The sequence below is a fragment of the Paraburkholderia translucens genome, assembly GCF_020881035.1.
In the GTDB taxonomy this organism is placed as follows: domain Bacteria; phylum Pseudomonadota; class Gammaproteobacteria; order Burkholderiales; family Burkholderiaceae; genus Paraburkholderia; species Paraburkholderia translucens.
Window position 1 is genome coordinate 173015 of record NZ_JAJITC010000001.1, and the last position, 115343, is coordinate 288357.

Genomic DNA, 115343 nt, shown 5'->3' on the forward strand with positions numbered 1-115343 from the left:
GTCACGCCGCGGACTCAGGATCGATGAACTGGCCTTCACGGTCCTGCTCTCTCGTGCGGAAAAACGCGCGGCGAAACTCGAGCGCGCGTCCCCGGCGAAAGGCCGCAAGGCGCGCCAGTCGCCGGTCGACGACAGCATCGACGCTTCGCTGACGAGTCTGCTGAAAAAATCGCGTGCGGTGCGCAAGTGAACCGTCGCTGCGAAAAACCATAGCGTGGCGACGCGGCCGTCACGAGCCGGACATCCATCGCGCTCGCCGTCGGCACGGACGCAATAATTTCAAACCTGCTCGCATCCTTTACGCGGACGGTGCATCGTCGCGCGAATCGGACGCGTGTCACCGAGTGCTGGCCTCGCGCGAGTCGATGGAACGGCCGTTGCTCAATGCCCCGGTACATTCCCCGTTCAAAGGAGACCCATCATGGTCATTCAGACTCAGACTCAAGGTGCGAACATCGTCGGCAAGGGCGCGGCGACCGCGGAAGGGCCGGGCCCCGATGTGATGGCCGCGGCGACGCTCGACGGCGACAAGGTCATCAGCAGCGACGGCGAGCATATCGGCAAGATCAAGGACATCATGCTCGACGTGCGTTCGGGCCGCGTCGCGTACGCAGTGCTGTCGAGCGGCGGCTTTCTCGGCATCGGCGACAAGCTGCTTGCGATTCCGTGGAGTGCCTTGACGCTCGATACACAGGAGAAATGCTTCGTGCTGAACATGACGGCCGAGCGCGTAAAGAACGCACCGGGATTTGATAAAGATCACTGGCCATCGATGGCGGATCAGACGTGGGCCACCACTATCCACCAGTACTACGGCAGCGAACCGTACTGGGGCGGCGACGTTTATAGGGGCCGCGGCGACCTCGATGTCACGGATATTCCTCCGGGATCGTCGGATGCCCCCGAGGCCGGCGGCGTGAAGCTCTGATCCGCGGGGCGCCCTTATCGGTGCGCGGGCGCCCCTACATCGCACCTCCTCAGCGCTGGCGCGAAGCGTTTGGACGCGAGCCGCGGCGAGGGTCTGGGGCGCCGTCGCAATCATGCGACGCGGCGCTTCAGTCTCCGCCAGGCTGAATGCCAAAGGCACTCTGCACGGCTTCGAATCGCGAATTGACGTTCAATTTTTCGAACACGTTCTTCATGTGCCATTTCACTGTCTCGGGCGCCAGTTTCAATGATCGGCCAATTTCCTTGTTCGACATCCCGCGAGCGACGTAGCCAAGTATCTGGAGCTCCCTCGCGCTCAGTGTGCCCGGCGCCATCTTCGAATCGGCATAGTTCGGCAATGGAGATGACATCTTGTTGACCTCGTCGAAAGCCGACAGCAACGTGTCGATATACGCGGCGTGCCGCGTCGAGATTTCCGATGGCATGCGGCGACAGTGTTCCAGCAACGCACGCATCGGCGCCCCTTCGTCCACGAAGCTATTGATCAAGCCCATCGCGCACCCGATCCGCAGCGCGTTTTCCAGCGCCCGGAGGGCCTTCTGCGAGGCACCGTTCTGCTCGTGCGCAAGCGCAAGCAACAACGAAACGACGGCCTCGGCATAGCGCCAGCCAAGCGCCACCAGGTCGTCGAGCGAGCGCGACAGAAAGCCAACGGCGTCATCCGCGGCATGTTCGGCGAGCAGAACGCGGGCTTGCAGCACACAGTAGCTCGCCCACGTTTCCATCGCCGAGCCCCGTCGCCCTTCGCACATCATCGGTACGCTCGCGCTCAGTTCGTCGGCGATCTGTCTCGCTTCGACCACGTTGCCGTCGGCAATAAGCTGTCTGACGGCCTCCGCGTCGCACGCGAGCTTCAGACGCAACCATCGACGTTTGATCCCGACTTGCCGACCATCTTCGAGAACGGCCAGCGCGGGCCCCTTTTTACCATCGCGCCACAGTACGCGCGACGCCGTAAGCAGGTAGCGCATCAATGCAGCGAGTGGCGACGTCTCCAACGCAATGGTCATGCGCCCCTCGATCAACTTGCGCGCTTTGGGTAACTCGTTGCATTCATAGCAAATCGATGCAAGGCAACCGGCCACCGCGGCCGTGCTCGCCGACCATTCCCCCAGCTTCTCCTCGGAGTACCGCATCGCCACTTCCATCACCCTTTTCGCATCAGGAAGTTCGCCGTGGATCAGCGCAGCTATGCCATACACCGCGTCGCGCAGCATATCCGCGCTGCTCGGCTTCCGGCTGATTCCCACCTGATCGACCCGCGCTCTCCACACGCGGGATATGTAGCTGAACTGCCCTCGATACATCAAGCCGAAGATTTCCGCGCTTTGCCCGTAATACCGTACCCATGGCTGCGCAGGCGCCTTCGACGCTTCAACGGCACGCCCCAGTTCGAGCGCATGTTCGCTGTCGTCACTCACGCAGGCGATCACCGCGCGGACCGCGTTGATTTCCGTCCGCGCGGCCTCGTCGGCCAGCGACTGATCATCGCGGGCCCTTCGCTCGAATTCGTCGGCGATCGCACTGATCTCCTTCGACGCGCGCGCGGTTTCAAGCGACATCGCGAGACTCCAGGCTTTCGCCAGGCGCAAACGTAATCGACCGGCGATCACATCCTGTGGAAGCTTGCCAATCCAGCCCGGCAGCATGAACGGGTCGCCGCGCTGAAGCATCTCCATCGCGCAGTTTTCGGCCCACTGCGCCGCCTGATCGTTATCGCCCGCGGCCAGCGCATGCCGCACGGCCTCGGGCCACAGGCGAGCCCGAGCGAACCAGAGGCTGGCCCGGCGATGCAGCAACGGAACCTGTCCGGGCGTCTGACGCACGAGACGGCGGCGCAGCGCATCGCTCAGCAATGCGTGATAGCGATACCAGTCTTGCGTTTCATCGAGCGGCCGGATGAACACGTTGTGCCGTTCGAGCCAGTCCAGTTTTTCTCCGCTCCCACCTTCACTGCCCATGACTTCGTCGCAGAGGGCCGCCGTGAGCCGCTCGAGAATCGACGTGTACAGCAGAAACGTCAGCATGTGCGGCGGCAAATGTGCAAACACCGTGTCGCTCAGATAGCGATCGATGCCGAACCGGGAACCGGCGAGATGACTGGCGAGCGCGGCGACGTCCTCGACGCGGGTCAGTCCGAGTGAGGCCAGTTGCAAACCGGCCACCCAGCCTTCGGTCGCGAGGTTCAACAATTCGACGCTGTTGCGATTGAGCGGCGCGTTGCCGGTGCGCTCGAAAAACGCCTGAGCATCGTCGAGCGAAAAACGCAGATCGTCGGCAGTCACGCGCGAGAGCTTTTCCGGCGATCGCAGCTCGCTGAGCGGCAGCGCCGGTTCGGCGCGTGCTCCGAGCAGAACGTGCAGGTTGTCGGGCGCGTAGCGCAAGAGGCGTGACACGATCGCGAGAACGGGCTTCGCACTCAGACGGTCGACGTCGTCGAGCACGAGAAATACCCCGCGGCCGTACGCGGCGATGCCATTCAGCAGCACGGAAATGACCGTTCTGACCGGCGTGTGTGCATCGTTGTCGAGAAGTTGCTGTGCCTGCCACGCGATCTCCTTCGACGCGCGAGAAAGCGCCGCCACCAGATAGGCGCCGAGTTGCTGCGGATCATCGTCCTCTTCATCGAGACTGAGCCACGCAACGGGCCGCTTCTTTCTCGCTTGCGCCTCGCTCCACGCGGCAAGCAAAGTCGTTTTGCCGAAGCCCGCGGGCGCGATCACGAGCGTCAGGTGACGCGGGTGCCGTTCATCGAGTCGCCGGAGCAATTCAGGCCTTTGCACGCATCCGGCGGGAATGCGCGGCGGCATCATTTTGGTCTGGATCAGCGAGACGATCCATTCGCGCTCGAAACTATCTGCGGGTGTGTTCATGAATGGTCCTCTCACCGGCTCTCCGTGAGAGGTATTGATGGGTCTTTGTGGATGGTTGTTCAAGATACGCTGAAGAGTCTGACGACTCAATGCGAAGCTGTGCGAGGCGCGGCGAGTGAATCTTCCGGCTCCGCATCCGCCGAAGCTAGCGCGTTTCCGCTACCGCGAGCGACCTCGTCGAGCCGGTATCCATGCGTATAGACAGTCGCCAAACGCACGCCATTCTCGGGACGCAGGACCAACTTGCGCCGCAGCCGGTAGATATGCGTGTCGATCGTGCGCGAAGTACTATCCAGTTCGCGGCCCCAGGCAAGCCTCGCCAGAAACCGTTTGGAGACAACCTGGCCGACGTTCGCGAAGAAATATGCCGCGACGGCGAATTCCTTGTCCGTGAGCGCGATCGCTTCGCGGTGCAGAAAGACGCGGCGCTGCGTGACGTCGAAGAAGTACGGACCAAAGGCGATTACGCATTCGGCCTTGATGCTGCGCTGGGCGCGACGCAGCAGTGCGCCGGCTCTGGCCATCAGTTCTTCAGTCCGCAGCGGCTTGAAGACGTAGTCATCCGCACCGGCGTCCAGCGCCTGCACGATGTCGACTTCCAGAAGCCGGCTGATCACGAACAGCACCGGTGGTTCGCGGCCCAGATGACGGCGTATCCAGTGCAGCACCTCGAAGCCGCTGACGCCCGGCGACTCCCAATCGAGCACCACGAGATCGACCTCGTTGCCCTGGAGAAAGGTGATTGCGTCCTCGCCTCGCTCGACCTTGCTGATCCGATGCCCCGACTGCCTGATCGCCCTCTCCACCGAATCCGTTTGCGCGGGATCGCTTTCCACCAGCAGGATATTCATTTATCACCTATTGCTTTCGCCCGGCCAACCGGAAATCCTGCTCCCCGACAAAGTCGGCGAAACCCGTGCGCATCCGGCCTTGCCCTCGCGCGCGCAACCACGTTGAACGGGACGAAAAAAACACCATAAAAATCGCGTACGGCACCGCGCCGGCATGCGCGGCATGCAACATCGGTCCCGTCTGATTTGTCAATTTCGGACAAAAGATAGAGCCTGTCGATTTTCAAATCCCCCCCTTTGAGGAGGGGGTATGGCGATTTTGAATGGGGGGGCGAATTCGGTAACCAGCCCCCTCTCCGCATTACGACGGAAGTGTCGGCATCACCACTGATATGCGCCCCCCACCACGCAGCCGTGGCGCTCGTTCGGACGCCACGCTTGATGGAAGCGCGACAGGCCGCGTGCGCTCTTCGGCACGATCTGGATCATGGTGGAAGCGCGCAGCGGAGCCGCTAGAATAGGTCACCATCATGCCCGCCGAGCCGCTCTCACCCGATGACTCCGTCCAACGATTCACGCCCCGCCTCGCGCACGCGCGCCGCGGATGCGCTGTTCGCTTTCCTGAAATCGCTGCCGCTCGGCGACAGGCTCATCGAAGGTGGCTTCATGGCCGTCCAGGCGGTCGCGGCCGCGAGTCTCGCGTTCGGCATCGGCCGCGCGCTGCATACCGAGCAGGCGTTCTGGGCCGCGATCACCGCGATTGCGGTCAGCCAGCATAGTTATATCGACACCCGCAAGCTGTCGCGCGACCAGTTCATCGGCGCGATGGTCGGTGGCATCTGCGGGCTGATCGGCACGCTCGCGGGCGGCGGGCATTTTGCCGCCTACGCGGCGACCGTGGCGGCTGCGATCATGATCTGCTGGGTCGTCAACGTCGGCAGCGCGGCGCGCCTCGGCGGCATCACCGCGACGATCATGCTGCTCGTGCCTGGGATCGGCCCCGCCTGGGACAAGGCGTTCCTGCGGCTCGGCGAAGTGACGCTCGGTACGGTCTGCGCGCTCGTGATCGCGCGGCTGATGGCGTCGCTCGAAAGACATGCGTTCGCCAAGGGCGAGCCGCCCAAATGAAATCGCGGCGCGCGTCGAGATTCTACTCAGCGATCCGACTCGTCGTCCGCTTGCGTGCGACGCCGGTAACGTCCCGGCGTCACGCCGACGCTTTGCGCAAACGCCTTGCCGAACGCCGCTTCCGATTGATAGCCGACCGCCTCGCCGATGTCCGCCGCGCTGCGTTGCGTGCGCAACAGCAGATCGCTGGCGATCGCCATGCGGAGCTGCGTGAGAAAGTCCATCACGGTCACGCCCGCGCGCTCGGTGAAGCGGCGTGCGTAAGTCGCACGAGACATCGCCGCGCGCTCCCCGAGTTCGGCGATCGTCCATGCGCGCTCGGGCGCGTCGAGCATGGCCTGCACCGAGGCGCCGAGACGTGAATCCGTCAGCAGCGCGAGCATGCCCGCGCTGTTCGCGTTGCGCTCCCCGTGCACGCGCAGCGCCATCGCGAACAGCGCGTGGCTCAAGGCGGTGACGATCGCGAGCGCGCCCGCCTGACGCCGCCGCGCTTCACCGCGCATCAGCGCGATCATCGTTTGCAGCGCATCGAGCGTTTGCGCGTCACCGAGCGACACATGCAGCGGATCGGGCAACGCATTGAGCAGCAGCGCCGGCGAGCCCGGGGCGTAGACGAAGCGGCCGCACAGCAGGTCGACGCCGGGATGAACCGAGGTGTCGCCGGATGCGTGGGCGAACTTTTCGCCCGGTTCATGGCCGTCGTTGCGTCGCACCGGCAGCATGCCGTCGTGCCCGAGCGTCACCGGCATGCCGCCCGCCGAGCGCTTCACGTCGCGCACGCGATGGGCGGCGCCGCGTGGAAACAGCATGAAATCGCCGGCTCGCAATTCGAGTTGCTCACCCGCGGTGGTTTCGATCACGCAGGCGCCGTCGAGCACCAGATGAAACGGCGCGACGCCCGCCTCCAGCGGCGCGTGATCGATATCGAATGCGCCTGACAGCAGGCAGCGAAGATCGAGGCTCGCCTGCAGCCGGGCAAGGTCGATCAGGCGACTGAGCATGTCCATGAGACGAGCGCGCTAAAAGTTAAGTCGAAGGAGTATTCGGGATATCGCCGTGCGACGCAATACTTGTATCCGACGACGCCGGCACTCGCCGGCGCGCAACGGACCAAGGAGCACTGCCATGTTGAACTGGATCGATTACCGCAAGGAACTGTTCGGCCGTATCGGCGAAATGTCGACGCTCGCGCCCGACAGTGTGAAGGCGTATCAGGCGATGTCGAACGCCGGTCAGAAGACCGACGTGCTCGGCGCGAAAACGCGCGAGCTGATTGCGCTCGCGGTCGCCGTGAGTGTGCGCTGTGATGGCTGTATCACGGTTCATACGGCCGAGGCGCTGAAGCACGGCGCGACGCGCGAGGAAATCGCCGAAGCGCTCGGCGTCGCAATGGCGGTCAACGCCGGGGCGACGCTGGTGTACTCGGCGCGCACGTTGGACGCGGTTGCCGCGCATGCGCAGGGATAAGTGGCGTCGCTCCGACAGGCGTCGCTGATCCTCTCTCAGAACTGGATCGTCGTGCGCAAGCCGAGAACCGCCTCGTCCTTGATGCGCCGGGACGAATCCGCCGGGTCCGGAATCCCGCCGCCCGGCCGCCAGAAGTACTGGAAGTCCGCTTGCAGCATCCACCACGGCGCGACCTCGTACTGATAGGTTGCCTCGAGCATCGTCTCCCCGCTGCGCGAAGGATAGCCGGGGGTGGACAGCGCCTGCGCGCTCGCGAGATCCTGCGCGTGCGCGCCGATCTTCGCGTAGCCGAGCGCGAGCCCGACCGCGTCGTTGTCGCGCCCTTTGAACGGCGCCTTGAGCGTGACACCCGCGTTCACGCTCAGGTCGACGAGATTGCGGTCGCCTGGCGCGCCCATGATGCGCGCGAACACACCGAGCGAGCGCGGGCTGTCGGGCTCCGGGCGCCACACCATCTGGTCGGCGACCGCGTAGATGCTGTAGTTGCCGCGATGACTCGTCGGTACGCCGTTGCTCGCCGGATTCGCGAGCGACAGTCCGCTAGTGTCGAAACCCTGATCCGCAAAGTGGTTGCTGTTGTACCAGAAGCCCAGCTTGTAGGTCCCCGGCAAGCCGGCCGGTTTCGGATCGGACGGGTTCGCCGACGGCTGGTTGATTGCGTATTGCAGTTCGCCGATCACGAGCGCGCCATTGCCGAGATTGAAGTTCGTACCGCTCGCGTTGAGCTTCTGGGGATCGCCGACGCCCGGGGCCGGATTGCCGTCGAAGACGCCGCCCAACACGGTCACTCCGTTCGCAAACGCCGCCCGCGCCCTCACGCCGAGCGACGACAGCGGATAAGCGGGTCCGCCCGCGGGCAGATCGGCGGACGGCAGCACTGGCCAGCCGAACGCCGCGTTCATGAAGGTTGCCGCGTACTGGCTGACCATGAACTCCTGATCGAGACTCTGCTGACCGATCTTCACGTCGACATTGCCAAGCGACTGCTGATACCACAGCTCCCACAAACGGGTCGCGGCCTCGGCTTCGATGCCGCTCGCGGTTTGCAGCGTTTGCAGATTTCTGGCGGTCAGGCTCGTGCCATGAATCTGCAAACCGGAAACGTTGAAAGTGCCGCCGGGCAATCCAAAGGCCTTCTGCGTATCGACCACGAGCCCGAACTGGGTCAAGCCTTGATAAGCGCCGCCACGATTCGTGCCGCCCGACACGTTGCCCATGTACTCGCTGGTCTCCTGCAGATTGAACGTCACACCATAGTTGCCGAGCCAGGGACGCAAGCCGCCCATGTCGCCGAGCAGGTTCGAGCGCTCCCACAATCCCGTCGGTGCGGCGGCGGCCTGATCGGCGGGCGCCGCATCGTCCTTGGTGCCGGGACCCGACGCGGACGGTGCAGTCGAGGGCACCGCCTGCGCCGTCGCACCTTCGCCGGCTGTCTGAGCGAACGCGCAAGGAACGAGGCCGAGAGCAAGAACGGCACTCACGGCGAGGGGGCCGCCGGAGTCCAACAGTCCGCGCTTGTGGATATTTTTCATCATGTATGGGTGGTTGAAGTTATAGGCGGATGATCCGTTGTTATTCGCACATGCGCATGGCAAACATACGTTCAATTCGCTGTCGGCATCGAGGCTTGCGCGAGCCAGCGCTGAAAGCGCCGCGGGCGCGGCGAGCGCAAGATGAAAGCGCAACTGCCCCTGCAAACAACCTTGCACATGACGATCAAAAGAGGAAGCGTGCTACAGAAAACCGGCAGCAAGGGGCCGGTCAGTATTGAAGCGCGCTAACCCGACTCGGGCGAGTTAGCGGCGAAGGAGCGAACCTGCGGCGGCTATCTCGCGGTTGTGTTGCCGGCGCTGGCCAGCACCGGACTTCCACTGCCTGAACATGCGTCCACGGACGACTCCTTCGATACGATGGGGCGGATTGTATTGACATCGCCCGCACAAGCGCAAGCAAAAAACGCATAAAGACAACACTGTGTTTCCGAACCGCACGCAACAACTTTCAAACTCTTTGCGCGAGACTTCATCGATTAACGTTGGCTCTGCTTACAGAATCTGGTTGACTTCCCGTTTTTACCGCGACTAGAATTCGCCGTCTTCTTAAATGGGGCTGACGCCTTGGACACTTGCAGTAGTCGATCTTCGAACAGTTTCACTGCCTGACCGGCAGAACGTCCGCGCCCCTTTCTCGCGCCGCCGTTCCGCCGACAGGCAGAACGGTGCGCGCAGCAGCAAAATTCCTTCGTGCATCTCGATCATGAGCGCCAAATGGACGCGGCCTTCGCTCGTCCACGCTGGCACGCTCTCGCAAACCTTCGGGATTGCGGCCGCCGTTCGCCCTTCGGGCTCAGGATCGCTGTTCCCTTAAGTTCTGCCAAGTTTCCGTCACGAATCAACGCCAGAATCGAAAGATTGTCGCGTCGATCCGTCGTGACCGTGCTTGCTGAACAAAACCTTTCATCAACTTGCGTTTCGTCATGTTCCAACCCAAAGATCCGTCGCGAAACGACGCACATGCCGCCGCTCGGTACGCCGTCACGATTTCGCTCCGCGCAAACGCTCATGGCCCCGGGGGTGACTGATGGAGTTCAGCTTCAACCTGAACCGCACCGCGAATGCGTCCGCCCGGCGGCTGCTGCCAAACGCATGGGACTTCATTGCGTTTCCGCTGATCATCTGTCTGATCGCCATGGCGTCCATCGGCTTTCAGCAGACGCTTGCGCCGATGTCGACATTGAAGACGCAGGCGATCTCGCTCGATCCGGCCAACCTGCCCGCCTATGCGTTGCGCACCACGTTGCGCATGCTCGCGGCGATGGTCGCCTCGCTGATCTTCACGCTCGGGTACGGCACGCTCGCCGCCAAGAGCCGCCGTGCCGAGAAGGTGCTGGTGCCGGTCCTCGACATCCTGCAGTCGGTGCCGGTGCTCGGCTACATCTCGTTTACGGTCACGTTCTTCCTCGCGCTGTTCCCGGGCCGCGTGCTCGGCGCCGAGCTCGCCGCGATCTTCGCGATCTTCACGAGCCAGGCGTGGAACATGACGTTCAGCTTCTATCAGTCGCTGCGCACGGTGCCGCGCGATCTCGACGAGGTGTCGCGCGGCTTTCATCTGACCTCATGGCAGCGCTTCTGGAAGCTCGAAGTGCCGTTCTCGATGCCGGGCCTGATCTGGAACATGATGATGTCGATGTCGGGCGGCTGGTTCTTCGTCGTGGCCTCCGAAGCGATTACGGTCGGCAACAACACGATTACGCTGCCGGGCATCGGCGCCTATCTGGCGCAGGCGATCAGCGACCAGAACCTGCACGCGATCGGCTGGGTGATCCTCGCGATGACGGTCGTGATTCTGGCCTACGACCAGTTGCTGTTCCGTCCGCTCGTCGCGTGGGCCGACAAGTTCCGCATGGAAACCACCAGTTCGGGCAACGCGCCGCAGTCCTGGGTGCTCGACATGATGCGGCGCACGCGCCTGATTCACGAGTTGCTGGCACCGGCGGGCGTGATGCTCGCGACGGCGGCGCGCATCCCGCTGCGCGTACCTTTCGCGAACTTCCGGCGCGCCGGGCAACCGCGTAGCGGGAAGTCGACGCGCGTGGGCGACATCGTGTGGGGCGTCCTCGTATCCGTGCTGACGGCGTACGTGATCTATCGCGTGGTCACCTATGTGCGCACCGGCGTGACGCTCGACGAGGTCGGTCACGTGTTCGTGCTCGGGCTGATCACGCTGCTGCGCGTGATGGTGCTGATCGCGCTCGCTTCCGTGATCTGGGTGCCGATCGGCGTGCTGATCGGCCTGCGCCCGGCGCTCGCGGAAAAGGTTCAGCCGCTCGCGCAGTTCCTCGCCGCGTTCCCGGCGAACCTGCTGTTCCCGGTGTTCGTGGTCGTGATCGTGCGCTTTCACCTGAACCCGGACATCTGGCTCTCGCCGCTGATCGTGCTCGGCACGCAGTGGTACATCCTGTTCAACGTGATAGCCGGCGCGACCGCTTATCCGAACGACTATCGCGAGGCGGCCACCAATTTCCGCATCCGCGGCTGGCAGTGGTGGCGTCAGATCATGTTGCCGGGCATCTTCCCGTACTACGTCACCGGCGCGATTACCGCGTCGGGCGGTGCCTGGAACGCGAGCATCGTGTCCGAGTTCGTGCAGTGGGGCGATACCAGGGTCGCCGCGCACGGTCTCGGCGCCTATATCGCCGAGACCACAGCCGCCGGCGATTTCCCGAAGATCATCCTTGGCGTCGCCGTGATGTCGCTGTTCGTCACGCTGTTCAACCGCACGCTGTGGCGCCCCCTGTATGCCTTTGCCGAATCCAGGCTGCGACTCGACTAGGAGTGAAACCATGCAAAACGCTATTCAGGCCATTCCGGCCGACCCACTCCAGTCGTCCGCGCACATGAGCGCGCAGGTGCTGAACATCGAGCACGTGTGCCGCGGTTTCGATAAAAACCAGAGCGAGCTGCTCGTCCTCGACGACGTCAACCTGACGCTGCACGAGGGAGAGATCGTCGGACTGCTCGGCCGCTCGGGCTCGGGCAAATCCACGCTGCTGCGCATCATCGCCGGTCTGATCCGGCCGACGAGCGGCAATGTGACATATCAGGGCAAGCCACTCAACGGTCCCGCCGAGGGCGTCGCGATGGTGTTCCAGACCTTCGCGCTGTTTCCGTGGCTCACGGTATTGCAGAACGTCGAAGCCGGACTCGAGGCGCTCGGCGTCAGCGTCGAAGATCGGCGCACACGCGCGCTCGCGGCGATCGACCTGATCGGCCTGGACGGCTTCGAAAACGCCTATCCGCGCGAACTGTCGGGCGGCATGCGCCAGCGCGTCGGCTTTGCGCGCGCGCTCGTCGTCGATCCGACCATCCTGCTGATGGACGAGCCGTTCTCCGCACTCGACGTGCTGACCGCCGAAACGCTGCGCACCGACCTGCTCGACCTGTGGAATCAGGACCGCATGCCGATCAAGGCGGTGCTGATCGTCACGCACAACATCGAGGAAGCGGTGTTCATGTGCGACCGCATTCTGGTGCTGTCGTCGAACCCCGGGCGGGTGGTGGCCGAAACCGTGGTGCCGTTCGCGCATCCGCGCAACCGGCTCGATCCGGAATTTCGCGCGCTCGTCGACGAGATCTACGCGAAGATGACCGCGCGCCCCACCGACGCCGCGGCCAAGCGCGAACTCCAGCCCGGCAGCTGGCTGCCCAATGTGTCGACGAACCTGATGGCCGGTCTGATCGAAACGCTCGCGGCCGCCCCCTACCACGGCCGCGCCGACATGCCGGAGATCGCGCGCACGCTGCAGCTGGAAGTGGACGATCTGTTCCCGATTGCGGAAATGCTCCAGTACCTGGGCTTTGCCGAAGTCAGCGAGGGCGACGTGTTCCTCACGCCACCCGCGCAACGATTCGCCGAGGGCAGCACACAGGAGCGCAAGATCATGTTCGCCGACCATCTGTTGCAGAGCGTGCCGCTTGCCGCGCGGATCAGGAAGGTGCTCAACGAGCGGCCCGGACATCGCGCGCCGCGCGTGCGCTTCGAGCAGGAACTCGAAGACTTCCTGTCGGACAGCGCAGCGGAAGAAACGCTCGACGCGGTGATCGACTGGGGCCGTTACGCGGAAATTTTTTCGTACAACGACAAGACGGAGATTTTCAGTCTCGCGGACGTGGAAACCTGACCGGGTCCTGAAGCACGATGGCCCGCAGAACGCCGGTTCCGTGGGCTGTGCCGTCTTGTTAGCGAGCCCCGGCTGCGCCCGCACCCTGCCCTGCGCGCAAACGCGCGGCGATGCGCCCGAACGCATACCATTGCTGCGCGATCAGCCCATCGCCATAGGAGCGCGCGGCACCCTGCGGCGCGGGCAACTGATCGCGGATGCCGGTCGGCTCGACCCGGCGCTCCCACGACGCAGTCCGGAACAGCATGTCCCACCACGGGAACAGAACGCCGAAATTGCAGCCGTAGCGCGTGCCTTCGTGGCCGTAGCCGATCGCGTGATGACGGCGATGAAACGCGGGACTCACGATCAAGCGTTCGAGCAGCCATCCATAGGTGAGACGCGCGTTCACGTGCTGCACACTCTGCATAAAATTGCCGACTGCGACGAGTACGACGAACTGGTTCGGCTGCACACCGATGAACAGCGAGATCGCCGCAAAAAACGCCGCCTGCAGGATCTCGTCGAGAAAGTGATTGCGGTCGTCGGTCCACAGCGACATCTGCCGCTGGCTATGATGAACCGCATGCAGCTCCCACCACACGCCGAACCGGTGCTGCCAGCGGTGATACCAGTAGCCGGCGAAGTCGAGCACGATCAGATAGATCAGAAACGACACGAGCGGCTGATCGGTGACGCCCGGCCATAGGCTATCGATGTTGATGCTGGGCACGCCGTGGATCGCCATCAGGCTCTGCCAATGGTTGAAAAACGGCTGCAGCAGAAAGAAGAACGCAATATTGATGATGCCGAGCTTGGCGATCCACGTGTAGATCACGTCCGCGCGCAACGCCTTGCGGTCGGTCCACGTCTCCACTGGGCGAAGCGCTTCGAGCGGCCGCAACGTCAGATACGAAACGGCTATCTGCAGCGCGCCGACGATCACCCAGTAGAGCGCATCGTAAGTGTCTTCGTCATAGCCCATCAGATTGAAGCGGTAGAAAATCGGCTGGACGACGTCGACGTACAGAAGCGTCTGCAGGGCGGAAACACCGTTGTCGAGTTCAGCGACGAGTTCGTGAATCATGCAAGGCCCTTCGGGTTGCCTCAGTCCGGATTGGGGGCGTAGACCGGTGCGCGGTTGGCGAAATACAGGCCGTGCGGCGAACGCCCCACGGCAATCGTATCGACCAGCCGGTGCGTGCCGAGGTCGATGACGCCGACATGCCTGGCGAAGCGGAACGTGACCCATAGATAGCGACGGTCCGCCGATAGTTCCATATCATCGGGGCCCGGCATCAGGCCGGTAATGTCGGCCACTTTTGTCAGCGTGTTGTAATCGAGAATGCTGATCGTGTTCTCCACTCGGTTCGACACGGCGATATGCTGGCGATCGTCGAGATCGCGGAAATTGTGCGCGCCGCGGCCCGTAGGGATCTTCTTCACGAGTTGCCGGTGTTTCCAGTCGACCACCGCGACATTGTCTTCGCCGGTCATGCCGACCAGCAGATAGCGGTCGCCCGGCGTCATCCAGAGTCCCGCAGGCGTCCTGCCTACGTGCAGCTTCCACAAGACTGACTGCGTCGGCAGATCGATCGCCGCGACCTCACCCGTGTCCTGCAGCGTCACGAACACGGTACGGTTATCGGAGGCAAAGGTCAGGTGGCTGGGCGTCTTCGCCAGAGGAATGCGCTTCGCGAGCGTCACGTTCCCGCCGTCGTAGTGATAGATGTCGACGCGATCGAGCCGCAATCCCGCGGTGACGAACCACTTGTGGTCAGGAGAAAAGCCCAGCTGATAAGGATCTTCGATAGCCTCGACACGGCGCTGCACACGGCCGCTGTGAGGATCGACAAACATCAGGTTGTTCGAGATCGAATCAGCGACGATGAGCGAGCGGCCATCGGGCGTGATCATCAGATGGTGCGGTTCCTTGCCGGTCGGCTCCGTGCCGATCACTCTGTGCGTGGCAGGATCGATCAGCGTGAGCTGCGCTTCGCCCGAATCGAGCACGATCACGTTGTCGGCCGCGAGGGCGAAACGGGACAATGTCAGCGAACAGCAAGCCAAAGCCCCCCAAAGGCTGGCTCTTGCGATTGAAGCCCACGAGACTGTCACGGACCGGATAGAAGTCTGAAAGATAAGGCGAGACATCGGCATGGTCGATGCGTTGAGGACCTACGGTGTGAAGTCTACGCGCAAAACGCATGGCCGATGCGATGATCGTCGGGCGGGGGGGATGAAATCCGCGCGGCGCGACGATGGCCATTCAGGATGCTTCGGCGTTCACGCGTGAGCCGCCGCGTTACCGTTGCACGGTGTGCCGCACCTCGGCCAGTTGCTGGCGGCGCTGCTCGCCCTGCCGCGCCAGCATCCAGCCCGGATACTCGGCCGGCAATTTGCTGACTTCGGCGAGCTTCGCAAGCTCATCGGCGGACAGCGCGACGTTGGTCGCTGCGATGTTGTCGTCGAGCTGCTCGATTTTCTTCGCGCCGACGATCACCGTGCTGACCACCCGCTGATGCAGCAGCCACGCCAGCGCGATCTGCGCGACCGACACGTCCTTCGCCGCGGCGATCTCGCGCATCACGTCGATGCAGTCATACGCACGCTCGCGATCGACCGGCGGAAAATCGAAACTCGTGCGACGGCTGCCTGCCTCGGCCTGTTGCTCGCGGCCATATTTGCCGCTCAGCAACCCGCCCGCGAGCGGACTCCACACCATCAGCCCGAGACCTTCGCTTTGCAGCATCGGCACGAGTTCGCGTTCCAGATCGCGGCCCGCGAGCGTGTAATACGCTTGCAGCGTTTCAAAGCGTGCGGCGCCGAGCCGCTCGGCGATGCCGAGCGCCTTCACGATCTGCCAGGCGGCCCAGTTCGATACGCCGACGTAGCGCACGTGGCCGTGCTGCACGAGCGTATCGAGCGCGCGCACGGTCTCCTCGATCGGCGTGGCCGGATCGAAACCGTGGATCTGATACACGTCGACGTGATCGAGCTGCAGACGCTTCAGGCTCGCCTTGATGCCATCGAGAATGTGATAGCGCGACGCGCCGCGCGCGTTCGCGAACTCGCCGGTCTGGCCGAACACCTTGGTCGCGATCACGACCTTGTCGCGCGGCACTTGCAGATTCTTCAGCGCCTGGCCGGTAATCTGCTCGGACAGGCCGCCTGCGTAGACGTCGGCCGTATCGATGAAATTGATGCCCGCGTCGAGCGCCCGGCCGACCAGCCGCTCCGCGTCGTTCTGCTGCAGATCGCCGATCTGCCGCCAGATGCCTTCGCCGCCGCCGAAGGTCATCGTGCCCAAACACAACTCTGAAACGAACACACCGGTACGGCCCAACTGGTTATATCGCATCGTCGAGGCTCCATCATGGGTGTAGGGAGAATTGCCAAGGGTACTGCAATTGGTGGAGGCTGGCAGGCGCCGCGCACTAGCGACGAAAACCTGCGAGACTGACCGCTATTGCCCGTCAGCGTGGAATGGTCCGCAACCGGCAAACCGGTCGATATCGGCGTGTCCGCCCTCCGCACCCGCTGGAGATCCCCCGCGCCGCCCTTACTTACACGAGCATGACTTCGGCCAAAACTACCGCCGCACTCGACGCGGCGCCCCGCTCCAGGAAGGCCCGCTCCACGGCGAGCGCGGCGCGGCCCGCCGCGCCTGCCGTGCCGCCGGCACAGCAGGCGCTCGACGGCTTTCACCCGGCCGTCGCCAACTGGTTCCGCAAGACCTTCGCTGCCCCGACCGACGCACAGGCCGCCGCGTGGCCGCAAATCCGCAGCGGCCGCTCGACGCTGGTCGCCGCGCCGACCGGCTCCGGCAAAACGCTGACCGCCTTCCTCTCCGCGCTGAACGACCTGGTGTCGCAAGGCGAAACGAACGGCGGCATCCTGCCCGACGAAACCCTGGTCGTCTACGTCTCGCCGCTCAAGGCGCTTTCCAACGACATTCGCCTGAATCTGCAACTGCCGCTGCAAGGCATCGCCGCCGAACTCGACGCGCTCGGCCTGCCGCCGCTCGACATCCGCACCGCGGTACGCACCGGCGATACCACGCCGCAGGAACGCAACGCGCTGAAAAAGCGCTCGCCGCACATCCTCGTGACGACGCCCGAATCGCTTTACGTGCTGCTCGGTTCGGACTCGGGCCGCCGTATGCTGGCGACCGTGCGCACGGTGATCGTCGATGAGATTCACGCGCTCGCCGGCAGCAAGCGCGGCAGTCATCTTGCGCTGAGCCTGGAGCGGCTCGATGCGCTGTGCGGTCGGCGCCTGCCGCGCATCGGGCTGTCCGCGACGCAAAAGCCGGTCAGCGCGGTCGCGCGGTTCCTGGTCGGCGGCGCGAGTCTCGACAGCGACACGCCGGCCGAGTGCGCGGTGATCGACGTCGGCCACGTCCGCGCGCGCGACCTCGCGCTCGAAATCCCGCCCGTGCCGCTCGAAGCGGTGATGGCCAACGAGGTGTGGGAGCGCGTCTACGACCGGCTCGCTGAATTGGTCGCGCAGCATCGCACGACGCTGATCTTCGTGAACACGCGCCGCATGGCCGAGCGCGCCGCGCGTCATCTGACCGAGCGGCTCGGCAAGGAGGCGGTCGCCGCGCATCACGGCAGCCTCGCGAAAGAACATCGTTTCGACGCCGAGCAGCGCTTGAAGCGCGGCGATCTGCGCGTGCTGATCGCGACCGCGTCGCTCGAACTCGGCATCGATATCGGCGACGTCGATCTCGTCTGTCAGATGGGTTCGCCGCGCGCGATCGCGCCGTTCCTGCAACGCGTCGGCCGCTCCGGGCACCATGTTGGCGGCATGCCGAAGGGGCGGCTGTTTCCGGCTTCGCGCGACGATCTGCTCGAATGCGCGGCGCTGCTCGATTGCGTGCGGCGCGGCGAACTCGACGCGCTGCGCATCCCGCGCGCGCCGCTCGACGTGCTCGCGCAGCAGATCGTCGCCGAAGTATCGAGCGCCGAGTGGAGCGAGGATGCGCTGTTCGACGTGCTGCGCCGCGCCGCGCCGTATGCGGATCTGCCGCGTGAGCAATACGACGCGGTGCTGCGCATGCTGGCCGAGGGCTACACGAGCCGCCACGGTCCGCGCGCGGCTTACGTGCATCGCGATGCGGTCAGCGGCACGCTGCGCGGCCGACGCGGCAGCAAGCTGGTCGCGCTCACCTCGGGCGGCACGATTCCCGAGAACGCGGACTACGCGGTCGTGCTGGAACCGCAGGCGCTGAACATCGGCACCGTCAACGAGGACTTCGCGGTCGAAAGCCTTGCTGGCGATGTGTTTCAGCTCGGCAACGCGTCGTACCGGATTCTGCGCATCGAGAGCGGCCGGGTGCGGGTCGAGGACGCACAGGGGCAACCGCCGAACATTCCGTTCTGGCTCGGCGAGGCGCCGGGGCGCAGCGACGAGTTGTCGTTCGCGGTCGCGAGATTGCGGGGGCAGGTCGAGGCGTTACTGGCCGGGCGCGAGACGCGAACCGCCACGGCGTCCGCAAGCGAAACCGGACCCGCCGCCGCGCGCCTCGAGCGCGCCATCAGCTGGCTCGTCGACAACCTCGCACTCGACGAGCCCGCCGCGCGCCAGATCGTCGAATACCTGGCGCGCGCCCGCGCGGCGCTCGGCGCGCTGCCGACCCAGAGCACGCTCGTGATGGAGCGTTTCTTCGACGAATCGGGCGGCACCCAGCTCGTCATCCACTCGCCGTTCGGCAGCCGCGTGAATCGCGCGTGGGGCCTCGCGTTACGCAAGCGCTTCTGCCGCAGCTTCAACTTCGAGCTTCAGGCCGCGGCGACCGAGGACGCGATCGTACTGTCGTTGACTGGCAGCCACTCGTTCGTGCTCGACGACGTCTGGCGCTATCTGCATTCGAACAGCGCCGAACATCTGCTGATCCAGGCGCTGCTCGATGCGCCGCTATTCGGTGTGCGCTGGCGCTGGAACGCGACGACCGCGCTTGGCCTGCCGCGCTATACGGGCGGTCGCAAGACCGCGCCGCAACTGCAGCGCATGCGCAGCGAGGATCTGCTCGCCAGCGTGTTTCCCGAGCAGGCCGCGTGCCTGGAGAATGTCGTCGGCGAACGCGAAGTGCCCCGCCACCCCCTGGTTGACCAGACCATTGACGACTGTCTACACGAGGCGATGGACAGCGAACGCTGGCTCGCGCTGCTGCGCCGCATCGAGCACGGCGAGCTTCGGCTCGTCGCGCGCGACCTGCCGGCGCCATCGCCGCTCGCCGCCGAAATCCTGACCGCGAAGCCCTACGCGTATCTGGACGACGCGCCGATCGAGGAGCGCCGCACCCAGGCGGTGCTGAACCGCCGCTGGACCGAGCCGGAAAGCGCCGACGACCTCGGCGCGCTCGACGCCGCGGCGATCGACGGCGTGCGCGACGAGGCTTGGCCGCAGGCGCGCAACGCCGACGAAATGCACGAAGCGCTGACGGGTCTCGCGTGCATCACCGAGGCCGAAGCGCGCGCTTATGAAGGCTGGCCGGCGCTGCTAGCCGCGTTGGCGAAAGCCGGCCGTGCGACGCGATTGCCTCTGGCAGCGAATGCCGATGCCAACGCCGATGCCGACGTCAGCACCGGCAACGACAACGCGCTTTGGCTGCCCGCCGAACGCCTCACCTGCTTCGAAGCGCTCTACCCCGGCATTCCGCGCAATCGCTACACACCGCCGCTGAGTGCCCCGAAGGGCTACACCGACAGCTGGAGCGCCGACGACGCGCTCGTCGACGTACTGCGCGCGCGTCTGACCGGCTTCGGCCCGCTCACGATCGAGGCGATCGCGCGCCCGCTCGGGTTGCCGGCTCACCGGGTCGAAGCGGCGCTGATCCGTCTCGAAGCCGAAGGCTATCTGCTGCGCGGCCGCTTCACGCCGCATACGAGCGCCGAGGAATGGTGCGAGCGGCACCTGCTCGCGCGTATCCATCGCTACACGGTGAAGCGGCTGCGGCGCGAGATCGAACCGGTCGAGCGGCATGACTTCATGCGCTTCCTGTTCGAATGGCAGCATCTGACGCCGGCCACGCGCGCCGAAGGCCGCGACGCGCTCGCCGCCGCGCTCGATCAGCTGGAAGGCTTCCAGGCCGCGGCAGGCGCGTGGGAGGAAGATCTGCTGCCGGCGCGCGTGCGCGCCTACGCCAGCAGTTCGCTCGATGAACTATGCCGCGCTGGCAAGATCGTCTGGACCCGTCTGACCGAGCGCGCGCGCGGCGCCACCGGTCCGGTGCGGAGCACGCCGATCGTGCTGCTGCCGCGCGCCCAGCTGCGTGCGTGGCGCGCGCTGCTCGACCCGGCCCGCCAGGTGGAGTTATCGGCGCTCGCGCAAAGCGTGCATGACACCCTCGCGCAACACGGCGCCATGTTCTTCGACGAACTCCTCGCCGAGGTGCGCGTGCTGCGCATGGAGCTCGAAAACGCGCTCGGCGAGCTGGTCGCGGCCGGCCTCGCCAACTCAGACAGCTTCGCGGGTCTGCGCGCACTGCTGAGGCCGGTCGCCAAACGCAACGTGTTTTCGAGCGGGCGGCGCGCCCGAGCGAGTGCGCTGATCGGCGGCATGGACGACGCGGGGCGGTGGTCGCTCGTGAGCCGCCCTTCCGCCACCGCGGCGGAAAATCGGCCCGAGGGGCGCCGCCAGTTGCCGCCCGAGGTGCTCGAACACGTCGCGATGACGTTGCTGCGCCGCTACGGCGTCGTGTTCTGGCGCGTGCTCGAACGCGAGGCGGAATGGCTGCCGCCGTGGCGCGATCTGCTGCGCGTGTTGCAACGGCTCGAAGCGCGCGGCGTGATTCGCGGCGGCCGCTTCGTCAACGGACTCGCCGGCGAGCAGTTCGCGCTACCCGAGGCGATCCCGCTGCTGCGCGAAGTCCGGCGGCATCCGAACGACGGTGCCTTTGTCTGCGTCGCGGCCACCGACCCGCTGAATCTCGTCGGCACGTTGCTGGTCGGCGACAAGGTCCCGGCCGTCGCCGGCAATCGCGTGCTGTATCGCGACGGCGTGGCGGCGGCCACGCTGGTGGCGGGCAAGTTCTGGTTCGACGCGGCGCTCGACGCCCATCCTGCCGAGCGGGAACGCGCCCGGGCGTTGCTGGCGCGCCGCTTCTAGCGGCGTCACGGTGCCGTCGCCTGGCGGCGGAATAATGCCGCCTCGCGTCGCGCCGCGTCGCGTCGTCGAGCCGAGCCAAACCAGGCCGCGCGCATGGTCCGCACAACGTTAATGATTCTTAGCTCGAACGGTAACGCTTCGATACAATGAGGCAGTTTCTAATTCGTATGACAAAGACTATCTGCCGCGCCCGCCTTGACAGGGACCGCCGGCAGGCTCCGGGGACTTCATGAGCGACGAGCTACACGACCAGGTGCTTTACGCGCGGTTCGGCACGAGCAGCCCTTTCTGGCGTCTATCGGCGGCCAGCGACACGCTGGAACTCGCGTCGGCGTACGGCCGCGCGGCTCCCAGCCTCGCGATTCCCCTTTCATCCTCTCAGGCCGCCGAGGTCCGCTCTCTCGGTGGCGTGACCTCGCACGTGGTCGCCGATGTGCAATTGGACGGCGCACCGCTGCGTCTGCATCTGGTCGGCAAGAAGCTCAACGGCCATCGCTGGGGCGGCAGCGCGTCTGCCCACGCCGACTCCGAATCGGTCGCGCGCGCACTACTGCACGGTCTGTCATTCGCCGAGCAGGTGGTCTCCGAGGTGAACTCGGTGGTCGTGATCGTCGACCGGCGCGGCCGGATACAGCGCTTCAACCGGCTCGCGGAAGAACTGACCGGGCTCAGGGAAGAGGACATCATCGGCCGCAGGGTTTCTACATTGTTCATGTCGTCCGACGGCGACGCGGTCTCGAACCGGGTCAGCGCCACCTTCTTCAATCGCGGCGAACCGTACGAGATCGAACGGCGCATCAAGACGGTGCAAGGCGAGCGGCTGTTCCTGTTTCGCAACAGGTTCGTGCGCAGCGGCGGCGGTATCGGCGTCGAAGACCAGTTCCTGATCTGCTCGGGCACCGACATCACCGAGCAACGGCTCGCCCAGGACCGCCTGATCGAGCAGGCCACCACCGACCCGCTCACCGGTCTCGCCAACCGCAACGCGATCCAGCAGCGCATCCAGATAGCGATCGAGCAGGCCGCGCCAGGCGAAACGGTCGGCGTGCTGTTTCTCGACCTCGACAATTTCAAGAAGGTCAACGATCACTACGGCCACGTGTTCGGCGACCGGCTGATCTGCGACGTGTCGGACGCGATCCGCAACTGCCTGAATCCGGGCGACTCGCTCGCGCGGCTAGGCGGCGACGAATTCATCGTGCTCGCGACGAAGGGCTCCGCGCATCAGCTCGAAAACACCGCGCAGCGCATCCTCGACCGTATGCGCATGCCGTTCGCGGTTGGGCTCGTGGAGGTCTACACCGGCTGTTCGATCGGCATCGCGCGCTGGCCGGAGCATGGCGACAGTCTCGAATCGCTGATCCGTTCCGCCGACACCGCGATGTACGTCGCCAAGGACGAAGGCAAGCGCACGCATCGCGTGTTCTCGCCGGACATGAACCGCCGCGTCGCCGAGTTCATGTGGCTCGACACGAATCTGCGCCGCGGACTCGAGGAAGGCCAGTTCGCGCTGCACTATCAGCCGAAACTGCACCTCGCCACGGGCGCCGTGCAAGGCGCGGAAGCGCTGGTGCGCTGGAATTCGCCGGAGCGCGGCCAGATCATGCCGGCCGAATTCATCCGTTATGCCGAGGAATCCGGACTGATCGGCGTGCTCGGACGCTGGGTGATGGAGAACGCCGCGAAGCAGGCGGCCCGCTGGAAAGCGGCCGGCTACGACCTGCGCGTCGCGATCAACCTGTCGGCGCGACAGCTCACGGATACTGCCGTGGTCCGCCATTTCACCGAGGCGCTGCAGCACGCGGGCCTCGATCCGTGCCTCGTCGACCTCGAACTGACCGAAAGCTGCCTGATCGAAAACGAAGCGGCCGCGATCGAACTGATCAAGCAGTTTCGCCGACTCGGCGCGCAAGTGCATCTGGACGACTTCGGCACCGGCTATTCGTCGCTGTCGCAACTCGGCCGTATTCCGCTCGACGTGATCAAGCTCGACCGCAGCTTCGTGCGCTCGATTCAGGCGGACACGAAGGCTCAAGCGCTGGTGCGCTCGATGGTTGCGGTCGCGCAGGAACTCGACTTCCAGGTGGTCGCCGAAGGGATCGAAACCGAGGCGGAAGAGGCCTTCATGAAGGGAATCGGCGTCGATTACGTGCAGGGCTTCCTGTACGCGAGGCCGATGCCCGCCATCGAATTCGAGCGCTGGCTGCTCGACCGGCGCAAGCTCAGGCTGATCGCCTGAGCCTCGCTCCCACGAGCCGCCGCACGCGCCCGAGCGAACCGAAAAGTCAAGGCGCCGCGGCGATCACCTCGGCAACCGCGGCCGTCAGCTTCTTGCCGAACGGCACGTGCAGGAACTCGTTCGGCCCGTGCGCGTTCGACTTCGGCCCGAGCACGCCGCACACCATGAACTGCGACTTCGGGAAGCCGGCCTTCAGCACGTTCATCAGCGGGATCGTGCCGCCGAGGCCCATGTAGGCAGCGTCGGCGCCGAAGTGTTGACGCGATGCGTCGTTGAGCGCGGTGGCGAGCCACGGCGCAACCTCCGGCGCGTTCCAGCCGCTCGCCGCCCCCGCATCCGGCTTGAACGTGACCTTCGCGTTGTACGGTGGATCGAATTCGAGCAACGCCTTCAGTTCGGCGACCGCCTTTTCCGCCTCGATGGTCGGCGGCAGACGCAGCGACAGCTTGAACGCCGTGCGCGGCCGCAGCACGTTGCCGGCGTCGGCGAGCGCGGGCAGGCCGGCCGCGCCGGTCACCGACAGCGATGGACGCCACGTCGAATTGAGCAGCGCTTCGCGCGGATCGGTCGTGGTGGGCAGCACCTGACGGCCATCCTGGCCGCAGGCCCACGGCATCTTCTTCCAGACGTCGTCGCCGAGAATCTTTGCGGCGGCCTCCGCTTCGCGCAGACGATCGGCCGGCACCGGGCAATGAAAGCCCTTCGGCAGCAGCGTGCCGTTGGCGGAGTCTTCGAGACGGTCGAACAGTTGCCGCATGATGCGGAAGCTCGACGGCGCGATGCCGCCGTACACGCCCGAGTGAATCCCTTCGTCGAGCACCTGCACTTCGAGATCGCCGCCGACGAGGCCGCGCAGCGACGTGGTCAGCCATAGTTGATCGTAATTGCCCGCGCCCGAATCGAGACAGACGACGAGCCCGACCTTGCCGAGCCGCTCACGCAGGGCGTCGACGTAAGGTAGCAGATCGTAGCTGCCCGACTCCTCGCAGGTTTCGATCAGTCCGACGCAGCGCGGACGCTCGACACCTTGCGCATCGAGCGCGGCGAGCGCCGTCAGGCTCGCGTAGATCGCGTAGCCGTCGTCCGCGCCGCCGCGACCGTAGAGCTTGCCGTCTTCGAGTTTCGGCGTCCAGGGACCCAGATCGTTGCGCCAGCCGTCGAATTCGGGCTGCTTGTCGAGGTGGCCGTAGAGCACGATGGTTTCGTCACTGCCCGAGCGGGTTGCGGCCGTTTCGAAGAAGATCACGGGCGTGCGGCCCGGCAAGCGGATCACCTCGAGCTTCAGGCCGCGCACCGGCTGCCGCTCGGCCCATTGCGCGGCGTCGGCGACCACGCGCTCCAGATAGCCGTGCCTGGCCCAGTCGGGATCGAACGCCGGGCTCTTGGCCGGCACCGCGATGTAGTCGGTCAGCGCCGGCACGATCTCGTCGTTCCACTTGCGCTCGACGTATTCTCGTAGCGTGTCCGGGTTCAGTTGGGCCTGCTGTGCCGTATCGTCGGTGATCATGGTCGGGTCCGTGGAGTACTGTTCGGTCGAAACGGACATCATAGTCCCGATGCGTGCGGGGCTGAACCCCTTGCCGCGTCCGCGTGCCGGGAATGCGCAGGTGCGGCGCGAAGCCGCCATTCGCGCGACAATCCTTACATGCCTCGTGCATCAGGAGCTTCTATGGGTGGCAACGTGGCCGTTCAGGTCATCGCCGCGGCGTTGGCGCTGGCGCTGTATTTTCTGCCGGCGATCATCGCGGACCGGCGCAAGCGCCGCGACGTGCTGACGCTCGCGCTCTTCAACGCCTGTCTCGGCTGGACCGTGCTTGGTTGGCTGCTGGCGATGTACTGGGCGTTGCAGCCGAACCCGCCGGAGACCCTCGCGGCCGACGTCGTCCAGACACGCAAGGCACTGAACCTGCGCGCGTTTTCGGCGGCGTTGATGGTGCGGGTGCGGCGACGCGAGGCCGCGCGCGATCGGGCCGAGCGCTGAATCGATTCGGGTGCCTCGAGCAATGCGAGCAGCAGGCGGGTAGCAAAACGGATTGGTCGACTTGCGTCACTCAGGCCATGCGCGCGACGCGATGCGACTGTACCGAGCCGGCCGGAATCGAGCGCGGTTCCGCGCGCACGTCTTGCGGTGCAAATCTTTCGTGGCGCAGTTCGCCGTGTTCGTCGAACCACTCGCAGATCAGCCAGTCGCCGGTGTTGAGCGCGACCGGACCTGCATACGTGACGGTCATGCGCGGGCCGCCCTTCTTCAATTTGACGACGTCGCCCGCGTTGAAGGGACTGGAGGTGGTCTGCAATGCGTCAATGGTAGCGGTCAGCATATTCGGTCCTCTATGTTGAGCGTTATTAAGTCATTGCGCCGGCTTTCTCGACTTCGACTTGCTGAATGAACACTCTAAAAGTCCAGAGAGATTAACAATCGAATTTAAATGCGGCAAGCTCTTTTTATTGATACCGTTTTCACTGAGGACCGGGTTCATGCTCGACGGATAAAGTTCCCCGCACTGCGGAAAATCTCGCGGCACACTGCGGATAACCCTATGTGCGCTACCGCACAAACGCAACACATACTGCAGGCCGTTTGCCGGCCGGTACAAAATGCAAAACCGCATTCGTCTGATTAGAAAACATGACTTGATGCCCGGTAGATATCATTCCGGACGCGCTGATTTGATCTAAATCAGAATTATCTGTGAACGGGCGCATCGCAGGTGAATATCGTGTTTTTCGTTATACCGCTTCGTTCAAAATCAACTATTTTTCCGGCAAGTCAACAAATGAAAACGATTACCTGGGAATTAAATTCAAGCCGCGTGCGCGAGTGAGCGCCGCACGCCTTGTTGATGACGCACGAGCAGTACGCTCAGGCCGATACACACGAACATCAGCACGGCATTGATACCGAGGCTCAACTGGAACGCGTGCGCATACGATCCAGGGGCCGCACTGCCGCCCAGCGCCCCGAAGAATGCGCCACTGATCGCCGCGGTACCGAAAGCGGAGCCGATCTGCAACGTCGACGACACCACGCCCGATGCAAGCCCGGCCTTCTCAGGCACCACCTCCTGCAGCACGATACGCACGATCGACGGCAACAGCAGGCCATGTCCGACGCCCGCGCAGACCAGCCCGCCATAGAACAGCAGATCGGGCGTCGCGGCCCGGGTCGCGGACCAGCCCGTCACGGCGAAGCCGAACGTCAACATCGAGAAACCGAGCGTCAGCACGTGGGCGCCGATGCGCTTGACCACGGCCGGCGACGTCAGCGGCCCGATCACGAAGCCGAGCGCGAACGGCATGATCGCGATGCCCGAGGCGAGCGGCGTCCAGTGCAGGCCGGTTTGCAGGAAGATGCCGTAAGTCAGGAAGAACGCACTATTGCAGTAGAACAGGAACGCAAGCACCAGACCCAGCGCGAACGCGCGATTGCGGAACAGTTGCAGATCGACGAGCGGATGGCCGCCGCCGCGCTCGACGCGCCGCTCGGTCGCGACGAATAGCGCGAACACCGGCACCGCGAGCGCGAACATCGCGAAAGTCCAAACGGGCCAACCGGCTTCGCGGCCATGCGTCAGCGGATAGATGACGAGCAGCAGCACCGCCGACAGCAGCGCGACGCCCTTCAGATCGACGCCCGTGTGCGTAGCCGGCTGGTTCTCGGGCACGAACTTCCACGTGCCGATGAAGGCCGCGATGCCGATCGGAATGTTGATGAGGAAGATCACGCGCCAGTCGAGCCCGAACGGGTGATACGTGATCAGCGCGCCGCCGCCGAGTTGCCCGACGATCGACGACAAGCCGAACACGAAGCCATACAGACTCATCACGCGCGTCTGCTGATGCAGCGGCACGACCGCGCGGATCGTCGCGAGCACCTGCGGCGCCATCACCGCGGCCGCGATGCCTTGCACGATGCGCGAAATCACGAGCATGTGGCCGCTCGTCGCGAAGCCGCACAGCGCCGATGCGACCACGAACGCCGCCATGCCCGTCATGAACATGCGGCGGCGGCCGAACAGATCGCCGAGCCGGCCGCCCGTGATCAACAGCACCGCGTAGGCCGACGCATACGCGGATACGACGAGCTGCAATTGCGCGTCGCTTGCATCGAGGCCCGTGTGAATCGACGGCAGCGCGAGATTGACGATGAAGTAATCCAGCGGCGCCAGAAAGGCGCCGACGAACAGCACGGCGAGCGCGAGCGTCTGGCGCCGTTTGCGCGGTGCCGCCGCATTGGCGGCGGCCGTCAGGCCTGCCAGCGCCGGGCCGGGACCCGTCACGGCCCCTGCCGCGCTCGCGGCGCAGCACGCCGATCCTCCAAACGCCGCCGGAGCGGACTTGATCGCTTCGCTTTTCATGACCGTTCGTTCAAAAATTAGTTAAAAAATTTTGCGCCCTCAGGCTCTAGACCAGCGCGCGCATCGCCACATCGACGATACCTGTCAGCGCATCTTCCCCCTGCGCGACCCGCCCCATGACCCGCAAGCCCTGCATCAGGCACAGCAGGAATTCGCCGGCGGCTTTTTCGTCGAGCGTCGAATCAAAGGCGCCGCTCGACTGACCGCGAATCACCGCGGCCGCGAGCAAGGTCGCCATGCGCCGCTGTATCGCGGCGACGCGCGCGCGCAGCTCTTCGTCGCCGGGCTGCATTTCGAGCGTCGTATTCGTAATCAGGCAACTGCGCTGTCCGCTCAGGGCGCACGCGACCCGCGCGTAATGCAGCAGCGCCTCGCGCAGCGCCTGCTCCGGCTCGACGGGTGCGCTCAAGCGCTGTGCGAGCCGCGCCACCGCGCCTTCCGAGTAATGGTCGAGCGCGGCGAGCATGATGCCGTGCTTGTCGCCGAACACGCCGTACAAACTGCCACGCAGCAGACCGGTCGCCTTGCACAGATCGTCGATGGTGGTCGCGTGGTAGCCGTGATCCCAGAACACCTGGCTCGCGCTGGCCAGCACGGTATCCGTGTCGAACTCGCGCGGACGGCCGCGCTGACCCGCTTCGCCGGCCTTTTTCGCGGTTTGCTTTGAATGGTCCAATTGCGATGACCTCGTTGCGTCGTTGGGTTGATATTATGACTGCATGTTCAATAAATCAAGGGCGGCTCTCCGTAGTCCTACTCGCCACAGGGTCTTGCGTCGATTCGGCGAGCACCATAGAAAAAGCCGGTGGCAGGCTTGGCCCGCCACCGGCTTTGCTGCCCGACTCCCGCAGCCGAGGCTCAGGTCTCCAGCTTCGCATCCATCGTGATCGTCGCGTTCAGCACCTTCGAGACCGGGCAACCGGCCTTCGCGTCCGCAGTGGCTTTGTCGAACGCAGCCTTGTCGCCACCAGGAATCTTCACGCTCACGTCGAGATGCACCGCGGTGATCGAGAAGCCGCCGCCGTCCTTGTCGAGCGTTACGGTGGCGGTGGTGCCGATCCGCTCCGGCGTGATGTTGGCCTTGCCCAGTTCCGCCGACAACGCCATCGAGAAACACCCCGCATGCGCAGCCGCGATCAGTTCCTCCGGATTCGTGCCGATGCCGTCCGCGAAGCGCGTCGCGAACGAGTACTGGGTGTCCTTGAGGACGCCGCTGTCGGTGGAAATCGAGCCCTTGCCGTTCTGCAGGCCGCCTTGCCAGACTGCCGATGCCTTGCGCTTCATTGCTCTCTCCTGTTTGTGCCTGGCCGCGCACGCCGATCGACCGAAGATGATGCCCGCCGCGGCGGTCCGCCCGGATGTGTCCGCGCTCGGGTATCGGTCGCAGGTGCTGCGCGGCTCGCAGGCGCGGGCGTGGACCGGACTTCATCATAGGCGCTTCCGGGTGTCGGCGCGGTGAAAGTGTCCGCGGTCGTCATTGCATCGGCTCTGATCGATGCGGCGGTCTCGTTCGCGCAGCAGGCAGACGCTCCGATCACGCGCGCTCAGGTCTTTCTTGACGCGCGCGAGCGCGGCGACGCGGCCGCGCGTTGACAAGAGCGCTATTCGGGAAACGGCAGGCTTTGCTGTCCGAGCGCGCGCATGTCGAACACGTTCAGCGTCATCGCGACCAGCGCATAGTAGCCGAGCAGACCGACCAGGTTGATCACGACCTGATGCCCGAAACGCTCGACCGCGCGCGCATACGTCGCGTCCGATACCCGCTTCGTCTCGTACAGTTCGTTCGCGAAGTCGTAGATCAGCGCGTCGTCGGCCTCGGCGAAATCGGGGCGCCGCCCCTGGCGGATCGTCTCGGCGTCCGCTTCGCCGACGCCCGCCTGCAACGCGATCGGATAGTGGATGTACCACTCCGCCTGCGCCTGCCAGCGTGAAGCGGTCACCAGAATCGCAAGTTCCGACAGACGCAGCGACAGGCCGGTCTGGTAACGGCAAAACGCGCCGAGGCGCTGGGCGTGCTGGGCGAGTTCCGGGCTGTGGATCCAGCCGAGGAACGGCCCGTTCAGGTTGCCGCGCGGGCCGGCCAGAATCTCGTCGAGCACCGCCTTCTGTTCAGGCGTGGCGGTGGACATATCGAAGTGAGGCAAGCGCTCGGTCATCATCGTTCTCGCAAAGGCGGTGGTTCGGATAGCTCAGACGGCTGCGAGGGACGCGCCGATCGCATCGCTCAGGCGGCTGACGATCTCGTCGATGTCGCGCTCCGTGCAGATGAACGGCGGCGCGAGCAGCACGTGATCGCCGCTCTTGCCATCGACGGTGCCGCCCATCGGATACACCATCAGGCCGCGCGCGAAGGCTTCTCGCTTGATCGTCGCGTGCAGTTTCAGTTTGGCCTCGAACGGCTCCTTGGTCGCGCGATCCTTCACGAGTTCGACGCCGACGAACAAGCCGCGCCCGCGCACGTCGCCGATATGCGGGTGCTGCGCATAGTGCTCGCGCAGCCGGCCGCGCAACTGCTCGCCGCGCGCCTGCACATTCGGCAGCAGTTTGTCCTGCGCGATCACCCGCTGCACTTCGAGCGCCGCCGCGCACGCGGTTGCGTGGCCGATATAAGTATGGCCATGCTGGAAGAACCCCGAGCCGCCGACGATCGTCTGATAGATGCGCTCGCTGACCAGCGTCGCGCCGATCGGCTGATAACCCGCCCCGAGACCCTTCGCGATGGTCAGCATATCGGGCGCGACACCGTCTTCCTCGCACGCGAACAGATAGCCGGTGCGGCCCATGCCCGACATGATTTCGTCGAGTATCAGCAAGACTCCATAGCGATCGCAGACCGCGCGGATCTTGCGGAAGTACTCGCGCACCGGCGGCACCGCGCCGGCCGTTGCGCCGACCACCGTCTCCGCGACGAACGCCGCCACCGTGTCCGCGCCGAGTTCGAGAATCTTCTGCTCGAGTTCATCGGCGAGACGCTGTGCGAATGCTTCTTCGGTTTCGTCCGCGCGTTGCTCGCGGTACGCGTAGCACGGGCTCACGTGATGCGCTTCGATCAGGATCGGCAGGAACGGCTCGCGGCGCCATGCGTTGCCGCCGATCGCGAGCGCCCCGAGCGTGTTGCCGTGATAGCTCTGCCGGCGCGCGATGAAATGACGCCGTTGCGTCTCACCCTTTTCGACGAAGTACTGGCGCGCGAGCTTCAGCGCCGCCTCGATCGCTTCCGAGCCGCCCGACACGAAGTACACGTGCTCGAGTCCGGCCGGCGCGCTCGCGACGAGCCGCTCGGCCAGCTCCTCGGCCGGCTCCGTCGTGAAGAACGACGTGTGCGCATACGGCAGGTGCTGCGCCTGCCGCTTGATCGCGTCGATCACGCGCTGGTTGCTGTGCCCGAGGCACGACACGGCGGCGCCGCCCGACGCGTCGATATAGCGCTTGCCCGTGGAGTCGATGATTTCGATGCCGTCGCCCGCAACGGCCACCGGCAAGGTCTGCTTCGGATAACGATGGAAAACGGTGGACATGGCGTTCGGTTCCTGGTGATGGTGGGGCGCGCCGGAACGCGGGCCGGCTTGGACGCCAAGGCTCGCGCCCACATTCAACAATCGGTACGCATTTATACGCCACCACAACATTTGTTGTCAAATGGTGTTGTGCGGCGCCAGATGGAGCGCGACGTGCAACCACCAGCGCTCAAGGCACGTACGCGCCCTTCGTGTGCAACGATTGTTCGGCGAGCGCAAGCTGCTCGACCGCGTCCGCGCCTTCGAGCGCGAGCAGATGCGCGACTAGCGCCTCGGCGATCGCGGTGGCGGCCACCAGCGACGGAAAGAACGACGGGCTTTCGTGCGAGAAGATCAACACCTTGTCGGCGTTCAGCGCGATCGGCGACACCGCGCTGTCGGTGATGGCGACCAGCCTGCTGCCCTTTTCGAGCGCGGCCTCGGCGACGCGCGCGGCTTCGACCGAATACGGCGCGAAGCTGATCACGACGGTCGCGCTGTCGTGCTCGATCGTGCGCAGTTGCATTTCGAGCGTGCCGGCCTCGCCGTTGAGCAGCGACACCGACGGACGAAACAGCCGGTAGCCGTAGACGAGACCGAACGCCACCGGGTAACACGAGCGGAAGCCCGCCACGTGCACGTGCGGCGCGCGCCGCAACACCTTTGCGGTCTCGACGATCACGCGGCTGTTATGCGCGGCGGTCGCTTCGAGATTGTGCTGCTGCGCAACGAGCAGATCGCTCGCAAGCGCATCTTTCGATTTGACCATCGAGCGCGCCCGGCTCGTCAATGGTTCTGGGCGCGTGCGCACGCGCGCGACGAACAGGTCGCGCAATTCGTTCCAGCCGGGAAAACCGAGTTGCTGTGACAGCCGCACGAGCGACGCGGGCTGCACCTGCGCGCGCTCGGCCACTTTGCGCATCGACAATACCGCGACCTCGTCGGGATGATCGAGCAGGAAGCCTGCTCCCATCTGAAACTGCGGGCTCAACTCGGGGAAGCGAGCCCGGATCAGGGCGACGAGCTGGTCGAAGCTGTCTGGCATGTTGAGGTGGGGCGACGCCGGAATGTGGATTGACAACAAATGTTACCACTGGGCAAGTGTGTTTCAACGGAATGAAAACGCTAACTGGAGCCCGCCCGCATCTCCGACTACTCGCAGAGTTCTTTGAGGAACCCGCCGTTCGAAAATATTCCGGTCGTACTCGTCACGGAGCGTTAGTCAACCTGCACAAGATCGCCCAAAAGCTGGGCGAGCTTTGCAGTTGAACGACAACGCCCTGTGGGAACCTGAACTCGAAAGCATGGCCAACCGTCGACGTGGAGCGGTTGGACATGTGGGTTACGCCCGGAAGCAGCCGAGGCCCAATGCGCGTCACTGACTCAACGCTGCGCTGGTCGCCAAATCGGGTTCCCCGGTTTGCGGAAGACCTTGTGATTTTTGGAAAGACTTCAACGCCCGGCGCGTGCGATTGCCCATCTGCCCATCGGGGGTGCCAACCGGAAAGCCCAACGCATTCAGCTTCGCCTGCATTTGGGCGACAGTCATGGCAGGTGCCCCAGGGGGAGCCGTTGGTATAGCGTCGGCCAGCGGTGTTGGCGCGCCGGGTATCTGGTTCCCCTTGGCGTACATGCATTGCATGTACGCATTGTTATATTGGTCTTGAATCGATGCCTGCGCGACTTGCGAGCCGGTCGCACCGGCAGCAGTGCCAGTCACCGCGCCCGCGGCCGCGCCGACCCCCGCCCCCTGGCTATCGCCCGTTGCCGCTCCAAGCGCTGTACCCAAAGCAACCCCAAGGAGCGCAGAGCCCACCGCACTCCTATTCGCTGATTCCGCCTCGCCGGCGACCTGGGATTGCGCGTACTGTTTGCATTCCTCCTGGTTCTGCTGGAACACCCGGAATGGTATGGCGGAGCCTGGCATAACTTGAACCGTCGGGCCCAGCGGCGTATCTGCGCAAGCACCAAGTACGAACAGCGGGAGCGCCACCGCGAAGATCGAGTAGTTTCTGGCTGCTTTGCGCGCCCCTAACGTCTTTCCGACGACGACTCCGGTCGCATGCGTAATCCGGCTCACGCCGCCGTTCTTTCCGACCACTGAAGACGCAGACCTCATAGGAGCCTCCACTGCCCAAATCCAATCGCCTCAAACTCGCGTGACCGTGGTCATTTTCGTGAACTACAGCGTCTTCACTGGTTCGCGACCGGCAAACAATTACGATCATCCTCGTGAGACAGGGGTGCACACGCGCAGCGCACAGCCATAAATACGAAAGAGCGACCTGCTTTTTTTAGTTCAGCCATCTGTTTTACCGGATCGGTACACCGGCGCATGTCCCCGGACGGTGGTTCAGGCATGCCGGAAACCCGTTCCCGACGGACAACGTAATGCCGCCCACGCGCGTCAAAACGCGCCGTTTCACGGTCAGCCCTCTACGACCTCGGATGTAGTTCGTTTGGCCGATTGGCGGGCGTTTTCCGGACTTCTACCCTGTGAGCGTCTCGAACGGTGCGCTGACTCGATCGTGCGTCCGCTTCGGAACATCCGGCTTGCCATGGGTTCGCAACGGATGGGCAGGCTGAACACAAATGGATCCACTCGAACCGGGCTCCGTCATGACCTTCCTCACACAGTTCCATCTCACCCAGTCGTTTGCCGACAGGCATTGCGATTCGTCCGTCACGATTCGCCCAATTATCTGTTCTTCGATCGCGAGGTGGCGACGCTGTATTGCCCTGATCGTTCCATACCGTGTCCGCGCCAGCGACGCTGCACAAGCGCAATCTCAGACACGTTGCTTCCCTGGTACTGGCCGGAGGACGTCATGGCCGCGTTGAGCTACCCAGAAGGCGCCGGGATCGATGATGACGCCGCGACACTAACCGATCTCTGGCATCGGCGCACCAGTCTTTCCGGCATGGAGATGGGCCGCATCTACACCCTCGTCCGGCGTGCGTTGCGTGGATACCATCCGTCCGAATTGCGCGCGCTTTCCGAAGACAAAGACGAACTCATCGCCCAATTCATCTTTTCGCGCGTGCTGAGACTGGATGCCGATCAAGAAGTACCGCACGAACCTACTACAAGCGCACCCTTCAGCGCCTACGCGATTTGCGCTTATTTCCGGCGTTACCTGATTGACTGTCTACGCAGTGCGAGACACCGGCGCAACATTTCGATCGAGATCGATGGCGTTTTCGCGGAACTCGATGCCCATGCGCTATCGCTCGACGATCCTGTCGAATCGGTTCTCGCAGAGTACGGTCTCAACGAATCCCGAACGCGGCAGGCCGCACGTGCATTCGTGCGCTCACTGGAGCAAGCAGATCGAATCATTCTTGTGGGCACCCTCGGGGCGTATCGCGGCGTCAAAGGCGGGCTCAAGGGCATCGCGGATCAGCATCGCCTGCCGTCCTATCACTACCATGCGCGAAAACTGGGCGTCACCATGAAGAAGTCGGCAAATCCCGAGGACTTCGCCAATACGAAGATCGGCAGCTGGATGAGAGATACGCTAGGCATCGAGATCATCGCCGAGAACCGGCCCGTCATTCTGATTGTCCTGAATCTGCTTGCTCTCGACGCGCACGAGTGACACTCAACGTCCCGGCAGCTGGAAGCGCACGACTTAATGCACCGCGTAACGGGCCGCTCACGGTCCACAAAACCGAAATCGAGGCTTGCGATGAAAACGGTTGAAGAGCAGTCCCTTCGTTATCAAGTCGACAAATGGCTCGCGCCGACGGCGACGCGAAGCGTGCATGTCATCCGCTTCAGCCGGACGTGTTCGGACAGAAGGCGCTATGTGTGTGTCGAATCCAGTCATCCGATGAACTCGCATGCGCTTTTCTTCTTTCGACATGACGACGGCTGCTGGAGAGTCTTTCCCGCGCTACCGGACAGGCCGCAGTTCAATGTAGAAGGTCTGCAGCATGAATGGACACGAACGTCCTTCGAGTCGACCGGTTTCGCACCGTCACGCAGCGGACAAGTCAGGCACCCGAATTCGAACCGAAGGTGAACAGCGTCATTCGCTCAGCGTGACTCGACGGTCGCGAACGTCACGTTCAATTTCAACCAGCCTGCTTCGATTTGTGAAGGCAGCGACGCGAGACGTATTGAGAGCGGACGTCTCTAGCGCTGTTTCATTCCGGCGCGCCTCGCCGGTCTACTGTCAGTCAAGGAGCACACAATCGTGGCTTATATTTCAGCGTCATTCGTGAACGGACACGGATCGAGCGCCCGTTATCAGATCTTCGATACTGCGCGCGACCCGTACTCACCGCCGACCGTCTATGACGACTTCCTCGACCCGGACACCTCCACCGGCTCCCTGCAGATCTATAGCGATGACGGCATCTACGGCAACGTGACGTATCTGCGCTCGGACGGCTACAGCCAGGTCGAGTCCAACATAACCGATGGCTCGGAAGTCCGGATGAAATAAAGCGAGTCGTTTGTAGGTCTGCCAATTCACTACCAGCAGAAACACCGATCAACCGGTACAGGAGTCGCTCATGGAAACGCTTGAAGGAATCGATATTGACAGTGCTGTCGCGCAGGCCCAATCCGGGGATCTCTCCGACATGCCCGTCTGGGATGTCTGCCTGACCTACAAGGGTGCATCGTACAAGACACTCCAGCTTGCCGCGCCCTCGCCCGAAGACGCGGCGACGACCATGGGCCAGATCGTCGCCCTGCTGAACCAACAGGCTCAGGCGAAGGGCTACGAGCCGGCATTCGGCTGGGCGATCGGCGTGTGCCCGGCCTGAGTCCCCAAGACCGGCGAGAGCATCACGACCGATGGCATCTACAAGGCGCGCTCGCGCATGAGGCCGACATGCGAAGGTGCAGGTATGCAGGGATCGCTCGGTGACAAGAACGATCTTTGCCCGAAATGGAATGCGCTGGAGTCCCCGGACTAGCAGTTTGCCGGGCGTCTAAGGTGCGGAAGGAAGATCCTCTACGTTGACTTCAGGCGGTTCCTGCGTCGGGGCAGGCGGCAAGCTTTCGACGTTGACCGGGCATTTCTCTTTCCGTTCCCTGTTACCGGCCTCTTCGCAACCGCGGTTTTGTTCTTCCATGCATTCGCCGGATTCCTTGGCTCCGTACATGCCACCCGCCACCGCCCCAATGCCCGCACCAATCGGCCCGGCAAATGCTCCGATTGTCGCGCCGATGCCGGCAATGCCAGCCCCAAGAATGGTGCACGCCGTGTTCGCCTTCGCTTGACAGCCTTTCACATCATTGTCTATCCGTTTGTTGCACGCCTCCGCCGTTTCGGACGAACTGTCGGAAGAGTCCTTCCTCGAGACGATTTCTGGCTGAACTTTCCCGTCGTTCATTCTCAACGATCTGCTTAAGACCCCAACGTCCGGGTTACGCCCAACTTCAGGAAAGCCCTGCTCCTGCGCTTCGACGCCCTTCCGGCGTAGTTCCTCCTCCCTTGCGCATTTGGGGCACTTTCGGTCGATCACTTTCGAGCCAACGAGCCGCAGCACGGTTTGATTGCCCAAGGTCCGTTGCAAACTCTGAATCCGGTCGATCGGCGAATGGCTGGATCGGGCTCCGGAACGGTTCGATGACATTTCGCGGCCGCGCCTGAGAGTCGAAAGCGAATCCTTTTCCGTATAAGCAAGCTTGGTTGACATGGGGCCACCTCATTAAATGGTTCAAGCTGACAGCTATCCGAGCGGTGATCTCTTATTCCCCATAGCAATCGGCGACGAGCGACGTTAGAAAATGAATCGGAAACCGCCTTCATATGGACGCCTTCCGATTGCAATCGTTCTCAGTGTGCCAACGGCAAGATCCGGTCGTAGCTCGGGACTTCGTTTCACCTTTCCAGCCGCACCGTGCAAAAATCACCTTCTACGCGACGTGTCCCATTCAGATTGGGATCACGCCGACGTGGTTCTTTCCGCAAACTCGTGAGCCTATATTGCTTCTATTCCTATACACGAGCCAACTTCCGGTTTGATAGAACCGTTGACACTCATCCGAGTGTGCACACATCGCCATCGTGGATACCGCTCTGCCGCCCGTTGCTGTTGACGCTGCCGTCACTGCTGGCGAACACCCAGTGCGACGAGCCGGTATCGTCCGAATCTGCCGCGATATCAATACCGATGCTCTCGTCCATATTAATTGGCACATTACTGGCCACTAGCTGGCCCGTGCGATCGTCCCATGCGTTGACGGTAACATCCGTCATCTGGTCGTTACGCAGACTAAAGTGAATTGTGCTTGCCATGACCGATCCTTTAAACAATGTTTGCATGGAGGCCGTCCGATCGGCGACTTGCGCGATGTGGCGATTCGCACGCGCCACCAGAGTCGTCTCGGCATTAGCGAAGCACTCTTTTGCCCAAGTTGCAGCTTTGATTTTTGGCGAGTGCTTCAGCGTATGATCGACACCTTTTGGTACAGCCACCTAAGCGTTGACCGTCCCTCCGAGATCGACGCCTTGGCCGTTTAGTTGAGCGACCACGAAATCAGGAACCTCGTTGCTAGCGAATAGTCCCTTCAGATCGTCCAATGCTACTGAACCCATGCAGGCAATGCACGCGCCGATGTAAACCCCAACCGCAACCGCCGCTACCTCGCCGAGCGTTGCCAGAACCGCTTCGTCGACCCCAGTGACTGCCCCAGCAGCCAATAGCGCACCGATGGTCACTTCGGCACCGCCGGAATTTTCCGAGGCATCGTGAAGTTTGTGCAAAAAATCAAGTGCCTCGTTTACGTCATCGACGGTTGGGACAGGGAATCCACTGCCTTGCATGCATTGGGACCAACGATCAGAAAATGCGCTCATCTCTACCTCCAATTTTCCTATGTTGCAACGAGTCACGCTGCGCCGGGCAGATTGACTGGACGAAACTGCAAAAGTACTTAACATCCGCGACTCTTTTGTACTTCCGAATGCGATGTTATCGACGATAAAGAAATACCTGATCGTCCTTACATTAACGATTGACGACTCCACATTTTTTACAGTGCCGAGGCAACGTTGTTTCGCATGCCGAAGCGTCGGCTTTGCATCGAACGGCACATAGGAAGGCAGACACAATCAAAGCGAGGGGTCCAGTGGCGTAATGCGGGCGAGCATCAGCGTATATTCCTCCGCGGCGACCTGACGGAACTTCATGTCCATCACGGCCATGCGCTGTTCGTCGACGATATCCGGAAAGAGCCGCTGCGCGGCATCTTTCAGCACGATGTCAGGACGCGCCACACGCGGCAGATCGTTCGACGCCGTCGAATCCAGAGCCTTCACCAGCAGATAGACCGGCACGACGTCCGCGAGGCCGATGGGAACCAACTTCATCGCAGCATCGCCGAAATGGCGCCGCACTATCGCCTGCGAGCCGAGCCGCAGCATGTAGCGAAACGGCATTCCCGTGCGGATCGAGAGCAACACGGGATCAACTGCAGCCACCTGTTCGACCGAATTCAGCCCCTCGGCCTCGAACGTCGCTACGATCGGCAAGGTCACGCCTTCGAGCGTGAGCAGCTTGTCGGGCGCGTTCTCCGTCTTCTCCGTTTCGGTGATTTGTGGAAAGCCGAACCGGCGTATCTGCTTGAGCAGGGCATCGACGGGAAAGGTACCCAGCGCGAAGGCCATCGCGGCGTGCGCGCCGTCGGATTGGGTAACGTTGTTGATGATCAGCGCGAGTGGAATCGCCAGAAAGATGCGCAGCGCGTACCAGTAGACATCGGCGACGTTGAGCGACTTGCGGCGGATGGCGAGCACCGAATCGCTCACGACGAACATGAACGAACCCGCGAACGACGCCATCAGCACGCGCTGGCTGATGCCGTAGATGCAGCCGGCGGCTTGGCTCGCGGCACACGGTCGGACATCGAAAAAGCTCGTGCCGACGAGTCCCGCGGCGGCATAGACGACCACGTGCAGGATGAACACGGCGGGCACGAACGGCGCCAATCCGTATTGCTCGTGATAGATGCGAGCGAAAAGGCGTTCGCAGATGTCGAGGCGCTCGTCGGCCACGCGCTGCCATTGCGCTGCTGCCGGCCGCGTTGCAGGCGGTGACGCCGGCAACGCGCCGCTATCCTCCAGCGCATAGATGAGACGCTGCGACCAGAAGCGTTGCAGATACGCCGAAAGCGCGCTGCCTTTCAGGCTGTTCTGGAACTCCCGATAGCGCGTGAACCAGACCAGGCTCAGAAAGACGATCAGCGGCGTGCCGGCCATCAGGGTCGTAAGCGCCCCGAGCGAGACGACGAGCCTGAGCGAAGCGCCTGTAGCATTCACGACGTAATGCATGAATGCCGCGCCGCCAACGTTAATGCCGATGAGGCCCACGCTCAACATGACCGCACGGCTCGCACCGGTGAGGTGGCGTTCGACGAGCGGGCTGGGTTTGCGCGAGGTCGATGAGCTCGGCAATGAGAGCGTTGCGGTGGACATGGTACGGCTCCTGATACAGCGAAAGCGCGGCTGTCGAAGCTGAACTCTCGCTTAACTTCGGATCGCGCGCGAACGAAAGCGGCGGCCGGACGCAGGTGCAAGGCGCGCCGCTCACCCGTCCAGCTCATTGTCGTGCGCGCGCGCAAGCATCTGCGCGCGCGGCGATCTGCCTGTCCAGTTCGCCCGACTGATCCAGCTGCATCACTGCGTGCGCCATTTGATCCGCTTCCACCTCATGCGGATCGCTCGGCTGGCTGACGGTCATCTTGCGCTGGACGCCGCCAGTCTGCTGCACGACATGCGTAAGCTCGTGCGCGAGAAGCTCGCGGCCCGCCGCCGTCCCCGGGTTATATTCGCCATGCCGGAAGTAGACATCCCGCCCGGTCGCGAACGCACGCGCCGAAAGCAACTCGCCCAGCTCGTCCGATTCCGAATCGTGATGAATGCGCACGCCCGAGAAGTCCGCGCCGAAGGCCGTCTCCATGCGACTACGCGTCGAATGATCCATACCACTGCCGCCTCCGCGCGAAGATTCTATAGAACGCTCAATCGCACTCCTGTCACCTGACTGGTCGTCACTGTTCGATGCACGGTCGATTACCCTTCCGACGAACTGATTGCCGTAACGCATTTGCAGTTTGAGCAGCGAGCGATGCGCCGATGCCGTGTCGATTTTCATCGAGCCGTTGATCGCGCCCGCTTGCTTTCCCGCACGGAACGCATTGACGATGCGGCAAGACAGGCCGCCGATCGCATCGCGCGCGATGACCGGACTCGGCGACAACGAATTGTCGCTACTCATCGTGCGTGCTTCATTGCGCCGCGCAATGCTCTCGCACTGCTTCTTATTGATCGATTCTCGGTCCATCATTTTGAACTCCCATTCAATGTTTTTTCGTTATTAGGCAAGTCAATGTGTCACATATCACATTTGATGCTGCGCTCGCTTGCGTAGCGGAGAATACCTGCTAAAACTCTATTCAAGAGCTCCTCTGGTGAAGACCCATCGGTATTGCAAATCATCTACGCATTACACCAACACCTCGCCGGATCTCGCTCTTCATCGGCCTCATAGAAAAGCCTCCTCACGCTAACCGGCCCTGTCACGCTCACTCGCATGCGCGTTGTTCGTGCAGTGAAATTCGATCCCATCCTCAACGATATGGAGTCCTAGATGGACAAAATCACATTCATGGCTGCGACGAGCAGTTCGGAAGCGGGCGCTGACCTCTGGCTCGACGCAGTGCAAACCGCGATGGAGCGTTTCGAGATCAACACGCCCGCGCGCCAGGCTGCCTTTCTCGCGCAAGTCGCGTACGAAAGTGGCCGGTTTCCGCCGCTGCCTGTGTCGGAGAACTTCAATTATTCGGTCGAAGGCCTGCAGGCAACTTTCCGCTCGCTCACGCCACAGCAATGTGCGAGCCTCGGACGGCAGCCGGGAGAGACGCACGTGCCGCCCGAGCGACAGCAGCAGATCGCCAACCTCGTCTACGGCGAGCACTATGGCAACGGCCCCGCCGCGACGAACGACGGCTGGAACTATCGCGGCTCGGGGCTCATCCAGTTGACGTTCAAGGAGAACTTCGCCCGCGCGGGTGAGGCGATCGGCGTGGATCTCGTCGGCAATCCCGATCTGGTGCGCAACGACGCCGCCACTGCCGCGCTGGTGTCCGCGTGGTACTGGCAGTCGCACGGCTGCAACGAACTCGCCGACGCGAACAACTTCTCTGCCATCACAGCGCAAATCAATCCGGCGCATGCGGGCGAGACCGGCCGTGAGGAAGCGTTCCAGCTTGCGAGCAATGCCCTCAACGCGATGCCCGGCACCGAGCAGAGCGGGATGGCCGTCGTGTGACTCGCAGGAGGCGGCGGCGCGCTTCATGATCGTGCCTATGTCAAGGTATGAGCGAACGCACCGTCGCCGACGAGCTTACCCATCTTCTGATACTCGCGCTGCGTCGCGGAGATCAGATGACACATGCGGATCATGTCGCCATCGTCCGCCGCGAGAAACGCGGCGGCCAGCGCCACGTTGCGAATGTTGCCGCCGCTGAGGTTGTAGCGGCGTGCCATCAGCGCGAGATCGACGCCCGGATCGCGCGGCGTGCGCTCGGGCAGAATCGCAATCCACATGCGATACCGATCGCTCTCGGTCGGCAGCGGAAAGTCCACGGTGAATTGCAGGCGGCGCACGAACGCCTCATCCATGTTGCGCCGGAAATTTGTCGCGAGAATCGCGATGCCCTGGTATTCTTCGATCCGCTGTAGAAGGTAGCCGACTTCGATGTTCGCGTAACGGTCGTGCGAGTCCTTCACGTCGCTGCGCTTGCCGAACAGCGAATCGGCTTCGTCGAAGAAAAGGATCGCGTTGGCGGTCTCAGCTTCGTCGAAGATGCGCGCGAGATTTTTTTCCGTCTCGCCGATGAACTTGCTGATGACGACCGACAAGTCGATCTTGTACAGATCGAGACCCAGTTCATTCGCAATGATGCCAGCCGCCATCGTCTTGCCCGTTCCCGACGGCCCCGCGAACAGGAACGTCAGCCCCTTACTCGATGCGAGCTTCTGCTCGAAGCCCCATTCGTTGAACACGCGATTGTGGTACTTGACGTGATTGCAGATTTCGCGCAACTGCGCGATGCGATCATCGGGCAGCACGATGTCCGTCCACGTGAAGCGTGGCGTGATTTTTTGTGCAAGCGCCGCGAGCGCGCGGTTCGAATTCAGTCGGCACGCGTCGTAGAGATCCTGCGACGTGATCTTTCTGCTTCCGTCTTCTGTGCCCTTCGCGTCCTTCGCACGCCAATTCGCAAGACTCATCGCCGAGCGCCATGAATCGTCAATCTGTCCCGGTGTGAAGCGGAACTTCGTGGCGACGCCCTCGACATCGAGCGTCTCAGGAGCGGCGCCGTGCGCGTGGGCAGTCTTGCGCCACAGATGCTCGCGCTCGCGAATATCCGGCCGCGCTAGCGGGACAGCGAAGAATCGCACGCGGCGCAATGCACTGCCCGGCAGCCAAAAGGCCTCGCCCGCGAGGAACGACAACGCGACTTTTTCGACTGCATCGAGGCACGCGCGCAAGGCCGCGTGCTGCTCATGCGCGAGCAGCGCATCGAAGCCGTCGATGTACAGGGCCGCACCCGTGAGGCGCGCTTCACGCGCGATCAGCGCGAATGGCATATCGCGGTTGATGTCAGCATCGGCGAGCAGCAGGCTCGCATCGACGCACAGGAACGGCGCGCCGCGTTCGCGGCAAACCGCGCGAGCGACCGTGAGCTTGCCGGCGCCCGCCGGCCCTTGCAGATGCACCGTGATCGCCATGTCATCGGTCTTCTCATGAGCCAGCGTCTTGAGACCGTGTAACGTCGATGCCGGAAGCACCAGTTCGTCCAGCCCGAGTTGCGGCGCTTCGCTTCGCAGATAAGGCGCGATGCGCGCATCCGGTGCATCGGACCCCAGCAAATACGACACGATGCGCTCATCGATGCGCAGCAGCTTGCCGATGAACGCCGGCTGCGGCCGCGCCGCATCCTCGAACACTTCGATGATCCGTGCGCGGCGCAATGGCGCATCGGCGGTGAAATGTTCACGGGCGGCAATACGCTGCAATGGGTCAGGAACGAGAAGCGCAAGCACCAGCTCGATGCTCGGTCGCGTGCGTGTCACGTCGTCCTGCAGATAGGCATAGAGCTTTTCGTATCGCGTGTCGAGCTCCGCCGCGAGGCAGACCAGCAAGATATCGATATCCAGCGGATCGAGCGAGAACATCATCCCCAGCCTGACGAGGCGCAGTTCGGTGCCTGCTTCGATCGTCGCGCTTTCGTGCTCGGAGATACGGCGCGCGATGGCTGTGTGATGCGCTGCATTGGGCGACGGATTCAGCAGCCACGCGGGCATCGCGAGCGGCGCGGCAAGCAGCGCGTCAACCTGCTGTTCGGAAACATAGAGGCCTCGGAATTGCTCGTCTTCCCGCTGCACGCATCGAAAACGCGCGACTTGCGAGCGGATCTGCAGGTCGATCTGCTCAAGTCGCGCAAGCAAATGCTCTAGCGAAGACTCGTAGCGGGACACAGCCATCACCCCTCGACCGTTGCGACATGCAACAGAGACGGGTCACATGTCACTTCGATTGCCACGAGCGAGACTCGCACATAAGCCTCGCTGCGAATCTCGATTGACAACGTCGACGTTTCCAGGTGCAAGTCGCCTTCCTTGATGTGCCAGGTCTCGTCATAAGGGCCGCTCTTGATCTCCTGTTTGAGGAGGCTCTTGGCAACGTGCTTGCGCGCATCCGCATCCCATCCGCCGAGAAACAGTTCGACCGACAGGCGCGCGTCGTTGATTTCGCCGGCAACGCGCAAGCGCAGCACGCGCGTGACGCTCGGCGCGAGTGAAATCGCCATTGTGCCGGCCGCACCTTTGTCGTTGGGCTTTTCATCGATCTCCCGATGCGCCCGCGCCTCGGTCGGACCGACACGAAATGGAGGCGGCGCAACTGCGTTTTCGGCTGGCAGAGGCGTCGGGCGAAACGGCATTCGCAGCCAGCCGCGCTTCAGATGCGCATCGAGGGAATCGGCGGTGACGGAGCACGGCGCGAGCAGCGTCTTCATGTGCCGGCGATTGGTCGTCTTGATGGCCTGCGCGCTCACATGGCTTTTGTCGTCGAGCACGATAGTCGCGAGAATCACCGCCGCCTCCACTGCGCCGGGCTCTACCGTCACCACGCCATAACACTTGCGCGTGTTGCGTTCGGCGTCGTCGTCACCGGCTGAAGCAACGTCGTCTTCCTCATAGTGAAGGCTCACGACGAGAACCGCGTTTGCTTCATTCGACGGCAACTGAAGCTTCTCCTCGTGCCTCAGATCAATTTCATGCCCGAGTCCGTCCACGGCGAAGCCCGGCGACACAACGATCTCATTGCCGCCCGCGTGTCTCACTTCCAGCCCATGCACTATGCCCCAGCCGTGCAAATTGAGGTTGTGACGATAGCGCGCGTTCGCGTGATAGCGCTGCTCGTCACGAAAGTCTTCCTCGTTCAGTAATTGACCCCGGTAGTACGCCGGTTTTTTGTGGATGAACTGTTTCTTGTGCATTTGATGTACCCCTCAGGCTTCAACCGGTTCCCGCCGATCGCGGGTCAGCACCAATTCGTATTCCGTATGTGCGGGTCGCGCGAATTCGACCACCGCGCGCACACGCTCCTCCAGATCATGCAGCGCGCCATGAACCCGGGCAAAAGCGCGCTCGCGTAGGCAGAACTCGACGCGAAACCGGTACGGTTCACGCACCGCGAGCTCCGTATCCACGCCGACATGCGAGCGCCCGATGACGAAACCGTGTACCGGGTTCTCGTCGATCGACGATTCACCGATTTCGCCGAAGCACAGAGCAAGCAGCTTTTCCATGTAATCGCGCGTGCCGCGTCTGCCGTAGAGCGGCACGATGCCGGCCACGATGTGCCGCAGCTCATCTGCCGAAAAATATCGATACGGCGTGAACGCGACCCACTGCGCGAGCCACGGCATGAAGCGATCGGGCGCGGGCGGGCGCGCTTCACTCTGGATGCTGGCGGGCCCGTTGATGGTTTGCCAAAGCGCGGCCGGTTTCACGCCGAGCGGTGCGAAAAGGCTCGGAATCGCATCGATCTCGTCGCCGACGGCGGGCGCGTTCGCGTTGCCGCTCGCGAGCAGCATGAGCTCGAACGCTGCGAGCAGCGCACGCAGCTGGTCGCCGCCGTCGGCGCGATAGATCGCGGGGAGCGCAGCCAGCAAGCGGCCGGCGGTGTCATTCATGATCACCTCCCCAATGACGCATCCGGCGCGCGCGATCATTCAGGCCGGCATCGATGAGTGCAACGTGGGCGCGCGACACCGTCAGCCGCAGTTGCTCCCAAGGCTTGAGCAACACCGACGCGAGCATGCCGCTGCTATCGCGCACGAAGCGCACGAACGTGTCTTCGGACAGATGCGCGGGCCCGCCGAGCACCGTGTCGACGCCGATCGTCGCCACCGTGCCGACCTGTACGCCGACGCCGCGCGCCTGCAGCTGAGGGTCGCTCGTCGCATCGAGCACGGTGACGGCCTCGACATAATCAATGCCGGGCGCAGCATCGATCGTCTTCGCGATCGACGCGAGCGAGAGTGTGCCGCCGAAGTTCACCGCATTCGCGTTACCGAAACGGTCCGCGAGGACGTCGTCGACGCTGGCAAGCGCCTCATCGAGCGATACGCCCGGCAACGGCGACACCGCGAAGGCGATCGATACATGCAGCACCGCTGGCGCGACGACCGAAAGATGCGTCGTCAAGAGGGAGCGGGACGCAAGATCGCGGCTCACTTTTTCGCGCACGTGCCTGGCGACGTCGTCGGGCACATCGGCGGGCAACGCCAGCACGACGCTGACATGGCCGCGCGCCTGCCTGGCGGCGTCGGGCCCATGTATACGCGCACCGCTCAGATTGACGTTCGCTATGCAGCGCACGCCGATCGCACGATCCGGCAACTCGCGCGCGGCCATCGCGCGGGCGAAGCACTCGAAGTCCGCGGGTGTGACCGCGCATTCCATCTGCGAGAGCCCGCTCACCGCATCGCCAATGGCACGCGAAAGTTCGGCGGCGAGATCGACCGCGCCGTCGGACTGTGTGACGAGCGGCACGATATCGTGATTCGGCGCGCCCTTCAGCAGCCGCAGGAATTGCAGCTTCGCGGCGGGCGTGACGCGGCCGATCCGATACAACAACGCATCGGTGAAATAAGCGAGCAGCTCGACCAGCGTGACACCCGGATCGGAGGGATTGTGGTCGGTCCACTCCGGCGCATGCGCCGGCACGAGCGCCATGCCTTCACGCACGAGCGTGTCGTAATCGCGCTCGACGACAATAGGCGCTTCCGGCGCACTGAAATGGGTGTCGACTGCGGGCGTGGACATGATCAGCGGCCCGCCAGGATGATATGACCGCCCGCGCAGATCAGGAAATCGCCGCGTGCCCGCACGCCCGGTGCGGGCTCGATGAAGCGCAGGCGCAGCGCGCGCACCGCCTCGATGCCATCGATCGCATCGAGGCAGGCGAGCAGATCGGAGGCGTGCGGCTCGACGCCGAAGCGCCAGCCGTGGCCCGCATCGCCACCGGTCAACGGATGCAAATATGCATCGAAGCGCGCCGCGCATGCGATGCGCAAGCGCTCCGGCGATGCATCCGCGGCGACGGCCAATTCCGCATCGACGCAGACTTGCACGTAAACCGGCCCCGCCAGAATCAGTTCGACGCCCGCCGGCGCACGCGCTTCCAGGTAGCGCTTCACCGCCGCGAGCAGCGCCAGCGTCGGCTGCGGTGCGCGATCCGTGCCGCACGGCACGACGGTGACGCTTACGACGCCGGGCGCCGCCTGGCCGCGCGCGTCGCCCGTCGACACGTCGCGCCCGCCGATGCATGCCGCGCGCGCGATTTCAGGCGACGCGCCCAGCGCGAGATCGGCGTAATCGTCGCGGCAAACCGCGCGGCCGCGATGACGCACGCGCGCGAGCGACGCGCGGCGCGCCGCGTGATCGTCGGGAGCGTCCTGTCCACCGCTCGCCCAATCGCAATTCTGCGCCGACGCGACATACGGCACCGTCGTGCGCAATTGCGTGATTGCGAGCGGCGGCTGATTGCCCTGCACACCTCCTCCCGCGCTGTAGCTGATGCGCACGTTGTTACCGCCGGCGGGGGGCATCCGAGCGCGCCGGCCATCACCGAACCGCAGGGTGCCCGTGGTCCTGTCCAGCACGAAGTCGCGCGCGTCGCGCGCGCTTGCTGCGAAATCGTCGACGCGGTTCCAGCGCACCCAGTCGCGCGCCGAGCCGGTATAGGCTTCGCGCACCTCGACGCGCACCTCGCCGACCACCGGAGCACGCGCGGTCCTGAACGTCTGCGCAGGGCGCTCCGTCGCCGAGCCGAGCAGTTCGTCTTCGAAGCGCAGCGCCTGCACGGCGGGGACCACGTTGAGCACGATCTGGCGGATCGGCGGCGCGTCGTCGGCGGTGTCGAACAGCACGCGCAGCCAGAGCAGCGCGTGATCCGCGTCGAGCAGCGTGTCGTGCCATGGCGCGATGCCGCCGTGCGCGATGGTCACCTGGACATAGCCCGGATGCCGAAAGCCACCTGTCATGTCGATGGATTCGCAGTCGCGCCAGCCCTCTCCGTTCGATACTTGCCAGCGTGGCTTGTCCCCGCCGTGGCCGGAAACATCATCGTCGCGATAGATCGCGCGCGCGCCGTGCTGCGCCATGCCGACATACAGGCTCAGATTGTGGCCGGCAAGCTGTTCAGGCAGCGCACGCAGTCCGATGTACAAAGCGCGCGCAGTCTGATCGAGCGATGGAAACGGCTGGAACGCAGCGCGCTCACCGGTTTCGTCCACAGCCAGGCGCTCCCACGTCAGTCCGTTCTCGACGATGATCTCTTGTGGCGCCAGCGGCCCTGCGTGCAGCGACATCGCAAGGCCGATGCGCGCGATCGAAGGCGGCGCGTCCATCGGCACGGCGAAGTTTTCCGCCGATGTCGCGCTCACGCGATAGTTGCCCGACGCGAGACGGGCGCGCAGCCAGCCCTCGGCGGCGCCGTTGATGGTCGCCGGAATCGCGTCGGCCGGCACCGCGAAACTGACCGTGCCGCTCTTCGTGAAGGCGTCCGTACCATCGTCGACGGAGACCGGGCGCCAGCCGCTTGCCGTGTGCGCTTCCCAACTCACGCGCGGCGCACCGTCGCGGCTCACTGGCGGAATCGGCGAGGCGCCGGGCGCGGCATCGGCTGGATTCGTCAGCTCGATCGTGAGCACGACGCGCGCGCCAGCCACGGCGAACGCCTTGGACGCCAGATAGAGCACGTCGTTAAAACGCGGCCGCTCCCCAAACGGATAAAAGTCGCGCGTCAGATCGACCGGCACGCGGTTCGACAGTGCAGTATCGAGCGTGGCTCCCGTAAGCGCGCGATCCGCGGAAATCGCGAGGCCGGTGATCGTCGAGCTGCCGATGCCGGGCGCGTTCGCACTGGCGCGCAAGCGGCACGTGAGCCAGCCGTTCTCGACGCCGTGCAGCTTGCTCGCCTGCCACGGCGACGGCACGCTGAAGACGACCGTTCCGCTCGTCGTAAAGCCGTGCGTCGTATCGCTCGACGGATCAAGCTGGACGAAACCATCTGGCCCGCACATGCCCCATTGCAGCGAAAGCGGTTCTATCGGCGCCTGAGCGCGCGCGATCCGCACATCGAGCGAGAAGCCGGCGAGATCGGGCGAGCAGAAGAATGCGCGATGCCCGATGTGCATCGCCCGCACGAAGGGCTGCCCATGGCTGCGGAGCGACTCGCCATCGCCCAGGCCTTGCGGCGAAACGACCGCGCTCGCATCGGCAAGCGTCCCCGCGTGCGCATCTACCCACATGGCGCGCACGGCCTCTGCACGCAGCACTTCGAGATCCGCCGTCGTCTGGAACACGACCGGCTGCGGCCGCCCGCCCGAGCCGGGCGCCGCGACTTCGGTGAACTTCGGCACCACGGGCACGGGCGCGCCCTCGCCCGCCTGCGCCGCCTTGAACGCGAGAGGCGCGTACGCGGGCGTGGCCGGCTCGCGCCCGTTTGGTCCCATGTCGAGCATCTCGACGAACGCGGCCAGATGCGCGACGGGCGCCGCATTCAGGCGCTCGGTCAACACCGCGCAGTAGTGCGTGAAGACGCGCGTGAGCGCATGCCGCAGCGGATCGGCGGCGCTCGCATCGGCCCCGGTGTCGCGAAGCTGGAGCGCGTCAGAGACCGCGGCGTCGATCGCGGCCGCCGTGCGTTCCTGCGTCACGAAAGGTGCATGGTCGAGCATCACGTGAGCGGCCTGTCGAGGTAGAACGGATAGACGAGGTTGAAGCGGTTGTCGGTTAGCCGCACGCGGTAGTCGATTTCGATCTGCAACTGCTCACCGTAGCCGCCCGCGCCCGATGCGTGCACCTGCATCACGTCGATGCGCGGCTCCCACTTCTCGAGCGCCTCGCGTACATGAAACTCCGCCATGCCCTGTGTGGATGGCCCATTCACGTTAAACACCAGGTCGTGCAGGCCGCAGCCGAAGTCCGGGCGCATCACCCGCTCGCCCTTCGCCGTCGAAAGAATGAGGAAGATCGATTGCCGCACGCACTCCTCGTAGCGCGCGACCCTGATGCGCTCGTCCTTTAGCGCCACGGGGAACTCCCAACCGACTCCAAGCACCTGCGCGGGCATATCCATTGCCTCCTTAGCTGTTGATCTTCACGAGCGCGCCGGAAATGCTCATCGGCCCGGTGGAGGTCATGTCGAGCGTGGACATCGCGCTGATCTTGACGTCCGCCTTCGAATCGATCTCGATGCCGACGCCTTGGAGCGTGAGTTTGCCCGTCGTCGAGCGGATCGAAATATCGCCCTGCGCCTCGATCGCGATGGTGTTGCCCGACGCGCAGATCGTGATCTTGTTGGTGCCCGTCTTGTCGATGATCTCGATCTTCTCGTCGCCCGCCGCATCAGACAGGCGCACGATGTGCCCGCTTCTCGACTTGAAGCCGCGGTTGTCGTTCTTGCCGTTGGTGTTCGATTCGTGTGCGACGTCCTTGCCGTTCCACAGCGAGCCGACCACGAACGGATGCTCGACGCTGCCATGCTCGAACGCGACCAGCACTTCGTCGTCAACTTCGGGCAGGAAGTACGCCCCACGCCCGTTGCCGGCCATCACCGTGGCGACTCGCGCCCAGTTGCTCTCGTCGTCTTGATTGAGCCACGGAAAGCGCACCTTGACGCGATGCATGCCGTCCGGATCCTGATTGTTCGTCACGACGCCGACCACCACGCCGTAATAGCGCCCTTCGGTGTCAGCGTGCGCGAGCAGGTTGTGCAGGAGCTGGTCGTGCATCATGTCGCGTTCCTCCGCGCGGCGAAGCGCACGCGATAGCCTTTCTGGAGCGAAAAGCGCTGCTCGGTGCTCGTCACGTAGTAGAGCCCGCTGAAGCGATCGCCGAGCCCTTCGATTTTCACGACGATGCCCGCGCGCATCCGCGGATCGCCGATACACACGCCATCGCCGCGGATATAGCCGAGCGCCATTTCGCCGAAGCGCTGCTTCGCCATGAGATCGGCATCGGCCTGGTTCTGCACAGGCGCGCATACGCTCGCGCCGCCCGATTTGCCGAAGATGCTTTCCACGCTCGACGGCCCCGATTTCTTGCCCGCCATCAGGCCGGCTTCGTCTCCCGCGCCCGAGCGGCCGACGATTTCTTTCTTGCTCTTCGGGTCCCAGCCTTTGACAAGCACTTCCTGCACCTGCCCCATCGTCGACATGCGCGGCCGGAATTCGAGCAGCTCGATCTCGGGCCGCAGCGTGAGCGTCTCGCTCGCATCGATCTTGCGCGGGCGGTAAATCAGCGAACGGTCGTCGACGACCACTTCGTAATGGATGCGTTTTGCGCGAGCGAGCAGGAATTCAAGGTCGGTCTGGCTGTGCTGGAAAACGTAGGGCAAGGTGACCTTCGAGTCCTCGACTTGCGGTTTCAGTCCAGCGCCGCCCGCAAGTTGGCTAGCGATGTCGCTGTCCTTCACGTTGGTGTACGAGCGCGTCTTGCGCTCGCGCATCAACCGATGGCGCCGGTCGTAGCCGCGCACGGTGAGCGTCGGAGGGGTGTTCTCGAGAAAGGCCGGCTCGAGCCCGGTGATCTCGCCGCTGAAGATCACCTGCCGGTCGTCGCGATAGCCCATCTCGATCTCGACGGGATTGCCCTCGCGGAAGATCGCTTCGTCGACCCACTTCACCTTCATCTGCACGGTGTCGTAGCAGGTCAGCGAAAACGTGAACATGCTCATGGCATCGACATCCTCGAGCACGCAGACGTCGATCAGGTCGGCCGTCGCAGCTTCCGGCAGCGGCGCGCCGTTGATCTTCAGCCCGAACTCGGGCGCGAGCGTATCGAAGCCGGTGCGCGCGTTCACAGGATGTCCTCGGCTCTCATGACACGCGAGGCGCTCGGGCGCACCGGCGGCAGCAGGATCGTCGAGCCTGGCGCGAGCGTGAGCGGGTCGTCTATGCCGTTGGCCGCCGCGATGTCACGCCAGCGACTCGCATCGGCATATTCCTGCGCGGCGATGCTGGCGAGCGTCTGCCCGCGCCTGACGGTCCAGACCTTGGCGACGTCAGCGGACATGAGATTCTGCTTCTTGCGATCGTCGATGTTCGAGCGCCATTGCTTGAAAGAGCATTTGAGCGTGGCGCGCACGGGCGTGCCGAGTTCGGTGAACAGCGTATAGTTCTGATCGATCTGCATGAGCACGCCCTGGAAGAACACCGCCTGTGTGCCCCATTGCAGCCGGCACACGGGCGGACGATGCTTGTCGCCCGCCACAGCCGCGAGCGCGAGCAGCTTCTTCGTTTCAGCGAACACGCTGTCCTTCTGGTCGATGGGTTTGTCCGAGTCGTAGGTGTCGAAGAACAGATCGACCGAGAGGGTCGCCGGGTCTGCGCTCGTGTATTGCAGCTCGGGGGCGTCGCGCTTGGCTGCCTTCTGACTTTGCCAGCTCACCGAGCGCGAGACCGACAGCGTCTTCGGGTTGAACTTCACCTCGATGTTGGTTTCGCTGTGCTCGTCGAAACGCACGTCCTTCTCGCCGTGGCCAACCTCGACCTGAATGACCATCTTCGCTAGGCCCATGATGAATACCCCCGGCGTTCCTGTTCGATGGCGAGCTTGTCGAGGATCAGCTGCCAGGCTTGTTCGGCGAGTTCGCTGGCGTCTACCCCTGTGTTCGCGGCTGAGCCTGCCTCTGGCGTTGCTCGTTTGCCGGCGGTGGCGCTCGTGGTCGGCGACGACGTGCTGGCGGTCGCTGTGGCGCCGGCGTCGCGCGTGACCTGCGTGCCCGGGGAAACGACGCCGTACTGCTCGGCGGCGCGGTCGACGAACGGGGGTTCATTTGTAGGGAGTGCCGGTGCAATCCCGCGCTCGGTCCATGCCGTGCCCGGTGCTCCATCGCGGTACGCTTCGCGTGGGTCACGCGGCTCGCTAGCATGACGCAGCGGTAAGCTGGCCGTCTGGCGCACGGAGGCTTGCGGCTTGACCGCGATACTCGTGGCGCGTGTGCGTTGCACGGCGTTCATCGCAGACCTGTGCGGTGATACGTTGTCGATCTGCGTGGGGATCGCGTGCGATGCGATACCAGGCGATGACGCGGCGTGTCGGGGCGGCTGCCGTCCGTGGTCGATCGAGCTCGCGTCCGTTGCCTCGGCGTGTGTGAGCGGCGGCTGCGTTTCCCGGCCGCTGGCGTTCGCGGCTTTTGCCTTGGCGTGCGTGAGCGGCAGTTGCAATTGGCCGTCGATCGCACTCGCCTCGTCAGTCGTCCCGTGCGCTGGCGGCTGTTGTGTTTGCCCGCCGACGGCGCTCGCCGGCATATCGACGAAACGGCCGATTGCGCTCGACGTCCGCCATGTGGTGTCACGAGCGGGCATCGATTGATGCGGGGAACGGCTGGCGTCGACGGCAAGGCGAATCGCGCTGGAAAGCAGGGTCTTTTTCAGGGTGATCGATGCCGATCCTGCGGGTTCGATCGATGGCGATCGATGGAAGCTGACGGCATCTCGCACCGCAAACGCCTTCGGTTCGAGGCGCGTCATGGCTTCATCTTCCATCGCCCCGCTGCGATCGGAGCGTTCGAATACGTGTGCCAGGGGTGTCGGCACCGTCGCGGTTTGAGCTGCGCTCGCGATCGAGACGCGCGACGGAGATGCCTCTGACGCATGGGATCGGGCCGAAGATCCGCGTGACACCTTCGATGCGTTCGACACATCAGGCACGCTCGTCACCGCGCCGTCCGCGCGTCGCAAAGCCAATGCCGTATGTTCGGGCATCGGCTCGGCAGCGCTGCGGGTCACGTGCGGCGTTGTCGGTTCTTGGGCCTGGTTCGAAGGCGCGCGTGCATCAGTCGACAGAATCTTCGACGCCGCGCGATGAGCGATGTAATTCGTCGCCGCAACAGCTTCGTGCGCGCGAACCAGCCGTTCCACGCTGGTAGATGGCGCCGATAACGAAGGCAGCGCTTGCTTCGAAGCCATTGAAACAGGCGAAAACCGACCCGCCGCGACAGGATGCGAGAAATCCGACGCGGACAGCACCGCGCGAGCGAGCGGCTGAGCCGCGAAGGGCGGCGCGGCCCGCTCGATCGAAGTACGGAACCGCGCAGCCGACGGCCCAGCGCCTTCGACGGGAACCCTACCTGTCGATCCACGCGCCAATGCGCCATTGCGTTCTGGCAAGATCGCGTAACTTGCCGCATGAGGTATGGGCGAAGCAATAGGTAGTTCGTGCGTGGCATTCGTAACCACTCGCCGCACGACTTGCGCATCCGGCAGACGATCCGTCGCGCCGTGTGCGGTGATGCCGGCCGCGCCGCCCGGCATCACCGGGCCGTATTGCATCTGCCCATCTCTGACACTATCCGCTTCAGCAGACACTGCGTCGTGAAGAACATGCATATCGGGCAAAGTTTCGACGCGCGCATGCGTGGGCGCATCTGAGCGCCCGGACAAATCATCCGCGGCAGGCAGTACTTTCGATGACCCGATGCGGGCTACGGGCGCGAGCGCGGCAGCAAGCGGCGTCGGCGATGATCGCTCGATGGAGTGCGGCTCACATGCTGACCGCATGACCATGGCGGCAGCCGGTATCGATCCGGATGAGGAAACCGGGACGCGCAGCACGAGCGATCCGGACACGACACGAGCGCTCGATGGGTCCGCATGGCCAGATGCATATCTGTCCGGTACTTCGGCGCCGCGCGCCGCCACTTCATGCGAAGCCGCAGGATCCGAACCATGCGCGGCATCGCTGCCCGATTCCCGCGCGCGTCTCGCCACGACAGCAGCCGCATCAGCCAGATGCTTCAATACCGCACGCTCGTCCTTCGCTGATCGGGTGTCCTGCCGCGCAGCCGCCGAGCCATCAGGAAACAACGGCACAGCAACTCCCGAGGCAGCATTCGTAGCCAGTTCGCCGGCCTCATCCACGACGGCAGACGCGCGCGCATCATCCCCGCCAGTGCCGGGAACCGAAGCCACTCGCCTCGCCACCACGAATGTGCGCTGTACGCCTGCGCCCTGCTCACGCCCGCCCGCGCGACGCATCAGCATCTGCGAGAACAGCATATGACGCGCATGAAGCTCCTCGCCGAACGATGCTCGCGCACCATTGCGCGCCTGCGCCGATAGCGCCGTCGTCGTGTGCTGACGCCACAGCGACGCGCCGAAGTTTTGGTCGTCGCTCATAGCATCAATCCCTGATGTACGAGTTCGACCGTCTCGAACGCCACTGCTGAGGTCGCCGCGCGCAGTTCGGGGCCGGTCCACTTCACCGGGCAAGCCTTGCGGAAGACCCAATGCGGAGCGTTATCGTCCCCGTGCGCGCCGTTGACGCAGTTGATCGTAAGCGTCACGTCGCGGCGCTGGATGGTGCCCTTCATCACACCGAGATACCATTTCCAGAGATACGGAATGTCGCCAAAGCCGCGCTTGAGCACGATGCGCGAGCTGTATTTGGTCGGACCAGCAAGTTGATGTTCGCCGTTGTTCCATCCGCCCTCGCGATACGTCTCGACTTCCGTCTCCATCGCAAGTCCCGACACTTCAGCGAAGCCGGCGACGGTTTTCTGATCGATCATCACCGAATACGCGAAGGCCAGATAGAAGTCATCAGGTGTGGTATTGCTGGTCAGCACGACGCTACTCCCATGGATCGCGCTCGCGGCGTTCGGCCTCGTCGTTGATCCGCTCGTTGATTTTGGCGACCTCGCTCACCCAGCGCCGGCGCTCGATATGATCGAGCGTCATCAGTTGCGCGTGGGGCCAGTGAACGTGATAGGCCAGGTAGGCTACCTCCTCGTACAACTGCTCCGGGCGGTAGCCTATCGCTCCCCCGTGGGGTCGACCTCCACCTCGAATCTCTTCTCGCAGCCCGGGCACACAACGGTCAGCCTGTCATGGCCCTGCGTGTTGATGCGCCGGTACAGATCTTCCAGATGCGCGAAGTCAGCGGCGAACAGCTCCTCGATCACACGCGGATTGACCTGCGGCAAGTCGCCCAGACGCTTCACTACACGCGAGAGCAGAATCACCGCGAGATATCCGGGATTACTCTGCACGCGTGGATCTTTCATCGGTGCGATTTCGTCACTGGCGGTGGCAAGGCGCATCACGCCCTCGCGATGCACGATACCGTCGGCATCCACGAAACCGTGCGGCAGCGTGAAGCTGAATTCGGTCTGCATGCTCATTTGGTGCGATCCAGTCCTTCGTGCGTGAGCTCGATGGTATCGATGGCGACCTCGTTCGCGGTGGCGTTGAAGCCCGGCCCGGTCCACTTGGTCGGCCATGCAGCGACGAAGTCCCATTGCGCGACGTCGTTGCCTTCATCGTCCATCAGGATGATGGAGCCGTTCTGGCGAGCTTCCTTGATCTTTCCGTCCATCACCTGCTTGCGCCATTTCCACAAGTCGAGATCATTGGTGATGCCGCGCTTCAACGTGATATTGGCGAACTTCTTGAGGCCCGGCAGCTTGTGTATCGTGAGCGTCTTGTCGTCCCCTTCGCGATAGTCGATGGAGTCCGTGGCCGCATCGAGCCCGCTCACTTCCCTGAAGCCTGCCCGCTGAATGCCGCCGATCTGCACACGAAACTTGAAGCCGCGAAACGGGTCTCTGCGTTCTCCGGTTGCCATGTTCCTCTCTCCTTCACACCACCTGCGTTGATTGAAAGCCCAACTGCCTCACACCTGCAACTCCGGTCCCGCGACGCTCACGCCATCGGCGCTCTGTGTGATGCGCACGGTGACGAACTCCGCGGGCGCCGCGGCCGCGAGCCCCGCTAGCGCGCTCACGCGACCCGCCAGGCGCTCCTCGGGAGGATTGGTTTCTGCGTCGCACTTTACGAAGTACGCCTCGGCCTGATCGCCGCCCTTGAGCGCGCCCGCACGAAACAGATCGCCGAAGTAGCCTTCGAGCCTCTCGGAAACGGATTTCCACAGCGTCGGTCCGTTCGGCTCGAACATCAGATCGCGCAGGTGATATTCGAGCTCGCGCCTGATCGCGAGCAGAAGCCGCGTGACGTTGACGTAGCGCAGCTCGGGCCGGTTGGAGAGCGTGCGCGCGCCCCACACGCGCAGACCCCAACCCGGCCGCTCGCGCAGGCAGTTGATGCCCACCTGATTGAGCGCGGCCTGATCGGTGTCCGCCAGATCGAATTCAAGATCGAGCGCGCCTTCGAGCACTTCGTTGGCTGGCGGCCGGAACACCCCCTCGCGCCGGTCGCAGCGCGCATAGACGCCCGCGATGTGCCCGCACGGCGGAACGCGCACGGTCGGGTGCCAATCCTTTATCGCCGCAATCGTCGCGATCGGCTTAATGTCGATCCACGGGAAATACAACGCGCCGTGCTCAGCGGGCAGCGTCTGCCATTGCTTGATGACGGCATCGAGCGAGGCGCGCTTGCGTTCATCCACGGCGATGTCGCCCGTCTCTTCGGCCGAGGGCATCGCATCGAGCACCGCGAATCGATTGCCCATGCGCGCGCAGTGCTCCATGGCGCTCGTCTGCACCGCGAGAGCCGCATCGCGCGCGCGGGGCGAATCGCCGAGCAGCGGCGACATTGCATCCGGCACGCAGACGAGATCGATCTCCTCGACGTCCTCGAGAAAGCCGCCGTTGTCGAGCGGCGCCGCAAGCAGGCGCGGAGCATCGTCGCCGCGCGCCGCCTGCACGGGCACGACGAGACAGCGTTCGCCGCCGTTCTCGAAAAAGCCGCGCACTGCGTGCATCAGGAACGTGCTCGCGCCGGCATCGGCGTTGAAGGTGCACGCGAAGCGTTCCCAGCGGTCGAACCAGAGCGCGCGCGGCGCATCTGCCGGAAACGCACCCGGTGCGACGAAGCCGATGAATACGGGCACGCCGCCGCTCAGCCCGTGCTGCCCCGCGAGCCCCCGCGAGCGCCACTCGATGTACAGGCCAGGCGTGCGCAGCGGCTGCGTGCCCTGCTCGACCAACGATTCAAACTTCATGACCAGTCCCGCCGTTCGTAGCCACGTGTTTTCGTCCCCGGGCTCACGACTGCCCGCTGCCGGTCGACTGCGTGATGCGGAAGATCACAAACTCCGCCGGCCGCACGATCGCCACGCCAATCTCCGTGATCACCTGCCCCACGTCGCGCACTTCGGGCGGATTCAGCTCGGCATCGCATTTGACGTAGAAGGCCTGGTCGGGCGTCGTGCCGAATAGCGCGCCCGTACGCCACACATTGGTGAGGAACGCGGTGATATTGAGGCGGATCTTGCCCCACAGTGCTTCGTCGTTCGGCTCAAAGACGATCCACTGTGTGCCCAGCTCAATCGACTTCTGCAGGAACAGGAAGAGCCGCCGCACGGGCACGTACTTCCATTCGCCGTTGGCGTCACCGCCAATCGTTCGGGCGCCCCACACGGTCACCGCGTTGTTCATGATTCGCAGCGCATTGACGCCTTGCGGATTGAGCTCTGACTGAATCGGTTTGCTGATGTAGTACTTCACCTCGAGCGCCCCGCGCACCACACAGTTGGCCGGCGCCTTATGCACACCGCGCTCCTCATCGGTGCGCGCATAGATACCGGCAATATGTCCACTCGGCGCGACATATGTGCGTCCGCGGTATTTCGGGCCGACCTTGCGCTGCGAATCGGAGTCCTGTAACTGTTTGGCCGGATCGACCACCTCGATGTGGGGAAAGTAGAACGCGGCGTTTTTGCTCGGGCGCGGCAAAACCGAATCGACACTCGAATACGACAGATTCTGCAGATAGAGGTCCTCGTCGTTGCCGTCGTTGACGACGTCTGGCGCATCGAGGATCGCAAAGCAGTTCTCCCGGTTCTCGGCGTGCGACATCAGCGCTTCCCAAGTGTCGGAATTGCGCGGCAGCCCCGGCGCGGTGATGATCGCGAGATCGTCGATCGACCTGAACTTCTCCAGCACCTTCTCCAGGTCCGCGGCATCCTCTATGCGCGCGACATACGCCTTCGTTCCGCCATTCTTGAAAAAACCGTTGACCGCGTGCGTCAGTGCGCTATGCCCCGGGAAATACGGGCTGAAAATCCACTTGTCCGGATTCGAATACGGCTGGTCGGGCACACCCTTGTACGCGGAGAACGTGCCGAAGCGCTGCGTGTATTCGGTGAAGTTGGTGCAGAACTTGGTTTCAAATGGATCGACATTGATTTCGAATTCCTGAAGAACGTAGGGCCTCAGAAACGAAGGCGCGATCATGACAGCATCGACGTCGTGATTCTCGAACGCTTCGTCGTCCAGTGGCGCCTCGATAGGCTCATCCACCGTCGCGCCGGGCGTCGATTGATCCCCAGGCGCGGGAGCGGAAGCCGGTGCCGACGCGGGTGTCGGCGCGGACGCCGCTTCGAACTCGGCGCGCGCCTCGTTCAGCGCCCTGGTCATGTTGTCGACGGACTTGCTGAGTGCGTCAGCCTTGTCGAGCGCTTTTTGATGCGCATCCTGGGCCCCGCTGCGCGCGCGATTGGCGTCGGTCGACGCCTGTCTGGCGTCCTTCTTGTCGCCGGTTGCGTTGTCGAGTGCCGTCTTTTTTTCTTCCGCGGCCGTATTGGCGGCGTCGAGCGCAGTTTTTGTCGTGGCGACCTCCGCCTCTGCCTCCGCCAGTTTGCGCTTCTCTTCGGCCAACTCGGCATCCTTGGCGTCGAGCGCGGTCTTCATGGCCTGGGTCGCCATATCTTGCTGAGGCTGGATCTGCGCCTCCGCCTTCGCATCGAGCTTGCCCGCCTTCTGCAACTGCGCACGCCGCTCGACGAGCGCCGCAATTGCGTGCGCGGCGCGCGCGACCACCGGATCGTAGTCCGGGTTTGGCACCGGAATATAGATCTTCCTCGGCATCACGCCAATGAAGCCGACCACGTTGGTTCCCACACCCGCGATCGGCTGCTGCGCGGATGGCACTTCCTCGACGTACACGCCCGGTGCTTGATAGGTAGAGCTTGACATGGAGCAGTCCTCTTTCAGTCAATACTGCAATCGACACTCGCCGATAACGGGAAGAACCTGAGATGAAGCGGATCGAAAGCCGTCCGCCGGAGTTCAGGGCGCGGGCGGCGACTCGCCGCGCATGCGGGGGTCGTAGTAGAACACCGGCTCCTTGACTAGCTGGATTTTCTCGACCTTACCCACATCGACTAACAACGTAACGGTGTAGTTGATCGCGGCCTTTGGCTTGCCGCCCATCGCCTGCCAGAACTCACCCAGGCTTTGCAGGCGCCCCGGCTGCAGGGCGCTGACAGGCAGCGGCATGTTGCTGCCCTTCAGGCTGCCGTGCAGCACCTCCTCCGGAAGCGCGCGGTGCCGCAACAGCACGCGCATCACTTCGCCAAGCAGGCGATGCTCGTCCTCCGCCGGACTCGCGAGACCTTCACGCGGCCACGCGGTAATCAGATACGAAGCGTCAACGCGAATGGGCGCCGCGGTGCGCAGCACGCTGCCGTCCTCGCTTCGATCGAATTGAAATTCGTGACTGCGCAACTCGGTGTTCTCTCGCACGTCGTAAAGAAACAGGTCGATGGCGGGTGTCGTGACCGATTGCGGTGGGAACCGATCGTCGGGTGCCTCAAAGCTCACCTGGATCTGATGCGCGAGGCCGGGAGACAGTTCGCTCTTCAGCAATGCCGCGAGTGTCTCGTCCAGATCGTCTAGCATGGTCATCTCTCGCTCGAGCTTCGGTCGGCGCTACACATCGTCATGACGTGTAGTACGGCTTCCTGACTTTCTGTTCAACACCAACCGGTGACGGACGATCACAGAGATAAATGACGCATCTTCGGATGCCAGGCAGTTGCGGATGCGTGGCTGGGATCGACGTATTGATGCCGGCAACCTTTATCCGATGTCCTCTATCTCTACCTGCGAGTCATGTTGGCAACCCGGCGCATCACGTTAGAGTGCGCCCTGTGTGTAAAACGCACGTAGAAGGCCGCAATTGAAAAACACGCCCCCAAGGATCGTTATGCATTGGCATGGTAGCGACCTGGAAATGGTAAGGGACACGCAAAAATCGAATGCTTTTTGCGCTGTCACGCAGTCTCGATCCGTTTGGCGCGCGGCATGAAAAGATCGCAGCGAGTGTTGAGTTAACCCAGCTACTCAATCAAACATCGCACGACTTCATCTGGACGCGGCCGTCCTGGCGTACCTCGGCACACACAGGCGCGAAGGCGTTGGCCTTGCGCGTCCGACTCATCCGCACCCCGGCTACGAGCGGAGGCATCGTGTCACATCGACGATTCAAATCGGCATTGCGCATGCTGCGCTCGGGCGCTTCCGGTCTCGCTCTTGCCCTCGTGACCGCCCCCGCGTGCGCCGCGCCTTTGCAAGCGGTCGCGGTCAGCCAGCCCGAACCGGGCAACGTCACGTTGACGGTGCTAGCGCCGGGCGCCGCGCCCGTAGCCGACGCCTTCACCCTGCAATTGCCGGGTGCGGACACGGCGCCGACCAAGGTTGCGGCGCAGTCCGTCGAACCGGCCAGTGTGCTGCCGCCCGATCTCGCCACCGCGGTGCTGCTGTGCGTGGACCGCAGCGGCTCGATGCATTCGGCGGTGCCGGCGATCAAGGCCGCGCTGAAGGACGTCCTTGCACGGCCGCGCCCGGACCTGCGCATCGCGTTGATGTCGTTCGGCTCCGATACGCCCGCGCCGACGCCTTTTTACAGCGAATCCGCGCCCATCCTCGAAGCTGTCGACGCAATCCGCGCCGAAATCGGACGCGACGGCAAGACACGCCTTTATGACGCGCTCAACATTGGCATGTCGACGCTCGCCAATGCGCCGCTGAGAGGGCCGAAGCGTCTTGTCGTCATCACCGATGGCAAGGACGAAGGCAGTCAGACGCGCTTCGACGTGCTCTCAGTGCTCATGCAGCGGCGCGGCCAACCGATGGATGCGATCGCCTTCGGGCAATCGGCGCAGAAGACATCGTCGGCACTCGCGACACTCGCCAACAGGAGCAGCGGTGCGTTCGTGCTCGCGACGAGTCCAACGAGTCTCGCAGAAGCGCTGCGCGACGATCTCGGCACCGCACCTGCATCGGCCTACGACGTGAGATTTCACTACGATGCGGCGCCGGGCCTGCCGCCGCTGCGATCGGCCCAGGTCATCTACGCGGCGGGCGCAGGCGCGCCGCCCGTGGTGATGTCGATTCGCGCCGGGCTTGCCGCACCCGCGCCGTCCGCCGCTCAACCGCCGCCGTCGCCGTCACCAACCGTTGCGTCGGCCGCGCTAGCCGGGCCCGCGAGTGGGCACCATGCAGAGTCGAAAACAGAATCCGCGAACCCGACATCCTCCGCGCACGGGAGCGCCATGACCATCGGCTCTGTCAAGATCAGCGTGAAGTTTGGCTTCAGCGTGCTGGTCGGGCTAGCGGCGACGCTCTCTGTGCTCGCCTACACGCTGCGCCGCAAGCATGTGTTCGTGCCGCCGCCTGACGAGCCACGTCCGCCCGAGCCGAAGCAACCACGCCAGGCCACCCATATCGGCGTGATGTTTCCGCCGCCCTCGCCCGGCCGCCCCGCCGCGCTACTCGTCAACGAAGGGTCGCGGGGCGCGACCCATTCGTATGCGATCGAAAAGTCCAATGTGCGAATCGGTGCGGACGAAGCGAATGATCTCATCGTGCGTGACTACTACGTGTCGCGCAAGCACGCCAACATTCGCTTCGAATCGGGGACGCTCTATCTCACGGATCTCGGCTCGAGCAACGGCACCTTTCTCAACGGCGCGCGCGTGAAGCAGGTGATGACGCTCTCGCCCGGCGACCAGATTCGCTTCGGCCATTCGACATGGGAGGTGCGTCGCGCGGCTGAGGCTAGCGTAGCCGGTCGCTCGCGCGAGCACTTCGAGCGGCCGGTGCCATGAACCGCGTTCGGGAACGTGCCGTGCACGAAGCGAGCGGCATCGAAGGCGCACACGCCGTCGACGCTCCCCGCACGCAGTCCGGCTCGACGCATGCCAATGCGAGCCTATGGTCGGTCGGACAACGCTCGGAGACGGGCTACGTGCGCAGTGAGAACCAGGATCGCATGAGCTGGATTCGCACAAGCGCGGCGGACATCTTCGTCGTCTCCGACGGCATGGGTGGCCATGCGGGCGGCGCCGCGGCGGCGAGCCTCACCGTGCAGGTGATGCAGGGCGAACTGCAAGGCCTGGGTTCCGTGCAGCGCGCGGGCGCGGCCCTCGAGCACGCGCTGCAGGCAGCCAACGCAGCGGTCTACGCGCGTGGACAAATGCCCAATCCTATGACGGCGGGCATGGGCGCAACCGTCGTCGCGCTGCTCGCCGCAGGCGAGCGGATCATGCTCGCGCACGTCGGCGACAGCCGCGCGTATCTGCTGGACCGGCGCGGCGTGCTGCGTCGGCTGACGAAGGATCACAGTGTCGTGCAGCGGATGATCGACGCGGGCGTGCTCACCGAGAGTGAAGCCGCGAATCATCCCGATGCGGGCGTGCTGGAACGCGCGCTCGGCCTGACACCGCGCGTGCCGGTCGACGTGAGCGGTTGGCTCACGCTGCGGCATGGCGAGCTTTGCATGCTGTGCTCCGACGGCTTGTGCGGATACGTCGCAGACGAGACGATCGCGGCGGCAATGCGCGAAGGCGGCGCGCCGCAGGCGATCGCCGACCGTCTGGTGCGGATCGCGCTCGAGCACAGCGGAGAAGACAACGTGACGGTGCAGGTGCTTCGCTGCGGCGAATCTCGCCGCACCTCCCTGCGGCGCTGGATTATGCGCAGCGCGCTCGCGCTGGCAACGCTCTGCGCGGCCGCGGCGATGGTGGTGGGGGCGAGATGGATCGGCGTGCATATCGGTGAACGTTCGGCTACCGGAGCCGCCGCGAACGGATCGGCGAAGGTGTCGAAGGCTTCGGAGGCTGACGCACCGGTTGCGGTGAGCGCGGTGATCGTGCCCGTTCCCCTCGCGACGGCGCTGGCATCGCTGGAAACGGAAATCGCCCGGCTCGAACGCGAGCAGCAGCAAGTCATCACGGACTACGAGCGGAAACGCGACACGCTCCATAAGAAGCGCGATGCGAAGCGCGCGCAGCACGCAGGCGCGCATGCCCCGCGGAAGAGCCCGCGTGCGGAGGAACCGGCCTCATCGTCCGAGGTAAGCACTGCTGGGCCACCACCCGGCGTGCGCGACGATGCCCTTCAGAGCGATATCGACCCGTCAGACCGTTAGACGGCCAGTCGGTCAGCCAGCGGAGATCAGCAATGAGCAACAAGCCATTCAGAAATATCTTCGGCCAGATCTGGGGAGGCGGCTTGTCCCCCGGCTCCGGCCGTTCGGAAACGGTGTGCCCGAACGGGCATCCGATGGATCCGAGCTGGACCCGCTGTCCGCGCTGCGACGCCGAAAACCGCGCAAACGAGCGCTCGAGCGAAGCCTCGTCCTCTTACACCTTCGACGATTCTGATAGCAGGGGCTCGACCATGTCATCGCACAAGCACACTGTCATCTCCGGCGAATCAACATCGTCCGACGCTTCCGCCACGCGCGAGGAAAACAGTTACGAAAGTTCGATGTCCAGTCCGTCGCCGAGTCCGCGCCGATCCTCGCGTCGCAAGATCACGGGCGTGCTCGTGACCTTCACGTGGGAGCGCCAGGGCGATCTCTTCGTGCTCTACGAAGGCCGCAACGTCATCGGCAAGGGCACCGTGGAAAGTGAAAATGGGCGGCCGTGCGACGTGCTGCTCCCGATTGACGCCACGATGTCCAACGAGCACGCGCTGATTCTCTGCCGCGCGGGGCGCTACGAGCTCTTCGACAACCGCAGCACCAACGGCACCTATGCGGACGACCAGTTCGTCGAAAGCGCGGGTGTGATGCTAAGAGACGGTGCGCGCATCAAGACAGGTGACACGGTATGGCTGTTCCGTCAGATCGATTCCGGGGACGCGCCCGCCCATCCCGGCCATGAGCGTGGTGAGGAGCCGCAGCAGCGAGAACCGCAGTCGCGCCGCGAGAACTCCCAATGGAACGAGGCGCGCGCACCGCATCGCCCGTCGCGTGACGACTCGCGAATCGAATAGCGACAGCCATGAGCTTTCGTCAGGGACAACGTGTCGGACCTTACGTGATCGAGCGCAAGCTGGGCGCGGGCGGCATGGCGAGCGTGTGGCTCGCCTGGGACGAGAGGCGCCGACAGAACGTGGCAGTCAAGGTGATGGCCGATGCGATCGAGTCCGAAAGCCAGATCGCCGCGCGCTTTCTCGACGAGATCCGCCATCACGCGGTACTGCGCCATCCGAGTATCGTCGCGGTGCGCGACGTATTCAGCACCGGCGGCCAGCCTTGCCTCGTGATGGATTTCGCCCCGGGAGGCTCGCTCGCCACTCTGCTCGACGAACGCCCGGGGCGGCGCCTGCCCGTGGCCGTCGCGCTGCCGCTCATCGGCGAAGTGCTGGACGCGCTCGACTACGCGCATCGCCAAGGCATGGTGCATCGCGATGTGAAGCCGTCGAACGTGTTGCTCGATGTCTCGAGGCAGCACGCGCTGCTGTCCGATTTCGGCATCGCGCTCGCAACGGGCGAGCGTCGGCGCACGCGCGCGGGGCAGTCGGTCGGGACGACCGCGTACATGAGCCCGGAGCAGATCCGCGCGACCGGCGCGATCGATTATCGCTCCGACGTCTATAGCGTCGGCTGCGTGCTCTACGAACTGCTCACCGGCAGACCGCCCTTCCTGGTCGAAAGCGGCCGGGACGCCAACGGCGACGACGACGCGACTGCGAGGACCACCGTGCTGAGCATGCACCTGAACAGCAAGCCGGTGGCGCCGCACAAGCGCGTGCGCGCGATTCCGCGGCACGTGAGCAATCTCGTTATGCGCGCGCTCGAGAAGGACCCGGCGCGGCGCGTGCCCGGCTGCGCGGAATTCAGGCGACTGCTTTTCGCGCCTCCCGGCTGGCGCGGCCACGTGCGGCAGTGGCTGCGCTCACCGGTCGCGATCGCGGCGGTGCTCGTGGTCGCCATGGCGGCAGTGCTGGGCGCGATGGCGATGAAGAGCGGCTAGCAGAGGCACCCAATGAAGAAGCTTCACCAGCAGTCGAATGTTCGATCAGTGATGCGCGGTTGTTTTCATCAAGCGCAGCGTCTTGCGTCAGGTAGTCCGGTTTAATTCGTAGGGGAACATCATGATCAGATCGTGCAGCATCGCTTTATTGGGCGCCCTCGTCGCGGGGTGCGCCACCACCGAACAGACTGCAGCGCTCGAATGCGGCGCGGGCGGCGCGGGCGGCGCGTTTCTGATCTGCAAGCTCGCGGGGGGCAGCGACGCGACCTGCGCGGCTGTAGGCGGCGGCGTCGGCGCGGTCGGCGCCGTGGGCTGCTATGCATGGTCGTCGAATCTGAAGAAGGAGCGCGAGGCACTCGCCGGACACGAGAACGATCTCGACGCGCGACTCGCGTATGCGAGGAGCGTCAACGACACCATGTCGAAGTACAACGATTCGCTGCGCCAGAAGGTCGCCGAGCTCTCGCAGCATTCCGCGGTCACCGCACGTCAGATCAGCGTGCAGACCAATGACGAGAGCCAGCTCACCAGTCAGCGCAGAAAAATCGACGAAACGCTGAAGGAGGCGAACGCCTCCATCGCCGAGCAAAAGCAGACCCTCGCCGACATGCACAACTTCCAGGCGCAACACGCGAGCCACTCGGAAAGCCTTGCCGCGGAAATCCGCCGTGAGGAAGCAAACCTGCAAGACACGCAGCGTCAAGCCACCGCGCTTGCCAACCTGAAGCAGAACGTCTGAGCCGGGAGCATTCTCGGTCTCTCGGGACCACGATCATGAAGAGTCCAATCGTTACGCGCGGTGCCCGCGCTGCGCTTTTCTTCGCTTTCCTGTGCGCGGCGGCCGGCTGCACCATCGCCGACCAGTACGCGGATATCAACGCGACCGATAGCCGGATCGCGATCAAGACGGATCAGCTCCAGCAGGAAGCCGACATGCAAAAGCAGTTCCAGACGCAGATGAAGCAACTGAGCGACGATCTCACCGATAAGAAGCTGACGAGCGATCAGCTCGACGCGCGTCTCGCGCAATTGCAGAGGCAGAACCGGCATCTCGCGAGCGACAACGCGAAAAAGCGCGCGCAGCGCGACGCGCTCGAGGCGGAGCTAGCGCAATACCGCTCGCAGGTGGCGGCGATCAAGGCGAGTGGCGCGACCGACGAGGCGGCCATGGAAGCGCAGAAACGGCAACTGGATCAGTTGAAGCAACAAATCCATAACCGTCTGCTCGCGCTCGCTCAGGCTGGCTGACGAAGCGATCAACATGACGACGCACTTCGCCCTGCCGCTCGCGTTGCCGATCGCCCTGCTGCTGGTCGGCGCGTGCGAGCCTGCGCGGAACTCCTCCGACGCGAGCGTGGCCTCGGCGGCGCCCGCGCCCGACCGTCTGACCAAGGCCTCGCGACTCTATGCCGACGCGCTCGACGTCATCACCGCGCGCTATCTGTTCGCGACGAACGATCCGGAACGCGTGACGCAGGACGCGCTTGACGCGTATCTCGCTTCACGCGACGCCTATTCAGGCCGCCTCACGCGCGACCAATACGCACGCTACCGCAAGGCGAACGAAGGTGGCTTCGGCGGCATCGGCATGGGGCTGGAGCGGCTGCGCGACGGCGCGACGATCTGCTACCCCGCTGCGCACGGCCCCGCCGAACGCGCTGGGGTCCATGACGGTGAGCGGCTCGTTTCGATCGATGGCGCCAGCGTGCGCGGAAAGCCGCTCCCGCTCGTCGCTGCGCTCGCGACCGGGCGCGAGGGCACGCCCGTGGAGCTCGTCGTCAGCGGCGCAGACGGCGCGCAGCGGGAGGTGCGCGTGGTGCGCACGCATCTGGACGAGCCGAGCGTCACGGAATACGACGAAGGCGTGCTCCACGTGCTCAAGATTCCGAGCTTCACGACCAGCACGAAGAGTCTTGTCGCGGCGGCGCTCGCTGGTTGGGACAAGGACAAGCCGATCGTCATCGATCTGCGCGGCAGCGGCGGCGGCAGCTTTTTCGGCGCGCTGGATACCGCGATGCTGTTTCTCAAACAGGGAGCACCGATCGTCACCGTTACCGGTCGCACGGGCGCCCACACCTATACGAGCACGCGCCTCACCGACTTCACGCCGCGCCCGGTCTTTCTCTGGCAGGACGCGCACACTGCGAGCGCCGCCGAGGTGCTGATCGCCGCGCTCGTCGACAACGGGCTCGCGCTATCGATCGGCGAGCCGAGCGCAGGAAAGGGCACGCGGCAGGACGTTGTCGAGCTGTCCGATGGTTCGGCGCTGATTCTCACCACTGGTTATCTGTCGACGCCGCGCGGCCTCGCGTTCGACCACCGCGGTCTCGCGCCGATGCGCGCGCTGCCGCCGTCGTCCGACACCGCCGCGTACGCGCGCGCCACGCTTGCGAGTCAATGACATGCTAGACACATGGAAAATCCGCGACATGACCGACGCGAGCCTCATCGGCAGAACGATTCGCGATCGCTATGTCATCGTCAGGCGGCTCGGCGAAGGCGGCATGGGGCGTGTCTATCTTGCCGAGCTTGCGGGCATGCGCGCCCGCCGGTTCGCCGTGAAGTTGCTGCGCCCCGAGCTCACGAACAACGCTCACTTTCAGCACCGCTTTCACGACGAAGCGAAGCATCAAGCGCAGCTCGATCACGAGAACATCGTCGAGATGGTCGATTATTTCGAGCTCGACGGCGACTACTTCCTGGTGCTCGATTTTGTCGACGGCCAGACCCTTTCCGATCTGCTCGACAGCCAGCCCGGCAAGAAGCTGCCGGAGAAGCAGGCGCTCTCGATCATCACGGGCGTGCTGGCCGGGCTCGACTGCGCGCATCAGAAAGGCATCGTGCATCGCGACGTGAAGCCGTCAAATGTGCTCGTCGACGTGCGCGGCCGCGTGCGTATCACCGATTTCGGGATCGCGTCCGATGCGGCCGGCCTCACGCGCAGCGGCGGGGGCCAGGTGATCGGCACGCCGGAATACATGAGCCCCGAGCAGTTGAGCGGCAGCGCAACCATCGATCATCGCTCGGATGTGTATTCGGCAGGCGTCGTGCTCTATCAGATGCTGACCGGCCAGTTGCCGTTTCAGGGCGACTCGTTCCAGTCGATCCAGGCGCAGCAGCTCGCGAGCGCCGTGCCGAACGCGCGGACGGCCAACCCCAAAATCCCGAAGCGGCTCGCGGAGATCGTGCGCCGCGCGATGCAGAAAAGCCCTGCCGACCGCTATCAGGGCGGCCTGCACTTCATCGCGGCGATCGACGCATATCGCCGGCGCAGCGCATGGAAGTACGTGATGCTGTCGGCGTGCATGCTAGTCGCGGCGGGCATCTACGTCGCGCAGTCAAGGATCGTGAACATGCAGGTGGTACGCGAGGCCGTGCGCACGGCGGCGCACGACTACAACAACCTGTGCCGCGAGCAGGGATTCAGGAAGAAGAATGAGGACGGTCTTGTCACCTCGCAAAAGGAAGGCGACTCCGATCTGATCGAGATGTTCAGGAACAACCTCGTGAAGAACGACGAGAACATGCAATTGAGCGCGCGCGAATACGGCGACGTGTTCCAGCGCATGACAAAGCTCGAGCAGCGGGCGGTGCGCCGCGCGCTCAACGAGGAAAGCGCGGATTCCAGCATGGCGGCCGTGCGCCGCGTGGTAGCAGCGGACTATGACGCGTACACCGCACACGGCGCCCTTCCCACTGTTCAGTCGATGGTGCCGCGCTGTGCCACGCTCGACTACAAGTACGAGCGGGCGAATGTCCCGCAGTGACGCTTTCGTTGTCGCGATTTCCTCAGGAGCTCGATCATGCCGCAGCAAGTGACGATGGGCGCGGTGCTTCAATGCTCGTTCGGGCTCACGCCCGCATCGCTGACCGTACTGCCCGTGAACCGGGTGATGGCCGAAGGGCCGCCCGCCGCGACCATTCAGGATCACGTGCCGCTCGTCAACATCGGCACGTTCGGCATGTGTTCGTCACCGGCGAACCCCGTCGTCATTTCGGCGACGGCGGCCAAGCTGGGCGTGTTCACGCCGATGCCCTGCATCCCCGCGACGACCACCCCTTGGGTCGCGGGCGCGCCGTCGGTGCTGATCGGCGGCATTCCGGCGCTCGACAATGTCTCGCAGTGCATGTGCATGTGGGGTGGCGTGGTCACGGTGATCGATCCGGCGACGGTGAAAACCAACGTCCAGTGAGGCGCGCGTTGCGTCGGATGATGGCTCGAGCGTTGGTTCGAATATCTGCAGGGAGGCACATCATGGCCCAGACTACCTTCGATCGGCTTAGGAATCTCCGCGCTGCGTCACTGCTGACGCTCGCGATGCTCTGCGGCGTGGCGCTGCAGGACGCGCAGGCCGCGTGTTCGCCGAATCAGATCAATTGCCATCAGCCTTCGGTGCCGCAGCAGCTCCATCCGGTGATACCGCCACAGCCGCGTCCGATCGTGCAGTCGCAGCAGCAGCCGCATCCGGTGATGACAGTTCGGCAACCCTCGATACTGACCTCTGTTGTGCAGATTCAGCATCCGTCGCCGGCGCCTACCCAACCGCAAGCCGCGGTGCCGGTCGCACACGCGCCGCAATCGCCCAACGCGGCGATCAGAAGCGAACAGGAGATGCCGCACGGCTCGACAGCCGTCCAGGCTCCCGCGGCTCATGCTCTCACGCATTCCGGCACGGCGCAGATTGCGCGGATACCGGTGCCCAGTCTGCGAGGGATGAGCACTAAGGCAGCCCAACTACTGCTCGAACATCAGCACCTCTCGCTGGCTGTGATGGATCAACCGGGCAAGGGCTTCTCGGACGAGATCATCGAACAAGTCCCATCTGCCGGTACGCCCGTCCCTCCCGGCACGCGCGTGTCGGTCCACCTGCGGCGGGTCGAGATGCGAGCGCCAGACAAGCCGGAGGTCGCTATCGCACCCGGACGACAGGCGCTCGGCAATGAACGGCTGGAGCGGCTGGAGCGGCTGCCCCACAGCCTGTCGCCGGGCATCGAGGCGGGTATCGCCGGCGCGGCGGGCGGTACGAGGCAGACGCTGCAATACAGCCTTCCGGAGAAGCGGTTAGCTCAGGCGGTGCCGCTGTCGCCCTCCACAAGCGTTGGTAAACCGGCACTGCAGAGCCCGAACCCCGGCAACGTGACGATCAACCCCGGCCCGAATCGCGTGGGCCCGTCGGTCGTCATTGGAATCCACCCGGCACCAGCGATGCCCGCGCCCGTCATCGTGGCGCCAATGCCTGCCGCGCCGCCCGCGGCACTTGCACCCGTCGCGCCGCCCGCACCGCCGGCCTGGGCCGCGTCGCCCGCGCCACCGGTCGCGGCAGACGCAGCGCCGGCTTCGCCCCGAGCCGGCACACCTTCCGGTGCTGATACCCAAAACGCAGCGATCATGGCTGCCGGTCCGGGACCCGCCGACGGCGAAGACGCGAATATTCCAGAAGCAGCCGGTGAAGCGCCGCCGATTGCCGACGCTCAGCCGCCCGTGCAAGGCGAAGTGCCAGGACCGCTGGCGGCCACCGAACCGGCGACCGCGGCGGACCTCGCGGTTGCGCCGCGACGGCCCGCGATCGCGCCGTCGATCGCCGCGCCATCCACTTCCACGGAAAACACCCGAGTGGCCGGCGACACCTCGACAGCGGATCGGCCGGAATCCACCGCGAAGAGCACCGCGAATACGCCCGCGCCACCTGCTGGCACGGGCGAAAACGTCGCGCAGCCCGACGACCGCACGCAGGCGGCTTTCGGGTCGGTCGACCGCGCGCTGGACTCGATGCCGCTTGCGACGGCTGTGTTCAATGTGCCAACCGACATCGACGTGGACGAGGATTGTCCCTGCCGCATCGACTTCGTCCTCGACGCGCGAGACAGCGCGGATGCGATCACGGCGCTCATCAAGCGTCTGAATCCCGCAGCGGCAAACTTCCAGCACGACCGCGTGCGCATCTACCCCGAGATGGAAGCAAGCCTGACGGCGCAGCCGGACGATTTCAGCATCGACCCCGGTCCGGAGAAGCCATACCGGCAAGCGGTCAGCGATACCAAGCCCACCACATGGACGTGGTACGTGACGCCGAAGAGATGGGGCGTGCATCGCATGCGACTCGCGCTCTATGCCCGGATTCCGATCGAAGGTAAACAGATGCCCGTGCTCGTCCAGACGTTCGACAAGAACATAATCGTGACGGTGACGCCATGGAGTCTCGTGCGACGCTTCGTCTTGGAGAACTGGAAATGGCTGTCGGTTACGCTGCTGATTCCGCTCGGGCAGTTCCTCTGGAAAAATCGTCGGCGTCTGCAACCGCGCGTGAACGCGGCGTCGGTCACGCCGCCCGGGCACCATCATCGGCATCATGCGCAGATGCATCGGCACGGCAGAAAGTGAGCTTTGCGATGCGCCGGGATCGCGCTTGGGCCCGTAAAGCCCCAGGACTGCGGTTAGGGGCGCCTCGATTTGTCAGCCTGGAGCCGGCTCGCGATCAACTGGATAAGATAAATAGCGAACTCGGGCTCCCGATAGTAGAAGCGGATAGCGTCGGGTGCGGAGACCGTCTTCATCTCGCAGTCGGTCTTGCATACGGCCGTGGACGTACGGCGATGCTCGGGCGAAAAGAGCCCGATTTCACCCAGCACCGTGCCCGCACCTATGTCGATGCCAAGTTCGCTCAACCTGACGGTGCCCTTCTCGACGTAGAAAAGCTCGGTGCTGGTGTCGCCCTTACGAAACAGTACCTGCCCCGAGCGGAAGTGCTGGCTTTTCATGTTGGCGAGCAGTCTGCCGACCGTGATGCGGCCGTTGATCGCCTTGTCGACCTGCGCGTCGCGGATCCTTTCCATGCGCGCCGCAACGATGCTCGCTTCACCACGGCTGGACACGTTCAGCGCTTTGAAAATCGTCGTGAGGTGCGTCTTGACGGTCGCTTCCGAGACATCGAGCTGTCGCGCGATCACCTTGTTGGAGCGCCCGCGCGTGAGCAGCGCCAGCACCTCGATTTGTCGCGGCGTAAGGTGCAGATGCGGATCAGGATAGGGCAGGCCTCGCAGGGCGTCGGCGTCGGCGTCGGCGTTGGGGTCGGCGTTGGCGTTGGCGTCAACGTCGGCCTCCGCGGCCGCGAACGGCTCGTGCAAGCTTGCAGCAACCAACGAGCGCGGAAGATAGACACCGCCCGCAAAGGCGAGGCGCAACGCGCTGAAAAGGAGTTCGGACGAGGCCGATTTCTCCACGCAACCTGAAACGCCCGCCGCGATCAGTTCGTCGACGTGCTGGCGTTGCGCGTTGCTCAAGAGGACGATTACGGGCGTGGTGCGAGAATGACGCCGTGCGGCCTCCAACTCATCGCTCGCCACGCGCAGACAGTCGCCGTCCATGACGACACAGTCCGGCTTGCGATTGTTTGGCCAACTGGTGGTCAGGCAATTCGAGGCGAGCACTTCGCCATCCTGAGCGAATCCGCGCAGCAGCGCCTCGACGCCTTCGCGAAAGAGTCCCGGCGGTCCGGTGAGCAAAATGTACATGCAGTTTAGTCTCGCAACTTTTCCGCCGCGCACGGCGACACGAGAAGATCCAGGAACGCCCTGCCAGGAATGAAAAAATAGCCGCCGCCGATCAGCCGGGTCAGATCCGGGAGTTCCGGCAGGCACACCGGTCCAGCCGGAGTCGGTATGGTGAAGCCCCGGTTTTCTCCATGCCCCACGATCGGATCGACCTCATCCTGCAATCCGTGCACGCTCGGGTTGAGCAGCCACGTCTTCTGGACAAACTCGAATTGCCGCTCGATATCGCCGTTGAGGCACATGAAGAACAGGCCCACTTCCTTCGTCGGGTCCACCTCCGTGGGGTTGAGCGGATTGAGTTTTCCGAAGACCCGTCCCACGCGCAGCAGGCGATGGCGATTGACCGAAGCGATTTCGTCCTTCGACCCGGGAAAGCGCGTGTCGCGCGGGTTTGCCCGGCGCACGTGGGAGCCGAAAGGACAGGCGCTGCCGTCTGGATCTTCGCCCATCATGAAGTCGTTGTCGGGCCGCCGAGGGGGCTTGTCGCCCGCCGTGGGCGGAGGCCTGTCATGCCGCACGAGCGAGGCGCCATCCTGCCAGCGGCCGAGCAACTTGGCGAAAAGGACCTCCTGGACTTTTTTCGTGTTGTCGGACCGCACCACGCAGGCGGGAAGGACGAAGGACTGGTGCCTCTCGGCCGCGGGGGCAGCGGCTTCCCCTTTCTCGCTGTCGCTGGCTTCACCACGCGTCGTCGTTCCCTCTGCGACACTCGGCGCACCGCCCCGAATGCCAGTGCGCCTGTACCAGGCGTCGAATGCATCGAGGTGTTGCAGGTACTGCCGCACGACGAGATACGTGCCGTTCGAGCCTATGTCGCGCCGGCCTTCTCCCTCATACGAGGCGAACTCCGGACGCTTGCGGAATGGATCGGACCCGATGTCGGGTAGCGTGCGATTCGGATCAAACGAAGCCTTGATGGAAGGCAACGGGCAGATCACGCCGAGATTATCGGGGTAGCCCAGAACGAACTCGCCGGCGTCCACCAGATCGTTGGGGGAATTCTTGCGAGTCCAGTGCGGCAGACCGCGAATGATCGGCTGCGACACACCGTCGGCGAACCCGAACGGTTCTTTCTGCGGGATGCCGCCATAACTCCGCCCATCCTTACTCTGCCGCAGCGTCATGCGCTGGTAGTAGACATCGCGGTGGCCGTTGGCGCGCATGCCGCGAGCGAGCTTTCGATACGTCCCGACGAAACTCGATCGATCGCGGGCGTAGATGAGCACCAGCAGATCGGCCTCCCGACCCAGCCCGCCCCACCGCCAGTTTTCCGGCGCGTTCTTGCCGAGATCGCCGAGCGCCCGTGATCGCTCCGGCGTGCGCATACCTTGATTGAACGCGGGCGGAAAGGTCTCGATCGCGTCATCGGGAATGCCCAAAGACTTGAGTCCTTGCGCCGCAAAACCCAGCACCAGCGCGACATCATGATGGTCCTGCGCTTCGCCGTACACTGCGAGATCGCGCATCGACCGGACGAAGTTCCGGCATTTCTCAACGTCCTCCTTGTTCAGGGAAATGAGCCAGCACGCCGAATAGCGCATGTCCGACATTCCGCCGAAGACAATGGTCGGCATTTCCGATATCTGCAACTCGCTGGCCGGCCGCGGTGAGGAGCCGAACAGCGCAAGCCAGTCCACGCAGTCCTGATACGACTCCGCCGTTGCGATGCCCTGCCGGATGGCGGCATTGGTGCGGATGCGCGCCGCGCTCAGATTGCGGTAGGCGCCATACCAGAAGAGCGTCGGCGTTTGCTGTCGGCGCGCCCATCGCACCGTGCGATCCCGGTCCGCCGCGCCGCCGCCGACCAGGCCATGCGTCCTCGGAAAGCCGACACAATTGCTCCAGATACCCGTGACACCCGTCGGCGCATCAGCAATGAAATCGGCGACATACGACTCCCATGTACCGTCATAGTTCGACCAGAACATCAACTGATCGGTACCCGGCAGGCGCATCCAGCGCGCGAAATGAATCACGCCGTTCTTGCCGAGAAAACCGGGGGTGCTGACGAAGCGTCCCGCACCCACCAGGATGAAGGCGAGCCGCAGCGTTGCGGTGCGTATCCAGCTTGGCTTGATGCGTGAAACAGAAGCGAGGTGGTTCTGTCCTCCGACGTTCTCGACCGCGAGCAACTGGGCGTCGTGCGCGGTCGATGGCGCACGCTCCTCGGCATAGTCGGTCTCTTCCAGTTCCCGAAGCTTTAAAAGCCCAAAGAAGAAGACGAGCCCGACGAGCAGAACGAACGCGGCCGTCACGGTGAGGCTCCACATCATTGCGACGATCAGGTTGTACTTTCCCCAGGCATAGCCAAACGTAATCACGAACAGGAGGAGAAACGGAACGTAAAGTGGCCACATGAACCGCTGGATGACCGTTCCCACCACCTTCCAGGCCTGCGGATTCTTGACCGATCGCGTTTTATCCGGATCCTGTCCGATCAGCGGCGCGGGATCAGGAACGAACGCCCATTTCCAGCTGCGCTCACCATCGGTCCACAGCAACTGGCGTAGTTGGTCGATCCGCTGATGCGGCGACTTCTCAGCCCAGCACGCGTTCCTGCTCCGCTTGTCGATCTCGACGCCCAGATGCGTGGCCAGCGCGTGTTCGTCGATGACCCGCTGCACTGTCATTCCCGGCGAGCCGCTGAATACCTGCCCTGCCGGGCCGCCCCACGTATCGCGGATCTTGACCGTTTTCCTGAGCAGATAGGCACGCAGCCTGTCGCGCGTCGTCTTGATGCCCGCCTGGTCGAGCACGCTCAGCAACGGCCCGTGGAAGTGCTCGACGAGATCCGTGAAGAGCGCCTGCGGCCCGTAGTCCGACGAGATCTCGATCACGAGATGAGAAGTCGTGCTCGTCGGCTTGAGCGGCGGCAAGTCCGGGGCCGCGTCGTACTCGGCCGGACATTTCGGTTTGGCTACGACGAGTGTCATGAAATGCAGGCCGCGAACCTTGGCCAGCGCATGGCAAATATCCTCTCGCGGATAATTACCCTCTTTAGTGAGAGCCTGAATCTTTTCGTTGACCGCACCGGAATGTGTGCAATCAAATGGAATGACGACGTTGATGAAAGCGTGTGCGTTCACAGCATCCTCACTTGAACTGGACGACCAGACTTTCTGGGAAAGTGGAGCCTGCGCGCCGTTTCATTTGCCCTTCGGGACCATTGGCGCGCCTGAGATCGCGACGCAGCAGCAAGGGCTTGAATGTATTGACCAGTTGCGCCCGCGCAATGAACGCCCCGACGCACCAGTGCATGCCGAAGCCGAATTGCATGTAATCGGATGCGGCCCGTCCCGGTATGAAGTCGAACGGACGCTCGACCTTTCGGCCGTCGAACATCGCCGATTCCGTGCAGGCCAGCACCCAGGTGTCTTTGCGGATGCGCCTCGCGCGCAGCGTGCCTTCGGCAAGCGTGTAGTCGACAGAGCATCGCCGGTACGGCCCGGAATTGATCGGCATGAAGCGAAGCGCTTCGAACAGGCAGCACGACAGCAGGATGTCGTCGCCCGCGAGCGCCGCCGCGCGCGTCGCCTCGAAAAAGCCTTGCCGGCTAAGAAGCATCTCGAGTATGTTGCCGCCCGCAAGCGTATTGGTCGGCACGAAGCCGACGATGAGCCCCATGAGTATGGCGCGAACATGGTCGGCGTCGACGCCTTTTGCGACTAGCCGGCCGATGACCGTACGATCGCCGCTCGGATAGGCTCGCTCCTTGCCGATCGCTTCTTCGACTACGTTGCGCACAATGGCCGCCATGTCGTCCACGAGGGGCTGCCTCTCGATCGGCGGTTTGCCGAAAAGATGCCCGCTCAGGACGATGACGGCGTTCGTGAAGGCCACGCGATCGGGAATCTCGACGCCCAGGTATTCGATGCAGATCTGGAGCGGAATCCTCGTGATCAACTGGCTGATCGCTTCGAGCCGGCCCTTCGAGCCTTCGATGACGGTCTGCGCATGGCGAGCCGCGATTTTGGCAACGCATTCGGCGTCGGAATACCGGAACGCCGCCATGACCGTCCTCAGTTGGTTGTCATGCGCCGGCTTGTTGTCCATGCCGAGTATGAATGGCGTGCCGCTCTCCGTCGCTCCGCCGTTGAGCCGCGCCATTTCGACACCGAACGGAACCACGAAGATGTCGTTGCGCGTCAGCACCTCCTCGACGTCATCGTGCAACAGGACGGTAGCACGGCCGAAGAAGCTCGAAATCGGCATCAGCGTGCGCCCCAGTCGCAGGACGATCTGTGTCCTCGGCACATATCGCTCCGGCCTCGAGCGCCACTGCGAACGGTCGGTGCTATCCGCGCGGGCGCCAAACCCAAGGTAGCGCATCCTTATCTCCTCTTCTTCAAGACGTTGTGAAGGAAACTGATGTCGTTGCCGATCAAAAGCTCGTGATGTCGCGCGTTCCTTCTACCGTGCTTTCAAGATCGCGCGGGCGCGGCGCAGATCGGGGCCATCGAACTTATCGCCGAACGAAGCGACAAGCGATCGAAGCGTCTGCACCGCTTCGGGCTGCGAATCTGCGCTGGCGTCGCGTGCCGCGAACAGTTCGCAGCGCGCGCGCAACTCCCACAGCCGCGCCCCCTGCACGACGGACACCGCGCACGCGCGCCGGAACTCATCCATGGCGGCGGCCTCGTCGCCTGCGGCGCGAAAGAGCACGCCTCTCACGCGATGCATCTCCGCTTCGTCCCAGCGCTGATTTGTGCTCTGCATGACCGCAAGACCTTCTTCGATGAGACGCATTGCCGTATCGATCTCGCCTGCCCAGCCGTATGCCTCGGCCGACATGCGCAGGAAGCCAGACAGGTAGAGAACGCTATCGGTGTTGCGGTACGCGGGTATGCCGCTTCCCAACAGATCGAGCGCACGCGCGTGCTCGCCGACCGCCGCAAGGCAATAGCCGCGAAAGATGGTCTCGACCGCGTTGTAATAGGCGATACCGCTGTCGGTGAGCGCCGTGGAAAGCTCGTCGAGCCGCTGCAGCCCGTCTTGCGGCGAAATGATCGTCAGCGCGACGAATGACGCACCGGTCAGCGCGTGGGCGAGCGTGTAGACATGCGCCATGCCCCGCGCCTCTGCGACGGCCCGATGGGTGTTACGGAGCGCCTCGCCGAGCCGGCCCGTGCACATCTGCGACCACGACATGTAGGTCAGCATGACGACGCGCGGATCGTCGACAGTCATCGACGCATAGAGCGCCTGCTGCGCGGGGTCGTACAAGGTGAGCCCGGTTTCCAGGTGGCGGATTGCGTCCGTAAATCGCCCTAGCGGATGGCAGGTCACGCCGCTGAACCGGTAGCCCATCAAACGCCAGAGCGGATCGTCGCGAGACTCGCCACGCTGCAGAATCTCCGTGGCCTGTTGCTGTGCCGAGTGGAAGTCGGCCCGCATCAGCGCGTGCGTCCACAGACCGTGAAGGACGGCCAGCAATGACGGTGGATCGCCGAGCGTCTCGCACAGCGCGCGCGCCCTTGCGAACGTCGTGCCCGTCCCCTTCACCGCGTACCCTTGCGTAGCGATCTGCGCCATGCCGACGCAGATCGTCAGCGCAAGTTCGGTCTGCAGACGCCACGGTGTGCGCTCCATCGGAGCGATCAACGCCAGTCCGCGATTGAGATGCTTGAGCGCCTCGACCATCGCCGAGCGGCGCAGCGCGTTGCGCCCTGCCGCCAGCCATTGGGCGACGGCTTTCTCGCCGACGCGCGCCTCCGTGTAGTGCCACGCGAGCATTTCGGGTTGATTCACGACTACGTCGGGAAAGTGCGCTTCGAGCGCCTGCGCGACCCTTTCGTGAAGCGAGCGCCGAGCGTCACGGCCAATGATCTCGTAGGCGACGTCGCGGATCAGCGCGTGCTTGAACGTAAAGGCAGGCTCGGGCGCGCCCCGCTTCAGCACGAGCCCGAAGTCGATCAGTCTGTCGAGGGCCGCAGCGAGATCCTTTTGCGGTCTCACGACGAGTTCGAGCAAATGCATCGAGAAATCCCGTCCGATGACGGCCGCGGCCTCGAGTACTTCGCGCGCGCTACCGAGCCGGTTGAGGCGCGACTGCAGCGAGGCGCGCAGCAGCATCGACAAGGGCTGCCCTTCGAGGCTTCCGACGGCGGATTCGAACCGCGTGACGTCGCCCACCGTCGCGCGCGTCACTTCCTCCAGGAAGAGCGGTATGCCGTCGGTTCGCAGGACGATGTCCTTGACCGTTCCGGCGGGCAGCGGCCGGTCGGCCGCGATATGCCGCACCAGCGCCGCACACACTGACGCGGGCAACGGAGCGAGCGGAAGATGCGTCACGCCAGCGTGATCGTCGAGGTCGGTGAATGTCGAAGGCCGCATCAGCACGACGAGCAGAACGGCCATTCGCGGAACGAGCGCGGCGATCATCAGCAGCAGCTCGCGCGACGTATCATCGATCCACTGAACGTCCTCGAACACAACAAGAGTCGGGTTGCGTTCCGACGCGCGTTCGAGCAGTTTCACGAGCGCCTTCATCGTGCGGCGACGTTTCGCGGCCGGGCTCAGCGATTTGAGGCTGTTCAAGGCTGGCGCCGGCAGATTCAGCAACTCGGCGATCAGCGTGCGATCGTCCACAGCCATGCCAGTGAGGATGGCCTCGAGCTTGCGGAGTTTCTCGTCGCCCAAATCGGAAACAGTGAATTCAGCGCTGCGTTCGAGCTGTTGAATGCACGGATAAAGCGGTGACGCCTGCCTGTACGGAAAGCAGAAATAACGGTAGATCTCGCTCGGTTCGCGCCGCGCATCGTCGAGCAGCGAAGCGGCAAGACGCGACTTGCCGATTCCCGCATCGCCCGTGACGAGCGCAATCTGTCCGCATCCCCTGCGCGCGGCCTGCCATAACTCCGACAGGATGCGGGATTCGTCGTCGCGCCCGAGCATCGGCGTGAGCGCCGGCGCACGGCGCGCCTCGAAGCGGCCCGCCGCGGGCGCGGCACCGGCGACGCGCCAGGCGCGCATCGGCGTTGCCAGACCCTTCACTTGCAGCGGACCCATGTCACGGAATTCGAACAACTCGCCGGCCAGCCGGCGAGTCGATTCGTCGACGATGATCGAATTCGGCTCGGCGCTGCCTTGCAGCCGCGATGACAGGTTGGGCGCATCGCCCATGGCCGCGAGGTCCTCGGAATCCTCGACCCCGCCCACCACCACGAGACCCGTGCAAATGCCGATGCGCACGGCAAGGCGGCGAAGCCCAGGCAGCGCGATCGAGCCCACGGCTTCAAGCGTTTTCAACGCCGCATAGACGGCCCGCTCTGCGTCGTCCTCGTGCGCTTCGGGATATCCGAAATAGACGAGCGTGCCGTCGCCGCGATAGCGTTCGACGCGCCCGCCGAACTGCGTCATGCTCTCGCTGACCGCGCGGCGATAGGCAATGATGATCTCCCTGTAGTCCTCAGGATCGAGTTCGTCGGACAGTGCGGTAGAGTCGACCAGATCGCAGAACACGAATGTGATCTGACGGCGCTCGACGGTTTCCTCGGAAGCCACCCGGCCCACATAGCTCGCACCGCATTGCGCGCAGAATTTTGCCTGGCGCGGACGTGCCGTTCCACAGCATGCGCATCGCGGAACGGTGGCGCGACGCGACGCCGCGGTGCAATCGCAACCGAACGAGGTCAATGCGCCTCCACACCAAGCGCACCTCATGAGAACTCCTCACACGCGGCGCTCGCCCTTGAGGAAGTGCCGCGAAGCAAGCGCAAACGTGAGACGAACGCCGGGTTCGACTACCGCACCACGACCCAGCCTTTCGAGCAAACCCGACTGCCCAGCCCCCTTCACTACGCGCGCCCCGTATTGCGCGGCTTGTTCTCTTCGTTCGCTGAGCGTAGTACAAAGCCCAGACCAAAACAATCGGCGGAGAGCGGGTGCGGCGCGCGACGCAGATCAGTCCAGCGGCACACGCGGCTTCATGCCGCGAGGTTCGGTGTCGCGCGCTTCACGCCAGGCTCTCATCGTGTCGAGCGCAACGGAATTCCGTATATAGCGATGCCAGAAGAACGCAAGATCGAACAGAATCACGCCGAGGCGCCACATATACAGCGATAGAAGCGCCGCCAGAACGACGGGCCAGATCGCAGCCGATGACGGTGCCTGAATCAGCCGATAGATGATCGCGACCGTCAGCACCAGCGTGCCACCGCCGACAAGAAAGCGACGGCCCATGTAGGGTTGGGGAGGCGCAACCCAGCCGCTTAGGCTCAGGATCGCCGCGCACAGCAAGACGATAAGGCTGCCGAACAATCCGCCCATCAGGGTGACGAAGGACGCGGGAATGAAAAGTACATAAAACAAAGCGCCAAAGAGATAAACGCCCAGACAGAGCTGCCGCCATCGCACGTCGTTCGAGTACACCAGCCTCGGTATGCGGCCCGCAATCGTGGCGCACATCAGGAGCACGCTCAGTACGAAAACGGACGACGTCACCCGAGGATAGGTATCGATTTGCAAATCGAGCGATGCCATCACGGCTCTGAAGAGCAGAAAAAGCGCGCCCATGTGAAGCAGGAAAGCGACTACATACGGAATCGCCGTGCTGACGACGCCGACGAACCGCTTGTTGTCCGGCGGCGGCGCCTTCGCACGAAAAGGCGCGTCGGGATAGGTCAGGACGACGTTTTCGATGAAATGCCCGAATACGGCATCGTCATTCCAGTAGCCGGAATGTGCCTTGCTGGGCAGCCAATAGCGGGAAAATCCGAAGTCATCGCGCGCGGTGAACTGAAATGCGCCGCATTGGTTTTCGCGCAGGAATTTGCGCGTCGTATCGAGCTGAAAGCCGATGGGATCGCCGAGATCGTAATAGTTTCGCCACTTGATCTGCTGAGGCAGGACCCATCGTTCATTTGACGCAGAATCGAGCATGACGACTTGGGCGTCCGCGGCCTGCGTCTCGAAGTCTTTGGACTTCAGCTTCAGCTTCAGGTCCAGCCAGAGCTTCGGCCACATCAACAGGTGCTTGTCGATGGGCGAGCCTATGGTCATGAAGCCGCGCACCGATTTGATCCAGTCGGTCGATATCTTCGTGTTCCTGTCGTCAGGGCATTCCACGGCATCGGCTGAAAGCGCCTGAAGCATCGCAATGAACGCGATCACGGTGCCTTCGCTGTGGGCAACGATATGGATTTCCGGATTGCCTTCAAATTTCGGGTAGGCGCTGCGAAACCGCGCCAGAATTTCCCGGATCACGTTGTGGAAGCGAAAAACTATCGTGCTCCGGTAATACCTGAATTCAGTCACCAGTTGCGCGTCGCCGAAATAGTCCCGCAGCAACGTCCCGAGGTCGAACTTGAACACGCCGGTCTTCGCCGTCACGGTCAAGAGGTTCTCTATGACGTAGACGGCTTCGACGATTTCGTCGATAACGCCCGCCGCAATTGAAAATGACTCGGGTGTGAGACACGCGCGCTTTCCGTGGGATTCGGCCGCACGTTCGACGCCTTCATAAAGCGCCCGCGCTCGTCCCGCCACTGTCTCGGCCCACGTCTTGATTTCCTCGAGCGTGTCACCCTGTTTGACCACCTCGCGCGGCACATCGGCCCAATAAACTTCGGCGAATCCGATGTGCGAGAGTTCGTCATCTGTGGGTACGTCGAGCCGGCTGAACCACACTTCACCAACGCCGCCGATATTGAAGAACCCGAGTGGCAGCACGGGCAACGGCGGTTCATTGCGCGCACCGAAGCGGCGCACTGCGGCGCGTACCGCGCTGCTTCGCGGCTGACGGCCGACACCGTGAATCGCCACCACGATCTTGTCGGGTGCCGGAAGCTCTCGAGTGCCCGCGGCCGGCGTGAAGACGTCGCTGCCGGTGTCTTGCGCAGCCGTGACCGAACACGACATCTCCTTGTTCTCCCGGAACGCTCGTCATAAGCATCGAGCGATCATTCCTTCATGTCGGGATTATGATAGGAGCATAAATCTCTGTTCTGCAAATACCGAATCTAGGCGCATTCAGCCAGTGACGTGGGTTGTCGGAAGTGTGCGAACGGTGTTTCCGACAATCGCTCTCAACGCATTCGACGTCATTTGCAAACGCTCACGCGCTTCTCCGGATCTCGCGCGCCGTCATCCGCGCGATGTCCCGCGACGGCATGTACTGCCAATACGGAGCGCTCGATTCACGGGATATTCCGGTGCCGGTCATGCACATCCTGAGCAAGCACATCGTCATTCAAGGATACGAACTGTTCGAGATTACCAGCGACGAAAAAAAGCTCGCGCAGGCCAAAGCGTTCATCTCCGAAGGGTTGTCTTCGAAAGCACTGCGTCCCGTCATCGACCGTGTATTCCGCTTCGATCAAATTGCCGACGCCCACCGATATATGGAAGCCGGCAACCGGGCCGGCAAGATCGTTGTAACGCTTTAAGCGAAGTTCGCAGCCACCAGGAATCCGGACCGTGCCGTTGATCGCTCACCCGCGTGGCCATACGGGCTATCTGCTCGGAGACGGCCTGGATTCGCTATCGGGTGGCTTGCGCGGTTAGTCCCCGAACGGGTTACCGATGTCTTTCACTTCGGTACTGAGGTTGTATTCCGCACGCACGGCCTTGAGCACGCCTTCGATGTCGCGCTCGAAACCGATCGCGTTGCCGAAGTGAGTCATGTTCCAGTTGCAGCCTGTCTTGTCAGGCTCTTGCAACTGCGGCCGCGGCACGCGAATCTTCACCCCATCCTCGACGACTTCCTGCAGTCGATGGATTCGCCGATTGACCTCCTGCTGTAGCTGCGAAGCATTGAGCGTCTTGCGTTTCATCGAGGTCTCCTTCCGGTCGCCGATGCCAATCTGGCGCGAATGCGGCGCGCAAAGATCGCACCGGCTCCGATCGCGACGAGCAGGGCTGCTATCAGACCGCCAGCCATGCCGCTCATGCTACGGGATTCGCTCACGCTGGAGGCCGCCGAGGCAGCCACGGGCGCCAAGGCCGGGGGCGCGACCGGCTGCGGCAGCGCCACGCCAGCGGCGCTGCCTTGACGTACAAGAGATGCCTCCGACGTCGGCAAGGCCGCAGCCGCCTGCGACTCTTCAGGCGCGGATGCAACAGGAGGCGCGCCCGGATTGGGTCCGACAGGCGCCATCGCTGTTTCCGCCGGCGCGGCCACGACAGGCGCGGGCGCGCGAGGAACGGCTTCGGCGGATCGGGCCATCGTCTTCCACTGAGCGAATACGCCATCCACGCAGTGCACATCGACACAGGCGTTTCGCGCGTGCCGCCACTGGGCCAACTGTGCGGACGACAGTCTCCCGCTGTTCAACAGAGCCTGTTGCTGCGCGAAGATGTCGTCGTACTCATTGTTCAGAATCGCGTGATCGCAGATGACGCGCTCAGCGAGTTGCTGTGTCGTTGCGCACTGAATGTCGGTCGCCCATGCATCGTTCGAACCCAACGCCGCGATGCCTAGCAGCAATACCCCAAGTCGTCGTGCTGGATGCACCCGTCCTCCCGGAATGTGAATGTCAAAGTTCAGGCGCGACGGATGAATCAGCGCGACTGGCGTAGGCGGCGTCAAAGCAACGCCACCACCCTGACATCCCCCTGCTCCGCCGACGCCACGACCTTCTCGCCGATCCGGCGAAACGTGATCGACACCGACGCATCGCCGACCCGCAGATCGCTGACTTCGAGCCAGTCGATACCTTCGGGCAGCATCGGCTGTTCGATCAGCACCTCGCGGCGCTCGGCGTCGATCGTGAGGCCGAGACACGCCTCCAGCATCATGAACGGCGAGCCCGCCGCCCAAGCCTGCGGCAGACACGCGACCGGATAGGCGGTGGGCGGCTCGCCGCGGCGTTGCGGGAAGCCGCAGAACAGTTCCGGCAATCGCATGTCGAAATTGACTGCCGCCTGGAACAGCGACTGCAGCAGCCTCACGGCCGAAGACTTGGCGCCATAGCGCGACAGCCCGCGCGCGCACAGCGCGCTGTCGTGCGGCCAGACCGAGCCGTTGTGATACGCCATCGGATTGAAGCGCGCCTGGCCTGCGGCCAGCGTGCGCACCCCCCAGCCGGTATGGAACAGCGCCGAGTCGAGCGCGCGCACCACCGCCTCGCCGCGCTCGCGCAGGGGCAGGCCGAACGCCAGCAGATGCCCCGCGTTCGATGCCATCACGCGACACAGTTCGCCATGACCGTCGAGCGCGATGCCGTAAAAGCCGACCTCGTCCATCCAGTACTTTTCCTCGACGCAGCGGCGGATCTTCTTCGCGCGCTCCGCATACTGCGCGGCCGCGTCGTGCAGGTCGCGCAGCCGCGCGAAATGAGCCATCGTGTCGAACGCTGCGCTCGCATAGGCTTGCACTTCGACGAGCGCGATCGGGCCGTCGGGGATGCGCCCGTCCGCATGGAACACCGAGTCGTGACTATCCTTCCAGCCCTGATTCGCGAGGCCGCCATCCGATTCGCGCTGGTAGTCGAGCAGCCCGAGGCGGTTCTTGTCGCATACGCCCGCGACCCATTGCGCCGCGCGTTCGAGCGCGGGCCATAGTTCGTCGATCAACGCGAGGTCGCCGGTGCGGGCCGCATAGGCGCCGGCCAGCACGATGAAAAGCGGCGTGGTGTCGACCCCGCCGTAGTACAGCGCGAACGGCACTTCGCCGGCTGCGGCCATTTCGCCCTTGCGCATCTCGTGCATGATCTTGCCCGGCGCGGCGTCGCGAAACGGCGAGTTCTCGCGCGCCTGGTGCTCGGCGAGAAAGCGCAGCACGCCCGCCGCGAGATGCGGCTGGAGCCACAGCGTCTGCAGCGACGTGATCACCGCATCGCGGCCGAAGGGGGTCGAAAACCATGGAATGCCCGCGTAAGGGTACGGGCCGGTCGAGAGATCCGTCGTCAGCAGGCTCAGGTCGGCGAACGAGCGGTCGATCCATGCGTTGAACAGCGGATTGCTCGAACGCACACGCGCACTCGCGAGGCGCCGCTCGCGCATCACCAGGTGCGCATCCACCGATGCCGCGCGTACCGCCGCACGGCCCACGCGCGGGCGCTCGGCGTCGATCTGCGACAGATGGGCCTCGCTCTGCGCATGCACCGGCTGCGACACCTCGGCGCCGAGCTTGCCGCTCATCGGCACGACCTGCACCGCCACCGACAGATAGATCGACGCGCACGCCTGCGCGGGCAGCTTGACGGTGTAGTCGGCGCGATCGGCGAACAGCTTGTCAGGCTGCGGCGAGAACGCGATCTGCACGTTGCGCGCGACGTCGTCGAGACCGATATAGCCGAGCAGCACCTCCTGATTCTCCACCCGGGCGGGCTGGATGCGCCCCTGTTTGTTGCGCTTCAGGCCGCGCACTTCGAACATATCGCGGAAATCGCTGGAAAACGAAATGGACAGCGGCACGGTGGCGTCGCTCGTGCCGTAGTTCGTCAGCTCGATCGCCTCGTTCAGCACGGTGCCCGACAGGACGCGCACGCGCTGGACGTGGATCACGCCTTCCGGTGTGCTCCTGCCGCCGAGCGGCGGCAGCGGGCGGTTGGTCAGATGCGCGGTGAAAGTGGCGTTGTCGCTGCTGACGCTGCCCGACAGCAGCGACGGGGCGCGGCCGCCGAAGGTCAGGCGCAGTTGCGACAGCACGCGCGTGTCGTTGACGAAGAGGCCATCGTCGAGGCCGGTGATATCGCCGAGCGGATCGTTGACGATGAAGGTGTCGCCCGACTTGAGCACGTGCTGCGTGGCGCTCGCGACGTTGAGGTTTTCCGTCGGGATGAAAATGCCGTCCTGCTCGGGCTCGCGATGGTCGACGCCGCCCGAGTGGGTCAGCCCGCCGAGAGCTTCTGGCTGCTGCATCAAGGTCGCTCCTATGGATTCGCTGCTGCGTTCAGTTGCACTTTGGGTCTCGCCCCAGATTTGCCGCCGGGTTGTCAGGGCGTTCGCTTGCCGGCCGCCCGGTTGCCGGTCGGCCATCGCATCCGATTGTAGAGGCTCTGTGCGCGTGAGACGAACTTATTGCGCCGGAGTTTCGGCTTGTTGCACCGTTTGCCGTTTGTTACGGCGTTTTTGGTGGCACAGGACGTGCAGGGAAATGAAAGAACCCACGGCCTCGCGAGCCGTGGGTCCGGGCGCTTGAAAGAGCGCTTTAACGCCTCGCGATCGGCTTCGCCTCGCGCGGCGCCTCGCCGATGAACAGTTGACGCGGACGGCCAATCTTCTGCTCGGGATCGGCGATCATTTCGTTCCACTGCGCAATCCAGCCGACCGTACGTGCCATCGCGAAGATGCACGTGAACATCGAGGTCGGAATGCCCAGCGCGCGCTGCACGATGCCCGAATAGAAGTCGACGTTCGGGTACAGCTTGCGCGACACGAAGTATTCGTCTTCGAGCGCGATCTTCTCCAGCGCCATCGCGAGCTTGAACAGCGGGTCGTCGTGCAGGCCCAGCTCTTCGAGCACTTCGTGGCAGGTTTCGCGCATCAGCTTCGCGCGCGGATCGTAGTTCTTGTACACCCGGTGACCGAAGCCCATCAGCTTCACGCCCGAGTTCTTGTCCTTCACCTGCTTGATGAACTCAGGAATGTTGTCGACCGAGCCGATTTCCTCCAGCATGTTCAGCGCGGCTTCGTTCGCACCGCCGTGCGCCGGGCCCCACAGACACGCGATACCCGCTGCGATACATGCAAACGGATTCGCGCCCGACGAACCGGCAAGACGCACGGTCGACGTCGAGGCGTTCTGCTCGTGGTCCGCGTGCAGGATGAGGATGCGGTCGAGCGCGCGCACCAGCACGTCGTTGACCTTGTACTCCTCGCACGGGTTCGAGAACATCATGCGCATGAAGTTCGCGCTGTACGACAGGTCGTTCTTCGGGTACACGAACGGCTGGCCGATGCTGTACTTGTACGCCATCGCCACCAGCGTGGGCAGCTTCGCGATCATGCGGATCGCCGACACTTCGCGGTGACGCGGGTTCGTGATGTCGAGCGAGTCGTGATAGAACGCGGACAGCGCGCCCACAGCGGCGACGAGAATCGCCATCGGGTGCGCGTCGCGACGGAAGCCGCGGAAGAAAAGCTGCATCTGCTCGTGCACCATCGTGTGCTGCGTGACGGTGTCGACGAATTCCTCCTTCTGCTGCGCGTTCGGCAGCTCGCCGTTCAGCAACAGGTAGCAGGTTTCGAGGAAGTCGGCGTTTTCCGCGAGGTTGTCGATCGCGTAGCCGCGGTACAGCAGTTCGCCCTTGTCGCCGTCGATATAAGTGATTTCGGAGTTGCACGACGCCGTCGACATGAAGCCCGGGTCGTACGTGAATTTGCCGGTCTGGCCGTACAGTTTGCGAATGTCGATCACGTCCGGGCCCAGCGTGCCCTGATAGATCGGCAGATCGATGGTCTGGTCGCTGTCCGAGAAGCTCAGCGTTGCGCGTGACTTCGAGTTCATCTACGTCTTCCTTTTGCTTGATACCGCACACGTGCCGTGCGTCCGCTCAGTTACGGCATGCTCGGGCTCTGCCCGGCATTCTAAAGGCCGCTGTGTCGTTGATTGCGTCGATTGGTCACAACACTGCATCTCGGCGTGCGCAACATTCGTTGCCGGTACGCGAGGCTGAGCGGGACGACTCGCTCGCGATCGGCGTGCATCTGTACTACCACGGGCTCGTCGGCGAGGCGGCCGAACGCGCGCTCGACAAGGACGCGCATCGCAAAGCCTGATGGGTACGAAGGGTGACCGGCGGCGTCCCGCGCAGGCCGGTCGCCCTTGTCGATTGCTTCGCCTCTTCAGCGCGCGCTGATCGCCTGAATGAACTCGTCGACGTAGCGATTGAACGCGGACGGATGGGCGAGGTTCATGCCGTGCGACGCACCGCGCACCGTTTCGCGCCGCGCATCCGGCAGCCATCCCTGCAACGCCGTCACGGTGCGGCGGAACATGTCAGGACTCTTCTCGCCGTCGATCAGCAGCACCGGGCAGCGCAGGTCGCGCGCATCCTCCGGGACGTACGCGGGCAGCGGGTCGCGGAATTGCCGCGCGAGCGTGTGTGCGTTGTCGGTCGCCATGCGACGAAAACCCGGCGTGCTCATCGCCCAGAAGCCGGGGCGGCTCACCGAATCGACGAACAGTTGCAACCCTGCTTCGACCTCGCCGCTTTCGATCAGCCCGGCCGCTTTCGCGCGCAATGCGTTGACCGTCTCCGGCAGCCGGGCGGGCGGGCGTCCGGCGATTTGCAGCGGGCCGCCGGGATCGGCGAGCGTGAGCGTGCGCACACGCTCGGGATGGCGTCGCGCGAAATGATAGGCGACGCAGCCGCCGCGCGAATGCCCGACCACATGCGCGGGCCCCGCGCCGAAACGATCGATGAACTCCGCCACTTCGTCCGCGTGGCCGCTCCAACTGAACGGCAGGTCCGCCGCGCTATCGGTCACCGGCCAGTAATGCGTGAGGCTGACCGCGACGCAGCGATAGCGCTTCGACAGACCGTCCATCTGCGGCTGCCAGTAGCGGTAATCGCACAGGGAGCCGTGTATGAACAGCAGCATCTCGCCGTCGCCGGCCGCGACGTAAGGCATGCGCAAGCCGCTGCGTAGTTCGATGAAGGATGGTGAGGACGGCAGGAGCGAGGCGGAAACAGATCGAGTCACGGATGATGTACGGGCAGCACGGCATCGGCACGCGAATGGCGCGCGGCCGGCAATCGAAGCCTTGGGAAATGAGCGTATGGGCGTCCCGGGAAATGGGACGCGACGCGTATTGTCACATAAGCATCAGCGACGCGCCGGGCGGCCGGCTGACGGGTGCCCCGAGCGGATGCCAAACCGCCGCTCACGCGTCCCCGAGTTCATCGAGCCACCCCGACGCGGCCGCGGCGCCCGCGCCACGCACCGCGCAGGTCAGCGGCTCGTCGGCAACGCGCACCTCGAGACCGACCTCCTCGCTCAAACGCCGCCCCAGATTGCGCAGCAGCGCGCCGCCACCGGTCAGCACGATGCCCCGGTACGCGATGTCCGTCACGAGTTCGGCGGGCGCCATTTCGAGCCCGCGCTTCACCGCGCCGATCACCTCGCGCAGCGGCGCTTCGATCGCTTCGGCGATATCGCGGTTGCTGAGTTGCACGGTACGCGGCAGGCCGTCGTCCACGCCGCGGCCGGTCGCGTTCATCTGCTCGAGCGGCACGTCGTGCACGGCGCTGCCGAGGTTTCTCTTGACGTGCTCGGCGGTCTGCTCGCCGAGCAACACACCGTACAGATTGCGCACATAGCTGATGATCGCCGCGTCGAAGTTGTCGCCGCCGACGCGTACCGAGTCGCTGTACGCGGTGCCGCCGAGCGCGATTACGCCGACCTCGGTGGTGCCGCCGCCGATGTCGACCACCATCGAGCCCGTCGCGTCACGGACCGGCAGGCCCGCGCCCAGCGCAGCCGCGAGCGATTCGCCGATCAGGCTGACCGTCCACGCGCCAGCCGCCTCGGCCGCTTCGCGGATCGCGCGGCGCTCGACGTGGGTCGCCGAGCCCGGCACGCACAGCGTGAATGCCGCGCGTCGGCTGAACAGCGAGCGCGGCCGCGCCATGTCGACGAATTGCTTGATCATGTGTTCGGCGGCGGAGAAATTGGCGATGACGCCGTGGCGCATCGGCCGCACCGTTTCGAGATTGAGCGGCGCGCGGCCGAGCAACTGGCGCGCCTCGGCGCCGATCGCGGCAATGCGTTTCGCCCCGTTGGCAGGCTGCGTCTCGAAGCACACCACGGACGGCTGGTTCAGCACGATGCCGCCGTCGTTGGTGTAGATAAGCGTGTTGGCCGTGCCGAGATCCACCGCTACGGAATGGCGAAACAGTCGCTCAAAGAGCGGGTAATGCGGCGTCGGTCTGGCCATAATCAGGCTCTGATATGTCGTTATCCGCCGTCTCGGACGGTCTTGAACTGCGCCCCCGGTACCCCGAAGCCGCGCGACACGCCCGGTTGGGCGTTGCGCGTTCCGCGCGGCGGGGTGATTTTCAATGTATTACCGCTTTGACGGCAAGCCCGTCAAAATCTTTAGCGCCACTTTCTTTTGGGGTTGTGTCAATCGCGCGACAGCGTGCCTAGCGCGCGGTCGAGCGCATCGCGGCCGAGCGCGACGCCGTCGGCGGTGATCGTGTGGCCCACGCCGGGCAGCACGTAGGCGTCGACCGGAAAGCCGGCCTCGCTGAGGGCGTGGGCCGCTGATTCGAGTTCGCGCACCGGGATCACCTCGTCGTCCTCGCCGTGGATCAGCGTGAGCGGTGTCGCCCGATTCGGCGACGTGAGCGGCGAGGCGAGCCGTCCCGAATACGCGACGACGCCCGCCGCGCCCTCCGTGCTCGACGCGACGTGATGGAGCGCCATGATCGAACCTTGTGAAAAGCCGACGAGCGCAAGCCGATCGAAAGACAACTGCCAATGCGCGAGCTCGGCGTCGAGCACGCGGCGCAGCGCCGGATAGGCGGCGGCGACGCGCGCCGCGCGGTTCGCCTCGTTGACGTCGCGCAGGCTGAACCACTGGCGGCCGCCGAAGCCGCCCTCGAACGGATCGGTGCCGTCGAGCGAAACGAACGCCGCGCCGGGCAGGTCCTCGCTCCAGATATCCGCAATCGGCGTCAGATCGCGCGCGTTGCTGCCGACGCCGTGCATGAGCACGACGAGGCTCGTCGCGCGTGCGTTGCGCGGCGCGCGCCGCCAGCCGTGTTCGAATTGCTGCCAGCTCATGGTGGTGTCCTTTTTTCCGTGGGTTAGTGTCGGCGGCTTTCGTCAACCGGCCTCAGCCGGGAGCATACGCCGCGCGCCGCCCTCGTGTCGGCGAACGCTGCATCGGCTGCGCCCGTGCCCGACGTCGGCCGGCGAATGCGGGTATGCTTTGGCGCATCGTGTGCCCTCGCCGTCCGGCCTGATCTCAGCAACACATCGGGAGAACACCGTTTGAGCCAGCCCAACGCCGCGCCCGCCTCCGCGCCGCCGCCTCGGCCACCTGCTCCGCCCGCGCCGCTCGAAGGGGGCCGGCTGGTTCTCGCGACGATCGCGGTCGCGCTCGCTACGTTCATGAATGTGCTCGACACCTCGATTGCGAACGTCGCGATTCCGACGATATCAGGCAATCTCGGCGTATCGGTCGACGAAGGCACGTGGGTCATCACCGTGTTCGCGGCCTCCAACGCGGTGTCGATTCCGCTGACCGGCTGGCTCACGCAGCGCATCGGCCAGGTCAGGCTGTTCGTCGGCGCGATCCTCTCGTTCACGCTCGCGTCATGGCTATGCGGCGTCGCACCGACGTTGCCGATCCTGCTGCTCGCGCGGGTCTTCCAGGGCGCGGTGGCCGGTCCGCTGATTCCGCTGTCGCAAGCGATCCTGCTCGGCTCCTATCCGAAAGAGAAATCGTCGACCGCGCTCGCGCTGTGGGCGATGACTGCCACCGTCGGCCCGATCGCGGGCCCGGCGCTCGGCGGCTGGATCACCGATAGCTACAGCTGGTCGTGGATCTTCTACATCAACATTCCGGTCGGCCTGTTCGCGGCCAGCGTCACGTGGATGATCTACCGCAACCGCGAATCGCCGACGCGCCGTCCGCCGATCGACGTGGTCGGCCTCGGTCTGCTCATCACCTGGGTCGCCTCGCTGCAGATCATGCTCGACAAGGGCAAGGACCTCGACTGGTTCGCATCGCCGGTGATCTCGATTCTCGGCATCGTCGCGCTCATCAGCTTCGCGTTCTTCCTCGTGTGGGAGTTGACCGAGGAGCATCCGATCGTCGATCTGCGCCTGTTTCAGCAGCGCAATTTTCTCGGCGGCACGATTGCGATTTCGATTGCGTACGGCGTGTTTTTCGGCAACCTCGTGCTGCTGCCGCAATGGATGCAGGAGTATCTGAACTACCGCTCGATCGACGCCGGTCTCGTCACCGCGCCGCTCGGCATCTTCGCGATCATTCTTGCGCCGGTGCTGGGCCGCGTGCTGCCGCGCTCGGATGCGCGCGTGATCTCGACGTTCGCGTTCGTCGGCTTCGCGATCGTGTTCTACATGCGCTCGAAGTACGTGATCGAGATCGACACGTGGCACCTCGTTTTGCCAACGCTGCTGCAAGGCATTCCGATGGCGCTGTTCTTCGTGCCGCTGACGGCGATCATCCTGTCGGGCCAGCCGCCGAGCCGGATTCCGGCGGCGGCGGGTCTGTCGAATTTCGTGCGGGTGTTCTGCGGGGCGGTCGGCACGTCGATCGCGGGCACCGCGTGGAACAACCGCACGATACTGCACCACGTGCGGCTCACCGAGCAGGCGTCGGTCAACAACCCGTTGTTCGCGCAGCAGCTCGACTCGACGCAGTCGCTGCTGCATCTGAATCCGCAATCGGCAGATGCGCTGTTCGATTTCACCGTCAACACGCAGGCCGCGATGATGGGCCTCAACGACATCTTCTTTGTCTCGGCGATCATCTTTCTGCTGATCATCCCGCTGATCTGGATCACGCGGCCAGCCAAGGGCGGCGGCGGCCCCGACGCGGCGGGCGCGCACTGAGGCGGTCTGGTTCTCGCGCGAGGCTGATGGCCGCGCGGTGGCCACGCCGTTGCGTCAGCGGAAATAGCGCGCGGGGGTGTCTCCGAATGCATCGCGAAACACCGCGATAAACGACGACACGTCGCTATAGCCGACTTCGAGTGCCACCTGCGTGACACTCTCGCCGGCGCCGAGATGTTCGAGCGCGGCCAGCAAACGCAATTGCTGGCGCCATTGACCGAAGGTCTGCCCTGTTTCCTTCGCGAATAGACGCGCAGCCGTGCGCGCGGTCACGCCGGCCGCCGCGGCGAGTTCCTCGAGTACCAGCGATTGCGCGGGATTCGCGCTGAGCGCCTCGGCGATGCGCTGCGCGCGCGGATCGTCCGGCCAGTTCAGGCCGAGCGGCGCGGCAGGCAGGTCCGCGACGCGATCCAGCAACACCTGAAGGAGACGGCGGGCGGGTTCGCCGGGCGGGCGGTCGTGCGGCAGATCGGCCGCGGTGGCGAGCAGCGCCTGCACGAGCGCGTCGGGAACCAGTGCGCCGCTTTGCGCGGGCAGCGGCTCGGCGTCGGGAGCGGGGTCGGCGGCGGGATCCGATGCGGAATCAGTCGCGACGTAGAGCGAATACAAGTGCACGGGGCGCGTCGCGTGCAGGCAGTACAGCGTATTAGCAACGATCCACAGCGCGCGGGCGGGCGGCACGACCCAGCGGCCGGATTCGGTGTGCACCGTCAGCACGCCTTCGTTCACGTGAATCAACCGCGCGCGCCGCTCGGCGCGCCACGGCTCGTCGAGCGAGGCATGGCGCTCGCCGATCACGAAGACCGCTTGCTCGATGCCGTGCGGATCGAAGACTTCCGTCATGGTGTCTGCTCCGAGGCGGGCAGTCCGCGAAGCGAGCAAGATAGCACGCGCTCGGCTGCAACGTGGTGTTGCTGGCAATTGCCCGAGTGTTCCTGCTCTTTCTAACCGGACGCCGGGAGCAAGACTGATCGCCCGGATTTCCGGGCAACAGTCACGCGGTGTGATAACGCAGCCAGAAAGTCTCGCGGCACACGTTGTCGAATCTCTGAGTCGCGGGATTGATGCTGAGGCCGGCGGGATGCTCGATCACTTCATAGTCGATCCAGCATTCGGCGCAGAGCGCATCGGAGCTGACCTGATCCCACTCGATGGATCGGCGAATCACCGCGCCGTTGTCGAAAACGAACGTGATTTCCTGCTTGTGAACTTCGATGTCCTGTTCGCGCCAGGTCTCGGTTGAAACGTCCTGACGCACGATCGTCGCAGGGCCGGGCAGCCCGTGGATCGCGCTGACATAAGAAACGAGTTTATTCATGCTTGACGAACCGAAGCTCTCGCGTACCGCGCCACAAAGCGGACAAGTATACATGCGGCTGCGCGACAGCTTCGTTCGCACCGAGCCGCGCCCCTTTCGGGGCGAGCCACGGCGATCACGTCTGTTCGAGGAACGGGCCGATTCGTGCCGCGATCGCTTCTGGCGCATCCTCCAGACTGTAATGACCGACGCCGGCAAGCTTGTGTATCGCCGCTTGCGGAAACAGCTCGCTAAAGAGCGGAAGCAGATGTTGCGCATGGAGCGTGCGGTCGGCGCTACCCCAGATCGCCAGTGCGGGCTTCGTCGCGATGGTTCGACGGGTGGCCGCGTCCGGCACTTCGAAGCGGTGCGCGTCGATGGCGAATCCCCTCGCCCAGCCGATTGCCCCCGCGCAGTCGGCTGGTGTCGCGAAGCGGGAACCGTACGCGCGCAGCCACGTATCGTTGATCAAGCTGTTGTCTTCGAAACCGTTGAGCTTCAATGTACTCAGAATATTGAAGCCGAGTTCGCTCAACACGGCATCGAGACGCCCTTCAGCCTCGGCGCTCAATATCCACTGAAACCACGGGGAAACCTTGGCGTTCGCGCGCCAACGATCAGCCAGCGTTGCCTGGCCGAACGGCGTCGGCCCGTTGACGCTAATGATGCGCCGGATGCGATCTGGATGGCGAGACGCGAGACCCATACCCACCGGCCCGCCGAAATCATGCATGACGAGCGTTATGTCCCGCAGATCGAGTGCGAGCACGAAGCGCTCGAGATTGTCGATGTGATCCTGCAGCCAGTAATTGCGGGACGACGGCGTATCGCTCCTGCCGAATCCCATCTGGTCAGGCACCACGACCCGATATGTGCCACGCAGTGCGCCAATCAGCTGTCTGAAGAGGAAACCCCAGGTCGGCTCACCGTGCAGGCACAGCACGACCTGACCGTCGCGAGGCCCTTCATCCACGTAGTGCATTCGAAACCCCGCTGCCTCAGTGAACTGTGGCGCATAGGGGTACGTCCCGTCGAACGTATCAACGAATCGGTCCATGGCGTGCTTCCTTCCGAAAAGATGGCGCCGTACATGCCGGCAATGATGGTTTCATAACGAAACCACTTGCGTTATAGCAAAGCGGGTTTTATATTGCAACCACATTTGTTGTGACTGGGAAGCCGGTTTTGTTCCGGCGCGCACAATATTCAGGCTGCGAGGAAGAAGTCATGGTTAAACGAACCACCCACGCCGACTCTCTGTGCGGTGTAGCCCGGCCGCTGGATGCCATTGGCGACTGGTGGTCTTTGCTGATCGTCCGCGACGCGTTCGACGGGGCGCGCCGCTTCGGGGAGTTTCAGCGGAGCCTGGGACTCGCGAAGAACATCCTCGCCGTCCGGTTACGCAATCTCGTCACTCACGGCATCCTGCGCATGGAGCCTGCGTCCGACGGCAGCGCATATCAGGAATACGTACTCACGGAAAAAGGGCGCGGACTATTCCCGCTGCTTGTCGCGCTGCGGCAATGGGGCGAGGAGTACTGTTTCGAACCGGACGAGGCGCACGTCGTCCTTGTGGAGAAGAAAACGGGTTTTCCCGTCCGGAAGCTCGAGCTGCGCTCCCACGCCGGGCGCAGGTTGGCACCGGAAGACACGATTGTTCTTCAACCGCCGCAGGCAACTGCGAGCAAACGCAGAGGAGGTGCAAACACCCGGGGAAAAGGCGACGTAAAGCCGTGACCAGGAAAAGACGAATGCGGGAGGCCTGGCTTCGCAGAGAGCGCCGCTCGCCCTCCAAGTGACTTGCGCCGCGATCATCGAATCACACAACGCGACGGCTTGCTCTGATCGGCGTCATTCGTGAACCGCTCACGATTGCGTATCGACCCATGACTCACAAAAAAGAGTTTGACAGACTATCTTTAGATATATATCTTAAGATGCATCTTACGACACTCAGCGGAGGTCCCAGATGCGTCATCCTCATGGTTTTTCCGGCCCGCACAGCTTGCCCAACCGTTTTCGCGCCGGTTGCGGCCTTCCGTCGCCCCAGGCGAGCGAAGTCGCGGGCCGCGGCTCACGCTTCGGCGGCGGTTTCGGCGGCCCGGGCGGCCCGGGCGGCTTCGGTGGTTTCGGCGGCGGCCCGGGCGGCTTCGACGGCGAAGGCTTCCCGCGCGGCCGTAAATTCAGCTCGGACGATCTGCAACTGATGCTGCTGTCGCTGATCGACACGCAGCCGAGCCACGGCTACGAACTCATCAAGGCGCTCGAAACGCGCTCGAACGGCTTCTACAGCCCGAGCCCCGGCATGGTCTATCCGGCGCTGACCTATCTCGAGGAGCTCGGCTATGTCATCGTGCAACTCGAAGGCAATCGCAAGCGCTATGAACTGGCCGATGCGGGCCGCGAATATCTCGCCGCGAACCGCGAGCGCGTCGAGCTGATGCTCGCCAAGCTCTCGCATATCGCCCGCAAGATGGATTCGGTGCGCCGCGCATTTGCCGGCGAGGAACCGGCCGACGTCAGCGAAGGCGGCTGGGTGCCCGAGCTGAACGAAGCGCGCCGCACGCTGAAGAACGCGCTGCTGCGCCGCGACAACGCGCCGGCCCGCGAACAGCGCCGCATCGCCGCGATACTGATGCGCGCCGCCAAAGAAATCGAAGGCGGCAACGGCAACGAGCCGACTGTCTGACTGCGCGCGCCTCTCCCCAATCCCGCCCGCGCATCCTCTCGAACCGAACAGGAACACCACCTTTATGCAAGACCAACCCACTCGCGCCGATCTCGCCGTGTATCGCGTGAGGCATCCGTTGAAGTTTCGTCTGCTGCAGGTCAAGCAGGTGCGCGCGCTAACGCCGCACCTGATTCGCGTGACCTTTACCGGTGACGATTTGCACGACTTCGTGTCCGCCTCGTTCGACGACCACATCAAGGTCTTTTTCCCCGAACCGGACGCCGACAAACCGACGCTACCGCAAGCCGGCCCCGACGGCCCGGTGTTCCCCGACGGCAAGCGGCCGACCGCGCGCGATTTCACGCCGCGCCGTTTCGACCGCGATGCGCGCGAGCTCGACATCGAGTTCGCGATGCACGACGCGGGCCCCGCCGCGACATGGGCCGCCCAGGCGAAGGTTGGCCAGTATCTGGGCATCGGCGGCCCGCGCGGCTCGCTGGTGATTCCGACCGGCTTCGACTGGCATCTGCTGATCGGCGACGACACCGCGCTGCCCGCGATCGCGCGCCGTCTCGAAGAACTGCCGGCCGGTGCGCGCGTCGCCGCGGTGATCGAAGTCGCCGATCCGTCGGCGCGCATCGAATTCGCGACGCAGGCCGAACTGCACCTCGTCTGGTGCTATCGCAGCGACGCCGACACGCAAACCGTCCCGCGCGGCGAAGCGCTGTTGGACGCAGTGCACGATCTCTATCTCCCGGAGCAAGGTGAAGGCTACGTGTGGGCCGCCGGGGAAGCGGCAATGATCCGCGCGGTGCGCCAGCATCTGTGCGCAGAACGCGGCGTCGACAAAACGCGGATTCGCGCGGCCAGCTACTGGAAGCTGGGTGCGGTCGCAGTCCACGAAACGCTCGACGACTAAGCATGCGCAACTGGCGCACGCGGGCGGTCTTTTTGCAATGATGTTTCCCGATTCGCTCGATCACCTCGGTGAGGAATCGAAGCATTTGGGGAATGCAAGAACCTTTGTCGAGCATCACGCACTCGGCGCGGCGGCCCATCGCTACACGTTCACGCACTGCATGCAGCCTTGCAATCTCAACCGGTCGTCGCCGCGTTCACCTGCTCGATGCAACACGGTTACGGTTGACCTGCACGAAGGGAAAGCTGGCAAAGTACTCACCCACAGGCGGTCCAACCGGGTTCGTTCATGTCATGAAATCGGCTCAGAAAGTGGCAAGCTCTGAGTGCCCGAGGCCCTGCTTCGCGTCAGGCGGGCAAACCGCCGGCTGTGTGCGGCGACTGGGTCTGCTCATCCGGCACGAAGGCGATCCCGTCCTCCCGACATATGCGGCGCACCGCTCGCCGCGCGGTGATGAGGCCGGACGGCAGACCCCCGCCGGGCATGACCCACTGGCCAATCATCATGAATCGCCGCAAGCCGGGCAACATCGACGGCAGAGGACGTAGACCTGTCTGCGCCGTGAGCAGCCAGCCTTCCATGCTCCCGTGCCAATTGCGCGTGCAGCGGACTACGGTGGCGGGCGTCGACACATCGATCACTTCGATCGCGTCGCGCTCACAGGGCGTGCGCTCGTCGAATATAGCGATCACGCTGTTCGCCACGCGCTGCTTCTCCGCTTCATATTGCTGCGGGTCGAACTCGCTCAACCGCGACCAGTACGCCACGTTGCGCGTGGGCAGCACGCACGTCACGGCGGTCTTGCCGGCTGGCGCGAACGTCGGATCATAGTGGAACAGCCGGAAGGCGATCTGACGTAGCTCTGTCTGCGGATCGACCGTGAGCGGCTTGTCGAGCAGGTGCATCATGCATCCGCACTTCTGCGAGAGATCGCGTGCCACGCCGAGGCTCACGTGCAGGAACGACGGGAAAGGCTTATACGTGCGATACGCGTGATCGATGCGCGCTCCGACATACCGCCCGTCAAGCAGATCGAAGATGGTCGTGTGCCCGTCAGCGGCGGAGACGACCCAGTCGGCGTCGATGCGCTCGCCGTCATCGAGCTGTACGCCCACCGCCGTATCGTCCTCCACGAGAATCCGTTCCACGCTCACGCCCGTGCGCAACACGCCGCCGAGTCGCTGCAAGTTCTGCTCGATCGCACCGATCACCGCCCGCGAGCCGCCCGTCGGATAGCCTGCATTGCGGTTGCCGACCCATGCGAGCGCGAAAACGAGCGCGATCACCGCGAGTTGCGCGTTCTCTCCTTCGCCGAACAAGCCTCGCAGCAACGGGTCGTCGAACCGCTTGCCGTAGTCTTCTGATGTGACTTGCGAAAGACTTTGCAGAAGAGGCATGCGGCGAAGCAATTGCAGCCCCGTCGTCAGACGGTCCTGCCAGGCACTGCTCGACGACGGCAGCGGACAGTGACTGAGGCTGCGCACCGCATGCACGAACTTGCGGATCTGCGCTTCGTCCTGCGGTGCATGCCGCAGCAATTCCGCCTCGAGCCGTTCGAGGTCGGAGTAAATGGAGAGGTGCTGACCGTCCGCGCCTTCTATGCGCATCCATTCTTCGGGATAGACGAAGTGCAGACGGTCGATGTCAAACACTTCGCGCCATAGTGCATGCATGGAGTCGTGCGGATTCGAGCCGAGCAGCCAGTGCAGACATGCCTCGAACGTATAGCCTCCGCGTTGCCAGCTGGTGGCGAGTCCGCCAGGACGTTCGTGTTGCTCGAGCACGGTGACGGCATATCCGCACTTGCGCGCGTGAACGGCAGCGCACAGGCCAGCAATGCCAGCACCGATGATGACGACTTTTCGGGGACGGTTCATTTGCGGCTCCAACGGGATCGAACTGCGTATGGCACAGATCACGACGAGCGCGAGGCGTCGCGCGCGCGGGGGTTCGCGGGGATACTTGTGCACGTTCGACGGACGCGCCCAACACATCGACTAATGTGCCGTGTTGCGCGGGACGATGATTGATCTGTATCAATCCATTGGACGAAGCCGGTACTACCGTGATCATTGTTCGGACAGGACTCCGCGAAGCCTGCCGTTGCCTCCCTCGCGACGGGCGGCCCATCTGTGCTTATTTGAACGGAGCCTTGTCCGGTTCGGCTGCATACTTGTCCCGGATCGCGTTCACGCAGTTCGTGAACCGCGTGCGGAAACCGACGGGATCGGCGCTCGGCGGTGTGAGTCCTTCCGAAGTCACGTTCCAGCCGTTGGGTGTACGGGTGACATCAAGATCGAAGGCGGTGCCCTGCTCGTCCTCGAAAATCACCGTCTCGCGCACCTCGCCGCCCCTGGTGTGGATGATCGCCTGGCATCCCTGGTGAAGCCCGCCAGAGATATGAGGGTTGCCGCTGCCCGGGGCGATGTTGTCCGGCGCGGCGCCGTACATCCGTAGCGATTCGAATTGGGGCGGCGTCCCTGCGGTAACGAATGCGACGTCGGCCTCTGATATCCCGTCGCCACAGCCGGTTAGCAGGCAGCAGATCGCGGCAAACATGATGCCGGTGAAAGCGTGTCGAAGACTCGAGGTGTCGTGGCGTAGCATGATTGTTTTAGGAATTCTGGGTGCGCGGGTACGAAGCAGGGTTCGGTCATCGGAGCCGCGCCTAACCTCCAAGCCAGGGTGGGTCTGTGTGTGCAAATCGGTGTCCGACTACGCGCGCGCAACCGCCTTGCAGTGGAACGCTATCCGCCGAAAAGAGTTGTGCTTGCGCTGACGATAAGAATCGCGAGTAGTCGTCTCTGCATTCGGGTGTTCCGGCCGATGAAATCGATTTGTCGAATGGAATTACAGACTCTTTATCGGCATGAGATTGTCAAACTTGAGCAACTCACTGAGCCCCTATCCGGCCGTACGGACAGGTGTTGCGCACCACCCGTCATGGTTTGCCGTCCGACGCAGGCAGATCCTTTCAGCTACGCGTATTTGTCGCCTACCGTACTGCGAATCGGATGGGTATCGTAGACGATGATCATCCGCTCGATGAGTCCGTTGTCGTCGAATTCGAAAACATCGACGCACTCGAAACGCACCGCGGACCCATCTTTGAGCCCCCAGTCATAGACGAAGTAACCGGTCGCACGTCGGGCCCCCATCGTGCTAACGCAGATGTCGATAGGCGTTATTCTGCTTTCACCCGACGCTGCATTGACCTTCGCAAAGAATGGCGCGGGGCGCATCCAGCCGAGAAACGGCGAGAAGATCTGGGCGTCCGGCGTGAACAACGCACAGATCGCCGCGACATCGCCGCGCTCCAACTCCGTGAGATAGTTGCGAACCTGCCGCGTGTATAGTGCTTCCGACGATGAGGCCATCTTCATTCTCCGATCATGCGTTGACAACTCCGCGCGTTCGAACGGACCGCGCATCCGATACAGGCACGATAGCGATGCACCGATGACCGAGCAATCGAAAAATCCGCAACCCGGGTATGCAACCCATGCATACCCATTGGCCGACCTTACGCGGGGGCTGCCGCCGCTGACAGCGTTCCAGTCATTCGTCGCCGCGGCGCAACTCGGGAGCATCAGCAAAGCCGCTGACCATCTGTGTCGAACGCAGGGCGCGGTGAGCCGTCAGGTCCAGCAACTCGAAGCGCACTACCGGTGCGCGCTTTTCGTGCGCCATGCGTCGGGGCTGACGCTGACGGCGGAAGGAAGCGAACTGTTGACCGTGGCCGTAAGCGTACTCACGCAACTGGTTCGACACGCAGACACTCAAGCTAAGACAGCGTCTATCGTCACCCTGCGGTTGCCATCCACGTTCGCGATTCGCTGGTTGCTCCCACGGCTGGCGGGCATCAATCACGCGTTGCCTGGAACGGAACTCCGCATCTCCACATCGGCGGACGACACACCGGATTTCACTGCGCCCGACGTCGACGCCATCGTTGTTCGTGGAACCGGGCAGTGGCCGGGTATGGACGCGGTTCCGTTGTTTGCCGAGCAACTCACACCGATGTGCACAAGCGAAATGGCCGCAACACTTAGGTCGGCAGCCGACCTTGCCGATGTCACATTGCTCCATCCCGGGCACGGCCATGAGGAGTGGCGATGCTGGCTGGAAAGCGTTGGGGCACGGCACATCGACGCGAACCGTGGTCTCGTTTTCGATACCCTCGAATTGACGCTCACCGCTGCGGCGGAAGGGCACGGAGTTGCAATAGGCGATCTCCGGATGGCGAGGGACCGCCTGCGGGCGGGGACACTAGTGACGCCTTTTACCGACGTGGCGCAAAACGGCTTGTCGTACTTCGTCGTCTATCCATCCCAACGAGCCGCACAGTCCAAGATTCGCGCCCTCGCTGACGTCTTGTTTCGGCTTGCGCAGGAAGACTGATTGCTAGCGAGGAAAGCAGTCCTGTACTGGCCGACTATTGCCCGACGCGGTTGGTAACACCCCGAACCATTCGACCGACCGGATCTCCATAAAGTAGACGTCCAGGTGCCTGGCGCGGAGAACTAGCAGCCCTTCTGCATGCTCATGGACGCGATTGCCTTCGGTTGCTACCGGATGAACAACTTATGGCTGACTGATGGCGGGTACCGGCGACCTCGTGGTATGGGCGTCGGGGCGGGACGCTCGGGGCGCCGCCCACTTCTGCCCATCCCGTGTGAAGCGAGCCTGCCTATCGTCAGGTACGGTCACGGCGCTTGCAGCTGGAAGATCAGGCGCCACACGACATCCGCAATCAGACCGTCCCGTACATGGTGCGACGCGTTTGACTGCATCCATTACCTGATGATCGTGTTGTGCCTCGCGGCTGTTGTCCGGGCCTCGCCCGCAATGGCCCAGGCATGGCGCGATCTCGCGCCTGAAGCCACGCCGCAGCCACCGCGCAGCGAACAGCCTGAACCGCCACCGCCGGCGCAGGCCGACGCTGCACGGATCGCGGTCGAACGGCTCGCCGGCCTGGTGTTCGAACCCGCAGGCGCGTCCGCGGCGCTCGCGCCGGACCGGCAGCAACGCATCGTCGCGAAAGGACTGCCCGTTCTCGACGCGAGCTTCCTGCGAATCTTCGAGCCGGACCTCGATAAGCCCCTGACTTTCGGACGGCTGGCCGAGATACGCCGCGCCGTCGTCGAGCATTATCGGGCAGCGGGAAAGCCGCTCGTCGACGTGTACGTGCCGGAACAGGATGTCAGTTCGGGCGTCGTGCATATCGACGTCGCCGAGTTCAGGCTGGGCCGGGTTCGAGCCAGCGGCAACCGGTATTTTTCGAGCGGACTGCTCGAGCGTCAAATGCCGCTCGAGCCCGGCGGACCGATTCCACAATCGGCGGTGTCGCGAGGACTCGCCGTGCTCAACGCGAATCCGTATCGGCGGGTCGATGCGGTCTTCGCCCCGGGCGAAGCAGCGAACACGACCGACGTCGTGCTGCAGACGGAGGACCGGCTGCCATTTCGCGCCAGCGCCGGTTACGACAATGCGGGCGTGCCTGACCTTGGGCGTGACCGATTTTTTGCGGGCCTTGGTTTCGGCAACCTGTTCGGTCTCGATCAACAGCTCGCTTATCAATTCACGGCCAGCAACGATTTTTTCAGCGGCAATCCGGACATCGAAGGCCGCCCGAACCGTGCGCGCTTGATGGCGCACGCAGTCAGCTACACCGCCCCGCTGCCCTGGCTCGACAGTATCGAGTTGTTCGGCGTCTACGCGCAGAGCACTCCACGGCTGCCCGAGGCGTATGGTCAGACTGGCATTTCCGCGCAGCTGAGTGTCCGCTACGACTGGCGTCTGCCGACCATCAAGGACATGACACAGATGGTCCAGTTCGGATACGACTTCAAGCGGAGCAACAACGATCTGGAATTCGGCGGCTCGCAGGTTTTCAATTCGAATACGCATATCCACCAGTTCCTGCTGCTCTACGACATCAGCAAGCCAAGCGACGCGGGGACGGCGCACGCGTCGGCGACACTCGTCGCGAGTCCGCGCGGCCTGGACGGCAATAACAACGACGCCGCATTCAACGCGGCGCGACAGGGCGCGACGGCCCGCTATGTATATACGCAACTGACCGCGTCGCGCGCATTCGCGCTCGGCGGCGGCTTCACGTTGATGGTCGACGGGACGTTCCAGTGGACCCCGAACACCTTGTTGCCGAGCGAGGAGATGGGGCTTGGCGGAGAGTCGAGCGTGCGCGGCTACGCCCCCTACGTCGTGCTCGGTGATCGAGGCTGGAACGTGCAGACCGAGCTGCGCACCCCGGCGATCGCATTCGGCGCGAGCAATGCGCTCGTGCAACCTTTCGTCTTTTTCGATGCCGGACATGTGTGGACTCGGATCGACCAGCCCGCCGAGAACAACCCGGGCCTGCTGGCCGCGATCGGCGCAGGCGTGCGCTTTCAATGGTCGCGGTTCGTCGATTTTCGCTGCACCTATGGCGCGCCTTTACGCGCAGCGACGCCGAACGGCTCAAAGGCGCCGACGGTGCTTTTGTACGTGTCGATCGGCACGTGAATTGCCGGGCAGGAGTGAAAGGACATCAATTGCACGCAGGTTGGCGGCGGCAGCCCGATTCGCGCAGTGCAACCGCCGTGACCTCATTGACCTGAATCAACCTTTCCGATTCGCACGACGTTTAATCTAAGGTCGTTCGCCGCAAGACCCTGTTCGCCCCTAACCCTTCGCCCCGATCAACCCTCGTTGCATCGCTGACCTTGCGAAAACGTGCGTCGATGACGACGGCTCAACCGGCATCGCCCCCATGCGAAAGTCAATTGCGTGCCTCGCGGCCTTCGCCGCTAGCCTGACAGGCTGCGTGCACGTGCCAGCGGCTGCCCCAGACCCGCCCGCGCCCCATACAGCGTGCGTCGCGGGTCCGCCCATCGACCTGCAACGCTATATGGGCAAGTGGTTCGTGATCGCGGAAACACCGTATCTTGGCGATGCCGAGTACGTCGGCAGCTACGACGAGTGGACGTTGCGCGCCGATGGAAAAATCTCCGACGATTACCTCGGCCAGCGCCAGTCCTTCGATCAGCCAGTCACCGGAAGCCACTTCGTCGCAAAGATCGTGCGTGGGACGGGCAATACCACCTGGCGAGTTGGGCTCATCTGGCCATTCGAAGTGCGGGTTGTCACTGCGTACGTGGATCCTGACTATCAGTACACGATCCGCTGCATGGTCGACAGCAACATGGTGTGGATACTTTCGCGTAGTCCAACGATGGACGAAGCGACCTATCTGAACTTGATTGCCAGGTTAGCCGGTATGGGTTTCAACATCGGGCGCATACGTCGGGTTCCCCAAAAGACTGGACGAATCGAGCCGCCGCGTTCTGAATGAAATCGGTGGCCGCTTCAGCCGATCCGCGCGGATCGGGCCAGATGGCTCCAATGCTGCATCGTTGATACATGTCAACGCGTGTGTATCGCAGTCGTTCATTCTTTTCCTTGAGCGTCACCCCTGCATTGCGACGCTGGCAACCGCCTCGCGATCACGGCCTTGGGAGGCATTCATGATGACCCAATCCACTGCATTCAACGTGCCCGAGTTCTGGGCGTCCTTTACCCGCGCGCAGACGCAAGCCTGCGTCGATTGGCTGGCGCTGACGCAGGAGACGTGGGCGCGTTGCGCGCTCACACGCAATCCGCTCGAATGCATGTCGACTTCGAGCCTGATGCTGCCCGCGTACCTATCCAGCGCGATGCGGTACTGCAAGAACGTCTCGGACATCGTTGCGGCCTGTCGGGATTCCGGCGGCAAAGATGGCCCAGCCCCCGCTGCGGGGACAACGACTGCCGCGCCCCCCGCTGCGGCCGGGCCAGTTGGCGTCGCACCCGGGACGGCGGCGCACCATCCAGTGCGCTCACGAACGCCGGAAGTGCCGCCCTCGGCGCCCTTTGCGGGCGGGAAAACGCCCGCTTCAACGGCTTACGCGATACGCGGCACCCAATGACCGGCGCTGCGTGTCAAGGTACGTAGCGCGCCGCAGCGCTCGAACTGGGCCGCTTACCAGCCTGCAACGGAACTCGTGGAGAGGCATGATGAAACGCGGATGGCAAAGTAGACTGCTGACCACCGTCGCGGCGCTTGCAATCGGCGCGGCGCCCGCCTACGCGGCAGCGGACGGTGAAGCGGCGACGAAGCCGGCCCCGGACAACGAGTATTCGGGCGCGAGTGTCGCGCATGCGAACGCGGTCGTCTTCGCCCTTGATACCGGGCGCAACAGCATGACGCTGCTTGAGGACAACGGCGAACCCGTGGACGTGGTAGTCGACCCGAGTGTCGGCGACGTCGGCAAACTGCGGCTCGGCGATACCGTCGCCGTCACGTTCAACCGTGCGTTGCTGCTGCGCGCCGACAAATCCAACGAGAGCGGTATACGCGAGCGCGTCGACAGGGAATTCACGACCGGCGCATCGCTCGGCTCGTCCCTCGCCATGCACCGTGTCGAGGCGGTCGCCACCGTCGTGCAGATCGATCGCGACAAGCGTGAGCTGACGTTGCGCGGCCTGACGCGCAACGTGGTCCTGCAGGCGTCGTCGGACAGTCTGCTCGACAGTCTCGAAGCAGGCGACAGCGTGCGAGTCGACTATGTCGAGGCGATCGCGGTTCAGATCACGCGAGACGGCGTGCCGCTGCGCTGAGCCGTCCTGCCCTTGGGTCCATGCCGCACTGGTTCAGCCGGCATCGGCAAACATTCCGCGATTCGCGCGCACCCGCTATTCGTCCCGCGCGATGCGCTGCCCGTTCGCGCGGCCTTCATCGCGCCGCCCCCTCTCCTTCCACGCTTTCGATGTGATCGCCCGCGCCGTGTCAAACACGTGAGCGGCACTATCGGCGCAAGCGCTGCCGTCAAGCGCGGTTTTTTTGCTCGATGTGAGACTGGCGGCCTGTGACGAGCCAAAGCTCCGACACAAGTTTGGACACCGCTTCGAGCAGATCGTCGAGCGAGACGATGCCGGCCAGGGCTCCCTCGGTATCGACGACAGGCAGGCGCCGCACACCGTTCAGACGCATTCGCGAGGCGGCGAGCCAAAGATCATCACCCTCGTTGACGAGCGCGGGCGGCGACGACATCACGTCGTTCACAAAGATCTTTTCGGGGTTGGCCTGTTTCGCCACGATCGCCAACACGATGTCGCGATCGGTCAGCATCCCTATGGGGACACGACGCCCGCCGATCGTCTCGACCACCACGAGGTCGCCGACATGCTGCTCGCGCATGAGCTGCGCGGCTTCGAGAATGCTCGCTTGCGGCCCGCAGACCGTGACGTCCCGCGTACAGATGGATCCGGTGTTCACGATAAATTCTCCATGTTCGACGCGGCCCGCCGCCGTCATCCGCCCGAGTCCGGGGGCGACTCGTGCTCCGAACCGCGCGCGGCCGCGAGACACGCGTGGACTTCTTCATCGGTCGTCTGGCCGAATTTCATGTAGAACTGGCTGATGCCGGCGAACCAGGCCGGCTGCAGTACGCTCACGAACGCGTCGGCGATGCCTTCGAATGCCGTCTGCGCGCCGGCCGGCGACACCGGGACCGCCACGACGATGCGAGCGGGATGCCGGCTGCGGAGCGCCTCGAGCGCCGCCTGCATCGACGCCCCCGTCGCAATGCCGTCGTCGACCACGATCACCGTCTTGCCCTCGACGGGCACCGGAGGGCTTTCCCCACGGTAGGCGAGTTCCCTGCGCGCGAGTTCGGCTTTCTCGCGCGCGATCACATCGGCCAGCTGAGCGTCACTGACACCCAGTTGGCGCAGCACCGACCTTTCCAGATGAAGGGCGCCACCGGTCGCTATCGCGCCCATCGCCAATTCCTCGTCGCCCGGCGCACCGAGCTTTCTGACGATGAGGACATCGAGCTTCGCATGCAATGCCCTCGCGACCTCGAACGCGACAGGGACGCCGCCGCGCGGCAACGCCAACACCACCAGATCGTCGCGTCCCTGATAGTCGAGGAGTGCATCGGCCAGCCGCCGGCCCGCATCGGCGCGGTCGCGAAACATATTACCCATCGCTCTTTCTCTCCAGAAACGTCCATGCCACCGATCGGCTCTAGCGGGGCCGCCTCAAGACTCGCAGACGATATCGGCGCCCGCGAGCTTGCGGTAAATCCGCTCGATCTGCTCACGCTCGCACAGTCTGGTGCCCTCCGCAAGCAGGGACGCTGAAGCGGCCGCCACCGCGTAGCGCAGGGTTTCGTCGAACCCCATGTCGCGGTTGATCGCCCACACCATTGCGGCGAGGAAGCTGTCCCCCGCGCCGATCGAACTCGCCACCGGCACGACGAATCCGGGCACGCGCACCGCGCGCTCGGCGGTGACGACGAGCGCGCCCTGTTCGCCGAGCGTCAGCGCCACGATCGCCGCGCCGCCGTCGCGCACGATCTTGCGCGCCGCGTCGAGCCGCTGTGCGTCGTCTAGCAGTTCGCGGCCGGCCAACGCGCTGAGTTCCGAGAGGCTCGGTTTGACCAGAAAGACCCCAGCCGCGAGCGCCTCGGCAAGCGGCGCACCCGAGGTGTCGAGGACGACGCGGCTGTCGTGTTGCCGTGCAATCCTTACGATGCGGGCGTAGATGTCGTCGGGAACGCCCGGCGGCACGCTGCCGCTCAGCACGAGGTAGCGCGGCGCGACGGCGCGCTCGCCGATGTGGCGCAGGCATGCCTGCCATTCCGCCTCGGCGAGCATGGGACCGGGCAACACGAAGCGGAACTCGCGTCCGCTCGACCTCTCCCGAACCGAGAAGTTTTCACGGGTCTCGCCGGCAATGCCGATACAGGTGGCATGCACCCCTTCCGCTTCGATCATCGCGCTTAGCATCAGGCCGGGTACACCGCCCGCCATATAGAGCGCCTCGCAGTCGCCGCCGAGACGATGGATGACTCGCGCGACGTTGATCCCGCCGCCGCCGGGGTCGCGCCGCGCCGCGCCGCAGCGAAGCTTGCGCGTATCGACGATCTGGTCGACCGATGTCGCGACGTCGACCGCGGGGTTCAGTGTCAGAGTCAGGATCTCGGCCATGTGCATCTCCGGTCGCGCAGGAGCGCTTGCAACCGGCTCAGACCGTCGCCGCGCGCGACGCGAGACGAGCTTCCGCGCTCGCCACCTCGCGCTTCACGGCGATGAAGCTGTCCGGGCTCACCGACATCGAATCGATCGCACACTCGACGAGAAATGCCGCGAATTCCGGGTGATCGCTTGGCGCCTGCCCGCACAGGCCGACCTTCGCGCCCGCCCGATGCGCCTGCTCGATCACGTGGCCGATCAACCATCTGACGGCTTCGTCCTGCTCATCGAACAGTTGCGCCAGTTCCGCCGAGTCCCGATCGACGCCGAGCGTCAACTGCGTGAGATCGTTGCTGCCGATCGAAAAGCCGTCGAAACGCTGCGCGAATTGGCGCGCAAGTATCACGTTCGACGGGATCTCGCACATCACGTAGACCTGCAGTCCGTCCTGCCCGCGCCGCAAGCCGTTTTGCGCCATCACTTCCAGCACCTGATCGGCTTCGCAAACCGTGCGGCAGAACGGAATCATCACGACGACGTTGCGCAGGCCCATTTCCTCGCGCAGCCGCCGGATCGCCCTGCACTCCAGCGCAAAGCCGTCGCGATAGCGCGGCGAGTAGTACCGCGAAGCGCCGCGGAACCCCAGCATCGGGTTTTCCTCATGAGGCTCGAAAGCCTGGCCGCCGATCAGGTGCGCGTATTCGTTGGTCTTGAAGTCGCTCATGCGGATGATCGCGGGCCGCGGGTACTGCACGGCGGCAATGCGGCCCAGTCCCCGCGCGAGCCGGTCGACGAAATACTCCGCTTTGTCCGCGTACCCCGCCGTCAACTCCTCGATGCGCTGCTTGACGCCCGCGTCCTCGAGTTCGCGGAAACGCACGAGCGCCATCGGATGAATCTTGATGTCGTGGCTCACGACGAACTCCATGCGCACGAGCCCCACACCGTCAGCCGGCAAGCGCCACCAGCGGAAGGCGGCCGCCGGATTGGCGAGATTCAGCATCACGTGAGTACGCGTTGTCGGGATCGCGCGGAAATCGATTTCCTCGACATCGAACGCGGCCGTGCCTTCGTACACGAAGCCTTCGTCGCCTTCGGCGCACGAGACGGTCACTTCCTGTTCGTCGTGCAACAGATGCGTGGCGTTGCCGGTGCCGACGATCGCGGGCAGCCCTAGTTCGCGGCTCACGATGGCCGCGTGGGAAGTGCGTCCGCCGTGGTCCGTGATGATCGCGGCGGCGCGGCGCATCACCGGCACCCAGTCGGGATCGGTCGTGGACGTCACCAGAACCGCGCCGTCGACGAAGCGGTGCATGTCGCGCGGATGCTCGATCACGCAGACCGCGCCGGCCGCGATCGCTTCGCCCACGCTGACGCCGCTCAGAAGACGCCGCCCCTTCTCTTTCAGCCGGTAACTCCTGACCGAGCTGGCTTCCCGGCGCGACTGAACGGTTTCAGGCCGGGCCTGAACGATGAACATCTCGCCGGTCGCGCCGTCTTTCGCCCATTCGATGTCCATCGGCTGGCCGTAGTGAGCCTCGATCGCGCAGGCCGAGCGTGACAGGGACAGTATCTCGGCGTCGTCGAGCACGAATGCCGCGCGTTCGGCTTTGGACGTGGGCACGTTTTTCGTGGGATGTGGGCCGCTTTTCGCGTAGACCATCTTGTGGGCTTTTTCCCCGCGCTTCTTGCCGACGATCGGCGAGACCCCTGGCTGCGCGAGCAGCGGCTTGAACACCTCGTACTCGTCCGGGTCCACGGCGCCCTGCACGACGTTCTCGCCGAGGCCCCAGGCCGCATTGATCAGCACGATCCTGTCGAAACCGGTTTCCGTGTCGAGCGAAAACATCACGCCGGCGCCGCCGAGATCCGAGCGCACCATCCGTTGCACACCGATCGACAGCGCCACCTGCATATGATCGAAACCTCTCGCCGTTCGATAGGCGATGGCCCGGTCGGTAAACAGCGACGCGTAGCAGCGCCGGCAGGCATCGAGCAGCGCCCGCTCGCCGCGCACGTTGAGGAAACTCTCCTGCTGACCGGCGAAGCTCGCATCAGGAAGGTCTTCGGCGGTGGCGCTCGAGCGGACCGCGACATCGGCATCGGCGCCGCCGCAGCGCTCGCCGAGCGCCCGATAGGCGGCACAGACAGCCTGGGCGAGTTCGGGCGGCCAATCGCCGTGCACGATGGCTGCCCGGATCGCCTCGCCCGCTTCGGCCAGCGTGAGACGGCCCTTTTCGAGGTCGTCGAGATACGCCGAAATGCGCTCGCGCAGACTATTGGCGTCGATAAAGCGCCAGTAGGCCTGCGCCGTGGTCGCAAATCCTGGCGGAACCCGAACGCCCCGCCCGTCGAGTTGGGACAACAGTTCGCCAAGCGAAGCGTTTTTACCTCCGACGCGTGCGACGTCCTCGCGCCGCAAGTCGTCGAACCAGATCACCTGCGCGAGAGCCTGATCCATGTTGTGCTCCTTACCCGGGCTACGTGCCGCGCCGGCCGCACGCGCGCAAAGGCTCCGCGCGAGGTCCCGCATGCGGCATGGCCCTAACTAGATGCTGATATAGCCCTGGAAGGTCCACGGCAACTGCATGTGTTCCTGCGTCGCCGGGCCGCCGCTTTCGATGCAGGTGCCCGAGAACCCCGGGGCGCCGTCCGCCGAAAAGACCGGCACGAAAGCAAATTCGTCGTTGACCGTAATCAGAAAATCGCGGTTGTAGCGCGACGGCGCGAAGATCGTCACCGAGCGGAAGAACCGCGATGTCCGCGACGGCCGTTCGAGGTCGAGCGCATGCGCTGCGGACACGCGCTCCAGATCGAACCGCGCGGGAAGCTCGTATTCGAGGCCGCCCCGCTCGATCCGCTCACCGGGCGTGAACACGAGCGTCGCGCCGGGATAGGGAAGAGCGTGCACCGTCTGGGTGGCCGGGCCCTCGGGTCCGAGAATCAGTGGCGGATACGCCCACATCGACAGACACAGCGATGCTGTCTTCTGCGAAAAGTATTCTGCAAGCCAGTTCATGCGATCCTCCACCGTGATCTTGTAAGGACCTCCGACCATCGGAAGCCATGCCATGCAGCTGCCGGCAGCATTGCTGCATCCATTCAGGCTCACTGTAGGCGGCCCGGCGCATCGCTCATTGACGTGGGTCAATCGCACGCGGTCCACCGCGCGACGTGATGCCAGCCACCAAAGCGCATTTCGATTGACATAGGTCAGTGATCGATCCGCAACGGCTGCCCATCATGAGAACCGACAACACCCGAAACGCGGAGGTCGACGATGTTCTCCAATATTCTGGTCGCGGTGGATGGCAGCGAGACCGCCGCTCATGCGTTCGAGACAGCGCTGCAGGTGGCCTGTGAAACCGGCGCGCGCCTGCATCCGCTGTACGTGATCGATTTGCCGCTCATGATTCCCGAAGTGCCCGGCGTCGACCCGGTGGTCATGCGCCAGGCGCTCGAGCAGGACGGTGAACGGGTCATGCGACACTGCGTCGGTTCCATGGCGCGGCTTGGCGTGCAGGGCATGCCGGAAATCGACGATCTGAAGCGTCCCGAGGAGGACGTCGCGCATCGCATCGATGCCGCGGCGGCGCGGCGGCACGCCGATCTCATCGTGATCGGTACGCACGGCCGGCATGGAACTCACCACGCATCGTTGGGTAGCGTGGCCGAACAGGTGCTGCGCGGCGCCTCCTGCCCTGTGCTGGCGGTCCCCGCGAGCCGGGAAGCGGCCTCGAAGGAGCGGCTGGCCGGCGAACCCTCGGCGGATCGCTCGCGTCGAACGCCAGAAGAATGCGTGAATACATAGACCACGCGGTTCAACGCTTCACCTGGCTGCCCGTTTGCTGACGACCTCGTAGCCGTCGGCGGCGACCTTCCACAGCGTCACGCGCTGCAATCTTTCGAAACGATGGATCGCGCCGCAAACCGCAGCCGCGTCCTGCGCGCCGTCACAGCACACGCGCATGACCTCGCAGCGGTGCGGAAAGCCGCGGTGATCGAGGATCTCCTTGTAAAACACGACTTCGACGCCCGGCAGCTTCGCGACCGCGGCGCCCCTTGACGGCGGCGATACGGTGCGCGAGGGAGCGTCGCTTCGAAGCGCGCGCCTGTTCCTGCCGTTACGCGCCGAATCGGCCTCGCACCGCACAGCACAACCGGCAAGCTTGCGATTGACACGCCGTTCAAGATTCTTCGACATGGCAGGGCTCCCCATTTCCCAGCGGCTCGCCACAGCGAACCCGCATTGCGCGTAAAGTGCGTCCCGATACAAAACAGATTAGCCGCCCCATTCGACGTACCGTTGACGCACGTCAACCGGATCGAAGCAGCGAGCCAGCGCTTTTACAGAGTTCACCGGAGTGCTGCCAGTCCTATCGCAGCAACCAATTCAAGGTCGCGTGGCGGGCGCAAAAATTGCATTCGCCGCTCGTTCAGACCGGTAATAGCTGCTATAAAGTGAATTGAGCTTCGCATGCTCGCGGGCGGTACTCTTCGAACAGACGGAGATTGAATGGAGCCGAGGCAGCACTTAAGTAACCCCACGCACGAGCTGTTTCGCCAGGTCGTCGAAGCAGCCCCCAACGCAATGGTCATGGCCGACGGGGACGGCCGGATCGTACTCGTCAACGCGCAGGCAGAGAAGTTGTTTGGGTATCTGCGCGACGAACTGGTCGGCCACAGCGTCGATATGCTCGTGCCCGAGCGTTTTCGTTCGGCGCATCCTGAATATCGCCACATGTACTACGGCAACCTGAGCAGCAGGCCGATGGGCACTGGCCGCGATCTCTTCGCGCTCAGAAAGGATGGCTCCGAAGTCCTGGTGGAGATCGGACTCAATCCGGTCACGACTTCGGAGGAAGTCTTCGTGCTCGCCGCGATCGTCGATATCACCGAACGCAAGCGCGCCGAGCAGGAACTCATCAAACGCACTGAAGAACTCGCGCGTTCCAACCACGATCTCGAGCAATTCGCCTATGTCGCCTCGCACGACCTGCAGGAACCGTTGCGCGCCGTCGCCGGGCCTCTCCAACTGCTGCAGCGCCGCTATCACGGGCAACTCGATGCCCGCGCGGACGAATTCATTGCGCATGCGGTAGATGGCGCGACGCGCATGCAGAAGCTCATCGAGGATCTGCTTGCCTACTCGCGCGTCGGCAGATCAGGCGCCGCGCAGGAACCGGCCGACTGCGCGGCGGCGCTCGACCAGGCGCTAAAAAGCCTCAGCGTCGTGCTGCAGGAATCGAACGCACAGATCAATCGCGAAGCGCTCCCCGTCGTCATCGGCATTCCGACGCAGCTCGCCCTCCTTTTTCAGAACCTCATCGGCAATGCGATCAAATTCCGGCGAGCCGATCAACCGGTGCGAATCGACATCGGCGCCCGTCGCCAGGGCGACGAATGGATCATTTCGGTCAAGGACAATGGAATCGGTATCGAGTCACAGTACTTCGAGCGCATTTTCATGATTTTCCAACGCCTGCATTCGCGCGCCGAATACCCCGGCACGGGAATCGGCCTCGCGCTATGCAAGCGCATCGTCGAACAGCATGGCGGCCGCATCTGGGTGGAATCTGCGCCAGACGGCGGATCGATCTTTTCTTTTACGCTGAACGCGAGATTGGATCGCAGCGCCCGAACATAATATCCGCCCGAGGAGTCGTTGATGCTGTCACAGGTTACGAGCAATCCCGTTCACATACTTCTTGTCGAAGACAGTCCGACCGACGTGTTGATGACACGCGAGGCCTTCGAGTACTACGAGGTGCTCAATCCCTTGC

General features: G+C 64.0%; 99 protein-coding genes and 2 pseudogenes (2 of these 101 running past the window's edge). 39 read left to right on the top strand and 62 right to left on the bottom strand.

The window, feature by feature from the left end; genetic code table 11:
* Positions 1 to 190 carry the end of a DNA topoisomerase IB gene (locus LJ655_RS00740; protein WP_230559350.1) on the top strand. 1004 nt of this gene lie to the left of the window's left edge, so 190 of the gene's 1194 nt are visible here — the last part of the coding sequence; its start codon lies beyond the left edge, outside the window; it ends in the stop codon at positions 188 to 190.
* Positions 191 to 421: 231 nt separating this feature from the next.
* Positions 422 to 928: a PRC-barrel domain-containing protein gene (locus LJ655_RS00745; protein ID WP_230559351.1), complete on the top strand. Its 507-nt coding sequence runs from the start codon at positions 422 to 424 to the stop codon at positions 926 to 928.
* Positions 929 to 1055: 127 nt separating this feature from the next.
* Here LJ655_RS00745 and LJ655_RS00750 read toward each other — a convergent pair whose 3' ends face one another.
* Together LJ655_RS00750 and LJ655_RS00755 are read right to left on the bottom strand one after the other, a co-directional pair.
* Positions 1056 to 3821 (bottom strand): winged helix-turn-helix domain-containing protein, encoded by a 2766-nt coding sequence (locus LJ655_RS00750; protein WP_230559352.1) that lies wholly within the window; start codon positions 3819 to 3821, stop codon positions 1056 to 1058.
* 86 nt (positions 3822 to 3907) lie between these two features.
* Entirely contained in the window at positions 3908 to 4672 is a 765-nt protein-coding gene (locus LJ655_RS00755; RefSeq protein ID WP_230559353.1) for a response regulator transcription factor, read from the bottom strand.
* 495 nt (positions 4673 to 5167) lie between these two features.
* On the opposite strand from LJ655_RS00755, the gene LJ655_RS00760 reads away from it, so the two are divergent.
* Positions 5168 to 5740 (top strand): FUSC family protein, encoded by a 573-nt coding sequence (locus LJ655_RS00760; protein WP_230559354.1) that lies wholly within the window; start codon positions 5168 to 5170, stop codon positions 5738 to 5740.
* A 26-nt stretch (positions 5741 to 5766) separates the two neighbouring features.
* Here LJ655_RS00760 and LJ655_RS00765 read toward each other — a convergent pair whose 3' ends face one another.
* The gene (locus tag LJ655_RS00765; protein ID WP_230559355.1) at positions 5767 to 6747 is read right to left on the bottom strand and encodes a cupin domain-containing protein; all 981 of its coding nucleotides are present in this window, start codon (positions 6745 to 6747) and stop codon (positions 5767 to 5769) included.
* 118 nt (positions 6748 to 6865) lie between these two features.
* On the opposite strand from LJ655_RS00765, the gene LJ655_RS00770 reads away from it, so the two are divergent.
* Positions 6866 to 7207 carry a carboxymuconolactone decarboxylase family protein gene (locus LJ655_RS00770; RefSeq protein WP_230559356.1) on the top strand — a complete coding sequence of 114 codons (342 nt, stop codon included), beginning with the start codon at positions 6866 to 6868 and terminating at the stop codon, positions 7205 to 7207.
* 35 nt (positions 7208 to 7242) lie between these two features.
* On the opposite strand, the gene LJ655_RS00775 is transcribed toward LJ655_RS00770, so the two are convergent.
* Positions 7243 to 8742 (bottom strand): carbohydrate porin, encoded by a 1500-nt coding sequence (locus LJ655_RS00775; protein ID WP_425605753.1) that lies wholly within the window; start codon positions 8740 to 8742, stop codon positions 7243 to 7245.
* A gap of 1045 nt (positions 8743 to 9787) precedes the next feature.
* On the opposite strand from LJ655_RS00775, the gene LJ655_RS00780 reads away from it, so the two are divergent.
* Together LJ655_RS00780 and LJ655_RS00785 are read left to right on the top strand one after the other, a co-directional pair.
* Positions 9788 to 11539: an ABC transporter permease gene (locus LJ655_RS00780; RefSeq protein WP_230559357.1), complete on the top strand. Its 1752-nt coding sequence runs from the start codon at positions 9788 to 9790 to the stop codon at positions 11537 to 11539.
* Between the two features lie 10 nt (positions 11540 to 11549).
* Entirely contained in the window at positions 11550 to 12887 is a 1338-nt protein-coding gene (locus LJ655_RS00785; protein ID WP_230559358.1) for an ABC transporter ATP-binding protein, read from the top strand.
* A 58-nt stretch (positions 12888 to 12945) separates the two neighbouring features.
* Here the strand turns inward: LJ655_RS00785 and LJ655_RS00790 are convergent, their stop codons facing one another.
* The 3 genes from LJ655_RS00790 to LJ655_RS00800 form a co-directional block, all read right to left on the bottom strand.
* Positions 12946 to 13953: a sterol desaturase family protein gene (locus LJ655_RS00790; protein WP_230559359.1), complete on the bottom strand. Its 1008-nt coding sequence runs from the start codon at positions 13951 to 13953 to the stop codon at positions 12946 to 12948.
* 20 nt (positions 13954 to 13973) lie between these two features.
* Complete coding sequence (locus tag LJ655_RS00795) at positions 13974 to 15020, bottom strand: YncE family protein (protein ID WP_230559360.1); 1047 nt, start codon at positions 15018 to 15020, stop codon at positions 13974 to 13976.
* Between the two features lie 151 nt (positions 15021 to 15171).
* A complete protein-coding gene (locus LJ655_RS00800; RefSeq protein ID WP_230559361.1) occupies positions 15172 to 16227 on the bottom strand; it encodes an aldo/keto reductase in 1056 nt (351 codons plus the stop codon).
* 215 nt (positions 16228 to 16442) lie between these two features.
* Between LJ655_RS00800 and LJ655_RS00805 the strand changes: the two genes are divergently transcribed.
* Both LJ655_RS00805 and pdeR read left to right on the top strand, forming a co-directional pair.
* Complete coding sequence (locus tag LJ655_RS00805; RefSeq protein ID WP_230559362.1) at positions 16443 to 20981, top strand: DEAD/DEAH box helicase; 4539 nt, start codon at positions 16443 to 16445, stop codon at positions 20979 to 20981.
* A 229-nt stretch (positions 20982 to 21210) separates the two neighbouring features.
* Positions 21211 to 23220 carry a cyclic di-GMP phosphodiesterase gene (pdeR, locus tag LJ655_RS00810; protein ID WP_230559363.1) on the top strand — a complete coding sequence of 670 codons (2010 nt, stop codon included), beginning with the start codon at positions 21211 to 21213 and terminating at the stop codon, positions 23218 to 23220.
* A gap of 46 nt (positions 23221 to 23266) precedes the next feature.
* Here the strand turns inward: pdeR and LJ655_RS00815 are convergent, their stop codons facing one another.
* Positions 23267 to 24727 (bottom strand): M20 family metallopeptidase, encoded by a 1461-nt coding sequence (locus LJ655_RS00815; protein ID WP_230559364.1) that lies wholly within the window; start codon positions 24725 to 24727, stop codon positions 23267 to 23269.
* Positions 24728 to 24889: 162 nt separating this feature from the next.
* On the opposite strand from LJ655_RS00815, the gene LJ655_RS00820 reads away from it, so the two are divergent.
* On the top strand, positions 24890 to 25201 hold the full coding sequence (locus tag LJ655_RS00820; protein ID WP_230559365.1) for a superinfection immunity protein: 312 nt from the start codon (positions 24890 to 24892) through the stop codon (positions 25199 to 25201).
* A gap of 70 nt (positions 25202 to 25271) precedes the next feature.
* On the opposite strand, the gene LJ655_RS00825 is transcribed toward LJ655_RS00820, so the two are convergent.
* The 4 genes from LJ655_RS00825 to LJ655_RS00840 form a co-directional block, all read right to left on the bottom strand.
* Positions 25272 to 25541, bottom strand: a complete 270-nt coding sequence (locus LJ655_RS00825) for a YodC family protein (protein ID WP_230559366.1) — start codon at positions 25539 to 25541, stop codon at positions 25272 to 25274.
* 483 nt (positions 25542 to 26024) lie between these two features.
* On the bottom strand, positions 26025 to 27578 hold the full coding sequence (locus tag LJ655_RS00830; RefSeq protein WP_230559367.1) for an MFS transporter: 1554 nt from the start codon (positions 27576 to 27578) through the stop codon (positions 26025 to 26027).
* Positions 27579 to 27624: 46 nt separating this feature from the next.
* A complete protein-coding gene (locus LJ655_RS00835) occupies positions 27625 to 28254 on the bottom strand; it encodes a TetR/AcrR family transcriptional regulator (protein ID WP_230559368.1) in 630 nt (209 codons plus the stop codon).
* Between the two features lie 182 nt (positions 28255 to 28436).
* Positions 28437 to 28862 (bottom strand): OsmC family protein, encoded by a 426-nt coding sequence (locus tag LJ655_RS00840; protein WP_008923178.1) that lies wholly within the window; start codon positions 28860 to 28862, stop codon positions 28437 to 28439.
* Positions 28863 to 29033: 171 nt separating this feature from the next.
* On the opposite strand from LJ655_RS00840, the gene LJ655_RS00845 reads away from it, so the two are divergent.
* Positions 29034 to 29171, top strand: coding sequence for a hypothetical protein (locus tag LJ655_RS00845; protein ID WP_425605754.1), 138 nt, complete (start codon positions 29034 to 29036; stop codon positions 29169 to 29171).
* A gap of 8 nt (positions 29172 to 29179) precedes the next feature.
* Here LJ655_RS00845 and LJ655_RS00850 read toward each other — a convergent pair whose 3' ends face one another.
* From LJ655_RS00850 to LJ655_RS00865, 4 genes are all read right to left on the bottom strand, one after another.
* Complete coding sequence (locus tag LJ655_RS00850; protein ID WP_230559802.1) at positions 29180 to 29734, bottom strand: carboxymuconolactone decarboxylase family protein; 555 nt, start codon at positions 29732 to 29734, stop codon at positions 29180 to 29182.
* Positions 29735 to 29767: 33 nt separating this feature from the next.
* Positions 29768 to 31096 carry an aspartate aminotransferase family protein gene (locus LJ655_RS00855; RefSeq protein ID WP_230559369.1) on the bottom strand — a complete coding sequence of 443 codons (1329 nt, stop codon included), beginning with the start codon at positions 31094 to 31096 and terminating at the stop codon, positions 29768 to 29770.
* Between the two features lie 169 nt (positions 31097 to 31265).
* Complete coding sequence (locus tag LJ655_RS00860) at positions 31266 to 32120, bottom strand: MurR/RpiR family transcriptional regulator (RefSeq protein ID WP_230559370.1); 855 nt, start codon at positions 32118 to 32120, stop codon at positions 31266 to 31268.
* A 330-nt stretch (positions 32121 to 32450) separates the two neighbouring features.
* Positions 32451 to 33194, bottom strand: a complete 744-nt coding sequence (locus LJ655_RS00865) for a peptidoglycan-binding domain-containing protein (protein WP_230559371.1) — start codon at positions 33192 to 33194, stop codon at positions 32451 to 32453.
* Positions 33195 to 33903: 709 nt separating this feature from the next.
* Between LJ655_RS00865 and LJ655_RS00870 the strand changes: the two genes are divergently transcribed.
* The 4 genes and pseudogenes from LJ655_RS00870 to LJ655_RS00885 all read left to right on the top strand — a co-directional run bounded on the left by LJ655_RS00870 (position 33904) and on the right by LJ655_RS00885 (position 35851).
* The gene (locus LJ655_RS00870; RefSeq protein ID WP_230559372.1) at positions 33904 to 34674 is read left to right on the top strand and encodes a hypothetical protein; all 771 of its coding nucleotides are present in this window, start codon (positions 33904 to 33906) and stop codon (positions 34672 to 34674) included.
* 90 nt (positions 34675 to 34764) lie between these two features.
* Positions 34765 to 35001, top strand: a pseudogene (locus LJ655_RS30300) (hypothetical protein); the annotation flags it as partial.
* Positions 35002 to 35274: 273 nt separating this feature from the next.
* Positions 35275 to 35526, top strand: a complete 252-nt coding sequence (locus LJ655_RS00880) for a hypothetical protein (protein WP_230559374.1) — start codon at positions 35275 to 35277, stop codon at positions 35524 to 35526.
* A gap of 70 nt (positions 35527 to 35596) precedes the next feature.
* Positions 35597 to 35851, top strand: coding sequence for a hypothetical protein (locus LJ655_RS00885; RefSeq protein WP_230559375.1), 255 nt, complete (start codon positions 35597 to 35599; stop codon positions 35849 to 35851).
* A 168-nt stretch (positions 35852 to 36019) separates the two neighbouring features.
* On the opposite strand, the gene LJ655_RS00890 is transcribed toward LJ655_RS00885, so the two are convergent.
* The 5 genes from LJ655_RS00890 to LJ655_RS00910 form a co-directional block, all read right to left on the bottom strand.
* On the bottom strand, positions 36020 to 36730 hold the full coding sequence (locus tag LJ655_RS00890; protein WP_230559376.1) for a hypothetical protein: 711 nt from the start codon (positions 36728 to 36730) through the stop codon (positions 36020 to 36022).
* Positions 36731 to 37074: 344 nt separating this feature from the next.
* Positions 37075 to 37512, bottom strand: a complete 438-nt coding sequence (locus tag LJ655_RS00895; protein ID WP_230559377.1) for a hypothetical protein — start codon at positions 37510 to 37512, stop codon at positions 37075 to 37077.
* Entirely contained in the window at positions 37513 to 37893 is a 381-nt protein-coding gene (locus LJ655_RS00900; protein WP_230559378.1) for an ARID/BRIGHT DNA-binding domain-containing protein, read from the bottom strand.
* A 255-nt stretch (positions 37894 to 38148) separates the two neighbouring features.
* The gene (locus LJ655_RS00905; RefSeq protein ID WP_230559379.1) at positions 38149 to 39510 is read right to left on the bottom strand and encodes a hypothetical protein; all 1362 of its coding nucleotides are present in this window, start codon (positions 39508 to 39510) and stop codon (positions 38149 to 38151) included.
* Positions 39511 to 39634: 124 nt separating this feature from the next.
* Entirely contained in the window at positions 39635 to 40312 is a 678-nt protein-coding gene (locus tag LJ655_RS00910; protein WP_230559380.1) for an eCIS core domain-containing protein, read from the bottom strand.
* Between the two features lie 372 nt (positions 40313 to 40684).
* Here LJ655_RS00910 and LJ655_RS00915 point away from each other — a divergent pair, with 372 nt between their 5' ends.
* The gene (locus LJ655_RS00915) at positions 40685 to 41365 is read left to right on the top strand and encodes a glycoside hydrolase family 19 protein (RefSeq protein ID WP_230559381.1); all 681 of its coding nucleotides are present in this window, start codon (positions 40685 to 40687) and stop codon (positions 41363 to 41365) included.
* A gap of 35 nt (positions 41366 to 41400) precedes the next feature.
* On the opposite strand, the gene LJ655_RS00920 is transcribed toward LJ655_RS00915, so the two are convergent.
* The 17 genes from LJ655_RS00920 to LJ655_RS01000 form a co-directional block, all read right to left on the bottom strand.
* Positions 41401 to 43587 (bottom strand): AAA family ATPase, encoded by a 2187-nt coding sequence (locus LJ655_RS00920; protein ID WP_230559382.1) that lies wholly within the window; start codon positions 43585 to 43587, stop codon positions 41401 to 41403.
* Positions 43587 to 44603, bottom strand: coding sequence for a hypothetical protein (locus LJ655_RS00925; protein ID WP_230559383.1), 1017 nt, complete (start codon positions 44601 to 44603; stop codon positions 43587 to 43589). Before LJ655_RS00925 ends, LJ655_RS00920 begins: the two co-directional genes overlap by 1 nt.
* 12 nt (positions 44604 to 44615) lie before the next feature.
* Positions 44616 to 45302: a phage tail protein gene (locus tag LJ655_RS00930; protein WP_230559384.1), complete on the bottom strand. Its 687-nt coding sequence runs from the start codon at positions 45300 to 45302 to the stop codon at positions 44616 to 44618.
* Complete coding sequence (locus LJ655_RS00935; protein ID WP_230559385.1) at positions 45295 to 46437, bottom strand: baseplate J/gp47 family protein; 1143 nt, start codon at positions 46435 to 46437, stop codon at positions 45295 to 45297. Before LJ655_RS00935 ends, LJ655_RS00930 begins: the two co-directional genes overlap by 8 nt.
* Positions 46438 to 46439: 2 nt before the next feature.
* Positions 46440 to 49355 carry a putative baseplate assembly protein gene (locus LJ655_RS00940; protein WP_230559803.1) on the bottom strand — a complete coding sequence of 972 codons (2916 nt, stop codon included), beginning with the start codon at positions 49353 to 49355 and terminating at the stop codon, positions 46440 to 46442.
* A complete protein-coding gene (locus LJ655_RS00945; RefSeq protein WP_230559386.1) occupies positions 49355 to 49756 on the bottom strand; it encodes a GPW/gp25 family protein in 402 nt (133 codons plus the stop codon). The genes LJ655_RS00940 and LJ655_RS00945 overlap by 1 nt, the downstream gene beginning before the upstream one ends.
* A gap of 7 nt (positions 49757 to 49763) precedes the next feature.
* Entirely contained in the window at positions 49764 to 50414 is a 651-nt protein-coding gene (locus LJ655_RS00950) for a phage baseplate assembly protein V (RefSeq protein WP_230559387.1), read from the bottom strand.
* Positions 50411 to 51481, bottom strand: coding sequence for a phage late control D family protein (locus tag LJ655_RS00955; protein WP_230559388.1), 1071 nt, complete (start codon positions 51479 to 51481; stop codon positions 50411 to 50413). The genes LJ655_RS00950 and LJ655_RS00955 overlap by 4 nt, the downstream gene beginning before the upstream one ends.
* The gene (locus tag LJ655_RS00960) at positions 51478 to 52197 is read right to left on the bottom strand and encodes a CIS tube protein (RefSeq protein ID WP_230559389.1); all 720 of its coding nucleotides are present in this window, start codon (positions 52195 to 52197) and stop codon (positions 51478 to 51480) included. The genes LJ655_RS00955 and LJ655_RS00960 overlap by 4 nt, the downstream gene beginning before the upstream one ends.
* Complete coding sequence (locus tag LJ655_RS00965; RefSeq protein ID WP_230559390.1) at positions 52188 to 53153, bottom strand: hypothetical protein; 966 nt, start codon at positions 53151 to 53153, stop codon at positions 52188 to 52190. Before LJ655_RS00965 ends, LJ655_RS00960 begins: the two co-directional genes overlap by 10 nt.
* Positions 53154 to 54796: 1643 nt before the next feature.
* Positions 54797 to 55249 (bottom strand): phage tail protein, encoded by a 453-nt coding sequence (locus tag LJ655_RS00970; RefSeq protein ID WP_230559391.1) that lies wholly within the window; start codon positions 55247 to 55249, stop codon positions 54797 to 54799.
* Between the two features lie 4 nt (positions 55250 to 55253).
* A complete protein-coding gene (locus LJ655_RS00975) occupies positions 55254 to 55493 on the bottom strand; it encodes a DUF6760 family protein (protein ID WP_329959669.1) in 240 nt (79 codons plus the stop codon).
* Positions 55436 to 55804, bottom strand: coding sequence for a phage tail assembly protein (locus tag LJ655_RS00980; protein ID WP_230559393.1), 369 nt, complete (start codon positions 55802 to 55804; stop codon positions 55436 to 55438). Before LJ655_RS00980 ends, LJ655_RS00975 begins: the two co-directional genes overlap by 58 nt.
* The gene (locus tag LJ655_RS00985; protein ID WP_008923366.1) at positions 55801 to 56247 is read right to left on the bottom strand and encodes a phage tail protein; all 447 of its coding nucleotides are present in this window, start codon (positions 56245 to 56247) and stop codon (positions 55801 to 55803) included. Before LJ655_RS00985 ends, LJ655_RS00980 begins: the two co-directional genes overlap by 4 nt.
* 48 nt (positions 56248 to 56295) lie before the next feature.
* Positions 56296 to 57582 carry a phage tail sheath family protein gene (locus LJ655_RS00990; protein ID WP_230559394.1) on the bottom strand — a complete coding sequence of 429 codons (1287 nt, stop codon included), beginning with the start codon at positions 57580 to 57582 and terminating at the stop codon, positions 56296 to 56298.
* A 43-nt stretch (positions 57583 to 57625) separates the two neighbouring features.
* Entirely contained in the window at positions 57626 to 59557 is a 1932-nt protein-coding gene (locus LJ655_RS00995; RefSeq protein WP_230559395.1) for a phage tail sheath family protein, read from the bottom strand.
* A 93-nt stretch (positions 59558 to 59650) separates the two neighbouring features.
* Positions 59651 to 60268 (bottom strand): Pvc16 family protein, encoded by a 618-nt coding sequence (locus LJ655_RS01000; protein ID WP_230559396.1) that lies wholly within the window; start codon positions 60266 to 60268, stop codon positions 59651 to 59653.
* Between the two features lie 563 nt (positions 60269 to 60831).
* On the opposite strand from LJ655_RS01000, the gene LJ655_RS01005 reads away from it, so the two are divergent.
* The 10 genes from LJ655_RS01005 to LJ655_RS01050 all read left to right on the top strand — a co-directional run bounded on the left by LJ655_RS01005 (position 60832) and on the right by LJ655_RS01050 (position 72010).
* Positions 60832 to 62472, top strand: a complete 1641-nt coding sequence (locus tag LJ655_RS01005) for an FHA domain-containing protein (RefSeq protein WP_230559397.1) — start codon at positions 60832 to 60834, stop codon at positions 62470 to 62472.
* Positions 62469 to 63794, top strand: coding sequence for a PP2C family protein-serine/threonine phosphatase (locus LJ655_RS01010; protein ID WP_230559398.1), 1326 nt, complete (start codon positions 62469 to 62471; stop codon positions 63792 to 63794). Before LJ655_RS01005 ends, LJ655_RS01010 begins: the two co-directional genes overlap by 4 nt.
* Positions 63795 to 63826: 32 nt before the next feature.
* Positions 63827 to 64645, top strand: coding sequence for an FHA domain-containing protein (locus LJ655_RS01015; RefSeq protein WP_230559399.1), 819 nt, complete (start codon positions 63827 to 63829; stop codon positions 64643 to 64645).
* A gap of 8 nt (positions 64646 to 64653) precedes the next feature.
* Positions 64654 to 65628, top strand: coding sequence for a serine/threonine-protein kinase (locus LJ655_RS01020; RefSeq protein WP_230559400.1), 975 nt, complete (start codon positions 64654 to 64656; stop codon positions 65626 to 65628).
* 121 nt (positions 65629 to 65749) lie between these two features.
* Positions 65750 to 66367, top strand: a complete 618-nt coding sequence (locus LJ655_RS01025) for a hypothetical protein (protein ID WP_230559401.1) — start codon at positions 65750 to 65752, stop codon at positions 66365 to 66367.
* 35 nt (positions 66368 to 66402) lie between these two features.
* Positions 66403 to 66876 (top strand): hypothetical protein, encoded by a 474-nt coding sequence (locus tag LJ655_RS01030; protein ID WP_230559402.1) that lies wholly within the window; start codon positions 66403 to 66405, stop codon positions 66874 to 66876.
* Positions 66877 to 66889: 13 nt separating this feature from the next.
* Positions 66890 to 68029 (top strand): S41 family peptidase, encoded by a 1140-nt coding sequence (locus LJ655_RS01035; RefSeq protein WP_230559403.1) that lies wholly within the window; start codon positions 66890 to 66892, stop codon positions 68027 to 68029.
* A 1-nt stretch (position 68030) separates the two neighbouring features.
* Positions 68031 to 69395, top strand: a complete 1365-nt coding sequence (locus LJ655_RS01040) for a serine/threonine protein kinase (RefSeq protein WP_230559404.1) — start codon at positions 68031 to 68033, stop codon at positions 69393 to 69395.
* A 36-nt stretch (positions 69396 to 69431) separates the two neighbouring features.
* Positions 69432 to 69821, top strand: a complete 390-nt coding sequence (locus LJ655_RS01045) for a DUF4280 domain-containing protein (protein WP_230559405.1) — start codon at positions 69432 to 69434, stop codon at positions 69819 to 69821.
* A gap of 62 nt (positions 69822 to 69883) precedes the next feature.
* Positions 69884 to 72010: a PASTA domain-containing protein gene (locus LJ655_RS01050; protein WP_230559406.1), complete on the top strand. Its 2127-nt coding sequence runs from the start codon at positions 69884 to 69886 to the stop codon at positions 72008 to 72010.
* 53 nt (positions 72011 to 72063) lie between these two features.
* On the opposite strand, the gene LJ655_RS01055 is transcribed toward LJ655_RS01050, so the two are convergent.
* The 5 genes from LJ655_RS01055 to LJ655_RS01075 form a co-directional block, all read right to left on the bottom strand.
* The gene (locus LJ655_RS01055; RefSeq protein WP_230559804.1) at positions 72064 to 73140 is read right to left on the bottom strand and encodes a LuxR C-terminal-related transcriptional regulator; all 1077 of its coding nucleotides are present in this window, start codon (positions 73138 to 73140) and stop codon (positions 72064 to 72066) included.
* Positions 73141 to 73145: 5 nt separating this feature from the next.
* Complete coding sequence (locus LJ655_RS01060) at positions 73146 to 76265, bottom strand: Dyp-type peroxidase (RefSeq protein ID WP_230559407.1); 3120 nt, start codon at positions 76263 to 76265, stop codon at positions 73146 to 73148.
* A 7-nt stretch (positions 76266 to 76272) separates the two neighbouring features.
* Positions 76273 to 77433 carry a cytochrome P450 gene (locus LJ655_RS01065; protein ID WP_230559408.1) on the bottom strand — a complete coding sequence of 387 codons (1161 nt, stop codon included), beginning with the start codon at positions 77431 to 77433 and terminating at the stop codon, positions 76273 to 76275.
* 156 nt (positions 77434 to 77589) lie between these two features.
* A complete protein-coding gene (locus LJ655_RS01070) occupies positions 77590 to 80682 on the bottom strand; it encodes an ATP-binding protein (protein ID WP_230559409.1) in 3093 nt (1030 codons plus the stop codon).
* Positions 80683 to 81081: 399 nt separating this feature from the next.
* Positions 81082 to 82491: a hypothetical protein gene (locus LJ655_RS01075; protein WP_230559410.1), complete on the bottom strand. Its 1410-nt coding sequence runs from the start codon at positions 82489 to 82491 to the stop codon at positions 81082 to 81084.
* Between the two features lie 117 nt (positions 82492 to 82608).
* Here LJ655_RS01075 and LJ655_RS01080 point away from each other — a divergent pair, with 117 nt between their 5' ends.
* The gene (locus LJ655_RS01080; RefSeq protein ID WP_230559411.1) at positions 82609 to 83067 is read left to right on the top strand and encodes a hypothetical protein; all 459 of its coding nucleotides are present in this window, start codon (positions 82609 to 82611) and stop codon (positions 83065 to 83067) included.
* A gap of 206 nt (positions 83068 to 83273) precedes the next feature.
* On the top strand, positions 83274 to 83564 hold the full coding sequence (locus tag LJ655_RS01085; RefSeq protein WP_230559412.1) for a zinc-binding dehydrogenase: 291 nt from the start codon (positions 83274 to 83276) through the stop codon (positions 83562 to 83564).
* Positions 83565 to 83678: 114 nt separating this feature from the next.
* On the opposite strand, the gene LJ655_RS01090 is transcribed toward LJ655_RS01085, so the two are convergent.
* The 3 genes from LJ655_RS01090 to gltA form a co-directional block, all read right to left on the bottom strand.
* On the bottom strand, positions 83679 to 83951 hold the full coding sequence (locus tag LJ655_RS01090) for a hypothetical protein (RefSeq protein ID WP_230559413.1): 273 nt from the start codon (positions 83949 to 83951) through the stop codon (positions 83679 to 83681).
* Between the two features lie 751 nt (positions 83952 to 84702).
* The gene (locus LJ655_RS01095) at positions 84703 to 86982 is read right to left on the bottom strand and encodes an amylo-alpha-1,6-glucosidase (protein WP_230559414.1); all 2280 of its coding nucleotides are present in this window, start codon (positions 86980 to 86982) and stop codon (positions 84703 to 84705) included.
* A 289-nt stretch (positions 86983 to 87271) separates the two neighbouring features.
* Positions 87272 to 88570, bottom strand: a complete 1299-nt coding sequence (gene gltA / locus LJ655_RS01100; protein WP_230559415.1) for a citrate synthase — start codon at positions 88568 to 88570, stop codon at positions 87272 to 87274.
* Positions 88571 to 88719: 149 nt separating this feature from the next.
* On the opposite strand from gltA, the gene LJ655_RS30040 reads away from it, so the two are divergent.
* Positions 88720 to 88842 (top strand): hypothetical protein, encoded by a 123-nt coding sequence (locus LJ655_RS30040; RefSeq protein WP_268991321.1) that lies wholly within the window; start codon positions 88720 to 88722, stop codon positions 88840 to 88842.
* Between the two features lie 66 nt (positions 88843 to 88908).
* On the opposite strand, the gene LJ655_RS01105 is transcribed toward LJ655_RS30040, so the two are convergent.
* From LJ655_RS01105 to LJ655_RS01115, 3 genes are all read right to left on the bottom strand, one after another.
* Entirely contained in the window at positions 88909 to 89697 is a 789-nt protein-coding gene (locus LJ655_RS01105) for an alpha/beta fold hydrolase (RefSeq protein ID WP_230559416.1), read from the bottom strand.
* A 253-nt stretch (positions 89698 to 89950) separates the two neighbouring features.
* Entirely contained in the window at positions 89951 to 91003 is a 1053-nt protein-coding gene (gene mreB, locus LJ655_RS01110; RefSeq protein ID WP_230559417.1) for a rod shape-determining protein, read from the bottom strand.
* Between the two features lie 188 nt (positions 91004 to 91191).
* Complete coding sequence (locus LJ655_RS01115; protein ID WP_230559418.1) at positions 91192 to 91854, bottom strand: alpha/beta hydrolase; 663 nt, start codon at positions 91852 to 91854, stop codon at positions 91192 to 91194.
* Positions 91855 to 92064: 210 nt separating this feature from the next.
* Between LJ655_RS01115 and LJ655_RS01120 the strand changes: the two genes are divergently transcribed.
* Positions 92065 to 93654, top strand: coding sequence for a DHA2 family efflux MFS transporter permease subunit (locus LJ655_RS01120; protein WP_230559419.1), 1590 nt, complete (start codon positions 92065 to 92067; stop codon positions 93652 to 93654).
* A gap of 54 nt (positions 93655 to 93708) precedes the next feature.
* On the opposite strand, the gene LJ655_RS01125 is transcribed toward LJ655_RS01120, so the two are convergent.
* From LJ655_RS01125 to LJ655_RS01135, 3 genes are all read right to left on the bottom strand, one after another.
* Entirely contained in the window at positions 93709 to 94497 is a 789-nt protein-coding gene (locus LJ655_RS01125; RefSeq protein ID WP_230559420.1) for an AraC family transcriptional regulator, read from the bottom strand.
* A gap of 151 nt (positions 94498 to 94648) precedes the next feature.
* Positions 94649 to 94972, bottom strand: coding sequence for a hypothetical protein (locus LJ655_RS01130; protein ID WP_230559421.1), 324 nt, complete (start codon positions 94970 to 94972; stop codon positions 94649 to 94651).
* 115 nt (positions 94973 to 95087) lie between these two features.
* The gene (locus tag LJ655_RS01135; protein ID WP_230559422.1) at positions 95088 to 96008 is read right to left on the bottom strand and encodes an alpha/beta fold hydrolase; all 921 of its coding nucleotides are present in this window, start codon (positions 96006 to 96008) and stop codon (positions 95088 to 95090) included.
* Positions 96009 to 96178: 170 nt separating this feature from the next.
* Between LJ655_RS01135 and LJ655_RS01140 the strand changes: the two genes are divergently transcribed.
* The 3 genes from LJ655_RS01140 to LJ655_RS01150 all read left to right on the top strand — a co-directional run bounded on the left by LJ655_RS01140 (position 96179) and on the right by LJ655_RS01150 (position 98541).
* Positions 96179 to 96688: a winged helix-turn-helix transcriptional regulator gene (locus LJ655_RS01140; protein ID WP_230559423.1), complete on the top strand. Its 510-nt coding sequence runs from the start codon at positions 96179 to 96181 to the stop codon at positions 96686 to 96688.
* A gap of 232 nt (positions 96689 to 96920) precedes the next feature.
* A complete protein-coding gene (locus LJ655_RS01145; protein ID WP_230559424.1) occupies positions 96921 to 97640 on the top strand; it encodes a PadR family transcriptional regulator in 720 nt (239 codons plus the stop codon).
* A gap of 64 nt (positions 97641 to 97704) precedes the next feature.
* On the top strand, positions 97705 to 98541 hold the full coding sequence (locus LJ655_RS01150; RefSeq protein WP_230559425.1) for a siderophore-interacting protein: 837 nt from the start codon (positions 97705 to 97707) through the stop codon (positions 98539 to 98541).
* A gap of 347 nt (positions 98542 to 98888) precedes the next feature.
* Here the strand turns inward: LJ655_RS01150 and LJ655_RS01155 are convergent, their stop codons facing one another.
* From LJ655_RS01155 to LJ655_RS01165, 3 genes are all read right to left on the bottom strand, one after another.
* A complete protein-coding gene (locus LJ655_RS01155) occupies positions 98889 to 100418 on the bottom strand; it encodes a phytoene desaturase family protein (protein ID WP_230559426.1) in 1530 nt (509 codons plus the stop codon).
* Between the two features lie 259 nt (positions 100419 to 100677).
* On the bottom strand, positions 100678 to 101100 hold the full coding sequence (locus LJ655_RS01160; RefSeq protein WP_230559427.1) for a hypothetical protein: 423 nt from the start codon (positions 101098 to 101100) through the stop codon (positions 100678 to 100680).
* A 419-nt stretch (positions 101101 to 101519) separates the two neighbouring features.
* Complete coding sequence (locus tag LJ655_RS01165) at positions 101520 to 101918, bottom strand: nuclear transport factor 2 family protein (RefSeq protein ID WP_230559428.1); 399 nt, start codon at positions 101916 to 101918, stop codon at positions 101520 to 101522.
* Between the two features lie 82 nt (positions 101919 to 102000).
* Between LJ655_RS01165 and LJ655_RS01170 the strand changes: the two genes are divergently transcribed.
* The 3 genes from LJ655_RS01170 (at position 102001) to LJ655_RS01180 (ending at position 105895) form a co-directional block, all read left to right on the top strand.
* The gene (locus tag LJ655_RS01170; protein ID WP_230559429.1) at positions 102001 to 102942 is read left to right on the top strand and encodes a LysR substrate-binding domain-containing protein; all 942 of its coding nucleotides are present in this window, start codon (positions 102001 to 102003) and stop codon (positions 102940 to 102942) included.
* Between the two features lie 447 nt (positions 102943 to 103389).
* Complete coding sequence (locus LJ655_RS01175; protein ID WP_425605755.1) at positions 103390 to 105066, top strand: ShlB/FhaC/HecB family hemolysin secretion/activation protein; 1677 nt, start codon at positions 103390 to 103392, stop codon at positions 105064 to 105066.
* Between the two features lie 247 nt (positions 105067 to 105313).
* Positions 105314 to 105895, top strand: a complete 582-nt coding sequence (locus LJ655_RS01180; RefSeq protein WP_268991290.1) for a lipocalin family protein — start codon at positions 105314 to 105316, stop codon at positions 105893 to 105895.
* Positions 105896 to 106009: 114 nt separating this feature from the next.
* Here the strand turns inward: LJ655_RS01180 and LJ655_RS01185 are convergent, their stop codons facing one another.
* On the bottom strand, positions 106010 to 106270 hold the full coding sequence (locus tag LJ655_RS01185) for a hypothetical protein (RefSeq protein ID WP_230559432.1): 261 nt from the start codon (positions 106268 to 106270) through the stop codon (positions 106010 to 106012).
* A 323-nt stretch (positions 106271 to 106593) separates the two neighbouring features.
* Here LJ655_RS01185 and LJ655_RS01190 point away from each other — a divergent pair, with 323 nt between their 5' ends.
* Positions 106594 to 107199, top strand: a complete 606-nt coding sequence (locus LJ655_RS01190) for a hypothetical protein (protein ID WP_230559433.1) — start codon at positions 106594 to 106596, stop codon at positions 107197 to 107199.
* A 208-nt stretch (positions 107200 to 107407) separates the two neighbouring features.
* Here LJ655_RS01190 and LJ655_RS01195 read toward each other — a convergent pair whose 3' ends face one another.
* From LJ655_RS01195 to LJ655_RS01215, 5 genes are all read right to left on the bottom strand, one after another.
* Complete coding sequence (locus LJ655_RS01195; protein ID WP_230559805.1) at positions 107408 to 107857, bottom strand: CBS domain-containing protein; 450 nt, start codon at positions 107855 to 107857, stop codon at positions 107408 to 107410.
* A gap of 35 nt (positions 107858 to 107892) precedes the next feature.
* Positions 107893 to 108570, bottom strand: coding sequence for a phosphoribosyltransferase (locus LJ655_RS01200; protein ID WP_230559434.1), 678 nt, complete (start codon positions 108568 to 108570; stop codon positions 107893 to 107895).
* Positions 108571 to 108624: 54 nt separating this feature from the next.
* Positions 108625 to 109575, bottom strand: a complete 951-nt coding sequence (locus LJ655_RS01205; RefSeq protein WP_230559435.1) for a 1-phosphofructokinase family hexose kinase — start codon at positions 109573 to 109575, stop codon at positions 108625 to 108627.
* Positions 109576 to 109612: 37 nt separating this feature from the next.
* Positions 109613 to 112021 (bottom strand): phosphoenolpyruvate synthase, encoded by a 2409-nt coding sequence (ppsA, locus tag LJ655_RS01210; protein ID WP_230559436.1) that lies wholly within the window; start codon positions 112019 to 112021, stop codon positions 109613 to 109615.
* Positions 112022 to 112108: 87 nt separating this feature from the next.
* Complete coding sequence (locus LJ655_RS01215; protein ID WP_230559437.1) at positions 112109 to 112579, bottom strand: hypothetical protein; 471 nt, start codon at positions 112577 to 112579, stop codon at positions 112109 to 112111.
* A 261-nt stretch (positions 112580 to 112840) separates the two neighbouring features.
* Here LJ655_RS01215 and LJ655_RS01220 point away from each other — a divergent pair, with 261 nt between their 5' ends.
* A complete protein-coding gene (locus LJ655_RS01220) occupies positions 112841 to 113371 on the top strand; it encodes a universal stress protein (RefSeq protein WP_230559438.1) in 531 nt (176 codons plus the stop codon).
* 18 nt (positions 113372 to 113389) lie between these two features.
* On the opposite strand, the gene LJ655_RS01225 is transcribed toward LJ655_RS01220, so the two are convergent.
* Entirely contained in the window at positions 113390 to 113764 is a 375-nt protein-coding gene (locus LJ655_RS01225; protein WP_230559439.1) for a hypothetical protein, read from the bottom strand.
* A 348-nt stretch (positions 113765 to 114112) separates the two neighbouring features.
* On the opposite strand from LJ655_RS01225, the pseudogene LJ655_RS01230 reads away from it, so the two are divergent.
* Both LJ655_RS01230 and LJ655_RS01235 read left to right on the top strand, forming a co-directional pair.
* A pseudogene (locus LJ655_RS01230) lies at positions 114113 to 115207 on the top strand (sensor histidine kinase); the annotation flags it as partial.
* Positions 115208 to 115228: 21 nt separating this feature from the next.
* On the top strand, positions 115229 to 115343 hold the 5' portion of the coding sequence (locus tag LJ655_RS01235) for a response regulator (protein ID WP_230559440.1). Its footprint extends 338 nt past the window's final position; the window shows 115 of its 453 coding nt (coding positions 1-115); its start codon is at positions 115229 to 115231; the stop codon falls past the right edge of the window.

Coding starts and splice junctions, on each gene's coding strand:
- LJ655_RS00985 (WP_008923366.1), bottom strand. CDS start 56,247: ATGGCAACCGGAGAACGCAGAGACCCGTTTCGCGGCTTCAAGTTTCGT.
- LJ655_RS00910 (WP_230559380.1), bottom strand. CDS start 40,312: ATGAGTAGCGACAATTCGTTGTCGCCGAGTCCGGTCATCGCGCGCGAT.
- LJ655_RS00935 (WP_230559385.1), bottom strand. CDS start 46,437: ATGTCCACGCCCGCAGTCGACACCCATTTCAGTGCGCCGGAAGCGCCT.
- LJ655_RS01125 (WP_230559420.1), bottom strand. CDS start 94,497: ATGACGGAAGTCTTCGATCCGCACGGCATCGAGCAAGCGGTCTTCGTG.
- LJ655_RS01150 (WP_230559425.1), top strand. CDS start 97,705: ATGCAAGACCAACCCACTCGCGCCGATCTCGCCGTGTATCGCGTGAGG.
- LJ655_RS01020 (WP_230559400.1), top strand. CDS start 64,654: ATGAGCTTTCGTCAGGGACAACGTGTCGGACCTTACGTGATCGAGCGC.
- LJ655_RS00760 (WP_230559354.1), top strand. CDS start 5,168: ATGACTCCGTCCAACGATTCACGCCCCGCCTCGCGCACGCGCGCCGCG.
- LJ655_RS00865 (WP_230559371.1), bottom strand. CDS start 33,194: ATGAGGTCTGCGTCTTCAGTGGTCGGAAAGAACGGCGGCGTGAGCCGG.
- LJ655_RS00745 (WP_230559351.1), top strand. CDS start 422: ATGGTCATTCAGACTCAGACTCAAGGTGCGAACATCGTCGGCAAGGGC.
- LJ655_RS00850 (WP_230559802.1), bottom strand. CDS start 29,734: ATGACCGAGCGCTTGCCTCACTTCGATATGTCCACCGCCACGCCTGAA.
- LJ655_RS01090 (WP_230559413.1), bottom strand. CDS start 83,951: ATGAAACGCAAGACGCTCAATGCTTCGCAGCTACAGCAGGAGGTCAAT.
- LJ655_RS00800 (WP_230559361.1), bottom strand. CDS start 16,227: ATGCGATATAACCAGTTGGGCCGTACCGGTGTGTTCGTTTCAGAGTTG.
- LJ655_RS01010 (WP_230559398.1), top strand. CDS start 62,469: ATGAACCGCGTTCGGGAACGTGCCGTGCACGAAGCGAGCGGCATCGAA.
- LJ655_RS00830 (WP_230559367.1), bottom strand. CDS start 27,578: ATGAAAAGCGAAGCGATCAAGTCCGCTCCGGCGGCGTTTGGAGGATCG.
- LJ655_RS01035 (WP_230559403.1), top strand. CDS start 66,890: ATGACGACGCACTTCGCCCTGCCGCTCGCGTTGCCGATCGCCCTGCTG.
- LJ655_RS00905 (WP_230559379.1), bottom strand. CDS start 39,510: ATGTCCACCGCAACGCTCTCATTGCCGAGCTCATCGACCTCGCGCAAA.
- LJ655_RS01180 (WP_268991290.1), top strand. CDS start 105,314: ATGCGAAAGTCAATTGCGTGCCTCGCGGCCTTCGCCGCTAGCCTGACA.
- LJ655_RS00890 (WP_230559376.1), bottom strand. CDS start 36,730: ATGTCAACCAAGCTTGCTTATACGGAAAAGGATTCGCTTTCGACTCTC.
- LJ655_RS01030 (WP_230559402.1), top strand. CDS start 66,403: ATGAAGAGTCCAATCGTTACGCGCGGTGCCCGCGCTGCGCTTTTCTTC.
- LJ655_RS00870 (WP_230559372.1), top strand. CDS start 33,904: ATGGCCGCGTTGAGCTACCCAGAAGGCGCCGGGATCGATGATGACGCC.
- LJ655_RS00825 (WP_230559366.1), bottom strand. CDS start 25,541: ATGCTGACCGCTACCATTGACGCATTGCAGACCACCTCCAGTCCCTTC.
- LJ655_RS01215 (WP_230559437.1), bottom strand. CDS start 112,579: ATGAACTGGCTTGCAGAATACTTTTCGCAGAAGACAGCATCGCTGTGT.
- LJ655_RS00925 (WP_230559383.1), bottom strand. CDS start 44,603: ATGCACAAGAAACAGTTCATCCACAAAAAACCGGCGTACTACCGGGGT.
- LJ655_RS00795 (WP_230559360.1), bottom strand. CDS start 15,020: ATGTCTCGCCTTATCTTTCAGACTTCTATCCGGTCCGTGACAGTCTCG.
- gltA (WP_230559415.1), bottom strand. CDS start 88,570: ATGAACTCGAAGTCACGCGCAACGCTGAGCTTCTCGGACAGCGACCAG.
- LJ655_RS01155 (WP_230559426.1), bottom strand. CDS start 100,418: ATGAACCGTCCCCGAAAAGTCGTCATCATCGGTGCTGGCATTGCTGGC.
- LJ655_RS01225 (WP_230559439.1), bottom strand. CDS start 113,764: ATGTCGAAGAATCTTGAACGGCGTGTCAATCGCAAGCTTGCCGGTTGT.
- pdeR (WP_230559363.1), top strand. CDS start 21,211: ATGAGCGACGAGCTACACGACCAGGTGCTTTACGCGCGGTTCGGCACG.
- LJ655_RS01015 (WP_230559399.1), top strand. CDS start 63,827: ATGAGCAACAAGCCATTCAGAAATATCTTCGGCCAGATCTGGGGAGGC.
- LJ655_RS01025 (WP_230559401.1), top strand. CDS start 65,750: ATGATCAGATCGTGCAGCATCGCTTTATTGGGCGCCCTCGTCGCGGGG.
- LJ655_RS01190 (WP_230559433.1), top strand. CDS start 106,594: ATGATGAAACGCGGATGGCAAAGTAGACTGCTGACCACCGTCGCGGCG.
- LJ655_RS00780 (WP_230559357.1), top strand. CDS start 9,788: ATGGAGTTCAGCTTCAACCTGAACCGCACCGCGAATGCGTCCGCCCGG.
- LJ655_RS01140 (WP_230559423.1), top strand. CDS start 96,179: ATGGTTAAACGAACCACCCACGCCGACTCTCTGTGCGGTGTAGCCCGG.
- LJ655_RS00940 (WP_230559803.1), bottom strand. CDS start 49,355: ATGCTCGACCATGCACCTTTCGTGACGCAGGAACGCACGGCGGCCGCG.
- LJ655_RS00900 (WP_230559378.1), bottom strand. CDS start 37,893: ATGAGCGCATTTTCTGATCGTTGGTCCCAATGCATGCAAGGCAGTGGA.
- LJ655_RS01170 (WP_230559429.1), top strand. CDS start 102,001: ATGACCGAGCAATCGAAAAATCCGCAACCCGGGTATGCAACCCATGCA.
- LJ655_RS01175 (WP_425605755.1), top strand. CDS start 103,390: ATGGCCCAGGCATGGCGCGATCTCGCGCCTGAAGCCACGCCGCAGCCA.
- LJ655_RS00755 (WP_230559353.1), bottom strand. CDS start 4,672: ATGAATATCCTGCTGGTGGAAAGCGATCCCGCGCAAACGGATTCGGTG.
- LJ655_RS00815 (WP_230559364.1), bottom strand. CDS start 24,727: ATGATCACCGACGATACGGCACAGCAGGCCCAACTGAACCCGGACACG.
- LJ655_RS01055 (WP_230559804.1), bottom strand. CDS start 73,140: ATGTACATTTTGCTCACCGGACCGCCGGGACTCTTTCGCGAAGGCGTC.
- LJ655_RS00860 (WP_230559370.1), bottom strand. CDS start 32,120: ATGCCAGACAGCTTCGACCAGCTCGTCGCCCTGATCCGGGCTCGCTTC.
- LJ655_RS01135 (WP_230559422.1), bottom strand. CDS start 96,008: ATGGACCGATTCGTTGATACGTTCGACGGGACGTACCCCTATGCGCCA.
- LJ655_RS00855 (WP_230559369.1), bottom strand. CDS start 31,096: ATGTCCACCGTTTTCCATCGTTATCCGAAGCAGACCTTGCCGGTGGCC.
- LJ655_RS00930 (WP_230559384.1), bottom strand. CDS start 45,302: ATGAATGACACCGCCGGCCGCTTGCTGGCTGCGCTCCCCGCGATCTAT.
- ppsA (WP_230559436.1), bottom strand. CDS start 112,021: ATGGATCAGGCTCTCGCGCAGGTGATCTGGTTCGACGACTTGCGGCGC.
- LJ655_RS00995 (WP_230559395.1), bottom strand. CDS start 59,557: ATGTCAAGCTCTACCTATCAAGCACCGGGCGTGTACGTCGAGGAAGTG.
- LJ655_RS00990 (WP_230559394.1), bottom strand. CDS start 57,582: ATGAAGTTTGAATCGTTGGTCGAGCAGGGCACGCAGCCGCTGCGCACG.
- LJ655_RS01130 (WP_230559421.1), bottom strand. CDS start 94,972: ATGAATAAACTCGTTTCTTATGTCAGCGCGATCCACGGGCTGCCCGGC.
- LJ655_RS00965 (WP_230559390.1), bottom strand. CDS start 53,153: ATGACGCGCCTCGAACCGAAGGCGTTTGCGGTGCGAGATGCCGTCAGC.
- LJ655_RS00945 (WP_230559386.1), bottom strand. CDS start 49,756: ATGGATATGCCCGCGCAGGTGCTTGGAGTCGGTTGGGAGTTCCCCGTG.
- LJ655_RS01165 (WP_230559428.1), bottom strand. CDS start 101,918: ATGGCCTCATCGTCGGAAGCACTATACACGCGGCAGGTTCGCAACTAT.
- LJ655_RS00950 (WP_230559387.1), bottom strand. CDS start 50,414: ATGATGCACGACCAGCTCCTGCACAACCTGCTCGCGCACGCTGACACC.
- LJ655_RS00820 (WP_230559365.1), top strand. CDS start 24,890: ATGGGTGGCAACGTGGCCGTTCAGGTCATCGCCGCGGCGTTGGCGCTG.
- LJ655_RS01115 (WP_230559418.1), bottom strand. CDS start 91,854: ATGAGCTGGCAGCAATTCGAACACGGCTGGCGGCGCGCGCCGCGCAAC.
- LJ655_RS01145 (WP_230559424.1), top strand. CDS start 96,921: ATGCGTCATCCTCATGGTTTTTCCGGCCCGCACAGCTTGCCCAACCGT.
- LJ655_RS00770 (WP_230559356.1), top strand. CDS start 6,866: ATGTTGAACTGGATCGATTACCGCAAGGAACTGTTCGGCCGTATCGGC.
- LJ655_RS00885 (WP_230559375.1), top strand. CDS start 35,597: ATGGAAACGCTTGAAGGAATCGATATTGACAGTGCTGTCGCGCAGGCC.
- LJ655_RS00775 (WP_425605753.1), bottom strand. CDS start 8,742: ATGATGAAAAATATCCACAAGCGCGGACTGTTGGACTCCGGCGGCCCC.
- LJ655_RS00980 (WP_230559393.1), bottom strand. CDS start 55,804: ATGAGCATGCAGACCGAATTCAGCTTCACGCTGCCGCACGGTTTCGTG.
- LJ655_RS01045 (WP_230559405.1), top strand. CDS start 69,432: ATGCCGCAGCAAGTGACGATGGGCGCGGTGCTTCAATGCTCGTTCGGG.
- LJ655_RS00960 (WP_230559389.1), bottom strand. CDS start 52,197: ATGGGCCTAGCGAAGATGGTCATTCAGGTCGAGGTTGGCCACGGCGAG.
- LJ655_RS01160 (WP_230559427.1), bottom strand. CDS start 101,100: ATGTTTGCCGCGATCTGCTGCCTGCTAACCGGCTGTGGCGACGGGATA.
- LJ655_RS01205 (WP_230559435.1), bottom strand. CDS start 109,575: ATGGCCGAGATCCTGACTCTGACACTGAACCCCGCGGTCGACGTCGCG.
- LJ655_RS01085 (WP_230559412.1), top strand. CDS start 83,274: ATGTCCCGCGACGGCATGTACTGCCAATACGGAGCGCTCGATTCACGG.
- LJ655_RS01095 (WP_230559414.1), bottom strand. CDS start 86,982: ATGCAGCAGCCAGAAGCTCTCGGCGGGCTGACCCACTCGGGCGGCGTC.
- LJ655_RS00750 (WP_230559352.1), bottom strand. CDS start 3,821: ATGAACACACCCGCAGATAGTTTCGAGCGCGAATGGATCGTCTCGCTG.
- LJ655_RS01000 (WP_230559396.1), bottom strand. CDS start 60,268: ATGACCATGCTAGACGATCTGGACGAGACACTCGCGGCATTGCTGAAG.
- LJ655_RS00785 (WP_230559358.1), top strand. CDS start 11,550: ATGCAAAACGCTATTCAGGCCATTCCGGCCGACCCACTCCAGTCGTCC.
- LJ655_RS00920 (WP_230559382.1), bottom strand. CDS start 43,587: ATGGCTGTGTCCCGCTACGAGTCTTCGCTAGAGCATTTGCTTGCGCGA.
- LJ655_RS01105 (WP_230559416.1), bottom strand. CDS start 89,697: ATGCCTTACGTCGCGGCCGGCGACGGCGAGATGCTGCTGTTCATACAC.
- mreB (WP_230559417.1), bottom strand. CDS start 91,003: ATGGCCAGACCGACGCCGCATTACCCGCTCTTTGAGCGACTGTTTCGC.
- LJ655_RS01040 (WP_230559404.1), top strand. CDS start 68,031: ATGCTAGACACATGGAAAATCCGCGACATGACCGACGCGAGCCTCATC.
- LJ655_RS00765 (WP_230559355.1), bottom strand. CDS start 6,747: ATGGACATGCTCAGTCGCCTGATCGACCTTGCCCGGCTGCAGGCGAGC.
- LJ655_RS00805 (WP_230559362.1), top strand. CDS start 16,443: ATGACTTCGGCCAAAACTACCGCCGCACTCGACGCGGCGCCCCGCTCC.
- LJ655_RS01200 (WP_230559434.1), bottom strand. CDS start 108,570: ATGGGTAATATGTTTCGCGACCGCGCCGATGCGGGCCGGCGGCTGGCC.
- LJ655_RS01220 (WP_230559438.1), top strand. CDS start 112,841: ATGTTCTCCAATATTCTGGTCGCGGTGGATGGCAGCGAGACCGCCGCT.
- LJ655_RS00840 (WP_008923178.1), bottom strand. CDS start 28,862: ATGAAGCGCAAGGCATCGGCAGTCTGGCAAGGCGGCCTGCAGAACGGC.
- LJ655_RS00790 (WP_230559359.1), bottom strand. CDS start 13,953: ATGATTCACGAACTCGTCGCTGAACTCGACAACGGTGTTTCCGCCCTG.
- LJ655_RS01050 (WP_230559406.1), top strand. CDS start 69,884: ATGGCCCAGACTACCTTCGATCGGCTTAGGAATCTCCGCGCTGCGTCA.
- LJ655_RS00915 (WP_230559381.1), top strand. CDS start 40,685: ATGGACAAAATCACATTCATGGCTGCGACGAGCAGTTCGGAAGCGGGC.